Origin of the sequence: Limosilactobacillus sp., from assembly GCF_022651205.1 — a bacterium.
Lineage (GTDB): Bacteria > Bacillota > Bacilli > Lactobacillales > Lactobacillaceae > Limosilactobacillus.
Window position 1 is genome coordinate 1 of the sequence record NZ_JALCQI010000002.1, and the last position, 115343, is coordinate 115343.

Below are 115343 nucleotides of genomic sequence, written 5' to 3' on the forward strand. Positions count from 1 at the left end.
TCAAGCTCAGCAAGTGCCTGAACAATCGAAGTAAAAGAATCGGCATCTGCCATCCCCAATGCTCGTCCTAGCTTCTCTGCGGAAAAGCTAACGTTGGCATTATCCGTTAGATAAGTTAATATCTGATCATTTAATTTCGTACTTGTTGTCATTTTACACCTCAAATATTTTTTGTAAGAAGTTGGTAACATCAGCGAATAATTGCCGATGAGCACTATTAACCGTTAATACATGGCCAGCCTGTGGATAATAATGGTAATCGACTGGTGTCCCTTGAGCTAATAGTCGTGCTTTTAGTTCTTCCCCAGAATGCGGATCGATCATTTCGTCTTGACCACCCTGACCGATAAAAAATGGCTGGTGAATGGTATCAAGGTGCTGATCAATTTCCCGCGTCATTTGACTAATCTCTTCTAGTTGCTTTGGCAGTAACTGGTCAATTTCATTAATCCGCATCGTTATTTCTTGCGAAGGCAACTTCTGCTTTTGATAATAAGCCGACGATAATTGAGGGAAGAATTCGGGAACGTTGGATTTTCCCCAACTAGTTACGGGCGAAGCAAACACGCCACCACCAGCTAAAGCAGGATCATTCTCTAAAGCCTTGGTCGCTAAGAGTCCCCCTAAAGATAATCCAAGAACGGCAACCTTAGTCATCCCCAGATCTCGCAACTTGCGAATCGCTAATTGAGTATCTGACCACCATTCTTCTGGACTTCCCTTTTGTAATACAGTCAGCGGATCCTTACCGTGTCCCGTAAATACCGGAGCATAAATCGTATAATTCTGTCGTTCAAGATGTCGCGCCAACATTCGGACATCGGCACTGCTGCTCGTATACGAATGTAGAAGAACTACTCCATTACGCCCATGTGGAAATAAAAAGGGCTTTCCCGAACTAACTTCCATTATTCTCTCCTTAAAATAAAAAAGGCCTCCTGAATACATGATACAGGAGGCATCGCTGCTCTAGTGTGATGAAACGAAAACTAAGGCTAACGCCAGGATAAAGAAAATTGCCCCACAAATGGTAGTAACAACCTGCATTACCGCTTCGAACCCACGTGCTTTCCGCCGTGAGAACAAGTCACCAGCTCCACCTGTTAAAGCAGACATTGCATCGTTATCGTTCTTAGCTGGTTGCATCATTACGCATGCAATCAGAACTACACAATCTATTAAAAATAAAGTCATTAATGTGTTATACAAGGATTTTTCCTCCTAATAATTACCCACTATATCTAGTACATAATAACATATTATAAAACTAATTTCTATACTTTTGGTGCATGAGATGCATGTTCTAAGATTTCTTGCAACTTATTCTTATCCGAAATATTCGCTTGAATTAAGAGTGTATCGCCCGCTAAGAGAATCGTTTGCCCATTTGGGATCAACTTATCTTCACCACGGTAAATCAATGAGACGATACAATCGGCTGGCCAAGAATAGTCCGCAATTTTACACCCATCAAACTCTGACCCAGGGTAGATCGTCACGGAAAGGGTTTCTTGATGAAGAGGCTTTTTATCAGCATGGAGACCAATAAAGTTTTCAAACATTGCCGTATAAACCGGTTCACCATGCAGGGCATCGACAACAAGGTAAGCAATGATTGAAACCATCGCTAGCGGCATCAAGTGGGCCAGTGAACCGACCATTTCAGTAATTAATAGGATTGCGGTAAATGGTGCCTTACTAATGCAGGCAAAGTATCCCGCCATTGCGTAAATAATAAAGTTAGGAAGGTAACGTGCCGGCAAAATACCAAAGCGAGTCATTAGTGCACAGTAAACCGCCCCTAAAACCGCTCCCAGGGTAAGGATTGGGAGAAAGATTCCCCCTGGTAACTGACTACCGTAACTAATCATCGAAAAGACAAAGCGGAGAACAAAAAGGCCAGCAAAAAGGGTCAATGAGAATGGCAATAATCTTAATTCCGCAATTAGCTGGTTACCACCACCCAGAGTGTATGGGAGGTACCAAGCAATTGGAATAACCAGCAAAAACGGGATAACCGGGTAAGCTGCTGGTTTTAACCAGGTTAGTTTTGCCGACCATTTATCAAGCCGCAAAATAACAACTTGATAGAGACGGCCAAGAATCCCTAACGCAACACCCAAGATAATCAAATGCCAATATAGGCCAACCGGCAATTCATAACGATACGGAACGTTTAAGACCGGCTTAAGACCAAAAATAGTCATCGACACCATATTTGAACAAAGGGAACTAATAAAGGTTGCCAACCAAATTAATGGTGAAAAATTATGGTAAACCTCTTCTAGAATAAAGATGGTACTAGCGATCGGTGCATTAAAAGCGGCTGCTAATCCAGCAGCAGCACCACTGGCAATTCCAACCCGCCGATTAAGTGAATCCGCGTGAGCTGTTTCTGCCACACCTTGACCAATCGTTGCGCCTAACTGAATTGACGGTCCTTCACGTCCAAGAAATAATCCTGAACCAATGGCAAAGATTCCGCCAAGGTACTTTCGCCATAAAACCGGCCACCACTTTTCGTCGAATTGGCACTTTAATTGTCCCTCAACCTGAGGAATCCCAGAACCCTTAATATTGGGGTACCGTTGTGCTAGTCTCCCCAAAATCAGGGCTAAAACAACCGAACCGATCGCCCAATAGATCACCCCAACAGGATGGTGGTGAAAATAGGCAAAACTACTAGTAACGATTCCCAAGAAATGTTGAATAATCAGCCGAAACGTACTAACTACTAGCCCCGTTAATAGACCAATAATGATCGCGCGAAACATCTGTTTAACTTGACTATCTTGATTGGCGATTGCTTCCTTATTCATTCTTTCCCCTAACTTTCTTCTAAGATACACCAAAGTATTGTACTACATCTTAAAAGAAAAAGCAGGCGGTGAACCATGATAAGTCCATTGCCTATTTGATAAAAAATCTATTTAACTGTCTGTTTTGTTCCTCGATGACGAATTAGGTAAACAACCGTGGCAACAATCAATACCAGTGCCCCAACAATTACTGAAACCCGCGTATCAGGATTAATGAACATGAAGACCACAATCACAATCAACATGATAAAGGCAAAGTAGTTGGAGAATGGGTAAAGCGGCAACTTAAATGGGTGATCTGCCATCAGGTCTGGGTTATTCTTTCGAAATCGTAATTCGGCAAGAAGAATTACAAACCACGGAATCATCCCTGGTAAGACGGATGAACTAAAGACAACCACAAACATATCAGAAGTTGAGTGGTTATAAACTGAAGAAATCATATCAATGATAAAGCCAATCAGGATTCCTCCAGAAATTCCTAAAATAGCTGCATCAGGAACGATCCGCTTAGAAAGACGACCAAAGATCTTCGGTGCGTCACCTTCATGAGAAAGCTTGAATAACATCCGACTAGAACTGTAAATTCCTGAGTTAGCACCGGAAAGGGCTGCTGTTAAAACAACAAAGTTAATAATTGATGCCGCAGCGGTAATCCCCACCTTCGCAAAGGTTGAAACAAATGGTGAACCAACGCTACTCAACTTATCCCACGGGTAAATCGTAACAATAACGAAGATCGCACCAACATAAAAGATTAAGATCCGGAAAAGAACGGACTTAACAGATTTGATAATTGCTTCTTGTGGGTCAGCCACTTCCCCGGCAGAAATTCCTAATAATTCAATTCCTTCATATGAACCAACGATGATTGACATGGAGAAGAAGAAACCACTGACACCACCAGTAAAGAAACCACCGTGGGACCATAAGTTACTAAAGCCTGTTGGGTGTCCACCATTACCAAAGCCAAAAAGGATCACCATAAAGCCAAGGAAAATCATGAAGATAATGGTAACGACCTTGATCATCGCAAACCAGAATTCAAGGGAGCCATATGCCTTAGCACTAGCGAGGTTTGCCAATACCAAGAAAATGATAATCACAATCCCAGCGATCCAGGTATGCATATGTGGCCACCAAAACTTCAGGTACTCCGTTGCCGCCACAACTTCAGACATCCCAACGACAATATATTCAAAGACATTCGCCCACTTAGCAAGGTAACCAGCAAGGGGATGAACATATTCAGTAGCGTAATCAGCAAATGATCCCGTTCCCGGATTAATATAAATCATTTCCCCCAACGCTCGCATAACAATATAAAGAATCAGCCCAACAAAGGCGTACGCTAAAAGAACTGACGGACCAGTCCACTTAATAGTCGAAGTTGATCCCATAAACAAACCAACACCGATTGCACCACCTAAGGAGATCATCTCCATTTGATTAGCGGTCATCGATCGCCGCAATTTTGGCGCAGAATCTTTCATTAGTATCAAATCCCTTTTTGAAATTATAGCTTTTCAAATTATATTATATGAATTTCAATTTGCCAAGGATTTCTCTAATCGTTTTCTCATTGTTAACTAGTTAAGCCAAAAATATTAAAGTTAATTAAGTATTTACTTATTTAGGTTAACAAAATTAAGTAATAACCACTTTCAGCCAAAAAATAAGTTACCCACACTCAGAAATCCTCCAAATGTAGGTAGCTTACTAAATTTATAATCAGAACTTATATCTAGTTCTAATATTTAATTAACGGTTTTCGATGTCTTGACGAGCCTGTTCGCTCAAGTTGTAGAAGGAGTGGATACCCTTGTATTGAGCAACGTCACCAAGTTGGTCTTCAATCCGCATTAATTGGTTGTACTTAGCAAGGCGGTCAGTCCGGCTCATTGAACCAGTCTTGATTTGTCCGGCGTTAGTAGCAACAACTAAGTCAGCGATGGTAGTGTCTTCAGTTTCACCAGAACGGTGTGAAACGATGGCAGTGTAACCAGCTTCCTTAGCCATTTCGATAGCTTCAACAGTTTCAGTCAAAGTACCGATTTGGTTAAGCTTGATTAAGATTGAGTTAGCAGCACCCATCTTAATACCCTTCTTAAGGTAATCAGTGTTAGTTACGAAGAAGTCATCACCAACAAGTTGAACCTTCTTACCAAGCTTCTTGGTAATGGTTACCCAATCATCCCAGTTATTTTCATCAATTGGGTCTTCAACAGATACAACTGGGTACTTTTCAATAATTCCTGAAAGGTAGTCGATAAATTCATCAGTGGTGAATTCTTCACCGGTTGACCAACGAAGCTTGTACTTCTTGTCTTCGTCGTTCCACAATTCTGAAGCGGCAACGTCAAAGGCAATAGCAATATCTTTACCTGGCTTGTAGCCGGCATCCTTGATAGCCTTGATCAAGTATTCGAATGGTTCTTCGTTGTTAGCAAAGTCAGGAGCAAATCCACCTTCGTCACCAACAGAAGTTACCTTACCAGCAGCTTCCAATTCCTTCTTCAAAGCGTGGAAGGTTTCTGAGCCCCAACGAATTGCTTCACGAACAGTTGGTGCACCAACTGGCATGATCATGAATTCTTGGAAGTCAACCTTGTTATCAGAGTGAGCACCACCGTTGATAACGTTCATCATTGGTGTTGGCAATAAGTGAGCATTGAAACCACCAAGGTAGTTGTAAAGAGGAACTTGTAATTCGTCAGCAGCAGCACGGGCAGCAGCAAGTGAAACGGCCAAAATAGCGTTAGCACCTAACTTACCCTTATTTGGAGTACCGTCTAACTTGATCATTGCCTTGTCAATTGCGATTTGGTCGGTAACTTCCATACCAACAATTTCCTTAGCAATAACATCATTAACGTTAGCAACGGCCTTTAAAACTCCCTTACCGCCGAAACGGTTCTTATCACCGTCACGTAATTCAACGGCTTCGTGTTCACCAGTTGAGGCACCTGAAGGTACGATTCCACGGCCAACACCACCAGCTTCAGTATATACTTCAGCTTCAACTGTAGGGTTACCACGTGAATCAAGAACTTCACGTGCATAAATATCTGTAATAAGTGACATTTGATGAATCTCTCCTCTGTCTTAAATTCGATAGCAATCGCGCTACTTCATTAACATTGTATTATTTTGTGCAAGCAAAAACAAGCATTTAGTGGTTAACTAATTTTAAAAATGTTTCTGGATCTAAACTGGCACCCCCAACAAGGACACCATCAATGTCTCGACTTGCCATCAATGCATTAATATTATCTGTTGTAACACTACCACCATAAAGGACCCGGACATCATCTGCAACTTCATTGCCATACATGTAAGCGACTGTTTGCCGAATCAGGTAGCATCCCTCTTCCGCTTCATTTGGATCGGCACTTTGACCGGTTCCAATCGCCCAACTTGGTTCATAAGCGATCGTAACATGCCGAATCTCGTCGCTTGATAATCCCTTAGCATCATAAAGGATCTGGTTTACAACCCAGTGAACCTTTTTACCAGCTGTTCTTCGTCCCATTGTGTCATCACAGCACACAATCGGACAAAGGTGATCCGCCAAAGCTGCCTTGATCTTTTTGTTAATAATCTCATCAGTTTCATGAAAGTATTTTCGCCGTTCGGAGTGTCCCAGAATCACATGGTGAATCCCTGCTTGATATAAGGCAAGGGGACTTGTCTCACCCGTATATGCTCCTTCATTTTTGTAGTAACAATTTTCGGCAGCAATTTTTAACGGTGAACCGTTAGCAGCTTCGATCATTGGCACCAATGATAAAGTTGGGCCCGCGATTGCTGTTTCTAACTGGTCTGCTGGCGGTAACTGATCCCGGACCTTTTTTACAAAGTCAACCGATTCAGCCACCGTTTTATGCATCTTCCAATTTGCAGCAATAATTGGCACCCTCATCTAAATCACTCCTCATCATAAATGGGATTGTAACAGAAAACTTTAACATTACCTCAATATACAAACAGGTCCAAGCATTCGGAACTTCCGAACACTTGAACCCTATTTGCAGTTATGGGAGGTTCGAAAACGGACTATAATAGTCCTATCTCACCCCTATTATATATTACTTTTCAGAAATTGCAGCAATTCCCGGCAAAGTCTTACCTTCAAGGTAAGTTAATGAAGCTCCACCACCAGTAGAAATGTGGGTAAGCTTGTCAGCAACACCTAATTGCTTAACAGCAGCAGTTGAGTCACCACCACCAACAATAGTAGTTGCATTAGTCAAAGTACCAAGGAACTTACCTATTTCAAGGGTTCCCTTAGCAAAGTTTGGCTTTTCAAAGACACCCATAGGACCGTTCCAAACAACAGTCTTAGCATCCTTCAATACATTTTCAAATTCCTTGATAGACTTTGGACCAATGTCAAGTGCCATCCAGCCATCATCAATGTCGCCTTCAACAACCTTAGTGTTAGCGTCATTATCAAACTTGTCAGCAACAACATTATCAATTGGCAAAACAAGCTTGTCGCCAGCCTTGTCAAGGATCTTCTTAGCAACATCAACCTTGTCCTTTTCAACAAGTGAGTCACCAGTCTTGATACCCTTAGCAGCGTAGAATGTATAAGCCATTCCACCACCAATGATAATCTTATCAGCCTTTTCAAGAAGGTTATCGATAACACCAATCTTGTCAGATACCTTGGCACCACCAAGAATGGCAACGAATGGACGTTGTGGATTATCAACAGCGTCACCTAAGAACTTGATTTCCTTTTCCATTAAGAAACCAGCAGCAGCCTTGCCTGGCATGTTAGTTGCAATACCAACATTAGAAGCGTGCTTACGGTGTGCAGTACCAAAGGCATCGTTAACGTAAACGTCACCCAATGAAGCCCAGTACTTGCCTAATTCAGGGTCATTGCCTGATTCGCGCTTAACGTATTTTCCATCCTTAACATCTTCGTAACGGGTGTTTTGGACAAGTAATACTTCGCCATCCTTAAGTTCGTTAATAGCGTCTTCAAGTTCCTTACCTTCTGTAACGGGAACGAACTTAACTGGCTTGTTAAGTAATTCGGAAAGACGTTCTGCAACAGCCTTTAATGACTTAGCAGGCTTGTCTTCTTCCTTCTTAATCCGGCCAAGGTGTGAAAAGAGAATTGCCTTACCGTTATGTTCGATAACGTACTTAATAGTTGGTAATGCGGCAACAATCCGGTTGTCGTCTTCAACCTTAGTTCCGTCATCACTAATTGGAACATTAAAGTCAACCCGCATTAATACCTTTTTACCATCGAGTTGTAAATCTTCAACAGTTAATTTTGCCATAGATTATGTTTCCTCCTTCTTGGTCAAGAAAAAGGGTGGTCGGAGTCTCCTCCTCCCACCTTTTTGATGCTTTAATATTTCAGCACTTCGGATTAAAGTTCAGCAAAGTGAAGCAAAGTCCGGATCATGTTGCAAGTGAAACCATTTTCGTTGTCGTACCAAGCAACAGTCTTAACTAATTGAGTACCATCTTCACCTTCCATAATTTCGGTTTGTGATGGGTCAAATACTGAACCAAAGGTAGAACCAATGATATCACTTGAAACGATTGGGTCTTCAGTGTAGCCGTAAGCAGGGTTGTTTTCAGCAGCCTTCTTCATAGCACCATTAACTTCATCAACTGATACCTTCTTGTTCAAGATAGCGACAAGTTCAGTCAATGAACCAGTAGGAACAGCAACACGTTGTGCGTGACCAGAAAGCTTACCGTTCAATTCTGGAATAACAAGACCAATAGCCTTAGCAGCACCACTTGAGTGAGGAATAGTGTTAACTGCGGCAGCACGGTTGTTACGGAACTTCTTACCACGTGGTTGGTCAAGAACAGCTTGACTACCAGTGTAAGCGTGAACAGTAGTCATAGTACCAACCTTAAGGCCGAAGTTCTTGTTCAACCAGTAAGCCATTGGTGCAAGACAACTAGTGGTGCATGAACCAGCAGAAACAATCTTGTCGTCAGCCTTCAAAGTGTCCAAGTTAACGCCTGGAACAACAGTAGGGATGTTACCAGCAGGTGCAGAAATAAGAACACGCTTTGCGCCGGCATCCAAGTGGGCTTGTGACTTTTCTGCAGAAGTGTAGAAACCAGTACATTCAAGGACAAAGTCAACGCCGTCGTTCTTTACCCAAGGAATATTACGTGCGTCACGTTCTGCGTATACAGGGTATTCCTTACCATCAACAACAATACCATTGTCAGTTGATGAAACTTCACCATCAAAACGACCTTGAGTTGAGTCATACTTAAGCAAGTAAGCCAACATTTCTGGTGAAGTCAAGTCGTTGATAGCAACAACTTCAATATCATCAGTGTTAAGTTCGTGAATACGACGGAATGCCAAACGACCAATACGGCCGAAACCATTAATACCAATCTTTACAGTCATACTGCAATTTCCTCCTTTAGGAAAAACATAATTAGTGTTTGCTAATTCAATCACATTTGCTTGACTCACAGCTCAATCAAGCCGTGACAAGCATCTATACAAGTTCATGACTTAGCAATTACAACCTTACGGTATTAATAATACTCACAATTCACTAACTTGTCTATCTAATTAGCCTGAAAAATTCGATTTTTCTTGTGAAAACGTTATCATTTTGAAAAGTTGTAATTTTTAGTTGCAATTATAACGGGAATACGATAATATAATATTTGTTGACGCGCCCTTAGTGTAATGGATCGCACGTGAGATTCCGGTTCTCGAGATCCGAGTTCGACTCTCGGGGGGCGCATTATCTTATTTAAATAAGAGACCAGAAGCGCAACGATTGCTTTTCTGGCCTCTTATTTTTTTGCAGCTACTTAAGTAATGTAAAAGAAAAGCAATCCCGATTATCATAATCTAGGGATTGCTTTATTTTCAATATAAAAAGGCTAACTAGTTTAATCCTAATTAACCTCATTACATAATTAAATTACTTTTCTTCAGCTGGCTTTTCCTTAGCCCACTTACGAATAGCTTCAATCTTCTTTTCCTTTAATGCTCGCTTGTACTTAGGAGCAATTGGCCGACGACCTTGAACGCCGTATGGGTGTGCTTTACGCATAGCAAATGCCTCCTTATATATTAAACGTAAATTAATTAACGTTCCAATTATACCGGGCATCGATTTAAAAAGCAACCCTTCTCAAGGACCTTACTTTCAACGATACTATTATATCAATAATTAAGCCATAGAAATTTTATTTCCTAATCAACCTAGACCAATTTTAAAATAATTGATTTAAATATTATTAACAAAAGGGTTTACAAATTATACCAATCAGTGTACTATATAGTTGTAATCAAAAAGGAGCTAATTAAAACGCTCAATATATGAAAACGAGGTAATTTATTATGACTAAAGATGCACTTAAGGTATTCATTAAATTTAACAATATTAACTGGTCAGCTCTTGATAGGGAGTCAGCTGCAACTGAACTTAGTTTAATCAGCAAGGATCTTTAATCGTTCACGGTATGGTTAAGCATTATCTCCTCTCCCCCTATATATAATCGTATAATACTTAGCCATTAGCACCACGAATTGACCATACTAAAACATTGAGGCCGTTAAACTCCCGGCCTCTTTTTTATTTTTCGCGGCAAATTATTTGACCTTTTTTGACCAAACTAGTATAGTATTCACATAAGTTAGCAAATATGACTAACAAGTGCTAAAAATTAAGGGAGGCTAATCAGCTATGAATTTAGTTCCTACTGTCATTGAGCAGTCATCTCGTGGCGAACGAGCTTATGACATTTACTCACGGCTTCTAAAGGATCGAATTATTATGTTATCCGGTCCAATCGAAGACGACATGGCTAATTCAATCGTTGCGCAATTGCTATTCTTGGATGCGCAAGATTCAACAAAAGACATTTACCTTTACATTAATTCACCAGGTGGTGTGGTAACATCTGGAATGGCAATTTACGATACCATGAACTTCATTAAGTCAGATGTTCAAACCATCGTTATCGGTATGGCTGCTTCTATGGCCAGTGTTCTTGTATCATCTGGTGCTAAGGGTAAGCGTTTTGGTTTGCCACACTCACAAGTTTTGATTCACCAACCATCTGGTGGTGCTCAAGGTCAACAAACCGAAATTGAAATTGCTGCTACTGAAATCTTAAAGACCCGGAAGATGATTAACGGAATCCTGGCAAAGAATTCAGGACAACCAATTGAAAAGATTAACCGTGATACCGAACGTGACCACTACTTAACTGTTCAAGAAGCTGTTGATTATGGCTTACTTGATGGGATTATGGAAAACAACTCTAAGTTAAAGTAATCTATGTAACACAAAAAGGAGACTGAAAATTTCGGTCTCCTTTTTTATTTTAAAATTTTATGGTGCAACGGCCTTAGTTCTTAGTTCGTCGGCATACGCGTTTAGTTTACGTAGTCGGTGATTAACACCTGACTTTGAAATTGGTCCACCCGGTACTAATTCGCCAAGTTCTTTTAAACTAACCTCTTGGTGAGCAAGTCGTGTTTCAGCGATTTCCCGAAGTTTATCGGGAAGACTCTCTAAGCCAACACTCGATTCAATTAACTTAATATTTTCGATCTGCTTCGTTGATGCGTTCGCGATCTTATTCATATTGGCATTCTCACAGTTAACTAGCCGGTTAACAGAATTACGCATGTCGCGAACTATCCGGACATTCTCAAACTGAAGCATCGAATTTGTTGCGCCAATCAGCGACATAAAGTTAGCAATTTTTTCAGCTTCCTTCAGGTAAACAATATAGCCGCTTCGTCGCGCCGTAGTCTGTGCGTTCAAGCCAAACTTATTCATCATTTGAGCAATTGTTTCGTTATGTTCCTCGTATAATGAATAAATCTCTAAGTGGTAACGGGATGTTTCCGGATTATTAACGGATCCACCAGCCAAAAAGGCCCCCCGTAAATATGACCGAACCATCCATTCATCCTTTAGTAGCTTCAACGGAACCTTTTCCTTGATTTGCATCCCCTGCAAAATTTGCAGGTCATCAAGGACTCGCTGTGCAGAATACCGTAGTCGTACGATATATTGGTTATTCTTCTTTAGCTTCATCTTCCGGCGAACAACAATTTCACTCTCTACATGGTAAAAATCTTTCAATAACGAATAAATTCGCCGAGCGATCGCTGGGTTTTCAGTCTGAATGTTCAATACCAAATGATGATTACTAATTCCGAGCGAACCATTCATCCTAATTAAAGCCATTAGCTCCGCCTTAGCATTATCACGGTGTACCTTAATCGCAGTCAGCTCTTTTTTGACTTCACTAGCATAGGACATGGATTGTCACCCCCTAATCGTGAACTTCATGGAGGCGGTTCATCAACTCGTTAACTACCTTGTCACGGTCATGAAATGCTCCGTTATCCTTTAATTGTAAGAAATTCGAACTAATTACACGGCATCCTTGTTTGCGTAACCCTTGGAAGTCATGGCTAACCGGCTGTGAAATCTCGTTCCATTCCTTAAAATCAATATAGTTATCCGGGACTGGCTGGATATTAACCAGAACCGTATCAATGAAGTCTTTGCCAAGATGTTTATTCAGAACCCGAACATGATCGGCATCAGTAAAGTGATCGGTTTCACCCTTTTGCGTCATAATATTGCAAATATAAACAACTTCGGCATTACTTTCCCGAACCGCCTTCGCAACGTCATGAATCATTAAGTTCGGTAAGATACTCGTAAACAGGCTTCCAGGTCCCAAAACAATTTGGTCAGCATCATGAATAGCCCTGATTACTTCAGGCACTGCCTTGGCTTTATGACCATCCTTATCGTTTGAAGGGGTTACCCAGACTCGCCTAATTTGTTTATGAGCCTTAGTAATTTCCGACTCACCGCTCAAGGTTGAACCATCAGAAAACTCGGCATTTAACGTTAGTGGTTCATTAGAGACTGGGAAAACGTGTCCCCGAATTTCCATCATTTCCGAGAGTTCTTGAACAGCATCAAAAATATTTCCCTGCATTTCCGACAAAGCAGAAATAATTAAATTACCAATCGCGTGGCCCGCAAGAAATTGATCAGTTGTCTTAAAACGATACTGGAAAATTTCCCGCTGTAGCTTTGGCAATTCAGAAAGAGCAACCAAAACATTCCGGATATCACCAGGCGGAACAACGTTAATATAATTCCGCAAGATTCCCGATGAACCACCATCATCGGCAACGGTAACTACCGCTGTAATTTCAGCATTTTGATCGCGTAATCCACGGAGAATAACTGGCAATCCAGTTCCCCCGCCGATCACAACGATCTTTGGCTTGTGAAACATATAATCCTTCCTCTACTGTTTATTTTGCTTTATCAACATCACGATGGTGAATATCGACCTGATAATTATCATTCTTCAGTTCATCCGCAACCTTATTAGCGATCGTGACAGACCGGTGCTGACCACCAGTACAACCGATTGCAATCGTTAAGCTGCTCTTCCCCTCATGAATATAACCGGGCATTGAAATTTCTAATAATGACTTTAGGTGACTATAGAAATTCTTTGCTAGTGGACTCTTCATTACATATTCCTGGACCGCTTTATCGTTCCCGGTTAAATGCTTTAACTCAGGAACGTAGAATGGGTTTGGCAAGAAACGGACATCAAGGACAATATCCGCATCCAAAGGAATTCCATACTTAAAGCCGAATGACATTACTTCAATGTAGAAATTACTTCCCTCGCCGTGGCCGAAAATTTTATTAATTCTCAGCTTTAAATTTCGTGGCGTCAAGGTTGTGGTGTCAATCCGAACATCCGCTTCACTCTTTAAGTTATTGAGTAGTTTCCGCTCAGCCGTGACCCCGTCCAATAACCGACCATGAGGGGCCAATGGATGTGAACGACGCGTTTCCTTGTAACGGGAAATCAACTTGACGTCAGACGCATCAAGGAACAAGACATTAACCTCTAAGTCCTGGCGCTGTTTCAATTCTTTTATTGAGGGCAATACTTGATCGTAAAATCCTTGCGAACGTGAGTCCATTACCATTGCGACTTTATCAAACTGGCTTGATTTTTCCATTACATCGACAAACTTCTCTGCTAAATTAGGCAACATATTGTCGAACACAAAGTAACCCAAATCTTCCAGGCTATGGACCGCAACCGTCTTTCCAGCACCGCTCATCCCAGTGATAATAACTACCCGCATCTTATCCTCCATGTTTTCCCCCTCTTTTCTACGCTTATACTCAACCATTGTACCACAACATCCCGGGCGTGTCTCAAAGCAGAGTGCCTTCGCCCCAAAGAGTTTCCGGAAAGCTAGCAATTTCTCCTGACGAAGGCGACTTGCGCCTAGGAAGGAGGTTGCTAGCTCTAGGAAACTCGGGCGAAGCACGTTTAGTCCATGTTGCATTAGAAAGTTAGCTCGAGGAAGTTTAAGCTAAACACATTTATTAGAACCTAAAAAGAGACCGGCCTCTTCCACCAGTCTCTCATTGCTCATTAACTATTTTTTCCGTTCTTCGAGTTCTTTATCCCGCTCCAACATCTTCTTTAGATATTGACCGGTATAGCTTTCCTTAACTTCTGCCACTTCTTCAGGGGTTCCGGTAGCGACAACGTAACCACCTGCTTCGCCACCTTCAGGGCCAAGGTCGATTAACCAATCCGCTGACTTAACAACATCAAGATCATGTTCGATTACCAAGACAGTATTTCCTGCATCCACTAACCGCTGAAGAACAGCTAAGAGCCGCTTAATATCATCCATATGTAGACCAGTTGTTGGTTCATCAAGGATATAGAAGCTCTTACCATGTGATTGGCGATGAAGTTCCGCAGCAAGCTTCATTCGCTGAGCTTCCCCACCAGAAAGGGTTGTGGCAGGTTGACCCAGTGTAACATAGCCTAGACCAACGTCCTGAATCGTCTGCAACTTCCGTTTGATCTTTGGAATTGCACTAAAGAACTTCAGAGCTTCGGAAACCGTCATGTTGAGTACCTGTGAAATATTCTTCCCCTTGTATTCAACTTCGAGTGTCTCCGAATTATAACGGGTCCCATGACAAACTTCACACGGTACATAAACATCGGGCAAAAAGTTCATTTCGATCTTAATGATCCCGTCACCATGGCAAGCCTCACAACGGCCGCCCTTAACGTTAAAACTAAACCGTCCTTTATTGTAGCCACGCATTTTAGCCTGGTTCGTCTGGGCAAAGAGTTCTCGAATGTCATCAAAAACTCCAGTATAAGTTGCCGGGTTACTTCGTGGAGTCCGTCCGATTGGTGATTGATCAATATCAATTACCTTCTCGATATTTTTAACTCCGCTAATTGACTTATATTTCCCTGGCTTAGCTGAATTATTGTTCAGTTTTTGTGCCAGGATTCGTTTCAGGATCATGTTAACCAGAGTTGATTTCCCAGAGCCCGAAACACCAGTAACACAAATAAACTTACCTAGTGGGAAGTCAACATCAATGTTCTTTAGGTTGTTCTCGGCGGCTCCTTTAAGGATCAGGTGTTTTCCGTTCCCTTCTCGTCGTTCTTTCGGTACCTCAATCATCTTTTTGCCGGAAAGATACTGACCAGTCAAGGACTTTCGTGAACGCATAATCTGCTTAGGTGTCCCCGCAGCCATCACTTTGCCACCATTGGCTCCCGCACCAGGGCCAATATCAACAATGTAATCGGCCGCCCGCATCGTATCCTCATCATGCTCGACAACAATTAGAGTGTTACCAAGATCCCGCATTGCTTTAAGCGAAGAGATCAGACGGTCATTGTCGCGCTGGTGCAACCCAATTGACGGTTCATCAAGGACATACATTACTCCAGACAAGTTTGAACCAATCTGGGTTGCCAAACGAATCCGCTGAGCTTCACCACCAGAAAGTGTTCGTGCAGAACGGCTTAAAGTCAGGTACTCAACACCAACATTCTTCATAAAGGTTAACCGGTCAAGAATTTCTTTCAGGATTGGCCGCGCAATCTTTTCTTTTTGTTCCGATAACTTGATTCCCTTGAAAAACGGAATTTCCTTACTAATCGGTAATTCAGAAACTTCACCAATATTACGATCAGCAATTTTAACCGCCAGTGCCCGTTGGTTAAGCCGGTAGCCATGACAAGCTGGACATGGTAGCTCCGTCATGTACTTCCGCATCTGCTCGCGCGTAAAATCAGAATTAGTTTCCTTATACCGCCGTTTAATGTTATTAATGACCCCTTCAAACGGAACATCAACATCCCGAACGCCACCAAAATCGTTCTCATAATGGAAGTGGAAGGTTTGATCACCATTACCGTACAAGACTTGCCGTTGTTGCTTCTTTGGCAACTTATTAAATGGCGTATCCATATCAATCCCGGCAGCTTTACAGAATTGTTCAAGGAGCTGTGGATAATATTGTGAAGAAATCGGGTTCCACGGAATCATTGCTCCCTCACGAAGGGTCTTCGTCCGGTCGGGAACCACTAAGTCCACGTCAACTTCAAGCTTAGAGCCAAGGCCTTCACACTCTGGACAAGCTCCAATTGGCGCGTTAAAGGAGAATAACCGCGGTTCAAGCTCGCCCACGGTAAATCCACAGATCGGACAAGCATATTTCTCAGAAAATGGAATTGGTTCTCCACCGATCACATCTGCAATCGCATAGCCATCACTAAGACGCAGAGCCGCTTCAAACGAATCAAATAATCGTGAACGAATCCCATCCTTGATGATTATCCGGTCAATTACCACATTGATGGTATGCTTTTTATTCTTATCGAGTTCTGGAACTTCATCTAGTTCATAGGTTTCCCCGTCAACTTGAACCCGGACAAACCCTTCTTTTTTAATCTTTTCAAATACTTTCTTTTGCGTTCCCCGCTTATCACGGATGACTGGCGAAAGAATTTGTAGACGGGTTCGCTCAGGGAGGTCTAAGACTCGGTCAACCATTTGATCAGGAGACTGACTGCTAATCGGGATATGGTCGTTAGGACAGATCGGTGTCCCAACCCGGGCCCACAGCAACCGGAGAAAATCATTGATCTCAGTTACTGTCCCTACCGTAGAACGCGGGTTATGAGAGGTCGTTTTTTGGTCGATTGAAATTGCCGGTGACAAACCATCAATCGAATCAACATCAGGCTTATCCATTTGTCCCAAGAACTGCCGTGCATATGCCGACAAGCTTTCAACGTAGCGTCGTTGACCTTCAGCGTATAAGGTATCGAACGCTAAGGAACTTTTCCCTGAACCCGATAAACCGGTAATAACCACTAGTTTATTCTTAGGGATCTTAACATCAATATTCTTTAAATTATGTGCTCGTGCACCGTGGATAATAATTTTATCGTTTGCCACGAAAAATTCACTCCCCTTTACCTTTAACTATGCTTCACCCGTTTCGTTTTCTTTCCTGTTGACTGTGCCTTTAGCTCCATCACCGTATCACGGAGAGTTGCAGCCTGTTCAAAGTCAAGCCGTTTAGCAGCATCTCTCATTTGCTCAGTCAACTCTTCGATCATCTTTGCTTGATCATCCTTCTTGAGCTTAGCAAAGTCCTTAACAGTAAATTCTGTACTATCTTCTTTTTCTCCACTGTCAGCAGTCTTGGTAGTTGAGGAAATTGCATCTTGAATTGGCTTAATAATCGTCTTCGGGGTAATCCCGTGCTTCTTATTGTAAGCCATTTGAATTTCCCGCCGCCGCTTAGTTTCATCAATTGCCTTTTGCATTGAGTCGGTGACAGTGTCCGCATACATGATAACTGAACCATGAGCATTCCGGGCTGCCCGACCGATCGTTTGAATCAAGGAACGTTCATTCCGCAAGAACCCTTCCTTATCAGCATCAAGAATTGCAACTAACGATACTTCAGGAACATCCAATCCTTCCCGCAACAGGTTAATTCCAACCAAGACATCAAACTTGCCTAGTCGGAGATCACGGATAATCTGCGTCCGTTCCAGAGTCTTAATGTCACTGTGCAGGTACTTCACCTTTAACCCAAGATCCTTCAGGTAGTCTGTTAAATCTTCTGACATTTTCTTCGTCAAGGTTGTTATAAAGACCCGCTCATGCTTTTCAATCCGCTTATTAATTTCACCAACAAGGTCGTCAATTTGCCCCATTACAGGACGAACTTCAATGGTTGGATCAAGCAACCCAGTTGGCCGAATGATTTGTTGAACAACATGATCGGTTTGCGCCATTTCATATGGGCCAGGAGTGGCGGACATATAAACGACTTGATGGACATGCTTTTCAAATTCAGCTAACTTCAACGGCCGGTTATCAAGTGCGCTCGGCAACCGAAAGCCGTAATCAATCAGCATCTGCTTCCGGGCACGGTCACCGTTATACATCCCCCGAACCTGTGGCATTGTTTGGTGGGATTCATCAACTACCAATAGGAAATCCTTCGGGAAGAAGTCTAACAGGGTGTATGGTGGTTCACCGGGCTTCCGACCATCCATATAACGAGAGTAGTTTTCAATCCCGTTACAATAGCCCATTTCACGGAGCATTTCAATATCATACGTTGTTCGTTGCTGGATCCGTTCCGCTTCAAGTAATTTACCTTCCTTGGTAAACTTCTTAACCTGCTTTTTCATGTCGTTTTCGATCTGCGGCAATGCCCGATCCATAATCTCTTCACTGGTTAAAAAGTGGGTAGCTGGAAAGATCGAAACGTGCTCACGATCACCGATTACCTCACCGGTAAGCGCATCAACTTCACGAATCCGGTCAATCTCGTCACCAAAGAATTCAATCCGTAATGCCTTATCTTCACGCGAAGCCGGAAATACTTCCACCACGTCTCCATGAACCCGGAAACGTCCCCGTTGAAAGTCAATGTCGTTCCGTTCAAATTGAATATTAACTAATTCCCGAAGTAAGCGGTCACGTTCAATCTCTTGTCCTACCCGAAGTGAAACAACGTGGTTATGGTATTCACTTGGATCACCAAGGCCGAAAATACTTGAAACCGATGCGACGACAATTACATCATCCCGCTCCATTAAAGAACTAGTAGCTGAATGCCGAAGTTCATCAATCTCATCATTGATCGAGGCGTCCTTTTCAATATAGGTATCACTGGAAGGAACGTACGCTTCTGGTTGATAGTAATCGTAGTAGGAAACGAAGTACTCTACCGCATTGTGAGGGAAGAACTTCTTCATTTCGCTATAAAGCTGTCCCGCCAAAGTCTTATTGTGTGACAGGATCAATGTCGGTTTATTCACCTTGGCGATAACATTTGAAATTGTAAAAGTCTTTCCAGTTCCAGTCGCCCCTAATAGGATCTGTGACTTTTCCCCGTTTTCGATCCCTGTAGTTAACTCTTTAATTGCCTCTGGCTGATCACCAGTTGGCTGATAGTCTGAAACTAATTCAAAATTTTTATGAGGTTGACGATATATCACGAGTAATCCTCCTCAATACCCGAAAATGGAAGGCAACAACCACGCTTTGTGTCACCTTCCGCTTCTTTGGTCATAATTATCCCTTTTAGTTTATCACCAGAACATGCATTCGTCTATTGAAATGAAAGGACTAAATTGTCTCATATCAATACAATTGCTAGGCCAAAATTAACTTTATCTTAATCCTTCTTCTGGTTTGTTGATCGATGATTCCTTTTGTACATATAATATTAATGTTTAAATTTCTTAATATGGAAAGTTGGATAAAGATGTTTAGTAGTTTAAAGCATAATCGTGGTCAACAATTGGGGAGTTTATTTGTTGTCCTCACAATTATTTGCTTTTTGGGGACCACAAGTCAGTTGCTCACCCACCTGCATGAGGCAACGTGGTCTTTCATCCTCTGGTGGATTTTAAAAACCTTCGTTAGTACCGTTGTGTTATGGGTTCCAATTGCAATCGGCGCAACTCAGCAACGGCGACGGTTTAATCGACAGGTAGTTGTTATCGCTCTCTGGGTTGTCGGTGCCGTTACCTTTATCTGGGCCAAATTTACCACCCAGCCAGTAACGACCGCTGCTCAACCATCCCCAGAGCTTTACGTTGTTCAGCAGGTCTTCATTACCTGGCTGATTTCTAGTGGTCTTTTTCTTTTTGCCCAGCCACTTCAAAAACTTTGCCATCGCTGGCCAACGATTACTCGTCGCCACTGGCTCATTGGCCTCTCAGTTGTTTTTCTCTTGGTAAACTTAATTAGTGGTTATGATGCTTTTGGATTTCACCGCGGAACCAGCCTGATCTGGTTTATTTACCTTTTTGCCCTTGGTGATTGGTTAGTAAATGATCGCAAGTGGCTACAAAAGTGGTCAAATGGACGTTACGCAATTTTGACGATCACCAGTCTGCTCTTCGCGTCACTGATTACTTGGCTGAACATGAATCGTGTTGATTACAGTCCTCATAGCGATTTAACACCAAACACTCACTACCTATTAGGGATTAATCCATACCAGCCATTTTTGCTTTTATCATGCCTAATCATGGCTGCCTGGTTTTTCCGAAAGGGAGGACAAGGAAAGAAAGACGATCTCCTTCCAGTTACCGGAATTCTTTTGCTTAATCTCCTGGGATTACCAATGATCTTCACACCACTCTTATTGCCACGGACTACCTGGCAAGTTGCGTTAATTCTTGGTTTCGTGATTTTAATTGTTCTTGGTGGAGTATTATTCCTAATTAATTTCCTGGGAAATAAAATTAGTTGGCAATTAAATTATCGGAGCTTTCTTAACTGGTTTAAGAAAATTTGTAAGAATTACTGGCCCGTTCTTTTGACCTACCTGATTCTCTGGGTAATTACCCTGGTTTCTTTTGCCATTTTATGGGACGGCAAGTTTACCATGGTGCAATGGATGCTGACGGAACGTTCAAAGATCATCACGGTGAATGTCCTAATTGTCTTTGCAATTAACCTTATTTTGATGGCAATTACTAACCGTTGGTGGATCAGTTCTGGAATTACGGTGATCTTCTACTTAGGCTGGTTTGGTGCATCCGTTCTTAAGATTGCTGCCAGAAATGAACCGATTATCCCAACCGATATTTCAACATTAACTGCTCCGGGTGCAATGCTGGGGATGGTTAACAAGTGGCTCATCATCTTTACGGTTATTGCATTCATTGCTGTCATTATTGCATGCTGGCAATTAGAAAAGCGTTATGGTAACCACAGCCGTTTTAACCCTTACGTAAGGATCTGTGCTGCTGTCATTTCTTGTGGATTTTTGTTTAGCTTCAATTTTGCTAACCACAGCAATTCGATCGTTTACAAGCAATTGCAAAACATTAATGATACCCCCTACTTTTACTCCCAATTGCGTGGGGCAAAAATGAACGGGACCCTCCTGCAATTTGTTAACAATATTGACGTTCACGTAATGAATAAGCCAGCGGGCTATTCGGCAGCAACAATGAATCGAATTGCAAAGCGCTATTCAAAAGTTGGTGCAAAAATCAATCAGCAGCGAACTCATAAAAGCGTTGGGAAACAAAACCTTGTGTTTGTCCTCAGTGAAAGTTACTCTGATCCAGCACGGGTTCCCGGAATGAAGGTTAGTGGAAACCCAATTCCATACCTTCATCGATTAAAAAAGCAATCAACCAGTGGCCTCATGCTTAGTTCTGGTTATGGAGGCGGAACGGCAAACATGGAATACCAAGCTTTAACCGGCCTTTCCATTGCTAGCTTTTCACCGACACTACCAACACCGTATTCACAACTTGTCCCTTACCAAAAACGAACCTTTACTATCAACAATCTGTTCAATTATAGTATCGGGATCCATCCTTTTTCCGCTAACCTTTATAGCAGAAAAACTGTTTATAAGAAGTTTGGCTTTAATAAGTTCTACCACTTCGACGGTGGGAATAAACTTACTTACACCCAAAAGATTCATAACAGTCCCCGCGTTAGTGATGACTCAGCTTATCAAGAGGTAACGTTAAACCTTAAGCGGCATCCTCACGGTAAGTTTGTTCAACTTGCTACCATGCAGAACCACATGCCATACGGTCCTGACTACTACGCGAAAAATAACTTCCACGTTTCTGGGAAAGGTTTCAACACCCCTGAACAAAAGGCACAAATTGAAACCTACATTCAAGGAATCCACTATACTGATCAGGCATTAAAGAAGTGGATTAAACAATTAGACAGCCTTCAGCAACCGACCACTGTTGTCTGGTACGGTGATCACCTTCCAGGAATCTACCATGGTCTGCCAATGGGTAAATACGGAACCCAATTACATGAAACGGATTACTTCATTTACAGCAATGCAGCTGCCCGTAAAGCTAACCAAAATCGACTTACATGGCAACACCAGATTGTAGGTCCCAATAACTTTGCGGCAATGGCACTTGCCCAAATGGATGTTAAGGTCTCACCTTACTATGCTCTAATGACAGCAGTTGCCGAAAAAATTCCCGCAACCTCATTGCCAACAAACGGAACTGCAAAAAACAATTCCGCTCACCAGGGAGGAACCGATTTCGTTGATGCTCGCGGGAAACACGTTAAGCTAAATGCACATCAAAAGAAGCTCTTCCACGATTACCAGCTCGTTCAATACGACTTAACTGCTGGCCATCATTACCTTATGAAAGATTCGTTCTTAAAGCAGGTAGCGAAATAACCTAATACTAAATAAGTCCTCATCACGTTCATATCGAACATGATGAGGACTTATTATTTAGAAAATAGAAAATTTCACTATCTAATAATTAGCAGTAGTTTCTGAACATACAGAGTCTAATTACGGAAAATAACCGGAGCCCTCGAGTCTAACTACGAACGACTCTGATGATTTCACCATCATTCATCGTTCCAGGTTAGACCACCAGGCTCCCGAGAAGGTTATTTTCCAGCTTCTATTCTTCAGCAAACTTCTTTAATGCTTTTTCAAAGTCAGCTAATTTAGAATTTGCTTCGTCAAGTGATGGTGCACTGGTTCCAATGTAGAATTTAAGCTTTGGTTCAGTACCAGATGGCCGAATAGCAATCCAGGTTTCATCGTCAAGGATGTAACGAAGAACATTAGATTCAGGGATACCAAGTTCACTGACTTGACCATCTGCACTTGTCTTTGTGCCCTTTGAGAAGTCTTCGGTAACCATTACCTTATGACCGGCGAATTCGGTTGGTGCTTCTTCACGGAACTTCTTCATCAAACCTTGAATCTTAGCTGGGCCATCAACGCCTGGGTACATGTTAGCAACCGTGTTTTCACGGAAGTAACCGTACTTCTTGAATAATTCTTGAAGGCCATCGTACAAGGTCATCTTCCGGCTCCTGTAATATGCAGCAACTTCGGCCAATAGTGTCAATGATTGGATAGCATCCTTATCACGGACGAATGGCTTGATCAGATAACCGTAACTTTCTTCAAAACCAAACATGAAGGTATGATCAGCCTTACCAGTCTCATATTGGTGAATTTGGTCAGCAATCCACTTAAAACCAGTCAAAACATTAATCATTTTAACGCCATAGCTTTCGGCAATCTTAGCAGCAAAGTTAGTTGAAACAATTGACTTAACAGCAGCTGCATTCTTTGGCAATGTTCCCGCTTGTTTGTGAGCTTCAAGAATGTAAGCCAACATGATTGATGCAATTTGGTTACCAGTTAGCAATTGGTATTCGCCATTTGGTTGACGAACTGCGCAACCCAAACGGTCAGCGTCTGGATCCGTTGCAATAAGCACATCAGCATCGATTTCTTTACCTAACTTAATTGACCGAACAAAGGCCTCTGGGAATTCTGGATTAGGGTGTTCCAAACCAGGGAAGTCACCGTTTGGTTGAGCTTCAGTTGGTTCAATGGTGAAGTTAGTAAAGCCAGCTTGACGTAATGCCCGTTCACCAAGCATCCGACCAGTCCCGCATAATGGAGTAAAGACGAACTTCATGTCCTTACCATATTCCTTAGCAAGTTCGGGGTTAACGGTAACACTCTTTGCATTAGCTAAGTAGGCAGCATCGACATCTTCACCAATAATGGTTTCAGTACCGTTATCCAATAATTCTTGTTCGTCAGCTAACTTGATGTCGAAAATATCAGTGATCTTCCGGATATATCCGGTCATCATGTCAGATTCCTTTGGTGGCATTTGTCCACCATCTTCACCGTAAATCTTATAACCGTTGTATTCCTTTGGGTTGTGACTAGCGGTAATCATAATCCCAGCGTATGTGTGCAGGTGACGAACGGCAAACGACAATTCTGGTGTTGGCCGCAGGTTGTCATAAATGTAAACCTTAATTCCGTGAGCACCCAATACCCGTGCTGAATCATGGGCAAATTGACGTGAATTATGACGTGAATCATAACTAATCGCAACCCCACGGTTCTTGATTTCATCCCCCAGAGAATCCATCAACGTTGCCAAACCTTCAGTAGCCTGACGAACGGTATAAACGTTCATCCGGTTAATCCCGGGTCCCATTAATCCCCGCATTCCGGCGGTTCCGAAAGACATTGGTGCGTAAAATGCATCTTCAATTTCCTTGTCGTCATGCATTGCATCTAATTCTTGTTTCAAGTTTGGCTCAAGATCAGTCCGTTCTTGCCAAACTTGGTAAGTATCTTTCCAGCTCATCAAAATTGCTCCTTTGTTCTCATAATCTGATTTCAGTATAACTCATTATGGAGTTTCTGTGTTCGTTTACTTCATTGTTTTACTAAAGTTTTACTGAACTAATCAAGTTCTCGAATCCAGGCTGCCATTTCTCCTACCTGATCATCACCAAAGACCAGGTATTGATCATTCCCAGACATACTGGCCGTGCTGTTAAAAGCAAGGACTGGCTTTCCTAATTTAAGGAATCGCTGAATTGCTTTCTCATCTTTAGTTCCCTGATTAATATCAAGGTAAGCACTTGCCCGGTTAAACCGATCTGTCATTACGCGAGGAAGGATCCCTGGGTACAAGCTAACATTAGGGTATTTTAAGAGTGCCAATAATTTAGGTCCCATTGATGTCCGTGCAGCAATCTCAAATTGATATTCTGGTAGGGTCGTTACAAGTTCAACTAAATGACTAAGGTCCTGACTATTCGTCAAGCAGATTAATGGTCCACGCAGTTTTGACCATTGAGGCTTATTTGTCCCCAACGTAACGTGATCAATAATATCGCGGATACTCATCCCGTTGTAGTACCACCACAACTCACGGTAACGAACCGTTGAAACCAGGTTCCATGGTTTATCATCGGAGTCAAAGTGAATGATTGTTGGGTCGTTGACTTGTGCTAACTCATCAATTATTCGATCAAGGTGATTGTAAACTGCATAACCTTCGACCCCAACCTCGTAGTTGTAGGTCCGGGGTAAAAATTTCGTTTGTGGGTAAAAGAAATCACTTAAGACCGATTGATCAGCATTCGTCAATCCAGGCTGCTTACTAGCGGCCATTAATTGATCGACGATTCCCTTTTGTTGATTAATTACCGGGTTATTAAAGTAAACCACACCAGCATTAATCTCTTTTTCTGGCGAATTTAAATCCTTAACCGCAGCTAACGGATTGGAGAAGTCAAGATTAAAAAGGGCTGTCAGTGGGCGATTAACAATAATGTCGCTGTCCAAGTATAAGACCCGGTCCTCGGGCAATAACTTCGGCAATAATAATTTATCAAACGTCATTGTGTTGAGACGTTCACCAAACGAAATCTTACTTTCGGCAAATAGTGACTGGTCAACTTTTAAATCAATGATGGTGTCATCAATCTGATTTAATTGCTGGTTAACGTTTTTGAACCACTCTTGGGGGATGTCAGGATTTAAGATATATACCGTTAATCCTCGGTTGTGGTAAAGAAGTGATTTTAAGCTGGTAAATAATTTATCAAGATATGCGTAGTTACACTGCATCGCAATTACTGGTGCTGACATTTTAATGAGCCTCCCTATTCATAATAACTATACCCTTTTGGTAAGAACAAAAATAGGGGATCGAAAAAAGAGGCCGAATTTAATTTTCAGTCTCTTCTGTATTTATAATTTATAACGATTGAATGTATTGATAAACCTGTTGGCCAGCGATTGAACCATCACCAACAGCGGTAGCGATTTGCCGCAATGGTGTTTCTCGGACATCACCAACGGCAAAGATCCCAGGAATGCTTGTCTTCATCGTATTGTCAGTCTTAACCCATCCCTGATCATCAAGAATTCCCAATGATGCAAACTGCTTAGTCATCGGTACATTACCAACATAAATAAAGATTCCGTCGGCGTCCATTGTCCCCTCTTCACCAGTTTGGTTATTATGGGTCTTAACACCAGTAACCTTGGTGTCGTTACCAATAATTTCGGTCACGCTGGTATTAAAGATGAACTTCATCTTGTCGTTTTTCATTGCTTCATCCTGCATCATTGGTTGCGCACGAAGCTTATCACTCCGCACTAAAACTGTCACCTGCGAAGCCAAGTTAGTCAGGTACATTCCTTCTTCAACTGCGGAATCACCGCCACCAACAACAATTAAGTGCTTATCCTTAAAGAAGGCACCATCACAAACGGCACAGTATGAAACACCCCGACCACTAAATTCTTCTTCGCCGGGAACATTGAGGTGCCGTTGCTCAGAACCGGTGGCAATCACAATCGCTTTAGCAGTGAATTGTTCATCCATATCGGTAGAAACAGTTTTCGTCCCGTCATCATTAATTTCAACCTTTGTCACGGTTCCGTATGCGTACTCAGCACCGAATTGTGTTGATCCATCATACATCTGTTGAGCCAGGTCAGGCCCCTTAATACTCTTAAAACCAGTATAATTTTCAATCGTTGCGGTGTTATTCAAGTTACCGCCATAGATTCCTCGATCAAGCATCAGAACAGACAAGTTAGCTCGTGACGCATACATTGCAGCAGTCATTCCGCCGGGACCTGCACCGATTACTACTACATCATAATGATCCTTATTAGCCATTCAAAGTCCCTCCTTAAGTTAGTCCAATTTAATTACTAATTATAATAACTTTTTTCGGGAATATTGTCTATTGTTCTGCTTACTTTTGATAAGTAAGGAATTAAAAAATGGAATCTTAAGGTTCGATGAACTATAAGATTCCACTTTGGTGTTTTAGTGTAATGAGTAGGGGATTGCTGGAGTGGTTCTACTGCAACATAGCTACTGCGCTTCGCCCGAGTTTCCTTCTACTGTTATATAGTCGAAACGTTGGAGTGAACCAGAAATTGATTCATCAATTTCGTCTGTGAACCCACGCAAGGATGAGTAGGTTTTTGGCTATCAACTTGTTGATGACAAAAGCCACTCAGCTACTGCGCTTCGCCTGAGTTTCCTTCTACTTCAGCATAGTCGAAACGTGCTTCGCCCGAGTTTCCTAGAGCTAGCAACCTCCTTCCTAGGCGCAAGTCGCCTTCGTCAGGAGAAATTGCTAGCTTTCCGGAAACTCTTTGGGGCGAAAGCACTCTACTTCTTTTTATCCTCTGCCGCGAATTTGGTGCCGAGGTCTTTGATATATTGACGTAATTCGTCCTTAACTTGTGGGTGCTTAAGGCCGTATTCAATGTTGGTCTTAACCCAACCAAACTTGTTACCAACGTCGTAACGGTCGCCAAGGTATTCACGAGCAAATACCCGTTGAGTTTGGTTCAAGGTGTCAATAGCATCAGTTAATTGGATTTCGCCGCCCTTACCAGGCTTAGTCTTTGCCAAAACGTCAAAGATTTCCGGAGTAAAGACGTAACGACCAATAATGGCCAAGTCACTTGGAGCCTTCTTTGGATCTGGCTTTTCAACAAAGCTCGTAACGTTAAAGAGTCCTGGAGTAACTTCCTTACTTGGGTTAATTACACCATACTTAGCAGTATCTTCGTGTGGTACCCGCATAACAGCAAGAGTAGAAGCACCTGTTTGTTCATAACTCTCAATCAATTGCTTAGTTAACGGTTCACCATCATTGTTAATGTTGTTCAAATCATCACCCAACATTACAACAAATGGTTCGTCACCGATAAAGTCACGAGCGGTTAAAACGGCATCCCCTAAACCACGTGGATGTGATTGACGAATGAAGTAAATGTTAATGTCAGTCGTTTCTTCAACTAACTTCAACATTTCATTTTTGTGCTTTGCCCGTAAGTTATCTTCAAGCTCTGGGTTTGAATCAAAGTGGTCTTCAATTGAGCGCTTGTTCTTGCCATCAACAACAACAATGTCTTCAATCCCGGACTTCCGAGCTTCCTCAACAATGAACTGAATCGTTGGCTTATCAACGATTGGTAACATTTCCTTTGCTAATGCCTTTGTTGCTGGGAGAAAGCGGGTCCCCAAACCAGCAGCAGGAATAATTGCTTTACGTACGCGTTTCATAATAATAAACCCTTTCCATGAGATTATTTAATTCTCAATCTCTACTGTATGCATTTTACCATACTTATTCAATTTCTGAAGTAAGATCTCGGCTCATTAATTGTGAAATTGCGTTTTTAATATCTTCGCCTTCATAGAGAACACGGTATAGGGCGTCGGTAATTGGCATCTTCACTTGACGCTTCAGACTAAGTTCATGAGCGGCTTTGGTAGTATATACCCCTTCAATGACCATTCCCATGTGCTCAATTACGTCATCAAGCTTCCGTCCCTGGCCAAGTTGGTATCCAGCTCGCCAGTTACGAGAATTCTTACTGGTAGCGGTAACGACAAGGTCACCAACACCAGAAAGGCCAATAAAGGTCATTGGATTAGCACCAAAGGCAACCCCTAACCGGCGGATTTCGGCAAGACCACGAGTAATTAATGCAGCACGAGCATTGTCGTGGTAACCAAGTCCTTGAAGCGCACCAGCACCGATCGCAATGATGTTCTTTAATGCGGCGCCAAATTCTGCCCCAATCACATCATTGTTGGTATAAACACGGAAATAACTATTGCTAAAAATCTTCTGAATTCGATCGGCATCTCGCAGATTTGCACATGCAGCTGTAACAGCAGTCATGTCCTTAATGGCCACATCTTCAGCATGACTCGGCCCTGACAGGACGACAATGTCCCGCCGATTAGCCTCATTAATTTCTTCCTTTAACATTTCGGAAGGGCGCTTGTAAGTGTTTTGCTCTAACCCTTTTGTAGCGTGAACAATTAATGGCTGTTGATCGTTCTTTTCCAAAATTGCGTTCAAGCGACCTGCTACCTGGCGCAGTCCCTTAGTAGGAATTACAATTAAAATTATATTAGCCCCAGCAACAGCCTCTTCCATATCAGAAGTAGCGATTAATTTATCTGAATAAACTAAGTCTTTCATGTAATGAGGGTTAACGTGCTCGTTATTTAATTGATCAACCTGTTCTTGATTTCGTGACCACAATTTAACGTTATGACCATTTTCCACCAACATATTAGCTAACGTGCTACCCCACGAGCCTGCTCCTAAAACTGCAATTTGTTCAGCCATAATTATTCTCCTTTTAACTAATTAAACTATCAATTTACATACCACGGAATGTTTCCTCTTCGTCGCCGTACAATCAGGATAATTAGAGCAACGATAAAAAAGACTAACGATAAGAGTTGTGACACCCGAATAACGTTACCAAGCATCAGGCTATCCGTCCGCATTTCTTCAATGAAAAACCGCCCAAACGAATACCACATTACGTAGGTCAGGAAAACCTCTCCACGCTTAAACAGGTGGTGACGATGACGTAAAATCATCAGCACAGCAAATCCGATAAGATCCCACAATGATTCGTACAAGAAGGTTGGGACCCTATAGTGGTTGCCAATATTCATTTGGTTAATTATCCACTCTGGAATATGCTGACTAACCAGTGCGGCCCGGCTAGTAATTACACCAAATGCCTCCTGATTCATAAAGTTACCCCAGCGACCAATTCCCTGGGCCATAATCAATGCTGGTGAAATAACATCCATCATTGTCCACAGCGAGATTTGTCGTGAACGACAGAAGAAGTAAAGGGTCAAAACGCCACCAATAATGGCGCCATAAATTGCAATTCCACCATCCCAGATCGCAACAATCTCTCCCGGATGCTGCGAATAATAGGGCCACTGAAAAATAACGTAATACAGGCGAGCACAAATGATTGAAATCGGTAATGCCCACAAAAGGTAATCATAGAAGTAATCTTCATTAATTCCCCGCCGTTGACCTTCACGAACCGAAAGAATCAGAGCAAGGACAACCCCAGTAGCAATAATAATTCCATACCAATGCACCTGAATCGGTCCAAAATGAAATGCGATTGGGTTGAGCGCAAGCATTGTCTTCCCTAAACTAATCATGATCTTGCTTTTCCTTTGCGTCGCGAGCAGAATTCTGTTTGATTAATCGGTTCAAATTATCATCAAAGGTCTTCGTTGCATCATACCCCATTGTTTCTGCACGGTAATTCATTGCGGCAGATTCAATAATGATCGCTAAGTTCCGCCCGGTCTTAACTGGTACGGATACCTTAGGAACAATCACGCCCTGAACCGTCTGCGTATCACCACGATCGCCCAACCGATCAAATTGAACATCAGGGGTCCAAGTTTCAAGATGGACAATCAAGTTAATTACATCGCTCGGCATGATCGCCCCGGTACCATAAAGTGTTGAAACGTCAATAATCCCAATTCCCCGAATTTCCATCAAGTGCTTTAGGATTGCTGGAGCGGTCCCAACAAGGGTTTGTTCATCACGAGCATAAACTTCAACCCGATCATCAGCAACCAGCCGGTGCCCACGCCGAACTAATTCAAGGGCAGTTTCACTCTTCCCAACTCCAGAATCACCTGTAATTAATACCCCAACACCATTGATGTCAACAAGGACACCGTGAAGGGACTGACGTGGCGCTAACCGACCAAGAAGATAGGAAGTCATATTACTTAAGATCTGTGAAGAAGTTAAGTGCGTTCCTAAGATCGGAATCTTGGTCTCCTTTGCTGCCTTCTGCAATTCTTCAGGAATCGGTAAGTTAGTTGAAATCACGAAGCACGGTGTCTGTGGTGCACACATTTTAGTCAGGTACTTTTCCCGCTTTTCATGGGTTAAATCCTTTGCAAATGAGGTTTCGGTAATCCCTAATAATTGGATCCGCATTGCCGGATAGTGTTTAAAATAACCGGCAAACTCAAGTGCTGGCCGCGAGATATCACTAGTAGTAATTGGTCGTTTAAGGTATTCTTCTCCTTGCAAGACCTTTAACCGAACATTGTCAACAAGTTCTTTAACGGTAACATGATCTGCCACAATTTTCACTCCTTCACTAATTGTTAACGTGATCAGATATAACCACGTTACAAATTGACATAATGATTGCAATTAACATTGCTGAGCCAAAGGACGAAAAGTGAAAATAATATGACCCGACAAAGGCTGATGTTAACTGAAGCATCAGCGCATTAATCACAATACTAAATAATCCCAAGGTAAGCACATTAATCGGTAATGATAGTATCAACAAGATTGGTTTCACTAAAACGTTTAAGACCGCTAAGATCGCGCTTGCTAGCAAGGCCACCCCAACGCTATTAACATAAAACATTCCGGTCCGCGAAAAGAGTCCGGCTAATGCAATAAAGAGAATCGTATCTATTATTACACGCTTAATAAATTCCATTTAAGACCGTCCATTCTTTTTAATATCCTCTTCTTCAACATCAGTGAGCTGCCGGCGTCCCCGCGATTCATCCGTCTTTTGCGGGGTACTCGTTAAGTCGGCAAAAGCCTTAAACAGGCCAGCAATTCCGGGATGCGCTGGATCCGGCGGAATAATTGTTAGTAAAACAACGTACACGATTATCCCCGGAATAACTCCAGTGATTGCAGTAAATAAGATATATGCAATCCGCAAGTATAGTGGCTTCGTATTAAAATACTTGGCAAAACCACTAAGGACTCCAGCAAGCCACCGATCATCATAGGATCTGGTTAACTTCTTCTTCATAATTCATCCCTCCTAATAGCTTAATCTTACTGTGTTTTTTTGGTAACTGCAATTGAATTTACTGAGGATTCTTTTGACTGAGCTTCCACTGGAGGTAAGCGTTAATGAATGGATCCAAATCACCATCCATTACTGCCTGACCATTATGGGTCTCATGACCGCTCCGGTTATCTTTAACCAGGGTATATGGGTGAAAGACGTACGAGCGAATCTGGGAACCCCAGCCAATATCAAGCTGCTCCCCTTCAATCTCGGCCCGCTTTTTAGCCTTCTTCTCTTCTTCTAATTCATACAGTTTTGATTTTAACATGTTCATCGCAGTTACCCGGTTTTGCAACTGTGAACGTTCCGCTTGCGAAGAGGTAACAATCCCAGTCGGAATGTGGGTAATTCGGACGGCAGATTCGGTCTTGTTAATATGCTGACCACCAGCACCACTCGAACGGAAAGTATCAACCCGTAGATCTGATGGATCAATATCAATATTGACACTCTCATCAAGTTCGGGCATTACATCAACGGAAGCAAACGAGGTGTGGCGCCGCCCAGCCGCATCGAATGGAGAAATCCGCACAAGCCTGTGGACCCCTTTTTCACTGCGAAGGTAGCCAAACGCATTGTGCCCCTTAATCAATAAGGTAACGCTCTTAATTCCGGCCTCGTCACCAGCTTCATAACTAGCAGTTTCAACATTAAAGCCATGCTGTTCTCCCCAGCGAATGTACATCCGTAGTAACATGGCTCCCCAGTCTTGGGCTTCGGTACCTCCAGCTCCCGGGTGAATTTCCAAGATTGCATTTTTGGCATCATATTCACCATCAAGAAGTTGGTTCAGCCGATATTGCTCTAATTCCTTTTGGGTCGTCGTAAATGACTTTTCAAACTCACTTTGCAAGTCATCATCCGGTTCCATTTCAAGCAACTCAATCGACGTTTGCAGGTTACCAATGTTATCACGCAGCTTAACAAAGGTATCTCGTTTATCCTTCAAATCATTATTCTCGTTAATGACTTTTTGTGCCGCTACGTTATCGTCCCAAAAGCCCGGTTCAGCCATCTTTTGTTCATTTTCAGCGATGCTTTCATCTAAGGCATCTAAGTCAAAGAGACCTCCCGAAGCGGGCAACTTCTTGTTGCATTGCTTCTACTTTTTTCTTTGCTTCACTAAGTTCCAAATTATTGCCTCCAAAATATTAATTTAAACCAAAACGGTAACAGGTACCGCCATAGGGCCACCTGCTACCGTACCTTGATAGTTGTTTTTATTCAGTTACTAATTAACGAGTAACGTTTTGGCGAATTTGTGACTTCATAAAGAGTCGAGTAGTTTCATACTCAATATCTGCAATCATTTGTTCAAACATGTGGTAACCAGCAGTTTGATATTCAACAAGTGGGTTCAACTGACCATAACCACGAAGACCAACTGATTGACGGAATTGATCCATCACATCAATATGATCAGTCCAGTGAGAATCAACAACCCGCAAAAGGACAACCTTTTCGAATTCAAGCATCTGTGCTGGATCGTAAAGTTGCTTTTGCTTATCCTTGTAGATTGCCTTAGCGTAACCCATTAAGAAATCAACCATTTGGCGTGGTGACTTATTAGCAAGATCGGCAACACTAATTGTATCTGGCTTGACGATTACCTCTTCTGCAAAGTCAACAATTCCTTTCAGGTCCCAATCTTTACGTTCTCCTAAAGTATGTTGTTCAACTTCCCGTTGGATTGTCCGCTTGAAGATTGGCATAAGAACCCACTTCAATGACTGATCCTCAGTAATAATTTCTTGACGTTCCTTGTAGATGATTTCCCGTTGTTCACGCATCACATCATCATACTGCAAAACGTTCTTCCGGGAGTCGTAGTTGTTCCCTTCAACACGCTTCTGCGCTGACTCAACCTGGTGGGTAAGGAAACGACTCTTAATAACAGCATCGTCATCGTCAACCTTCATCCGTTCCAAAAAGGCCTTAATCCGGTCACCACCGAACCGTTTCATCAAGTCATCCTCAAGTGATAGGTAGAATTGTGAAAGACCTGGATCACCCTGACGACCTGAACGTCCACGGAGCTGGTTATCAATCCGTCGTGATTCGTGTCGTTCAGTACCAATAACTGCTAAACCACCTAATTCACGAACACCAGGGCCAAGCTTAATATCAGTTCCCCGTCCAGCCATGTTCGTCGCGATTGTTACCGCACCACGTTGACCAGCATTCTTAATAATGTCAGCTTCCTTAGCGTGGTTCTTAGCGTTCAAAACAACGTGTGGAATGTGTTCCTGGTCTAGCAGGTGAGACAAGTATTCAGAAGTTTCAACGGCAACGGTACCAACCAAGATCGGTTGTCCCTTTTCGTGAAGGCTCTTAATTCGCTTAACAACTGCCGCAAACTTACTCTTTAGTGTTGGGTAAAGTAAATCTGGTTCGTCTTTTCGTTGAACTGGCCGGTTAGTTGGGATTGTGATTGTTTCCATGTTATAAATCTCACGGAATTCTTCTTGTTCAGTCTTGGCAGTCCCAGTCATCCCCGCAAGTTTATTGTACATCCGGAACAAGTTCTGGTAGGTAATGTTAGCCATGGTCTTGTTCTCTTCTTGAATCTGAACGCCTTCCTTAGCTTCAATCGCTTGGTGAAGGCCGTCAGAGAACCGACGTCCTTGCATAACACGTCCGGTAAATGAATCAACAATAAGAACTTCACCGTCAGAAACCACGTAATCCTTATCCCGGAGCATAATGTAATTAGCTCGCAACGCTTGATCCAAGTGGTGGGTCAATGCGGTGTTTTCTGGATCATACAGGTTCTTTAAGTTAAAGTACTTTTCTGCTTTTTGGATTCCTTCATCAGTTAAGGCAACGGTCTTCGATTCAAGGTCAACCTTGTAATCGACCTCATTCTTCAATGTCTTAACAAAACGGTCGGTCTGCTTATAAAGCTTTGAAGTCCCTGTTCCTGGACCAGAAATAATCAATGGGGTCCGCGCTTCATCAATAAGAATCGAGTCAACCTCATCAACTAAGGCATAGTTCAATCCCCGTTGTACCTGGTCTTCCTTGTAAACGGCCATATTATCACGAAGGTAATCAAACCCGATTTCACTGTTAGTGGAGTACATAATGTCAGCTTTATATGCTTCACGTTTCTGGTCTGGTGACATTTCGGAGTTGTTAACACCGACACTGCAACCTAACCAATTGTAAAGCTGTCCCATTTCTGTAGCATCACGTTTTGATAGGTATTCGTTAACAGTGATAACGTGAACTCCCTTACCACTAATAGCGTTAAGATACACTGGCATGGTGGCAGTCAGTGTCTTACCTTCCCCGGTCTTCATTTCGGCAATGTTACCTTCGTGAAGAACGATACCCCCCATAATTTGAACGTGGAATGGGTAAAGGCCGAGAACACGTTTAGCCCCTTCACGTGCTACCGCAAATGCTTCTGGCAGCATATGATCGAGATCTTCACCCTTTTGGTAGCGGGCACGAAATTCATCAGTTTTAGCTTTAAGCTCATCATCTGATAATGCCGCCATTGGCTTAGCATATTTTTCAACCTTGTTCGCGATCTTGTTAATCCGCCGTAACTCACGGCGATCGCTTTCAATCCATTTTTTTAGAATGTTAGCCATAAAAGCGTCCTTTCTAATTAACGTTTTTTAATTTTGGCCTTGAGATTTGCTGCTACTCAAGCCAATTTTAATTTATATTCTAACCTTAACATTTTACCACGTTAACAGGAGAATTAAAATGATCCGCACGCTTTTAAACGTTAAAGAGACTGAGATTAATCTCAGTCTCTTATCTGTTTCCCAGCTTAATTTTATTCAGCTTCGATCAAACCATAACGGCCATCTTTACGACGGTAAACAATGCTGGTTCCGTCGGTTTCGGCGTCTTGGAATACGAAGAAGTCATGTCCTAACATATCCATTTGAAGGACAGCTTCTTCTGGATCCATTGGTTTGAGTGAGATTTGCTTTGTCCGCACAATCTTCAAGTCATCTTGACTATCGGTATCATCATCGGTTGGGACAAATTCTAAGTTCTTAAAGCCTTTTTCACGTGACTTACGGTTAACCTTGGTCTTGTACTTCCGAATTTGACGTTCAAGCTTATCAGTAACAAGGTCAACACTACCGTACATGTCATTAGAAGTTTCTTCAGCCCGTAATGTAAGGTATGGTAACGGAATAGTAACTTCTACCTTGTAAGTACGGTTAGGATAAACTTTTAAGTTCACATGGGCAGTTGCTTCTACGTTGTCTTCGAAGAACTTTTGTAACTTGTTAATCCGCTTAACAACATAGTCACGAATTGAGTCAGTTACTTCGATATTTTCACCACGAATATTGAACTTTAACATAGTAATTTCTCCTTTCAGTTCAAGCAATCGCTTGATCTGGTATCAGAAGGACCACTCTTCTCATATCCTTAACTATATTATAGTGTAATTGATACTATTTAACAAACGAATCAGTGAAATATTTAACATTTCTTAACGCGCTAAAGACAGGCTTTGGACACGGTTACACCCTACCTCATGCAAAAGGGCTGCGGCATGGTACAAAGTACGTCCGGTAGTATAAATGTCATCAACAAGTAAGACCGTCTTCCCATAAAGATCAGATGATTGCTTTATGGTAAACGGTTGCTTGGTTTGTAATCGTGAATGACGATCCTTCTTTGACTGTGCTTCCTTTTGTTTATTCTTATGGACCAATAGTTCTGTATAGTGAAGGCCCTCCAACAATCCTGTCACCTGGTTAAAGCCCCGGGTTTTCATCGTATGGTCAGTAACAGGAATCGGTACTAATAAGTCGTATTCTAAGTTGCTAACAGCCCGTCGTAAGTCCTCTTGGAATACTTTCCTTAAATGGTATTGCCCCTGAAACTTATATTCCTGCATATACTCTCTCATCGCCTGATTATAATGAAAAAGCGGTCGATGTCTTAAATGCCATCCATAATGTTGCTTCCATTTTAGGCAGTCAGGGCACAGTGATTTCTCCCCTTCCCGTCCACATCCCCGACAGCCAGTCTTTTGGGGATACTCAACGAATCGTTGAAGACAAGAATTACATAGTACTGGTTGCTTAATTAGACCCGGAAAAATGATCTCACGAACCGTTAATTTCTGGACTAATTGCTGGTGACAAAGCAAACAACTAGCCATTGGTTAATCGCCGTCCCTTCGTATTCATGTAAGCAATTTGCCGTTGGGCTTCACGAACTCGTCGGTTATATGAATTAACCCAAAAGTTAACTTTCCCTGTTGGCCGTTTTAATGAACGACCAGCACGTCCCGCAATTTGAACTAGTGCTGAGGAAGAAAAAACTTGATCATCGGCTCCAAGAACAAAGACATCAATTTCGGGAAAGGTAACTCCCCGTTCCAAAATCGAAGTGGTAATTAAAAATTGATATTTTCCCGCTCGCATTGACTGAACCTTTTCCAGTCGTTTAGGATCGGCTGCGTGAACCGTAGTGAACTTTATTTTAGGAAATACCCGTTGTAGAGCTAAAAAGGTCGGCTGAAGATCGGCAACATGAGGAACAAATAATAAACAGTGATGATGGGCCAACGTCAAACGTAGCTCCTTAATTAGTCTCGCTGGTAATCGTCTTTGTAAAAGGTGCTTCCGCCAATTAAAAGCCAGATGAATTTTAATTTGTGGCAAGAGATGTCCATGGTAACGTAACGGTAAGTAGCTAACTAGTAGCTTCTTTTGTTGAATTTGGTGAATCAACTCTTTCCCTGGTGTTGCGGTCATGAATAGTAGACCGCCATCCGGCTTAATTGCATTTTCCGTGGCGTATAGCAATGCCCGATTAGCAGCATAGGGAAACGAATCCACTTCATCAACAATCAGATTATCGAAGGCGTGGTAAAAGCGTAATAATTGGTGAGTCGTACAGATCGTTAATTGGGCATATTGATACTTCTGTTTCTCCCTACCGTGAAGAAGGGCAATCGGGAAATTAGCAAACGCTGCCTGCAAACGGGGATATAACTCTAAGCAAACGTCGACCCGTGGTGATGCAATTGCAACCCGTTCACCGCGACTTAAGGCAGCCGCAATCCCCGCAAAGATCATTTCCGTTTTCCCCGCTCCTGTCACTGCCCATAATAATTGACGGCAATGACGTTCCATTCGGTCCCGAATAATTTCAGAAGTTGTCGCTTGTAATGACGATAATTGTCCCGTCCACGTTAAGATCTGCTCAGGAATCACAAATTGATTTGGTTCCTGAACATGGTAAAATTTATCAAGAGTTGATACTCGTCCAAGTGTAATGCATTCTGGACAATAATATTGGTCACGCGGCATCGCAACAACTGATTTATTAGATACCGTCCCGCATCTCAAACAGATAATATTTTTTGAAGTAACCCTTAGTGTTGGCAAAGCTTGAAGTCGGGAATCATTAAGTGGAAACGAATCCACTTGCGGAAATAATACCCGCCGACCATATAGTTCATCAAGTTTCATTTTTCACCCTCCACTAAGTTAATACGGGAAAAAAGTAACTTTTCATCAAAGGAGTAATAAAAAAATGGCAGAACCATTTCTCATGATCGCTAAAAATACCAGTAACGAAATGGTAATTAAGAAATCACGCTTTATTTGTTCGATTGCACGGGCATCAACCGAGGAAGAAGCCCAGCAATTCATTGATCAAATTAATGCAGAAAATAAAAAAGCGACTCATAACTGTTACGCCTACATGGTTGGTGATCGAGATCAGATTCAGCGTGAAAGCGATAATGGTGAACCGAGTGGGACCGCAGGAGTACCGATCCTCGAATCACTCCAGCTAGCAAAGCTCCACAACGTTGTGGCTGTTGTTACCCGGTACTTTGGTGGAATTAAGCTCGGTGCCGGTGGTTTAATTCGGGCTTATAGTAATTCTGCCACTAATGCCATTCACAAAGCAGGCATAGTTGAAAGAATCAAGCAATCGGTTCTTGAGATTACAGTTAGTTACTCCCAACACGATTCACTTCTTCACTACCTTAAGGAGCAAAGTATCGAGGTTGCGGATGAACAGTTTGCCGCTAATGTCCAGACAAACATCTATGTCGATCAAGATAAGGTTACTGAAACAACTAACGACCTAATTAACCGTTTTAACGATCAATTAACGATCAAAAAAGGAACCTCACGTGACCATGAAGTTCCTTATTCTACTAATTAACTTAAAACTGTTTCAACAATATTAAGAATAATAATTATTATCAGTAAACTGATAACCCAAGTGGTGACTACCCTCGTCCGGTGATCACCACTTTTTAATTTTGCCCAATTAAAGCCGAGGTATGCACCAATCAACATCAGTGTTCCCAGAATACCAATCAGGTCTGAGTGAAAGCCTAATCGATCTAAGCTAAAGCCACCCATCAAAAAGAGGCCAACAGCAAATAATAAACCAAAGGCAATGTTTCTTTTATTCATTTTAACTGCCCACCTTATTTTGAAATTATTTCCCGGGAAATACTCGACTGCAACATGGTCGAAACGTTGGAGTGAACCAGAAATTGATTTATCAATTTCGTCTGTGAACCCACGCAAGGGTGAGTAGGTTTTTAGCTATCAACTTGTTGATGACAAAAGCCACTCAGCTACTGCGCTTCGCTCGGGTTTTCTTCTACTGCAGCATGGTCAAAACGTGTTCAGCCTAACCTTCCTCGAGTTTCTACTGCAACATAGTAGAAACGTGCTCGCCAGGAACTTGCTAGAGCTAGCGACCTCAGTTTCTACTGCAACATGGTCAAAATATGTTCAGCCTAACCTTCCTCGAGCTAACGACCTCCACCTCCGACGGCATACCGCCGTTCGGTGGAGAAATCGTTAGCCACCGGAAGGTTTTAACGGCTTCACACTCTAATTATTCATGCAAATGATAATTGTAACTAGCGACGACGATGTTTTGGCGGGAGTTGAGGACGGTACGGAGACGGACGCTGGTCTGGTTGTGAAGGGCTAATTGCCATGGGTGCTTAGGGATAAACTGGGGAACTAGAACGGTTGTTGAGTAGTTCCGAGCAGCGGCCCGTTTAGCAATAACATCCACGAAACGAAGGGTTGGTTTTGCAATTGAACGGTATGACGAGTGAATATCGACAAACCGAACATCAGGGAACTCGGCCTTGAACTCATTGGCTGTCTTGTGCTCCTTACCAGGGTTTTCATCAAAGGAAACGTGCATTGCGATAACGTAATCACCGATTGATCGTGCGTAGTTGATCGCACCCCGAGTAACTCGGGTAACATTACCAACCAAAACAATTACGGTTGCTCCGTCATAATCGTGCAATTGGACCTTAGTCTTTTCAGCAACCCGAAGCTGCTTAGCAACCTTAATGTAGTGACGGTGAATCGAGTGGAACATGTAAAGAAGCAATGGCATGATGATCAAGTATGGCCAAACATTGCCAAAGTGTTGCCAGAATAATGCAAGAACCAATGCAAGTGAAATCAAAGCACCAACAAGGTTAATAAATGCCTTCCCGATCCAAAATCCTTCACGTTCACGGAACCAGTGAATAATCATCCCTGATTGAGACAAAGTAAATGGCACGAAGACCCCAACAGCATAAAGCGGAATCAACATGTTCGTTTGACCATGAAAGATCAAGATCAGAATAATTGCCCCAACAGCTAAGGCGATAATCCCGTTTGAATACCCCAAACGGTCCCCACGATCCATAAATGCGTGAGGCATGTACTTATCCTTTGCCATGTTAAAGGCAAGGATTGGGAAAGCCGAGAAACCAGTATTAGCAGCCACTGCCAAAATCATTGCAGTTGACAACTGTAGTAAGTAGAAGCCGATTCCATGACCACCGAACACTGCTAAACCGATTTGTGATAGTACGGTAACCCGTTTGTTCGGTACGATACCAAAGTAAAAGCCATAGAAGATAATGGCAATAAAGAAGAACGCCAGGATTGCACTCATAATTGCCAGAGTGACAGAAGCGTTTTTCTCCTTTGGCTTATTAAAGTTTGGAACGGCATTACTTACGGCTTCAACCCCTGTTAGTGAAGATGAACCTGCAGAAAAAGCCCGAACAAACAGGACAAAAGTCATCCCCGTAACGGGAGTCCCGTAGTCTGCTGGTGCTTGGTAATGAACCTGGCCGGTCGCAATGTTATATGCTCCCCAAATGATCATAACAGTAATCATAATCACGAAGAAATAAACCGGAACCGTAAGGAAATTAGCACTCTCGCTCATTCCCCGTAGATTCATAAACATAATTAATAGAACAATAATAATTGCAATCGGCACGGAGAAGCGGTAAAGCGCCGGAACCGCTGAAGTAATCGCTTCAACTCCAGATGTCGTTGATACGGCAACGGTTAACATATAGTCAACTAGTAATGAACCACCGGCAAACAATCCACCGTTGCTTCCCCAGTTCCTGGTAGCAACAACGTAGGCCCCACCACCACTTGGGTAGGCATGGATAATTTGTTGGTACGAAAGAGTGATTGCTAGCAACAGCAGTAACACAATGGCGGCAATCGGAATTGAATACCAAATTGCCATTGCAGACAAGGTTACTAGGACTGTCGTAATCTGCTCTGGTCCATAAGCAACTGATGAAATAGCATCAGATGACAGCATTGCCAACGCCTTAAACTTAGTTAAGTGGGTCTGGCCCTCATCTAATGTTTTTAAGGGTTTCCCAATTAAAACCCGTTTAATATATCGCCACATACTATCCTCCCGATATTCATGGAATATAATCGTTTAATCGATTTTGGATAACTGAACAATAATACACTTAATTTGATAACTTTTCAATTAGCATAAAAGACAAAAAGGTTATCTCTGTTTAAGACGATTATTAACCTCTTTAGCTGCTGGGTCAACTTTAGGCAATCGACTATGAACCGCCCAAACATAGAAAAATAGGGATACAACAATGATTACAATAAAATCAAATGGATACTTAATCCAATCCTGGCCACCAAATCCAGTACTTCCGGCATAAGAAATGATCGAAATAAAGATCATGTAACAAATCAGCCAGGTAGAACTCTTTAATTGCTGGCGCCAATTAGTCTTTTGGTAACGCCACTCATAATAAAGGTAGATTGGCAATCCTAAAGCAATTACAAAAATTACCTGAACGGTTGTTGGCCACATCGTCCAATAAATTGCTAGTCCGGTAACAACAAAGGCAAACGGTGCTAACCACTTCATATAGTTGGGCGCAAATGGTCGTTCCAAATTTGGTGCCATCTTCCGTAAAGAAATTACCGTTACCGGACCAGTCAGGTAAGCGATTAGTGTTGATCCGGTAATTACGGTTGCTAACAAGCTCCAGTTTCGGAAGACATTAACGAGAATCGTGGCTAAAATCAGGTCCGCAACCATCGCAAAGCGCGGAATCATGTAGCGGCGTTCCAACCGGCCAAGCCATTTCGGCAGGTGTCCAGTATGTGTCATCGCAGCTAATGCCCGTGATGCGGTTGCAACAAACGCAACCCCAGTCCCAAATGGTGAAACGAAGGCGTCCATATAAAGGAGAATTGCTAACCAGTTCAAGCTTAATAAAATGGCAATGTCAGCAAACGGTGACGCGAAATTAACTCCGTGCCAACCAGCCTTAGCAAGGATTGCCGGACTAACCGCCCCGATAAAGGCAACCTGAAGCATGATGTAAATCGCTGCTGTGATTAACATTGAGATCAGGACACCGCGCACGATATTCTTATGGGGATTGACCATTTCACCACCCATATTGATGACCGTCTGGAAGGCATCGTACGACATGATAATTCCTGAAACTGCAGCAGCTTCAAAGATCGACCGACTACCATAAGGCATGAACGTCTGTACACTATGACCAAAGTTCCCGGCATGAAAACCACTAACTAGCAGCATCACAATGGTTAAAGTCGGCAGAACAATCTTAAAAACTGAAATTAGGTTGGTAAAACGGGTCATTAACTTCACCGACCAGAAGTTAATCAAGGTAAAAATGACCATAAAGAGGAATACCACAAGCATTCCCGATGAGGTAACGTTCCCGCCCTTAACGAAGTGGTGGGTCCAATTAGCCCACGACCACGGCCATGAACTCATGTACTGGACAGAAGCCACCGCCTCCATTGGAACCAACGTGATTAGTGAAATCCAGTTAGCCCATGCAGCAATAAAGCCAAGCAACGGTCCGTGGCTATATTGAGCATAACGACTCATTCCCCCACTTTCCGGAAACATTGCTCCCAGTTCAACATAGGTAAGAGCAATGCTGATAATAATCACCGCACCAATAATCCAGGAAATGATCGCTGCTGGTCCCGCAACTTTAGCGGCCGTTCCCGCACCGAATAACCATCCTGAGCCGATCAGTGAATTTAATGCCAACATTACTCCAGAAAACAGCGTGATCTTATGTTGAGCTAGTTTATTGTTCATCAGTCTCTCCTTCTCTGCCTTTCATGTATGACACTAAAATGTCAAGCCTTTAGCAAATCTTAATGAATAGATGATACCACTATTTTATTCACAAGCCAAAATCAATTTAATAAAGAAAGACCTCCAGAGCTCTAAAACAAACTCTGAAAGTCTTTTCCTGGCTTGAAAGAAACGATTACTATTAGTTTCCCTCATCCTTTACTATAAATTTCAATTAATCATGTCGTTTCCGGTTAAGCTTACCAAGTCCAAGAGCAGAAAGGAGTCCCATAATACCTAATGCTAATGCACCACGGCTGCTTTCATTACCGGTTTGTGGTAATTGAGCACTCTGTTGCTTATTAGACATTAATTTTAGCTTACTTTCATTGAACTCTTTATCATCTATCTCGACATAGTTTGTCGACTTACCAGGAGCAGACACCGATGGCTTATCAGAAGTTACTGGAGTATCAGGTACAATAGGATTGCCTATTTCAATTGGCGTTTCAGATCCTGGAATATCCGAGTCCGGAGTGTCAGAGCCTGGGGTGTCCGATCCGGGAACATCTGAACCCGGTGTATCTGAGCCCGGTGTATCTGAACCTGGGGTGTCTGAGCCGGGAGTGTCTGAGCCGGGAGTGTCAGAACCCGATGTATCTGAACCTGGCGTATCGGAACCTGGAGTGTCTGAGCCGGGAACATCTGAGCCGGGAACATCTGAACCCGGTGTATCTGAGCCTGGGAGATCTGAGCCCGGTGTATCTGAACCTGGAGTGTCTGAGCCGGGAACATCTGAGCCGGGAGTGTCAGAACCCGGTGTATCTGAACCTGGCGTATCGGAACCTGGAGTGTCTGAGCCGGGAACATCTGAGCCGGGAGTGTCAGAACCCGGTGTATCTGAGCCCGGTGTATCTGAACCTGGGGTGTCTGAGCCGGGAGTGTCTGAGCCGGGAACATCTGAGCCGGGAGTGTCAGAACCCGGTGTATCTGAACCTGGCGTATCGGAACCGGGAACATCTGAACCTGGCGTATCGGAACCTGGGGTGTCTGAGCCTGGGACATCTGAGCCCGGTGTATCGGAGCCGGGATTATTTTGCTTGTAAACTAGAGTCTCGTCACTAGGATTCTTAGTATCATTTGGCGTTACCTTAACTTCATCAGCTTTGCCACTTACCTGATACCAAGTACCAATAGTATCCGGTTCAGCATGCTTATCGCTTTCATTTAAGGTAATAGTTGGTTGGGTAATCTTATCAAAAGTAGCACTAGTCTTATCCCAAGTAATCTTACCTGGCTTAGTCGTTGCCACTTTGACATTCTTGCCATCAACCTTAATAGTTTCAGCAGTCGTTGTCTTACCGGTTACTACGTCAACATCAATTGAACCGTTAAATTCAGTTTGTTGTGTAGTAACATCCTTTAAAGTCTTACCATCAACAGTATTTGCCTTATAGTAAATATTTCTGCTAAATTCTTTGTACAAGTCCTTAGGATCAACAGCTGGTTTACCGTCTTTATCCTTAGGCACATCAGTAACTGGAGTCTTATGAGTAATCGTCTTAACGGCGTGCTTTAAGTAAACATATTGGTCTTGCACATCAAGAGTTAATTCTTGCTTACCAAGCTGGTCATTCTTAGCGTTTTCAGAAAGGCCAACTAGAACATAACCAGCCTTTTCGTAGTCTTCCTTTGACCATAACTTCTTGCTTGCATCAGTAGGGGTAGTAATATCTTCACCATCACCCACATTAGTTACAAGATGAGCTTCTAACTCATGACCATCAGTTGGATCATAAGTGGTCTTATTTTCAACGCCATTAACATCAATATAGTGAATGTTGTACTTAGCGTGTTGCTTGTAAACAACATAACCATCTGTCAGCTTGTTAACTTTATTAGTTGACCAGTCTTTACTGTTTGGATCAACAGTAGTTTGACCATTATCTTGATCTAGGTCGGCCTTATGTGTCCACTGGTTTTTACCCTCACCAATTTCATCTGGTGTAGCAACTTTAGCGAAATCATACTTACTATTATTTTCAGTAACCCCAGTTTGGGAATCAATCGTCCAGGTTTCGGTTGCGGGGTGACGATCATCAACAACATCATAAGTCTGGTTACCGATCTTAACTTGCTTAGTATTTACCCGCTTACCATCATGGTCAACGTAGTAAGTACCAGTCAAAGTTACATTTTGTGTCGTTGGCTTTTGTAATACTTGAGCTTGAGTTACGTCATCGTCATCATGAACGACCCCAACATAATGAATTGTCCGTTCAGCAGTCTTTTGCTCAGTCTGCTTAGTAGCAACCTTCATTAAGTAAACGTATTGGTCTGGCGTATCACTAGTTAACGTCTGTTTACCTAACGTGTCACCACTTGGATTTGAAACTAAAACATAGCCTTCATTACCGTAATTAGTCCATAAGCTATCAGTCTTATCTGGCGTTTCATCCACATAACCATTGATATCCGTTACTTCATGCCCTAGATCATTACCATCATTCTCAGTAAAGTCTCTGGTCTTACCATCAATTACAGACTTAGTTACATCAACATAATGAATGTTGTAGTTACCTTTTTGCTTGTAAACAAGGTAACCATCTGGCAACTTGTTAGCTTGATCTATCTTCCAGTCCGTACTATTCGGATCAACAGTAACAGCACCGTTAGCTTGATCTAAATTAGGCTTGTGGTGCCACTGGTCTTTACCTTCACCGATTTTATCTGGATCATCAACTTTAGCAAAGTCATACTTGCCTTTGTCTTCGCTAACACCAGTAGCTTTTCCATCAATCTTCCAAATTTCCTTAGCTGGATTATCATCGGTTGGTTCAACGACAACATCATAATCATGACCATTAACAGTAACTGTCTTAGTATTTACCCGTTTACCATCATGATCAACGTAGTAAGTACCGGTTAAAGTAACGTTTTGCGTAGTTGGATCTTTTAACACTTGAGCCTTGGTTACGTCATCATTATCATGAACGACACCAACGTAGTGAATTGTCCGTTCAGCTGTCTTGGGTTCAGTCTGCTTAGTAGCAGTCTTCATTAAGTAAACGTATTGATCTTGGACACCCTTGGTCAATTCTTGCTTACCTAATTGATCGCCACTTGGATTTGAAACTAGAACATAGCCTTCATCAGCGTAGGTCTTCCATAGATCAGCAGTCTTGTCTGGCGTTTCACCAACGATACCATTAATATTATGAACTTCATGGCCTAGATCATCACCATCATCCTTGGTAAAGTCAGTCGTTTTACCATCTTTAGCTACCAAATTAGTTACATCACGATAATGAACGTTATAGCCTACTTGTTGACCATAAATTAGGAAGACATCTTCATGGTCGCCGTTTTTGACGTCTTTAGCAACCTTCTTTTCCTCAGGTGCACTCTTGGCATCTTTACCAGTATATTCAGTACCATCTACAGTATCCTTAGTTGATTTAATAATCTTCCAAGTACCCTCCAACTCGCCTTCATCTTTGGTAATTTCGGGCCGTTTTACACCGTCAAAAGTGTCATTATCAGTTGTCCAGTTAACTGTCTTTTCTGGAGCATTAATGTCGCTAACAACGTTATAAGTCTGACCATCTGCACCAGTAACTTGCTTAACATTGGTGCTATCAATCTGCTTGCCAGTTGTGGTATCAACCCAGTAGCTATCGTTCGTATGGAAACTTACTTTTTGCTCAACTACCGGATTTAATTCTGGGTTATTTTCAGTATTAGTTACAAAGTGAACCGTCCGAGTAACTATCTTGTCACTAGGACCTTGCTTTGCCAACCGCATCAGTTTAACTGTAATATGCTTAGTAATTAAACTATGACCATCGTTGGCGGTCGTTGAACTGTCTTTTTTCCAAACACCATCTTTATCGTAGTCCAAACCATAATTAGTTCTGGAATTATTTGATGGCAGCTGCGTTGCAACCAGCACATAACCATTGTCAGTATAGGCTTTTAATACTTGAGCATAATCTAAATTTTGCGTACTTGCTAATTTACCACTTGGATCAACCGCAATCCCATTATCTTTTTTAGCTTTGTAATAATTATCATCAGCTTGATAATTATATGCCTTATAGTGGTCCTTTAATGCAAAAGTTGGAATGGGTGGTTTGTCAAATTGATAATGCAAATTGTCATGAACATTAATTTCTTGGCTTAAATCAAAGCTAGAAAGCTTTACCGGCTTAGCACTATCAGTTACATCTTCAAAAGTAATGTCAACTGGTTGATTGTGGTAATAAATTAAATATTCCGTTGGCGGATTACCGACATTTTTCTGGGCGTTGTTTAACTGCCCAAAAGAATCATAATAATAAGTTCCCTCTTTGCCGAAATCGGTTCCACTTGTCGGTACGGCCGGATCATAAGTGGTCCAGTCATCTACTTTAGGGACGTCAAAGCCCGGAAACTGAATAACTCCGGAATAATTATTATTCTGTTCTTGAGTATTTTTATCTACAACCCCTAAGACTGCATCATATAATCGATCAGTAATGCTACGGTAAATTACCCGATTTTTATCCTGGGAGCCATGTAAAGCATCAATTAAAGTACTCGTATCAGTGTTAGCATCCTTCATTGAAACAGAAACGTTACCATCACCAACAGTATCTACTTTCTTACTACCTTTAGTATAATCAACCCGTGAGCCAATGGTTGACTTAGGTGGTTGCCCTTCAACTTCTGGGCGATCTGGATCAGGAACATTCTTATCATAATAATACTTAAATTCAACTGTCCGTGGCACTTCAACATAAAAGCGCTTATCCACTTTAAAATCCATATTATTATGTTTTAGAGTAATAATATAGTCCCCGCCATTAGTAACTTTAGTATCGCCGGAAGTTCCCGCTTGCAATTCACTGCCATAATAATTATAGTCAGGATCAAATTGGTAGCCAGCCAGTGGATAATTCTTCTTCTTATTGGCAAGCCATTTGTTATAGGCTTCAGTGATACTTGGCTTATCGATTACGCCTTTTGCAACCATATCTTGCAAGATAGTTTGATTGGCAAGCTCTTTACCCAAAATTTGGTCAGCACCATCTTTTAAACCGCCGGTAAAGTTAGACTCTTCATTAAGAGTACCAGTATAGCCTGCTTGTTGCTTTGCAATATCAAGAGCCATATCACTTAAAGCAACAACCGGAGAAATCCCAACTAAATGTTCTTGACCGTCACTATCTACAACATAGCCATAGCCATATTTCGTGTCTTGAAGCTGCTTTTGCGTATCAGATTCAATCCGCTGATTAATTAACTCAGCCACCGTTGATCCGGCTTTACCTGAGATCGTAATTGCCGGTAATTCTTTCATGGTACCGTTACTAAAGTCTATATCGCCATAGCCAGCATCATAAATATGGAAAGTTGCTGTTACTTGATCAGCTGGCGTCGTTACCTTAGGTTCATTGATCGCACTTACCGTAGCTGGCTGCTGATTTTGCAACGTAAAAGTTTGTTGCTCACTAGTCGAATCAACTTTCACCTTATTTTGCGCATCTGCTAATGGTTCACTTCCGACGTCATCAGCGTGGGCTACAGTACCCCCGGCGATAAAGGTAGTTCCTAATAAGACCGAAGCAACGCCAATGCTCAGCTTCCGTAAGCCGAATCGTTGCCGTTGTTTTTCCATTCGTCGTAAATATTCTTGAGTATTTTTGCTAGACAATATTGTTCCCTCCCCACAAATTGAAAGTTAGCATATTATACAAATTTAATTATACAATCATTTCGCTTAAATGGGAACTAACTTTAACTAAGCAATTGATAAGTGAATTACTAAGCAAGACTAAAAAAGACTGCCAGAGTCCCTTTCTATTGGGAAACTAGCAGTCTTTTTTTCTTTATTTTATTTTGGGATTACCTGATTTTACATCATGCCACCCATGCCGGCACCGCCTTGTGGTGCAGCAGGAGCTTGGTTATCCTTTGGTTCTGGCTTATCTGCAACAACGGCTTCAGTGGTAAGAAGCAATGCAGATACTGAAGCAGCATTTTGAAGGGCGGAACGAGTAACCTTAGTTGGGTCAACAATTCCGGCTTCAACCATGTCTTCAAACTTGCCATCAGCAGCGTTGTAACCAATTCCTGGCTTTTCACTCTTCAATTGGTTAACGATTACTGAGCCTTCAACACCGGCGTTTTCAGCGATTTGACGAACTGGTGCTTCCAAAGCAGCCTTAACAATTTGAACACCGGTAGCTTCGTCGCCAGTTGCTTCAACCTTATCCAAGGCTGGGAGAACGTTAACTAAGGCAGTACCACCACCAGGAACAAATCCTTCTTGGACGGCAGCCCGGGTAGCGTTCAAAGCATCCTCAATCCGGTACTTCTTTTCCTTCATTTCAGTTTCGGTTGCGGCACCGACACGAACAACAGCAACACCACCAGAAAGCTTTGCAAGACGTTCTTGGAGCTTTTCCTTATCGAAGTCAGAAGTTGCCTTGCTGATAGCTTGCTTGATTTGGTCAACCCGTTCAGCAATGGCTTCCTTAGCACCAGCACCGTCAACGATTGTGGTGTTGTCCTTAGTAACCGTTACCTTGTTAGCTTGACCCAATTGATCAACAGTGGCATCCTTTAAGTTCATGCCAAGGTCATCAGAAATAACAGTACCACCGGTCAATACAGCGATATCTTGTAATTGAGCCTTCCGCCGGTCACCAAAGCCAGGAGCCTTAACGGCAACAACATTGAAGGTTCCCCGAATCTTGTTCAATACAAGAGTTGGAAGAGCTTCACCAGTAATATCATCAGCAATGATTAAGAGAGCACGACCTTCTTGAACAACTGATTGAAGAAGTGGCAAAATGTCTTGGATGTTGCTGATCTTCTTGTCAGTAATCAAGATGTATGGGTTATCTAAGTCAGCTTCCATCTTGTCGTTGTCAGTTACCATGTATTGTGAAATGTAACCACGATCGAAGCTCATCCCTTCAACAACGTCAACACTCGTGTCAACACCACGAGAATCTTCAAGGGTGATAACACCATCGTTACCAACCTTCTCCATAGCATCAGCAATTAACTTACCAACTTCCTTGTTATCAGCAGAAATGGAAGCAATTTGTGCGATGTCATCCTTGGTCTTAACATCGTGAGACATGTTCTTCAAAGCTTCAACGGCTGCCCGAGTAGCCTTGTCAATTCCGCGACGAACACCAACTGGGTTAGCACCGGCAGTAACGTTCTTCATTCCGGCGTTAACAATTGCTTGGGTCAAAACAGTAGCAGTAGTAGTACCATCACCGGCAATGTCGTTAGTCTTGGAAGCAACTTCGGAAACAAGCTTTGCGCCCATGTTTTCAAAGTGGTTTTCCAATTCAATACTCTTAGCAATTGTAACACCATCGTTAGTAATGGTTGGGTTGCCATAGCTTTGTTCAAGAACAACATTCCGTCCCTTTGGACCCATAGTAGTCTTAACAGTATTTGCTAACTTATCAACACCGTGGAGCATTTCGTTCCGGGCGTCTTCAGAAAACTTAATTTCTTTTGCCATTTATTATTCACCTCAAAATTAAAATCTGTAACGTTTTTGATTAATCCTGCTAATTAGTCGATTACGGCTACAAGATCCTTTTCATGAACAACGAGGTACTTCTCACCGTTGTATTCAATTTCATTTCCAGCGTACTTATCAAAGAGGACCCGATCGCCTTCCTTAACAGCTGGTGCTAGCTTTTCACCATTGTCTAGTGTCCGACCAGCGCCGACAGCAATAACCTTACCTGTTGTTGGCTTTTCCTTAACATTTGAAGCAAGAACAATGCCACCGACTGTCTTTTCTTCTTCAGTTTCAGCTTTAAGAACCACGCGATCTCCTAATGGTTTTAACACGTTAATCCCTCCATTTTGATAATTCAAAGTTAATTTAGCACTCTTACCTTCCAAGTGCTAATCACAGTTTCTACTATAACATGTTTCTATCCGATTGCAATAGAAATAGCTCACTTATTTTTGACTTTTATTGACCATTAGAAAAAGAGTGCTCACCAGCAAAGGACTTGCGGAAGGCTAGCAATTTCTCCTGACGAAGGCGACTTGTGCCTAGGAAGGAGGTTGCTAGCTCTAGCAAGTCCCTGGTGAGCCGTTCTCGACTATGTTCCAACCAAAAATTATGGTCGTGGCGAACAGTCCCTGGCTACGTTGCATTAGGAGGTTGTTGTCTATAGGGTTGGTCTTCTCTGCAAGCACGTTTACGTTATGTATATAGTAGAACCACTAACTTTTAAACATCTAAAATAAAAACACGGCAAGAGTTTGAAGTGCTCGTGTCATGTTCTCTATTATCAATTTTTATTTTTACTCATAAGGAATTCTCTTAGTCGTGAGACATCACGGTTACTTAAATCACCAATATAATGAATATTACATGAAGATTTTAAAAGCGAATATCCACGATAGGTATCAATCCATGAGTGTTTTCTTAATCCAGTAGATTCATAATCTTTAATTACAAAATACCATGACTTCATATAATCAGATTTGTTTTGATATTTCGTCGTTATATCAAAAAATCTCAATTTTGTTTCCGTTTCATCAAGAATAAAAATTGGTCGTCTTTTTCCACCATTTATCTGAACAAATTCTACATATGCTGTTGCTATCTTTTTATTCATCTTTTTTGATCCACTTTTTTATTTTTTCAGGAGTATCTAGCTCTTCAGTAGGCCAATTTTCCGTTAGCTCTTGAATAGCTAATTCATCTTTTTCTCTTTGTGTTAATTTTGTAGAAAATGGTAACCCACCTTCAGCCACAAGTCTTTTATAGAACATAGTAATAGCAGTAGTTGGATTTAAACCCAGTCGATCCAATACGGCATCACCCTCATCAGCTAGTTTGCGGTTTACTTGCACTTGAATTCGCTTTTTTATTGCTTGAGCCATAATGTTTCCTCCTTATTGTACTCAAATTATACTAGTTAATGAGTATTTCATCAATAAATATAATTGCTTTTAAACAACAAAAAGGCCAGAACCGAAAAGTCCTAGTCTTCATTCCCCCTATTCCGGATTATTCTCCGCATAATTCTTAATAAAGTAGATCAACGTCTGTAATTCATTAGTTAAATCAATGTTTTGTACTTGAACGTTCTTCGGTACAGAAAGACGAACAGGAGTAAAGTTCAAAATTCCCTTAACACCAACACTAACTAATTGGTCTGCTACCTTTTGCGAGGTAGAGCTTGGCACGGTCAGGATTACGGCGTCAATTTGCTGTTCCTTAATCTGCTTTTGCATTTCACTTGCTGGATAAATTGGAATCCCACTCTTAACGGTATTAGCTAATTCAGGCTTAGTATCGAATGCGGCACTGATCCGTAGGTTGGTATCCTGGTGGAAATTATAGTTAAGGAGAGCACTCCCTAATGCTCCAACACCGACTAGTGCAACGCTAGTTAAAGTATCTTGGTTCAGAATTCCCTTGAAGAAGTTCAAAAGGCTCTCTACATCGTAACCATATCCACGCTTCCCTAGTTCACCGAAGTATGAGAAGTCACGACGAATTGTTGCTGAATCGACCTGAACCGCTTCAGATAGTTCAGTTGATGATACCCGTCGCTTATTCGCACTTAATAATACGCTTAGATAACGATAATAAATTGGTAATCGTTTTGCTGTTGCCTTAGGGATCTTTTTAGTTGCCATTCTTGTTTGTTCCTCCTGAAATTTTGCTTTTAATTTAACATTAGTGAGCTTAGTTTTTTTACTCAATTTTGCTAGTTTGTGAAATTTGATTCTCTTATTATTCTAGCAACAAACTCCTCTATTGTGAACACTTAAACAAAATTATTTTTTAATTTTTTCTTATTTGAACTTTGGTGAACGCATTTTGCTACTGTAACCTTTGTGAAATAAGGGTTAACCAGCGTATAATAGTAAAGTACATCTTTGAAGAACGAGGTAAACAAAATGATTCTTTTGCAAGCCAATAATGTAATGCGTCGTTTTGGCGCTGACGTCCTTTTTCATGACGTCAATTTACAAATTCAAGAACATGGTCGAACCGCCCTTGTTGGTCGTAATGGTGCAGGAAAAACGACCCTATTAAAAATGATCGCGGGAATTACCAGTCCAGATGAGGGAACAATTTCCAAAAGTAGTGGTCTTTCGATCGGTTACCTGGCTCAGGATCAAGGTTTAGATAGCCAAAACACTATCTGGGCAGAACTTGATTTAGTATTTGCTCCTCTCCATAAAATGGAAAAGCAGATTCACCAACTTGAGGAACAATTAGCAACAATCGATCCAGCAAGTCATGAATTTCAGCTCACAACGGAGAAATATTCCCAGCTCCAAGCCGATTTTAAGAAGCACGGTGGCTTTGAGTACGAGTCACGGATGCGCGGAATCTTGAAGGGATTCGGTTTCCCCGAGGCGGACTACCAAACATCAATTAATTCCCTTTCTGGAGGACAAAAGACGAAGCTTGCTTTAGCAAAAATTCTTTTGCAGTCACCCGATCTCCTGATCCTCGATGAACCAACCAACCACCTTGACATGAACGTTCTTGCCTGGCTCGAAGACTACTTAAAGGGATACAAGGGTGCCCTGCTTGTTGTTTCCCACGACCGGTACTTCCTTGATCGGGTGGTTTCCGATATCTATGACCTTGATAACCATACGCTCCGTCACTATACCGGCAACTACACTCAATTCATGCAACACAAGCAAGAGTGGCTGACTGCGGAATGGAAGCACTACGATCAGCAGCAAAAGAAAATTGCTAAACTTGAAGACTTTGTTAACCGTAATATCGTCAGGGCTTCAACCACCAAACGGGCTCAGGCACGACGTAAACAACTGGAAAAGATGGACCGCATGGAACGTCCCGAAACCGATGATCAATCAATCCACTTCCATTTCCATAGTGATAAGGATAGTGGAAATGAAGTCCTCGATGTTGACCAAGCCGTTGTCGGTTATAATGACCAAAAATTAGCTGGTCCCTTATCATTTACGGTTCGCAAACCACACCGGGTCGGAATCATTGGACCAAACGGGATCGGTAAGTCGACCCTCCTAAAGTCAATTCTTCACCGAATCCCACTAATTAGCGGTTCCGTGAAGCTCGGTGCCAACCTCCGAATCGGTTACTACGATCAGGAACAGCAACAACTCCATCCCGAAAAGTCAGTTCTCAATGAAGTTTGGGACGATCACCCGAATGTTCCAGAAAAGGATATCCGGTCACTCTTGGGGAGCTTTCTCTTTGTTGGTGACGATGTTTATAAACTCGTCCACGATCTTTCCGGTGGTGAAAAAGCCCGACTTGAGTTAACTAAGCTTTCCTTCAAGCCGATCAACTTTCTGATTCTTGATGAACCAACCAACCACTTAGATATTGATAGTCGTGAGGTCTTGGAGAACGCTATCAATGAATTTACCGGAACGGTGCTTTTCATTTCCCACGACCGGTACTTTATTAACCAAGTTGCTACCGATGTCCTTGATATGAGTGCTACTGGGATTAAACATTACGAAGGGAACTATGATGACTATCTAGCAGCCATCAATAAGGCAACGGCAGAAGAAAACGCGCAAAGTGAAGAACAATCTTCAGCAACCTCCAAGCCGAAGAAGTCCAGTGCTCAGCAATCCTACCAACAAAGCAAGGAAACACAACGGGCACGGCGGAAGCTTCAGCGGCAAGTTGATCAGTTAGAAGAGCAAATGACATCCCTTGAGGAACAGGAGCAGGCACTTCAGGAGCAAATGAGCCAACCTGAAATTGCCACGGATATTGGTAAGTTGACGGATCTCCAAAAGGAACTGGATGAGTTAAATGCTAAGTCTGAGAAAGTTGAATTAGAATGGACAAGTGCTGCTGAGGACTTAGAACAATTCGATCAAGAAAATAGTTGACTTTTGCTCAGGAAGAAAGTAAACTGCAAGCAAATGATCTAAGTAGGACAGTTTAGAGAATAGTGGTCACCGGCTGAAAGCCACTAGCAGAGTTCCGAATCCTAATCATGGTTAATTAACAAATAAATAATTTTTTGAAAAAGAGTAAAGCATGTCTTTGAACGAGGATGGTAACGCCGTAACTGGTGCCTCGACTTAGGCATGCTTTTTGTTTAGAAAGGATGGGTAATAATGGGAAAGCAGCAACGGATCGTCGTTAAGGTCGGGACAAGTAGCTTAATCTACCCAAATGGTCAGGTTAACTTACGAACGATTGACCGGCTAGCCTACACTTTAGCAACACTCAATCATCAAGGATACGAAATGGTTCTCGTTTCTTCTGGTGCGATTGGTGTGGGGCTTGCCAGCCTCGGACTAAAGAAGCGACCAGTAGAAATCGCTCAGCAGCAGGCTCTTGCTTCAATCGGTCAGACTGAACTAATGCGGATTTACTCCCAACGTTTCTTGGACTACCAAACTAAGGTCGGTCAAATCTTACTAACCCGAGACGTCCTTGAATATCCGGTTAGTCGCCAGCACATTTTGAACACAATCGAAACCCTTCTCGGTGATTCGGTTGTCCCAATCATTAACGAAAACGACCCTGTTTCGGTTGACGAATTGGATCACCACACTACCTTTAGTGACAACGATGAACTTTCCGCACAGGTTGCTACCAAGATCAACGCGGATCTCCTGATCGTCCTTTCCGACATTGATGCTTTCTATAATAAGGATCCACACAAGTTTTCTGATGCCCAACCAATTCGCCACGTTAGCAAAATGACTCCCGAACTTGAACAAGCCGCTAGCGGGAGTAGCACCCAATTTGGCACCGGTGGCATGGTCACCAAACTCCGTGCCGCCGCCACCATCATGCAAGCCAACCAACAAATGATTCTCTGCAACGGCCGCGATCCCAAAATCATCTTCCACATCCTCGACAATAATGAAGAGTCTGTGGGAACGAGGTTTGGAAAATAGAGTGTCTTCGCTCTAAAGAGTTTCCGGAAAGCTAGCAATTTCTCCTGACGAAGGCGACTTGCGCCTAGGAAGGAGGTTGCTAGCTCTAGGGAACTCGGGCAAAGCACGTTTCGATTAGAGTGCGAACCGCGACGGACTAGCAATCAAGTACTAAGGAATCCCGGACGATGATTGGCTTGCAATCAAGGACGGGATAGTTAGACGGAGATTGCGGTCGCGGTGAGCAGATCTTAACTATGTCGCCTAGCTCTAGCAAGTCCCTGGCGATCGCAGTAGCTGAGTGGCTTTTGTCATCAACAAGTTGATAGCCAAAAACCTACTCATCCTTGCGTGGGTTCACAGACGAAATTGATAAATCAATTTCTGGTTCACTCCAACGTTTCGACTCGGTTGCAGTAGAACCGCTAGCTCTAATAAGCCCCTGAAATCTCCAATACACCACATTACAATGTACAACCAAAGGAGGACCACATCATGACATCACTTAATCAAATTGGTCAACAAGCAAAAATTGCTGCACGTAAATTGGCACTTCTCGATACAGCCACTAAGAATCATGGACTTCAATCAATGGCCGATGCTTTAGTTGCTAATCAATCCACTATTCTTGAAGCAAATAAACAAGACTTAGCTAATGCTAGCGAGATGCCAAAAAAGTTTCTTGATCGCTTAATGCTAAATGAACAACGAATTACCGATATGGCAAACGGCCTGCGTTCAATTGCCCAGCTATCTGATCCAACCGCCCAAATCGATCGGGGATGGATCAGCGCTGATGGTCTCCAAATCATTCAACGACGAGTTCCACTCGGTGTCATCGGAATTATTTTTGAAGCCCGACCAAACGTTACCGCTGATGCAACCGGGCTAACCTTTAAGAGTGGGAATGCGGTTATTCTTCGTGGTGGTAAAGAAGCATTACAAACTAACCTGACAATTGCTAAGATTCTGCGAGAAGCTTTAGTCCAAGATAACCTCCCCGCAGATGCTGTTCAAATGGTTGACGATCCGAGCCACGAAAGCGCCCAAGAAATGATGAACCTTACTGACTACATTGACGTTCTGATTCCTCGTGGCGGTCGTGGATTAATCCAACGGGTAGTCAAGACCGCGACTGTTCCGGTAATTGAAACCGGAGCTGGTAATTGTCATGTTTACATTGATAAGGATGCTGATCTGAAGATGGCAACCGCAATTACCGTTAACGCAAAGGTACAGCGTCCTTCCGTCTGCAACGCTGCCGAAAAATTATTAATTCACCGGGACGTTGCTAAGCAATACTTACCTACCATTGCACATGCCCTAATCGATCATGGCGTTCAATTACGTGGTGACCAAACTGCCTGTGAGATCGTTCCGGAAATCACACCTGCAACTACCGAAGATTGGGACACCGAATATAACGATCTCATCATGGCAGTTAAGGTGGTTGATAGTCTCGACGAAGCCATTAACCACATCAATAATCACAGTACCCATCACTCTGAATCAATCATTACTAATAGTCTAGAGCGGGGACGGCAATTCCAAGAACAAATCGACTCTGCCTGCGTTTACGTTAACGCTTCTACCCGGTTTACAGATGGCGGAATGTTTGGTTTCGGTGCCGAAATTGGTATCAGCACTCAAAAGCTCCACGCCCGCGGACCAATGGGGCTCCACCAATTAACTACCATAAAATACGAGATTACTGGTAACGGACAGGTTAGACAATAGAGATAAATAAGTAAATAAATAAGGCGTCTCATGGCTGCTAGAATTCTATCTAGTAACTATGAGACGCTTTATTTAGTTTCACTAATTTTCCATTCGTTTAAACATCAATCCGGGTTCAGCATTCAGGTCCATCCCCGCGCGATCACCATGTTGATAACACATATAACCAGCAGCACCAATCATTGCTGCATTATCACCACATAGTCTTAATGGTGCTTGAAGCATCGTTACGTCTGGGTGGTACTTTTGCATATCATGATCTAAGCGTGAACGAAGACCGTGATTAGCGGCAACCCCGCCTGCTAAGATCAGCTGCTTAACTGGGTACCGATCAAGTGCTCGCATTGTCTTTTCAGCCAATACATCAACGACACTTTGTTGGAAACTGGCTGCTAGATCATATTTATTCAGCTTTTCACCCCGCTGATCCGCGTTATGAACGGTATTGATAAAGGCACTCTTCAGACCGCTAAAGCTAAAGTCATAGTTAGCTTCTTTTTCCATTGCCCGAGGGAACTTAAATGTATCTTCACCCTTAGCCGCCCACTCATCGATCGTCTTTCCAGCAGGATAATTAACGCCAAGGACCCGACCAATTTTATCATAGGCTTCCCCTGCGGCATCGTCCCGGGTTTCACCAATAATTTCAAATTCGTGTTCAGCCTTCATGTAAACCAATTCGGTGTGACCACCGGAAACTAGTAGTGCCATCTGCGGGTACTTAAATTCACCGACATACCGTGCGGCGTACAGGTGACCTGTCATATGGTTTACCGGAATCAGTGGCAAGTGGTGGGCCCACGCGATTGCCTTAGCAGCGGTAACACCAATCAATAGTGAACCAACCAATCCAGGACCATAAGTAACTGCGACCGCTGTAATTTCATCATATGAAACACTGGCTTCTTCAAGCGCCTGGTCTGTGCACCGAGTAATCCATTCAATGTGATGTCGACTAGCAACTTCAGGTACAACCCCACCGAATCGTTGGTGACTATCAATTTGCGTTGCAACAATATTTGACAAGATCTTGGTACCATTTTCCACGACGGCAACACTTGTCTCGTCACAACTCGTCTCAAATGCCAAGATTAACGTTCTCTCTGCCATATCTAAGTATTTCCCCTCTAACTTACAATTTTACTTCCATTTCAACCGCATCTTCCCGATTGTCAATATAATAACGTGGTTTAATATTAATCTGACGAAATCCAAGCCGTTCGTATAGCCGTCGCGCCTGAAGATTATGCGCCCGTACCTCAAGTGTCATTCGTGAATAGTCATGCTGGTTAGCATACCCCTTGAGAATTTGAATAAGTCGTGAACCAATTTTCCGGTTTTGGTATGCTGGACTAACACCAATATTGGTAATGTGGCTTTCGTTTCTATAGCGATTAAATGAACAACCAACATAGGCAACAACTTGACCGTCATACGTGGTAACCAAGTATAAGCGATCGCGATCACGTTCTAATTCAAGCTGAAAAGCATTGGCATTCCACGGTGCCGTTCCATAAATCCGCTCCTCAATTTCAATGATTGAGGAAATATCAGCAAACCGCGCTTGCCGAATCGTAAAATGACGTCCCTGAAGTAATTCGTACCGTTGATTAAATATCAGGCGCTCTTCACCACGATTACGTTCAAGCCATGCTTTAAACTTCGCGAACATAATTCTGCCTGGTTTCACCCGGATGAAGCTTCTGCCAGTTTGCTTCTGCTTCAGTAATCCGCAAGTAGTGAGGCACCATTGAATCAATATCAGACACCGGTTGAGCATTTTCACCAGCAAGTGCTAATTGATACGTGGAAGGAATAGCAAACGGTCGCGGAGCAATTTCAACATTAGCAGGCATCTCACCCATCGCTTTCTTGATCCGGTCGGTTAAGTGGCCCACTAATAAGATCGGTTGCTTCAACTCTGCAAGCTGCTGTAACAAATCTTTCATTGCTAGGTGTTGGTCAGCAATCCGATTAACTAACTTGTCGTCCTGCCACTGGTAGGCACCCGCGAAGACATTCCCCCGACGAGCATCAAAGAAGGGCACAATTACTTCTTTAGTAGTTGGAACAACATTCCGTGCTAATACTTCGAGGCTCGAAACGCCCACTAATTCCTTATTTAAAGTATCAGCAAGCACCTTCGCTGTTGAAACCGCAATCCGGATTCCAGTATAAGAGCCGGGGCCTTGGGCTACAACAATTCGGTCAACTTCTTCCGGTTGCCACTTTACTAACTTAAAGAGCTTATTAATTGCTGGCATTAGGTAAATACTGTGATTACGAACCATGTTTAATGTTTCGGTTGCAAGCAGCTGATCATCCTCAACGACAGCAACACTCATTGGGTGGTTCGATGTATCGATGGCAAGTATCTTCATTTTTTCGTTCATCCTTTCAATCAACTAACATCTTATCACACCAGCACTTTTTTGCATTAAATTTCAACTATCTTTCAATAAGGAAAATCAACAGATATACGCATTTACAACTACGCTTAAATCGTATATACTAAATGTGGAGGATGATAATGAACACGAAAGTTAAATTTGTTTTTAGTCGTGCTTTTATGGAAGAATGGTTTTCCTGTGGTTTGACCAAGGAAAATCGACAAGAATTAATCGACAATATTTCATATTATTTAAGTAATGCGCCTGATAATAATCACGGCAAGAAATTTCCAGGAGAAATTATTGAAGGGACAGGGGGAGCAATTAAATATCGCTTTACCCCGGAAGATTATCATAAAGGAAAAAGTGGGAGTTTTCGAACTATTTATTTTGTTTATGATGTTTCTATTAATCACCTATTTTTCCTAACTGTTTACCCCAAGAATAGAAAAGCTTCTTTATCTAAGCGAGAAAAACATGCAATTAAGAAATTTATTGAAAATAGTAAACGCAAACGAAAGGAGAAATAATTATGGCATCTGTCATTGAGGATTCATTAAAAGAATATCAAAATTTTTTAAATGGTGAAAAAGCTGATGTCGATATTGTTGAAACAACTATTCCTGTTAAACCTGAATTTAATAGTACTACTATTAAAGATTTACGAAAAAAAATTAACGTTACTCAAAAGGGATTAGCTAATTTAATTGGCGTTTCTACTAGAACAGTTGAATCATGGGAAATGGATAGAACCGAGCCTAATCGTTCCTCACAAAAATTGCTAACACTTTTAACTAGAGATACTTCATTAGTAAACGAATTGAGATTAATTTAATTCAAAATAAAAGCTTAGTACAAGAAGCTGGGAATTAACTTTCTCGGAGGGACGGTTGACTAACCTAGAACGATGAATGATGATGAAATCATCAGAATCGTTCGTAGCCGAATAGGCTTGCTTCGCTGCGTTAGGCTCGAGTCCCTCAGTTAATTCTCGCGATTAGACTCTGTAAGTTCGGAGATCACTAAGTATATTTAAAGGGTGAGAAAAAACGTTTAGTTTTTTCTCACCTTCTTTTTTAATAACAAAAAGTAACACCTAGCTCCCCCAGCTAAACGTTACTTTTCGAGGTTTATTATTATGAATGTATTTCTAAGCTTATAACTTAGTCACGATCATCGTAACCTTTTGGATGAGTAGAGTGCCACTTCCAAGCGGTTGCAATAATGTCATGAACATCATCGTACTTTGGATCCCAGCCGAGGACATTCCGTGCCTTATCACTAGCGGCAACTAATGAATCAGGGTCTCCTGGACGACGTGGAGCAATCTTTGCTGGAATTGGTTCTCCAGTAACTTCACGAGCAGCTTCAAGCATCTGCTTGTTGGAGAAACCAGTTGATGAACCAAGGTTGAAGGCGTTACTTTCGTTACCGGCTTCAAGGTACTTAATTGCCAAGATATGAGCATCAGCTAAGTCCATAACATGAACATAGTCACGAACATTGGTTCCGTCTGGTGTATTGTAGTCGTCACCAAAAATACTCAATTCTTTCCGCTTTCCTTGAGCAACTTGGAGAATGATAGGAACTAAGTGTGTTTCAGGACCGTGGTCTTCACCAATGGTTCCATCTGGAGCGGCACCAGCAACGTTGAAGTAACGAAGGGCAACGAACTTAATGCCATAAGCCTTGTCAGCCCAGTGCATCATCTTTTCCATCATTAACTTACTCAAGCCGTATGGGTTGATTGGGTTTTGTGGATCAGTTTCCTTAATTGGCATGTGTTCTGGAACACCATAAGTAGCAGCTGTTGAACTGAAGACAATGTACTTGATGTTGTGGTCACGCATTGCTTCAAGCAAAGTGATCATTCCACCAGTATTGTTGTCAAAGTACTTCAAAGGCTTACTCATTGATTCAGGAACAATTGAAAAGGCTGCAAAGTGAACAACCGCTTCAATATCTTCGTTATCAAAGATTTTGTCCAAGAACTTCCGGTCACGAATGTCACCTTCGTAGAATTTTGCCTTTGGATTAATTGCGTCACGGTGACCTGTAGAAAGGTTATCAGCAACGACAACTTCTTGACCGTGTTCAACTAAGTCCTTAACCATGTGTGAACCGATATAACCGGCACCACCAGCAACTAAAATTGCCATGTTGTTTCCTCCTTATACGACAACATCTGCTAATACCAGATTGTCTATTATTTCCTTGTTCAACTATGATTGTAGCACTTTTATAATTGGCCGTTTAGTAAAATTAAGTAAAATTTTAGTAAATAATGTAACCGATTACAGAGTGAATAACTTTTCGAGGCTTGTTTCATGTTCAAGGTAGCGGAAAAGTAGTCCTTCACGTAACCCACTGTTACTAAATTGAATTAGTTTGATTTGGTGTTGACGCACTATGCTCATCAACGGTAAAAGGCCACCAATAATAACATCCGCACGTCCTTTATTCACTCCCCGGATCTTTGCCCGCTCACTCTTCGTGCATTTTAAAAGCTGGTACATAATTTCAAAGGCCTCATCAGCATTCATCGTTAGACCATGAACCGGGGCAACTCGATCGGAGCTAGCTGCTTGTCGCCAACGATAAATCTTTGCTAATGCTCGGTTACAACCACCAAGGGCAATCACTTTACCGTGGCGGACCCGATTGAGCCAATTCTTCTTACTAAGGGCGCGATCAACCCTTACAACTGCATTGAAGAGATCTGGCGCACTTACTAGATCACCCAAATTATATTGTTGTGAAAGGAGAACCGAACCTAGGGGAATGCTAACAACTTCTTCAGCCTGACCGTCCTTAACCAGGATAATTTCCATACTGGCACCACCGGTATCTAGGATCACCCCATCATCTATTGCTAAGGTCCGACTTACACCAATATAGTCAAGGTAGGCCTCCTGTTCACCAGAAATCACGTGAATTACAAAACCAGTTTGTTCCTGAACCTGTTTTAGGAATTCGGTTTGGTTCTGTGCCTGACGAGTAGCAGCCGTTGCAACAGCCAAGATCTTAAGGTTCTTATACTGATCGCAAATCTGCCGAAATTCGTTCAAAGCTTTAAGGGTTCGTTTAATCGGCTCTGGCTGCAAAACCTTTTCCGGACCCATATCAGACGAAAGACGGACATACCGTTTCTCATATTGCTTTGTCTGGTATGAACCATCAGGATTAATTTGATCAATCTTTAATCGGACCGAATTTGATCCAAGATCAATGATTGCCAAGTATTTAGAGTCCTTACTCATGACGTTCATCCTTCCGTGAATCCAGGTGCAGGCTAGGGACATGACGACTTAGTGTTTCAAAGACGTTTGAAAAGTGCCGCTTTGATTTTTCATGGTGCTTAGTTTGCTTACTTTCAACATTTGCCCGTTGAACAAAGAACTCTTGAGCATTAAATGGCTCTTCGTCATGATTGTCGATCCGTTCATAGTGATCGCCAACAAGGATCCGGGACTTAACATTGTCCTTCCACATATCATCAAGGATTGAAATTGCTTTGGCCTTCGCGTCGGCTTGCTCAACTGGGAAAAGCTCTTCTACACGCCGATTAAGGTTCCGGGTCATCATATCAGCACTTGCCAAGTAAATCTCTTCGTTACCATTGCCCTCAAAATAGTAAATTCGAGAGTGTTCAAGGAACCGGCCAACAATCGAATGAACTTCGATATTACCGTGAAGTTCTGGAAGATCGTTCCGCAAACAAGTAATTCCCCGAACAATTAACTGCACCTTAACACCCTTAGCAGCTGCATCGTAAAGGTGAGCAATGATTTGCTTATCAGAAAGTGAGTTCATCTTCATCCGAATTAGGGCTGGATTGCCACTCTCAGCAATTTTAATTTGTTGATCGATCTTCTGGTTAATAAAGTTCCGAATACCGTTTGGTGAAACCCGGAGTTTGTTGAAGTATGACGGCCGGGCGAATCCAGATAACATGTTAAAGAGATTCGTCATGTCCATCCCAATTTCCTGATCACAGGTCAGCAAGCCCATATCGGTGTAGAAATGAGCGGTAACATCATTGTAGTTACCTGTTCCTAAGTGCATGTAACGACGAAGGCCATCCTCATCACGACGGATTACCAGTGCAATCTTACAGTGTGTCTTTAGACCAACAAGACCATAAATTACGTGACAGCCCATTTGTTCAAGTCGTTGTGCCCAACGAACGTTATTTTGCTCATCAAACCGTGCCTTAACTTCAACCAGTACTGTTACCTGCTTGCCCCGTTGAGCGGCCATCCCCAAATACTTAATAATCGGTGAATTACCAGATACCCGGTAAAGGGTCATCTTGATGGCAAGGACTTCCGGATCAAGTGCAGCCTGGTGAATAAAATTAACTACTGATTGGAAATTATCGTACGGGTGCTGCATCAGGTAATCATGCTGACGAATTGCTTCAAAAATATTGTGTTCCATATTGAGGGCAGGGTTTTGGTATGCGGGAAATGGTGGGAACCGCAAATCATCGTGATCATCAACCATCCCGGAAAGCTTCTTTAAGAACGTCAAGTCAACTGGACCATTGACCCGGTAAATTGAACGTTCATTAACATGAAGGTTATCGATCAACTGGTTCTCCAGCCACTCATCAATTGAATTCTCAACCTCAAGCCGCATTACCTGACCATGTTCCCGTTCACGTAGTTGATGCTTAACAGCCCGGAGTAAGTCGGAAGTATCTTCTTCGGCCACATCCAGGTCCATATCCCGCATTACCCGGTAAGTTGCGGAGGCCAAGATTTGGTAGCCAGGAAATAATTGACCTAGGAAACGTTTGATTACTTCATCGATCAAGATAAAGTTGTTTTCTCCCGGTAACCGCACCAATCGTTTGTAGATTGAAGGAACACGGACCGTGGCAAATTTAATATCAGACTCTCGGCTATCATCATGTGGTTCTAATTGATGACTCTCAACTTCCTGATCCCCTTCAAGAATTTTCTTTTCCTGAACAGCCTGTTTCTGTCGCGGATCCCGACGCAATTGAATGGCAATATTAAGCGAATTGTTGGCAATAAACGGGAATGGTCGTGACGTATCATCTGCCATTGGCGTTAATACCGGTAATAATTCATCACTAAAGTACCGGCGAATAAATTCCTTTTGTCGATCATCGAGATCAGCTAAATGGAGGATATTAATCTGTTGTTGGCTTAGATCTGGAATGATTTTCTTGTTGTAAACTTCATACCGTTCTTTAACCATCCCGTGTTCTTTTTTATTTACCGCATTCAACTGTTCCTCAGGTGTCATCCCCGATGCATCAGTCGTTGTCACATTTGCAGCAGCTAGTTTATGAAGTGATGCTACCCGAACCATAAAGAATTCATCAACGTTACTTTGGGTAATCCCCAGGAAATTAGCTCGCTCCAATAATGGGTTATTAATGTCGGTTGCTTCTTGGAGGACCCGGCCGTTAAAATCGATCCAGCTAAGCTCCCGATTAACATAGTTCTGTGGTTTATAAAAATCCTTATACATTCTACCGACCCTCTTTTTCTTTTAATACTGGCTTAATTCCAAAGACATCGTTAAATAATTGTGACTTTTGACTAAATGACCAGCTTTCCAGTACTAGATCATCTGAACTAGTTGCCTTGATAATCAGTCGATCTCCCTTCAGTTTTAATTGAATCCTACTAATTTTTTGCTGGCGGGAATCATCAAGCGAGTCAACTAATCGTAAAATCGCAGCTAGCTTTGCAACCGGCATCTGAATGTCCTCATCCAGGTGACGATAGTGTGACTGACTAACATTAGGACTCTCGGCACTGTGATAACGGGCAACCTCCGCAATAATTAAATTATCTTCATCCGATAAACCAATTAGCGGGTTTGCCTCCAGAATATATGCTGAATGACGATAGTGTCCCTGCTGATTAATAAAGTTTCCAATGTCATCGACTTTTGCTGCCACTTCGAGTAATAGACGATAATGGTTACTCAAGCGGTGAATTGGTCGTAATTCGTCGAAAAATTGTAAGGCGTACTTCTTAACAAATTCAGCGTGCTGAGAGTCAATTCCGTAACGTTGTGCGATATTGTCTGCCGAAGTTTGAATCATTTTATTTACGGTGATTCTTGAAACATCATTTCCGGTGGCAATTCCATTTGCTAACCCATCCATAATTGAAAGATCGGTGACGTAGAGGTTAGTTGGATTAATCAAGTCGACCATTCTAGCGATCACCAAATAGTTTGGCAAAATGTATTCGTCCTCAGCAATTGCCGAATCGATATCGTTATTATACATGTACCGATCTTGAGGAATTAACAGGTGATCGAACGTTTCCCGGAATTTTTGCCGATCAATTTCACCAAGTTTTTGGTGCTTTTCAATGTACCGTTTAGCTAACGATGGTGCATTCTGAATAATCATCGTTGTTTTCTTTTGCCGAGTCAGTTCGGGAGCCAAATAGCCTAACTTACTCCCAATATAATCCTGAATAATCTCTGTCGGGTTAGTGGTGGTCTGCCGCAATTGGTTAACTAGCCGGTGAATTTGTGCTCCACCCAGATCAATTTCCCATGAGGTTTCAAAATTACCATGGTGGAAAAATGCCAATGTCGAATTATCTAGGCCAATGCTCAAAATATAGAGACAATGCTTACTAAGTTTCTTAAACTCTGGTAACTGGTCAACAATGTAGCTCATCGACTGTGCCATCAGTTGGTTATTGTTTAACCATTCAATCTTTAACCCGGTCCGAACATTTAGTTGATCACCGACGTAGCTTGCGGTGACGCTATCCATGTCTTCATAAGCACCATAGAACTTAATATTATCAATGTGATAATCGCTAATTAGTTCCTTAAATCCTTCAATATTATCAGTAATCGCCGCCATGTTTTCACTATAATTAGCAGTTTTACCATTTTCACCAATATCAAACTGTCCTGAGCGAACATCATTGACAATCTTCAAGCTTGGGAGCTCAATAATCCGCAAAAAAATCTGGTCCGGTTGTAAATAAATTACTGCCGTCAACGAACTTTTCATTTTTCAATCACCCCTCAATGTTCTTTCAACTTTAAGTCTACCATTTATAAAGAAAAAGCGAGTGCGAAAAAGGTCTAGAATGATCGAAAAAACCATTCTAGACCCTTTAATTGATTAATCTTTACTGTTACTTCCAGCTAAATTCCGCTAAAGTACAAAGCTCCCCATTATTTGTTATTCGGTGACAACTATTAAGTGGTGTTGCCATAACATATTCACTATCAATATCATGATCAGCCCGAACTTCGTGGCGATACTGGATTGAAAATGATGTCAACTGGTGGCTTGTTAAGAACCGTTCACCAAGTGGATCTAGGAGCCAGTCAAAATAATGAGCATTATTAACGTGATGGTTAACATCAAGATCGAAGTAGCGAACATGATACTGCTTCCCCATCACTTCAGCATCAGCAGGGATGCGTTTCGGTCGTTTCCCACGCGGTACCTTTGTGACCTGGGGTGCTTGATAAGCTGTAATTAACTTATCCGGAATTGCCTCCATTTTTCGGGTTGTCAGATTCATAAAGGCAAGCAATGATGTCACACGAGCATATTCTTTCTGACCATCCTTATCACGGAGCCAGAATTCACGGGTTGCAAAGAAACGATTATAACCAGTTGCCCGTGTTCCCAGAATCACCGTGTCACCAACATTAAGAGCGTGTAAATCGAGATTTCCGTTAAAACTAACGATCACCCAGGTACCACCAGTTCCCTGAATCACCTCATTGGTTAGCCCTAAAGCATCACTCTGTTCATCTGCAACAACCGCTAACATACTCATTACCATACTTAACGTTGGGTGCCCCAACTCATTGCATTCGTAATATGTAATTTGATGAGGAATTTCGTATACCTGTGCCGATTGTTGTAGATTCATTCTTAATGCTCCTAAATATTGTGATACTGCTTATAAAGTTCTTGACGGTTCAGCTTATTCTTCTTGGCAACCAATTTAATTGCTGCATTTGTCGACAAGCCGTCACTAATTGCGCGATCAATTTGCTGAATTGGGGTTCCAGATTCTTCTGCCGTTTCTTGTTCATCAGGATGAGGATTACCAGCGACAAGAACAACATATTCCCCTCGAGGTTGGTGATCACCGTAATACTGGTTCATTTCCGCTAGGCTTCCCCGGCCAAATTCTTCGTACCGCTTTGTTAGCTCACGTGCTAAAACTACCTGACGATCATCACCAAAGACTTCTGCCATCACCTTAAGCGTCTTTTTTAACCGGTGTGGTGCTTCATAAAAGATCATCGTTTCCGGATGATTCCGAAGTTGTTCTAACTCTTGAACCTGCTGCTGATGCTTCCGTTCGAGGAAACCATAGAAGTAAAAAGGTTGTGGGACGAGTCCTGAAGCAATCAACGCGGTTAGTCCAGCATTAGCTCCTGGTAATGGAACCACCGGGATTCCCGCTTTAACGGCGGCGGCAACTAGTTCTTTGCCGGGATCAGAAATTGATGGCATCCCCGCATCACTACATTGAGCGATTGTTAAGCCGTCCTCTAACTTCTTAATTAATTCTGGAATCCGCTGCTCGGTATTATGTTCATGAAAGCTAATTTCAGGGGTATGAATATCAAAATGGTTAAGAAGTTGCTGCGTATGACGGGTATCCTCAGCGGCAATCAAATCGGCCTCTGTTAGGACCTTGACTGCCCGAAATGTCATATCATCTAGATTACCAATTGGTGTTGGTACAAGATAAAGCATCCCCGTCTCCTGATTTTGAAAACTACTTACCTGTTGCATATTCTCCCCCCTACTTAATCGTTGGTTGCTCGTGACCAAAAATTGTATCTAAACAGAAGGTACACGACTCATTCTGCTCAAGCCGTTTGCCGAAGTATTCACTACAAACATGAAATCCTTGTTGATACAACTTTTTTAGATTCTCACGCGATCCAGAAAGATGGTCATCATCATGCTTTTGTTGGTGCATCTTCTTTAACATCGTCCGTAAATGATCATTTTCAATTGAAAGTTCAGCATTAGTTTCCATCAGTTCAGTTACCTGAGCCTGGAGTTGTTCCATATTGGCAACTAAATCATGCGTCTGCTTAGTCACCTGAGCGAAACGATCATAAATACTATTTGGATTACTATGTTCACTCATTGTAATTCCCCCTATGCTGAAAGCGTCTGAACGATTTTGATTGTTAATTGTTCCGCCACGTTCTGAAATGAAATATTTTGGTCCAAAAGATGCCGACCAGTCAATGTCTCCTGACTAATACTTAACAGCGCACTCACCGAGTAATTATGCGCAGTTGCCCTTAATAAATCCTGATCCTGTAAGAAATGCAAATCATGTTCATCCGTTATTCCGTTAGCAATTAATAAGGTGTCACGCCAAATTAATGCCATTAGATCTAAAATGAGCTGTTGCTTTTGCCGATCAGAAGCTAACCGCATAATTTCAGCTTGGATATCAACAAAGCCAAGCATGTTCCCCTTACTCGTATGACGGTACCATAACGAAATTGCCGTAATTGCCTGCTTTAACCAGTCGTCTTTCCGCCATTCTAAAATTTCACTTACCGAATCAGTAAGACCAATGGCAACAGTCCGTTCAGTTCGCGGAACCTCGTTTTCTTCTAATACCTTTTCAAGCTCTTGCCGTGGTAATGGTTGAAGTTCAATTACTTGGGTTCGGGACCGAATTGTTGGTAAAACAGCACTCTTATTCGTTGTCAGCATCAGGATATAGATGCCTGGGCCTGGTTCCTCAATAAACTTCAGCAAACTATTAGCCGCGTTATTAGTCATCTTCTCGGCATCGTGAATGATAAAAAGCTTCCGGTTACCCTCGACAGCACTCTTCGTAAATTCATCCTTCAAATGGCGGATTTCATCAACTTTTATCTGTCGTCCTTCCGGCTTGGCAACAACAACGTCAGGATGGTTACCGCTTAATATCCGCTGGCATTCGGGACAAGTAAGATCGGGTTTACCATCGTGTAAGTGAAGGCAGAAAAGACGAAGCGCTAGCCATTTGGCAAGTTCACTCTTCCCCGCTCCCGTTGGACCAACAAAAAGGTATGCGTGGGCAAGCTCATGATTTTTCATCACGGTTTGCAACTGCTTAATAATTAGGGGTTGTAAACTCTCTGCTTGCAATTGGTCAGCCACTTATCCTCACCCGCTTAATTAAAACTTATGGAACTGATCTACCGGCATTACGAATACAGTCGCACCACCAACACGGACGTTAACAGGGAAGGCAGAACCGCCCTCTACGTCCATGTGCATTTGTGAAGTAACGTATTGTTCACGAGACTTCGCATTCTTTTTAATAATGTCAAGAACATCTTGTACCCGTTCATCTTCAACCCCAATCAAGAAGGTTGCGTTCCCTTCACGCAGGAAACCACCAGTTGTTGAAAGCTGGGTCATTTGAATATGGTTACTAGCAAATGCTTTCCGAAGACGGTTACTGTCCTTTGATTGGACGATTGCAATAATCATTTTCATAATAAATCACCTTTCCCTATGTCACGATCCTAAAATAAGTCGGGAAACTTTGTGTGGATCGTTTGCTTAACGTCATTAATTACCTTATCTAATGGTTGACCGGCATCAATCAGTTTAATTCTTTCTGGAGACTCTTGTTGAAGACGAAGGTATGACTTGCGAACCGTTCTATGGAAGCTTAATTGCTCCTTATCTAACCGGTTAACTTGATCAGAACGGTGTTCAGCAATTCTCCGTAAACCAAGTTCAGATTCAACATCAAGGTAAATCGTCAGATCAGGCAACAGGCCATCAATTGCGAATTGGTTGATTTGCCAAATCTCTTGCTCACCTAAATGACGTCCGGCGCCCTGATAAGCAATTGAACTGTCGACATACCGATCACATAAAATTACTTGATTTCTCTTCAATCCCGGGATAATTTCCGACACAATATGTTGTCGCCGAGCAGCCGCAAATAATAATGCTTCTGTTCGACCATCCATATCGGTGTTTTGGTTATCGAATAAGACTCTCCGGATCTGCTCTGAAATGTGGTTACCACCTGGTTCGCGGGTATACATTACCCTTGCTTTGCCAAGTTGCTGTTCAAGATCGGCTTGAATCTGAGCCATTACGCTGGTTTTCCCAGCACCGTCTGGCCCTTCAAATGAAATAAATTTTCCTGTCATTCTCCTCTTCCTAACGATCGATAACTCCCCGGTTTAGTTCACCATGAACCTTAAACTTTCGTGCTAAACGATAAAGATAAAGGTACTTTTGTTCTTGCAAGCGAGTCCGATAATGAAGCTCGGTACTTGCATTAGCTTCATAAACCGCTCGTTCCGTTTCCTTGGCGTGATCCCAACTAGCCTTGGTTTCATAGATCAAATCTAATAGCCGCTGTTCACGCTCTTGCTTAACTTCTTCTTGGTTACGATGATGAAAAAGCATGGTTAATTACATCTCCGTTCGTCCTTGAACAGCTTTAAACAGAGTGACTTCATCTGCATAGTCAATATCAGCACCAACTGAAAGGCCATGAGCCAATCTTGTCACCTTAATTCCAGCAGGCTTAATTAACCTAGCAAGATAACTAGCAGTTAACTCACCATCAGACGACGCATTGGTTGCAATAATAACTTCTTTAACTTCATCATCTTTTTTCAAGCGGTCTAGCAAACTGGTAATGTTGATGTCTTCTGGACCAGTCCCCGCAACGGGTGAAATTACACCATTTAGAACATGATACAGACCATGATACTCATGCATCCGCTCCATTGCCATCACATCTTGTGATTGTTCAACCACAAGAATTTGCGAACGATCACGGGTCTTATCCTGACAAATCGGGCATGGATCATCCTCAGTAATATTGCCACAAATACTGCATTTATGAAGATCACGCTTGGCTGATAGTAGAGATTTAGCAAAGTTCGTTACGTCATCATCCTGCATTGTCAGTGTATAAAAAGCTAGCCGGGTAGCTGTCTTTTGACCGATACCCGGTAGTTTGGTATAACTTTCAATTAACTTTGCCAGTGGTTCTGGGTACTGCACTCTTACATCCCCAAGCCACGAGTGTACTTACCCAACGTACTTTGGGTAGCATCGTTAACTTTCTTCATCCCATCATTAACGGCTGCTAAGACCAAGTCAGAAAGCATATCAATATCATCTGGATCGACAGCTTCAGGCTTAATTTCAAGGTTAACTAACTTGTTATCACCAGTAAAGGTTGCAGTAACCATTCCATCTGGTGCTTGACCAACGAATTGTTGCTTAGCAAGTTCCTCATGCTCAGCCATCATTTTCTTTTGCATTTCTTTAGCTTGCTTAACCATTTGTTGCATGTTCATTCCGTTCATCATAATCTATCATTCCTTTTTAATTATTTTCTACCTTAACAATATCACTACCGAATAGTTCTTGGGCAGTAGCAACCACATCTTTTTGTGGCTTTTCTTTGGCTTCTTCTTGAGCGGGTGCCTGCTCTGTTGGTGCGGTCTCCTCCACTGGAGTTACGGCATTTGCCGGTGCAGACCGTTGCTCACTATTTTCGGGTTGAGCTTTTTGTTGTGTTTGACCGTTCTTACCAAGGCCATGACTCTGAATATACTCTCGCCGAATCTGTGGCCACTGATCTTTCGGGACAAACACAACTTTTCGTTCATCACCGCTCAATCGCTGAAGGCCATCTTCCATCGCCTTAATTAACGCTTCATCATCAGTTGCCTGTTGAAAAAGGAAGGCATAATCAAAAGCCACAATAATCCCATCAGGACTAGCTGCTACTGGTTGAGAAACATGTAATAACGACCGTTGAGGAACACTCAACATGTTTAGCATGTCACTCCATAAATCCTTCATCTTAGCAAGATCCTGACGGGTAGCCGCGCCAAGCACAGGATAAACCTTGTGCAAGTTGACCCGGTTATTCCGTGATTTCACTCGTGGTTGCTCTTTTACCGGTTTAGCAGCAACACTCTTTGCAGGCTTATTAACTACGCTACCGTTTTGCTGGAGTTCTTTAACCGTCTGCTGAAGAGCCTTGATCTGTGCTTGAAGTTGTTCAACATCCCCCTGAACCTTTGCACCATTAACCTGTGACTGCTCTGGTCCAGTCTCAACCCTTCTTTCAGTATCCGGTTGAGAGAGCTTAACAGTCAGAACTTCCAAATAAACATCTGGATGAGTTGTGAACCGCATTTCCATTTGGATGTTATTCAAATCATCAATCATCCGGTAAAGAGCTGTTGAGGATGCTGCCTTACTTAACTCTACGAAGTCCTCATCCTTCAGTCCAGTACTTTCAACCTTAATTAATTCTGGTGATTCCTGGTACAGCAACACATCACGGATAAATGAAATCAAATCTTCAATAAAGCGTTGACCATCTTTTCCTTCGTTAAGGATCTTCTTCATTGTCTCCAATGCTGAAGCACTCTTGTTTTGACATACTTCTAAGAAATATTGCTTCAAAAGTTGTTTGGTAACGCTACCCGTAACTAGTAATGCATCATCAAGTTCAACCTGATTATCACTAAAGGAAAGGACCTGATCGAGGATACTCAAAGCATCCCGCATTCCCCCTTCAGCAGCATTGGCAATCACCCAAAGAGCCTTCTCGTCATACTTTACTTTTTTCTGATCCAGGATGTACTTCATTCGTCCAAATGAATCAGTAGCAGTAATCCGACGAAAATCAAACCGCTGAACCCGTGAAATAATCGTCAACGGGATCTTATGGGGTTCCGTCGTTGCCAAAATAAAAATCACATTAGCAGGTGGCTCTTCCAATGTCTTAAGCAAGGCGTTAAAGGCTCCAGTTGAAAGCATATGCACTTCATCAATAATGTAAACCTTATAGTCCGCTTGCGTTGGTGCATACTTGGCCTTATCCCGAATATCACGAATTTCTTCCACACCATTATTTGATGCGGCATCAATTTCAATGACATCATTCAACTGGCCATTAGTAATTGCCTTACAAGTATCACATTGATTGCATGGCTCGCCATCTTGAGAATGATGACAGTTAACCGCCTTAGCAAAAATCTTAGCCGCAGAAGTCTTCCCAGTACCCCGTGGCCCAGCGAAGAGGTAGGCATGACTAATCTGGTGAGTAATAATGGCGTTCTTCAATGTCCGTGTAACAACCTGTTGACCAACCATGTCATCAAATCGTTGTGGACGCCAAACACGATACAGTGCCTGATAACTCATTAATCAGCTTCCTTTCCGTAATTTTTGATGCTATTTAATATTATACTAGCTTTTAACTAAAGAAAAATAATTTGGATTAATTTATTTGGAAAATAATAAAGAGGCCAAGAAAAACTTCCTGACCTCATGTTTAATCTCTAAAAAAACTTAGAGCACAAGATACATCAAACTTAGTGCTGCTTCCTTCCGGACCTGACACGGTTCGTAAGCATACCCTTGCTCTAAGGCCTTACGGCATGTAGTATCATACAACACTTTTCTATGAATTACCAGTCTTTTTCTTTTTTCGTGCTAGTTTTCGCTTTTTTCTTACTGCACGAAAAAAGTCCTTCAGCATTTGACTACATTGTTCACCAAGAACTCCAGAAGTTACATAAACCTGATGATTTAACCGGTCATCATCAAGCAAGTGGTACAAGCTATCTACGGTTCCTGCTTTGGGGTCTGTTGCCCCATAAAAGACATTCCGAATTCGGGCGTTAACGATTGCCCCACTACACATCATACAGGGTTCGAGGGTTACATATAGGTCACAATCCTCAAGCCGCCAGCTATGCAAAGTCGAACATGCTTCCATAATCGCTAACATCTCAGCATGGTATGTAACATCTTGAAATTTTTCCCGCATATTATGTCCCCGACCGATAATCTTTCCTTGATGAGTTATTACTGCTCCAATTGGCACCTCATCTAGGAGTTCGGCCTTTTTAGCTTCAGCAATCGCTGCCTTCATAAATTTTTCTTGTTCTTCTTGAGGAATTATTACTTGTTCCCTCATCCAAAATTCTCCTTTTTACTTATGTTAAATTTCTCTTTTCAGTGTATAATATTTAAGTTGTTGAACAATTTATCATTTATCGAGAAATAAATCAAAAAGTTTCACATACTTAACCGCTGATTACTTATGCTATATATTGTGTTTCACTATTTAAGATTACACAATATATAGCATTTTTTCATTGATTTTTTACAAAATATCGCTATACTAGAAAACATCAATAAGACGAGTGAGGAGATCAAAATGGTTACCGTATTTTCAAAAAATAATTGCATCCAATGCAAAATGACCAAGAAGTTCTTAAAGGCCCACAATATCAATTTTGTTGAACACAATATTGATGAACAGCCCGAATTCATTAATAGTTTGAAGTCAGAGGGCTTTTTGGCAACACCTGTTGTTAAATTACCAAACGGAAATGCCTTTTCTGGTTTCCGTCCTGACGAATTAAACAAATTAACTCAAGCTATTTAATGAACTAATCGCAAGAAACTTTTTCGTCGATCATTCATGTTGAGTTGAGTGATTCTAGGGTGGTTAGTGATAGAAGTTATTTTTATCGCAACCACTTTTTTTATTCGCAATTTTTAAATATTTAATGGAAAGTGAGAAATAAACATGGCACTGTCTGACATCGATTTAACAAAGGTTAAGTATTATGACCTTAACAATGAAGTTAACATTCCAAAGGATGGTAAGATTCAGTTGGATAAAGATCAAGCGGCATTAAAGGACTTCATTGAAAATAACGTTAAGCCAAATACTAAGCAGTTTTCATCCGTAACCGCTCGTTATAAGTGGTTAGAGGATAACGACTACATTGAAGATGGCTTTATGGATAAGTACAGTGATGCATTTATCGAAAAATTATATGACTACTTAAAAAAGCAGGATTTCCATTTTCATTCGTTTATGGCTGCTTATAAATTCTACGCTCAGTACGCTCTCCGAACTAACGATAAGGAACACTACCTGGAAAATTACATTGATCGTGTTGCAATGAATGCCCTGTACTTAGCTAATGGTGACGAAGAATTAGCAATGCTCCTTGCTGATGAAATTATCCACCAACGCTATCAACCAGCTACTCCAACCTTCCTAAATGTTGGGCGAAAACGCCGGGGAGAGTTTGTTTCCTGTTTTGCCATTCAGCCAACAGACAACATGAACACGATCGGACGGACAATTAACTCAGCTCTTCAACTTTCTAAGATTGGTGGCGGTGTCGGGATCAACCTTAGTAACCTCCGTGAAGCTGGTGCACCAATTAAGAAGATCGAACATGCGGCTAGCGGTGTTGTTCCAGTAATGAAACTCTTAGAGGACAGCTTTTCTTACTCCAACCAGTTGGGTCAACGGCAAGGTGCTGGGGTTGTCTACCTGAGCGTCTTCCACCCAGATATCATTGAATTTCTTGGAGCAAAGAAGGAAAATGCCGACGAAAAGATTCGGTTGAAGACCCTTTCCCTTGGGATCACAGTTCCTGATAAGTTTTATGAGCTAGTTGAAAAAGACGCAGATATGTACCTCTTCAGTCCATACGACGTTGAACGAGTATATGGCAAGCCATTCTCATACGTTGATATTACTGAAGAATATGACAACATGGTTGCTAATGATGAGATTCATAAGAAGAAACTCAATGCTCGGGATCTTGAAGACGAAATCAGTAAGCTTCAACAAGAGTCTGGTTACCCATACATCATCAATATTGATACCGTTAACCGTGACAATCCAATTGACGGCAAGATCGTAATGAGTAACCTTTGCTCAGAGATTGCCCAAGTGCAAACTCCATCTGTCGTTGCCGATGATCAAAGCTACGAAACTCTTGGGACTGATATTAGTTGTAACTTAGGCTCAACGAACATTGCAAATATGATGAACACACCAGACTTCGGTCGATCAATTCGGGCAATCGTTCGTGGCCTCACCCGGATTAGTGACGTGGAAAGCCTCGATGTTGTTCCTTCAATTAAGAAGGGAAATGAACTAAGCCACTCAATTGGCCTTGGTGCAATGGGTCTTCACGGTTACTTGGCTAAGAATCATATTCAATATGGTAGTCCGGTTGCCGTTGAATTTACCAGTGTCTACTTCATGTTGCTTAACTACTGGTCATTAGTTGCTTCTAACGAGATTGCTAAGGAACGTCACGAAACATTCCATAACTTTGAAAAGAGCACGTATGCTGATGGCTCCTACTTCGATAAGTATGTAAACAAAGATTGGGGGCCAAAATCTGACCTTGTAAAGAAGCTTTTTGCAAACATCCACATTCCAACTATTGATGACTGGAAACAGCTTAAAAAGGACGTTATGCAAGATGGTCTCTATAATGAATATCGACTTGCGGTTGCCCCAAATGGATCAACTTCCTACATTAATGATTCAACTGCTAGTCTAACCCCAATCATTAACCGGATCGAAGAACGTCAAGAAAAGATGATCGGTAAGATTTACTATCCTGCACCATACCTTTCAAATGACACCATGCCATACTACCGTTCTGCATATGACATGGACATGCGGACAGTAATTGATACGTACGCCGCAGCACAACAACACGTTGACCAGTCACTATCCTTAACTCTCTTTGTCCGTTCAACGATGCCGGATGGCCTTTATGAATGGAAGAACGGGCGGACAAACAAGATGACAACGCGTGACTTGAATATTCTTCGTCACTATGCCTACAAGAAGGGAATCAAGTCAATTTACTATGTCCGAACATTCACCGATGACAACGATGAAATTGGTGCAAATCAATGTGAAAGTTGTGTAATCTAATCCGGATTAAATTGATTTTCATACCAATGCTTGCTAAACTTAATTTTATATGAATTTTAAGAATTTACGTCTTAAATATTGTTTGATTGTGAATAAGGAGCCTAATAAATGAAGCTTGAAGAATATAAACCTTTGACAGAATATAAAGCGATCAATTGGAATGAAGTTTCCGATATGATTGATAAAGCAACATGGGAAAAGCTAACTGAACAGTTTTGGCTTGATACACGAATCCCTGTTTCTAACGATTTAGATGATTGGCGCGAACTTGATACTGACCATCAATGGACTGTCGGCCACGTCTTCGGTGGTTTGACCCTTCTTGATACCGTTCAATCTGAAGCTGGACTAACTGCTTTAAAGCAAGACGTTAAGACGCAACATGAAACTGCCGTCTTAAATAATATTCAATTCATGGAATCAGTTCATGCTAAGAGTTATTCAACCATTTTCTCAACATTGAACACTCCAGAAGAAATTAGTGAAATCTTTGACTGGTCTGATTCAGAAGAATACTTACAAAACAAAGCTGTTCAAATCGCAAATATTTACCGTGACCCTGAAGAGGATCCACTAAAGAAGAAGGTTGCTAACGTTTTCCTTGAAACTTTCCTCTTCTATTCTGGATTCTATACCCCTCTTTATTACTTAGGCCACAACAAACTAAATAACGTTGCCGAAATTATCAAGTTAATTCTTCGTGATGAATCGGTTCATGGTACCTACATTGGTTACAAGTTCCAAGTTGGAATGCACGACCGGACTGAAAAGCAACAACAGGATATGAAGGATTGGATGTACAACTTCTTGTATGAATTATACGATAACGAAGAAAAGTACATCCACCTGCTTTACGATCAAGTTGGTTGGACAGAAGATGTGTTAACTTTCATTCGTTACAATGCTAATAAGGCACTAATGAATCTCGGTCAAGATCCACTCTTTCCTGATACGGCCTCAGATGTTAACCCAGTTGTTATGAATGGGATTTCAACATCAACTGCTAACCATGATTTCTTTAGCCAAGTTGGTAACGGTTATCGACTTGGTGCAGTCGAAGCAATGAACGACGATGATTATAATGTCGCCGATCCAAACGCTTCAAAGGACAAGAACGATAAAGAATAATCATAACAACAATTAAATAGTTTAAAAGCCACAGAATTGCCATTGATTGACGACAATCCTGTGGCTTTTTATTCTGTTCAATATAGAACATTTAATAATTTTATTCATTAATTAACGTTTTTATACTATTGTGAATTATAATTCAACCAATCTAAATAGATTACATTTTAGTTGCCAAAAGGCGAAAAATAATACCAATATTTTTCTTACTACCGCAGCTGCTGAAGTGATAATAATGGAAACGCTAACAGTATCTTTTACCATTGTTCAATTAATCACATATCTATTTACTTTTCCAAATTTTATAGTATATTTAATTATGTTCAATGATTAACAAAAAACAAATTAAAAATTAAAGGAGCTTATTCTCATGGCTAAAGATAAGAAAAATCTTGAAACTACAACACCTGTTGATAAAGAACAAGAAGCTCAAACAATGATTAACGATTTAGTAGAACGCAGTCAAAAGGCCTTTGACAAGTTACGTTACTATAACCAAGAGCAAGTTGATAAAATCTGTCAAGCAATGGCATTGGCAGCCGAAGAACACCACATGGATTTAGCAGTAGATGCTGCTAACGAAACTGGCCGTGGTGTTGCCGAAGATAAGGCAATCAAAAACATTTACGCTAGTGAATACATTTGGAACAATATTCGTCACGATAAGACTGTTGGTATTATCAAGGATGATGACGAAGACCAAACAATCACAATTTCCGATCCTCTAGGAATTATTGCTGGGGTTGTTCCGGTTACTAACCCAACTTCAACCACAATCTTCAAGTCCATTATCTCTGCTAAGACGCGGAACACCATCATCTTCTCGTTCCACCCACAAGCACTTAATTCTTCTATCAATACTGCTAAAATCCTTCAAGAAGCTGCTGAAAAGGCCGGTGCTCCAAAGGACATGATTCAGTGGATTCCACAATGTAGTCTTGAAGCAACTAACGCATTACTCCGTCACCCTAACATTGCTACCATCTTAGCAACTGGTGGTCCTGCATTAGTTAAGGCTGCTTATAGTTCAGGTAACCCTGCACTAGGTGTTGGTCCTGGTAACGGCCCTGCTTACATTGAAAAGACCGCTAACATTGCTCGTTCTGTTTACGACATTGTCCTTTCCAAGACCTTTGATAACGGAATGATTTGTGCAACTGAAAACTCCGTAGTTGTTGACGATGAAATTTACGACCAAGTAAAAGAAGAGTTCAAGAAGTGGAACTGTTACTTTGTTAAGCCAAATGAAATTGATACCTTCACTGAAGGATTCATCGACACTAAGCGTCACCAGGTACGGGGACCAATTGCCGGCCGTTCAGCTAACGCCATTGCCGAAATGTGTGGCTTAAAGGATGTTCCAGAACACACTAAAGTAATCATTGCTGAATATGAAGGAATCGGTGACGATTACCCACTATCAGCCGAAAAGCTTTCCCCAGTACTTACCATGTATCGGGCAACTTCTCACGAAAACGCCTTCGATATTTGTCGGCAATTACTTCACTACGGTGGTGAAGGTCATACTGCTGCCATCCACACTCTTGATGATGACTTGGCTACTAAGTACGGTCTTGAAATGCGTGCCTCACGGATCATCATTAACTCACCATCTGGTATCGGTGGAATTGGTAACATCTACAATAACATGACACCATCCCTTACTCTTGGTACTGGTTCATACGGTGGTAACTCAGTATCACACAACGTTACAGACTGGGACCTCTTAAACATTAAGGTAATTGCTAAGCGTCGTGAAAACCGTCAATGGGTTAAGATTCCCCCAAAAGTATACTTTCAACGCAACTCACTAAAAGAATTGCGCGATATTCCTAACATCGACCGTGCTTTTATCGTCACTGGTCCAGGAATGAGCAAGCGTGGTTACGTTCAACGAGTAATCGATGAATTGCGTTTACGTCAAAACGAAACTGCTTTCTTGGTATTCGATGATGTTGAAGAAGATCCATCAACTAACACTGTTGAAAAAGGTGTTGCCATGATGAACGACTTCAAGCCAGACACAATCATCGCTCTCGGTGGTGGTTCACCAATGGATGCTGCTAAGGCAATGTGGATGTTCTACGAGCACCCAGAAACTTCCTGGTACGGTGTTATGCAAAAGTACCTTGATATCCGTAAGCGTGCTTACCAAATCAAGAAGCCTACTAAGTCACAATTAATTGGAATTCCTACTACTTCTGGTACTGGTTCTGAAGTTACTCCATTTGCCGTAATCACCGATTCCAAGACCCATGTTAAGTACCCACTTGCTGACTACGCATTAACTCCAAACATTGCGATTGTTGACTCACAATTCGTTGAAACTGTTCCTCCCAAGACCACTGCTTACACGGGTTTGGACGTCCTTTGTCACGCTACTGAATCATATGTTTCAGTAATGGCAACTGATTACACTCGTGGTTGGTCACTCCAAACTATCAAAGGGGTGATGGAATATCTTCCTAGCTCTGTAAAGGGTGATAAGCTTGCTCGGCGGAAGATGCATGACTTCTCAACAATGGCCGGAATGGCATTCGGTCAAGCATTTCTTGGAATTAACCACTCCCTTGCTCACAAAATGGGTGGAGCATTCGGCCTTCCTCACGGTTTGCTAATTGCGATTGCTCTTCCACAAGTTATCCGCTTTAATGCTAAGCGTCCACAAAAACTTGCTCTCTGGCCTCACTACGAGACTTTCCACGCAACTAAGGACTATGCTGATATTGCTCGTTTCATCGGTCTCCAAGGGAACTCTGATGAAGAGTTAGCTGAAGCATACGCTAAGAAGGTTATCGAATTAGCTCACGCTTGTGGCGTTAAATTAAGCCTTAAAGACAATGGCGTTAGTCGTGAAGACTTTGACAAAGTAGTTGATCAGCTTGCTGTCCTCGCTTACGAAGACCAATGTACAACCACTAACCCGGTTGAACCACTAGTAAGTCAACTTAAGGAACTCCTTGAACGTTGCTACGAAGGTACTGGTGTAGAAAACGACTAAACTAGAACTACTAATTCTACTAACATAAATAAGCAGTCCAGATTGACATTCAGTCTTTCGGGGCTGCTTTAAATTTAAGGAAAAGAGGAGGGCGTGACAGCTGCTATCTATAACTTGCTTCTGTCAGGTCCTCTTCTCTTTGTAATAAATAATTTAAGCTCTTTTATAATGAAAGTTTACTGCTGTTGAATGGATGATAATTCTTCATACTGCTTCATCATCCATTCAGTATAGGTCATTTTTTGGTTTGGCTTTGTCTCAGTAACCTTAAGGACTGGAACATTATTCTTTTTAGCTAACTTAACCAGGTTCTTAACCGTGTGACCAGTTGCCTGGGTGTTATCTACAAAGAAAGCAATCTTGTGCTTCTTAATTGCATTTTGGATTTGTGCAATATCCTTAGGTGAAGGATCAGTTCCTTCTTCAATTGCCTTTTCAAAGTGTTGATCCATTACCTTGTAGCCAAGATTTTCCAGTGCGTAGTCAAAGACGGGTTCGCTGACCGCAACTTCCTTCTTTTGTGGATTTACTTGGCTCTTGACTTGAGCAATCTTTTGGTCAAGTTGGCTTAATGATGCAACATACTTCTTTGCATTTTGTTTGTAATAGTCAGCATGTTGAGGATCAATTTTACCATAATCCTTAGCTAACTTATTAGCGAGCTTCTTCATGGTATTTGGTTGATACCAGATATGTTCATTATCGCCAACTTTTTTACCCATCATTGAACCAACATTAACTACCTTAATGTTCTTTTTATTATCGCTTGACTTAACTAGCTTATTCATCCAATGGTCGTAACCAATCCCGTTTTCAATCACAACATTAGCGTGTTCAACCTGTGATGCTTGCTTAATACCGGGCTTATAGTCATGGGGATCAACAGAGGAATTGTTAATAAAGGAAGTAACCTTCCCTTGATTACCAGCAACCGCTTTGGCGACTTCTCCATAAAAATTAAGTCCCGTAACTACTTTAATTGGCTTTTGACTATTAGCACTTATAGAATGAGTCATCACTAACGGTAAAACCAGCATTAACGATAACCCAACTATTACAAGTTTCTTAAGAAAATTCTTCATTTTCTTCCTCCTTAATCGTAATGATTACTATTATCATCAGTAAATATATTAAACACTCCTTACTAAAAATGCAAGACCTTTTTGAATAAGCAATTTAAAAAGCCTTAGCACTAGGATTTCCCTAATACTAAGGCCAATTAATTTTATTGAACTGCTTTGATATTAATCACCGAATTATCGCCATCGGTCGCTTCCAGGCGAAGGAGGTTTGCTGCTGAATCGTTTTGTCGAAGATCTTCCGTACCATGATCAACACCATCTAATTTATTATCACCGTCAACGGTATGAAGAATAAAGCCATCGGCATGAGAGTCAATAACCTTATTATCACCATCAGCAGTTTTAACGGTGTAATGCCCTTTAAACACTGTCCTATGACTAGTAAAATCGCCATCCCCAATGGTCGTCCGGCCACCTTCAACTGATAATTGATTGTAAATAACGTTACCATCTGCAACGTTAACATCGACACCATTTAAGTCAACGTTATTAATTTCTAAATCGCCATCAACAACTTCAATCTTACCCGAGATTTTGGTCCCCTTTGGTACAGTAATAACTAAGGTATTATCACCATCATCACGATTAAAAAAGGTTCCATGCCCATATTTTTGGGTAATCGTTGCTACTTTTCCAGCAAACTTAACCTTTGGGGCTTGAGTATTAGTTCCTTGATACCGAATTGAAAATTTCTTCCCGGTCTTTAACATCACGTTGGCATCAGGCACATTAAGGTCCAGTTCAGAAAATTCTTGATGACTACTTAATTGCTTGGTAATCCGATGGCTAATCTCTGGAGTATAACCATTAAAATGGACGTTCTTTACCCCATGCCCAGCAAAGCCAATTCCCATTAAAATAATTCCTACAACTAGAATTCCCAGACTAATCTTGAACATTCTTTTCATGACGTTGAGCCCTCCTCTGAAGTAGTTTTTGGTAAATATACTTGGACAGGTTAGCAATTGCCTGAGTTAGCCAGCGAATAATCCAATAGCCCAGTGGTATGCAAAGTAACAAGAAGCCAAGCATGGCTATCCCAGTACCCAGATAAAAGATCCCAGTCATCGGTGCAGTAACAATTACCCCGACTCCCGTATAGAAAAGAACACCGGTTGCAAAGAAGAGGCCCACTAACGTACCGAGGATTCCAATTCCAATACCAAACACCGCTGCAAAAGCCGCAAAGAGGACCATTAATGCTCCTAAGCTTAAGGCAAAAGTAATTGGTGAGGTAATAATTGCAACTAAGACCAACCAAAAGACCCGCCAATTAGAATGTGGAGAAGCTGTTCGCCCTTGCTTCACTTCCTCATCATTAGCTTTGATTGAGTAGTCCGCTAAAATCTTATGACTCAGTTGACGGGGGTTCCCTAATTCATGAATAATTTGCTGGTAATTGTCATACCCAGCGTCCTCAATGTATTCATTATAAAAATCTAAGGCATCCTGACGTTCATCATCCGTTAACGGTGCCAAATACTTTTCTAGCTCTGAAATGTATTTTTGACGAGCTTCCATTATTCTTCTCCACCTTTCCGATAAAATATTCGGTCTAAGTTTTCTTTATACTCCTTCCAGAGTTGTAATATTTCTGTTAAACGCTGTTCCCCGGTATCCGTGATTTGATAATATCGCCGGTTTCGTCCCTGAAACGGTTTATCATACGTTGTTAAGTCACCATTCTTTTTCAATCGACGCAGGACCGGATACATTGTTGATTCAGAAATATCAATTACATTTCTCACCCGTTGCGTTAATGCATAACCATAGTAGTCATCCTGCTTCAGGATTGCTAATACAAGTCCATCAAGGAGTTCAGCAGTTATTTGGATCTTCATTTTATTTTCCTCCTTAACTCGTCTAATATTATACATGATATAATATTAGACGTAAGGACATATTTTAATTATAATTAAATTCACAACGAACTTATTTTTGCTAACTATTAATTTGTTAGAATATAGGTTACATAAGTCGTAATTAGTTAAAGGGAGGCACAGCACATGATAAAAGAATTCAAAGAGTTTATTGCACGGGGAAATGTTATCGATATGGCCGTCGGGATTATCGTTGGGGCAGCATTTACCTCAATTGTTAAATCCCTCGTTAATAACCTGATTAACCCCTTAATCGGTATTTTTATCGGTCGAATTGATCTCTCAAATCTTGTTTGGCAAGTCGGCGATGCACAGTTCAAATATGGGAGTTTCCTAAACTCAGTGATTAACTTCCTAATTATTTCTTTTGTTGTCTTCTTGATGGTTAAGATTATTAATCGTTTCCGAAAGAAAAAGGAAGAAGAAACCCCAGCCCCTAGTGAAGAGGTTCAGTATTTAAAAGAAATTACCGAACTCTTAAAAAAGCAAAATAATAATTAAAAAATAACTTCTCGTCAATAAGTATAATTATTTTCGACGAGAAGTTATTATTTTTATTATTAACTTATTGTTGGAACTATTAGCCCTATGCTGTTAATATAAAGCTAAGGGGGAAGCAGTAAGTGAGGTGGTCCTTGGCAGAATGAAAGTAATTAATCTAACCATATCGTTAACTGTAGAGGAATCTTTACTACCCACACTCAATAATTGCCAGCCAGATTGGCTACCATAAACTTGAAATAACATGATATCTCCTCCCAATATTATTGTTAGCGGTTACATTACCACTAATTTTATTTTATCGGAGGGCAAAAGAGATACCAAACCCATTTTTGCACATTTATCTTATAGAAAGACACTCATAAACAATGATCGGATTTAGCGATAAATATTTAAAAAAGAAAAAAGCCGGGAATAATCCCAGCTTTTTAAATTTATATTTGAAGTTAGACTACTTAAGGGTAACAGTAGCACCAGCGGCTTCAAGCTTTTCCTTGATGTCGTTAGCTTCGTCTTCCTTAACGTCTTCCTTGATTGCTGAAGGAGCACCGTCAACAAGGTCCTTAGCATCCTTAAGGCCAACACCAGTGATGTCCTTAACAGCCTTGATAACCTTAACCTTAGCGGCACCTGGTTCAGTCAATTCAACAGTGAAGCTGTCCTTAGCAGCAGCGTCGCCACCAGCAGCACCTGCAGCTGCAACTGGAGCAGCTGCAGAAACGTCGAATTCGTCTTCGATAGCCTTAACAAGATCGTTAAGGTCAGAAATTGATGCTTCCTTTAATGAAGCAATGATAGCATCCTTATCAAAAGCCATGATTATATTCCTCCAATATTTAGGTAATTAATTTTAATTTGATAATATATGGTAATACGACAATTATGCGGCTTCGTTTTCCTTGTCGGCAACGGCCTTGACTGCACGAGCAATCTTCCGCATTGGGTCTTGCAATGCAGATGCAAGTATTGACAACAGATCTTCACGACTAGGCATAGTAGCGTATTCGTTAATTTCATCGAGGGTCTTAACACTCTTTTCGATGAAACCACCCTTGATTTCAAGAGCGTCGTGGTCATCGGCGAAATTCTTCAAGATCTTAGCTGGGGCAATTGGGTCTTCGTTAGAGAAGGCAACAGCAGTTGGGCCAACAAAAGTATCACGAAGGTCTTCGTAGTCAGTACCTTCAACGGCACGGTCAAGAATCTTGTTCTTGATAACTGACATCTTAACACCGGCATCACGAAGTTGCTTACGCAAGTCAGTAACTTCAGCAACAGTTAAACCACGGTAATCAACAACGATAGCTGATTCAGCATTGTTAATCAATTCAACGGTTTGCTTAACAATTTCAGCTTTCTTAGCAATAGCTGCTTCACTCATGAATTTTCACCTCCTGCAATGTAGTTTGATCGGATTTATAAAAAAATCCCTATGACCGCAGACATAGAGAAGGAACTTAATTCTTCCTCGGCAGGCATACGATTAAGGCTTTCGCCACCTGAGTCTTAGGCAGAGTCATATTTAATCAACTTTAGTAGTATAACATCTTCGTTTTTCCTTGTAAAGGATAACTCGAATTTTATTCAGATAGCTGAAGAGAAAGGAGGTGTTGTACAATTAAACTATTAACTGCTTGAAGGAGCTTAAATATATGAAAGATCATGGCCTATTACTTGTTAACCTTGGCTCACCTGCTAAACCAACGACACCAGCCGTCAAAAAATATTTACGTGAATTTCTCGGCGATCATAATGTGGTCGAAATGCCCGCCGCTATCTGGAAGCCACTATTGAACGGGATTATCCTGCCAATGCGTTCTTGGCGTTCTGCGACATTTTATCGTGATTGCTGGCTAGAGAACGGTTCACCATTAATTGTTAATACAGCTAATTTAACCAAAAAAGTTCAGGAACTATTACCTAACTGGGTGGTTAAGATGGCAATGACATATGGGGAACCTAGCATCGGCGACACCCTTCGTCAAATGAAGAAAGAATGCAAGCAAATTATTGTTCTTTCTTTATTCCCCCATTTCACCCAAAGCACTACTCAATCCATCATCGATCAAGTCAAAGCGGTTGATCCAACATTGCCAATTATTGACCGCTTTGCTGATGAAGATGACTACCTCGACGTTCTTAGCCAACATATTCAGGAGGAGTGGGATCAAAAAGATTACGATCTGCTAATCATTTCCTATCACGGCATTCCAGTTTCCATGGTCAAACATGGGGATCCCTATCAGGATGAAACCGAACGAACAACAAAAGAGCTTCGTAAACGCCTAGACATCCCCCAAGCCAAAATTAAAATGGCTTACCAATCAAAGTTTGGACCAATGCCCTGGCTGAAACCATATCTTAAAAACACCCTCCTCCAATCTGCCCAACTCGGTAAAAGAAATATCTTAATCGTTGCACCTTCATTTGTTACCGACTGCTTAGAAACAATTGAAGAAAATTCAGTGCAAAATTATCAAGCATTTCGTGAGAATGGCGGGGATATTCTTGATGTCGTTCCGTCCCTCAATGATAACATCAAGTTTGCCAACTTTCTTGCTAACCTTGCTCAGGAGCGATTAGATCAATGAAAAAGAAAAGCTTAGACGAAATTAATGGTAGTGTTGCCGTCCCCACCGTCTATCAATCAGCATTCTGGCTAAAGTTCCTGGCATATAGTGGTCCAGGTGCTCTCGTTGCCGTTGGCTATATGGATCCGGGTAATTGGCTGACATCTTTGGCCGGTGGCGGTCAGTATGGATATTCCTTACTCAGCGTCCTTCTTATTTCAATTGTCGTTGCAATGGTCATGCAATCATTGTCAATCAAACTTGGCGTCGTTACCAGAACGGATCTCGCACAAGCAATTGCAAACCGGGTTCCGAAACCTGTCCGAATCGGCTTATGGCTATTAAACGAACTTGCTATGATGGCAACTGATCTGACTGGAGTGGTAGGGACTTCAATTGCACTCTACCTCCTATTTCATCTGCCACTAATAGTCGGCATCTTCCTCACGGTTGCTGACGTTCTGATCGTTCTTCTGTTTTTACGCTTTGGGATCCGGCGAGTTGAATCTATTGTCCTCTTCACGATCCTAATAGTTGGGAGCATCTTTGCAATCGAGGTTTGTCGCGCCCATCCCCACTGGACAGCAATCTTAACGGGATTAATGCCCCAAACACAGATAATCACGAATCATTCAGAACTTCTCTTAAGTTTGGGAATCATTGGGGCAACGATCATGCCTCATAACATTTACCTTCATTCTGCATTGGCCCAAAGTCGACGATACGATGAACATGACCCCGCCCAAGTTACTGAAACCCTTAAATTTGCCAACTGGGACTCAGTCATTCACCTGTTTGCGGCATTAATTGTAAACGCACTTCTCCTAATTTTAGGTGGGACGCTTTTTTACCATACTGCAACCTTAAATAGTCTTGCTGACGTTTTTTACGGATTAAGGGATCATCAAATTGTTGGTACCTTAGCTAGCCCATTAATGAGCTGGTTATTTGGCTTTGCTCTCCTCATCACGGGATTGATCTCGTCAATAACGAGCACATTAGCGGGGCAGATCGTTATGGAAGGTTATATCAATATCCGTCTCCCATTATGGAAACGACGGTTACTTACCCGTTTTGTTACTTTGATTCCTATTATCATTATTGGCTGCTTAGTTCGCTTTAATGAACAACAGTTTGAACAATTAATTATCTACGCCCAGATTATTCTAAGTATTGCCCTGCCATTTACTCTTTTTCCCTTAATTGCAATCACTAGTGATCCAAAACTTATGGGAACCCATGCCAATCATCTTTGGCAAGCAATTATTGAATATGCCTTGGTTACCCTTTTAACCGGACTAAACTTAATGGCACTATTTTAGGAGATTAAAAATTTGAAAAAGAAATTAACGTTAACTATCGGAGTCATTTGTTGGCTATTATTTGTTATCTTACTAACTGGTGTTGTTCATCATTCAATGTGGATTAATCAGATTGATCAGTTTGGCTTTCAATTACTACACCCAACGTTTCCAAATGAAACTCAGGCCATGATCGTTTTAACCCACCTTGGTGACCCAATCATTCTTCAAACAGCTACAATTATTTTAGCTCTTTATCTATGGTGGCAAAACAGGCTTAACGAAAGTCTCTGGTATGTGTTCCTCCAGTTTATTGGCTACTCACTAGTAATTCTCATTAAATATAATGTTCTTCGCATTCGGCCAAGTAATAAACTGTTTCCAGCTAATGGTTATAGTTTCCCCAGTGGTCATACCTTTGCGACCACTATTTTTGTCTTTACTGTTCTTTCTCTGCTTCTTCCTTATCTTCATCACCAATCAGGAAAAGTTATCTTTCGAATATTTGGTGCATTATGGATCGTTATAATAATGGCAACCCGGGTTTATCTCCACGATCACTTTACCAGTGATGTCATTGGTGGCCTGCTACTTGCATGTGGCTGGTGGTTAATTATGAACTCTTTTCGTCACCAGCTTTCACAATGGTTAATTAAGCCAATTACGAAAATAAGACTATGAAAAAAGAACTCAAGAGGAATTCCTCTTGAGTTCTTTTTTAGGTCAGGGCGGTATGTGGGATTCGAACCCACGCGTGCCGGACCCACAAACCGGTGTGTTAACCAAACTTCACCAATACCGCCATATTGATAACCAAGAAATATAATAGCACACATCCATCTGCGAGTAAATCAATTAATTTACAATTTACCGATAATTTCACCAAACTGATACCAGTTATAACGCAAGAAACGGCCTCCAGAACTTTGCTAAGTTCTGGAAGTCGTTTTTAATCTACGGAATCTCAATAGCTAATTACTAAATATTCATAACGTTTTAGTGAGTAAAGCCGTACTTTTTTAGTTCGGTTTTTTCATGGCTAATAACATGGGACTTGTTCAATTCGTCAATTGCTTGCTTCAAATCTTCGATAAAGTCGTAAGCCATATTCATACTGAAGTCAGCCCGGCAAACAATCCGTTGTACTTCAACTTTATCAAGGTTTTCTGGTAATGGGTAAGCAGGAACCTGCCAACCCTTCATCCGGAGACGATCTGCAAGATCATAGAGGGTCCACTTAGCATCGTCTTCCTTCTTATGCTTGTAGCAAACGATCGGTAATTCTGAACCATCATTAACGATTTCAAAATGACCAAGTTGTGAAATCTCTTTAGCTAAGAATACCGCAACATCATGCGTCCGCTTTTGAATATCTCGGTAACCATTGTAGCCAAAGCGAACAAAATTGTAGTATTGACCAATAATTTGTGAAGCACTCCGCGAGAAGTTAATCGCCATCGTTGGTAATTCACCACCAAGGTAACTAACTTTGAAAATTAGTTTGTCTGGCAAAAACTTCTTGTCACGCCAGAGAACCCAACCAATACCAGGGTAAACTAAACCATACTTGTGACCTGAAGAATTAATTGAAACAACGTTCTTCAACTGGAAGTCCCACTTAATATCAGGTTCCATGAATGGGGCATAGAAACCACCGGAAGCTGCATCAACGTGAATGTAAACTTTGTATGGAGTTGTCTTGTTGTACTCTTCAACAAGGTCGTTTAGTTTTTCAATATTGTCATAACGTCCGGTATAAGTAATACCCATGATGCCCACAATTCCAATTGTGTATTCATCAACATAATCCATTACCTTTTCCATATTCAGTGATTGGTGCTTCTCATCCATCGGAACAGTCCGCAATTCAATATCAAAGTAGGTAGCAAACTTTTCCCAACAAACTTGATAACCTGACGAAATAACTAGGTTTGGCTTATGAGCGTGGATATCAAGGCCCAGTTTCTTTGCCCGTTCACGCCAAGCAAACTTCATTGCTAGGCCACCCAGCATACAACCTTCTGAAGAACCAACAGTTGAGGTTCCCATATAGTTTTCATCTGGTTGTGCGTGCCATAAATCAGCGATAATGTTAACACAACGATTCTCTAGTTCAGCGGTCCGTGGATATTCGGACTTATCAATCGCATTCTTTTCCATCGTTTCTGCCATAATCTTAGTGGCGTTTGGCTCCATGTAAGTTTGACAAAAAGTTGCCAGGTTCTCACGGGCGTTTCCTTCGTCCAATAATTGATCCTTAACGATTCGGTAAGCAATTCGTGGCTCAACCGGTCGTTCATTTAATTTGTACTTTGGTAATTCATGATCAGATGAATATGAACCAAAAATTGGATCAAGATAGTTTCGCTTTTCCTGACTATTTTTACCGTATAATCCAGCCATATAAATAACCTCCTAGTTATTTTGCGTATGTTCATTTGATGCGAGTTTCTGGGATAATATGGTGCTCACCACGAGCAATTGGTGGTACAGATGGAATAATATCCTGTGCGCTTAAGTGCTTTGGTTGGTCACCATTACCATCATCATTACCGTGATTCAACTTATAATGGAATGCATAGATAATGAATGGAATAACTAGTGCAATAATAAAGCTAACAATTAGCACGGTCAGGTAAGCCTTATCCGATGACCGTGGTAAGTTGCTCGGTGGTACAAAGGAAATGTAGAAAGCAAAGATTGAGACTAATAGTCCACAGACGGAAATAATTGTTTTACCAAATGTCCCACCAGGGACTTCGTATTTACGTTTCAAATCTTTCTTCTTAAAGATCAAAACCAAGTAACCAATAAAGAATAGCAGGTAACCAACAAGGTAGATCACAACGGTTAGTGACATTGCTGCAAAGAATGAAACGTTGTCACTGCCACCACCAAATGTTAGAACTGCATCCCAAATGGAAACAATAACCCCTTGAATGGCGATTAGTGGTATTGGAACACCGGCTTTATTTGTCTTCCGGAACCACTTAGGTAAGATCCCTTGCTGGGCCGTTGCAAACATTCCCCGTGAAGGACCAATAACCCAAGAACTAATTTCGGCCATAACACCGGCAGCAATCATTAAGGCAATTACCTTAACTAACCAGCCTAAATGTGGATTAATATATAGCAATGAGTAATTAAATGCTTGAACAACACCAGCACTAAGTGACAATTCCTTTTGTGGAACAACCGCAGCAACCGTAAAGCCACCAAAGGTATCCAAGCAAATAGCAAGAATAACCAAGATAAACATGGCAAGCGGGTAATTACGCTTTGGATTCTGCAATTCATTAATGTGCGATGCTGAAGCTTCAACACCCATGTAAGCTAATACGAAGGAAACAAAGACAACCAGCGTATTGAGCTTAGCAAAATCTGGTACAAAGGCATGTGGTGTAAACGTAAGTTGGATTGGATCGCCCTTCACGATATACCAAACTGCCAGAATAAATAGGATTAGCGATGGGATTAAAATCCCAATAGAAAATCCCCACTTGGCAATTCGAGCAGTATATTTAGTACCAGCAAATTGTGAGAACGTTAAAAGCCAAAAGATAATTAGGACACCGAAGAATTTAATCACTGGAACCTGATTTAACTCGGGCCAATCAAAAACAAATGATAATGCCCCAAGAATGAAGTAAATCATTGTAATGAAACCAACAGTAATTTGGAACCACTGAAAGAAGATCGCCGCGAAGCCCCAGCGTTCGCCAAGAGTATGCTTAACCCAGCTAAAGATTCCACCACCATTTTTGTTCCAGCCATTTACCGTTGCCATTTCGGCAGCACATAAAGCAACCGGTAAGAACCAAAAGATTCCACCGAGGATGAGGAAGAAGATCAAGTGCAACTTGGAAGTCGCAAATGTCGGATACTCATAAGCGGTCAAAACCATTGATGCGGTCAATGAAAAGAATCCAAAGAGGGTTAGATTTCGCGTCGCTTGTTTTGCGTTACTATTCATAATTCTCTCCTTTCATTCTTAATAGATTGATAAATAACAGAAGGCTATCCGACGTCATAAAACTAACTTTGGATCCATTAAGCTAAATTTAGTAGTCGATATTAATAATCAGCAAAGTTATTTATCGCACCCTGAATATAACAAATAATTCCCTAATTTCAAAGTAATATGATAATAACTATTTTTGTTAATTATAAATAATTTGCATACTAGTTACTTGTTGTTGCCTATATAAAATAGTTATCTGTATATAAATATTAGTAATTCTTATTGGTTGACTTTATGGCATAATTTACGTTATAAAGAATGTTTAAGCTGAATTAATTTAAAATAAAAAAATAGCCAGAGAGGATATCTCCCTGACTATTTTTTATTCTAATTACTTCTTTAGAAGCTTTCCAAATCAAGTGTAACACTTGGTCCGAAAGTAGAAGCGATTGAAGCATGTTGTACATAAGTACCACGTACAGAAGCTGGACGGGACTTCATAACAATATCTTCAATAGTCTTTAAGTTTTCGACTAACTTGTCAGTGTCGAATGAAACTTTACCGAATGGTACAGCAACGTTACCATCACGGTCAGTCCGGTAAGTAACCTTACCAGCCTTTGATTCTTCAACGGCCTTGGCAACATCCATTGTAACCGTGCCAGTCTTAGGGTTTGGCATTAAGCCCTTAGGTCCAAGAATCCGACCTAAACGACCTACAACTGGCATCATGTCTGGAGTTGCGATTGCAACGTCGAAATCTAACCAGCCGTCTTGAATCTTGTCAGCTAAGTCAGCATCACCAACAAAGTCAGCGCCTGCATCCTTAGCAGCCTTAGCATTGTCTCCCTTAGCGAAAACAATAACTGTTTGATCCTTACCAGTACCGTTTGGTAAAACAACGGCACCACGTAATTGTTGGTCAGCTTGCTTAGTGTCAACGTTTAACTTAAATGCAACTTCAACAGTTGAGTCAAAGTTAGCGAAATCAATATCTTTTACTAATTGAACTGCGTCGTTAACAGCGTACTTCTTCTTGCTGTCAACCTTTTTAAGCGCATCTTGGTACTTCTTACCACGATTTTTAGCCATCTTGTGTTTTCCTCCTTGCAAATGTGGTCTAGCGGAGTTAATACCTCCCACGGGACATCCTACTTTAATAGGATATCCGGACTGCTACTTAGAACTAGTCTTCAACAGTGAAGCCCATGCTCCGTGCAGTACCTTCGATCATGCGCATAGCTGCTTCAACATCAGCGGCGTTTAGATCTTGCATCTTAGTTTCGGCGATTTCCTTAACTTGAGCCTTGGTTACAGATGCAACCTTGTTAGTGTTAGGTTCACCGGAACCGTGTTCAACACCAGCGGCCTTCTTCAGTAAGACAGCAGCAGGTGGCGTCTTAGTAATGAAGTCGAATGAACGGTCCTCATATACGGTAATAACAACTGGGATCAACATACCCTTTTGGTCTGCTGTCCGAGCGTTAAATTCCTTAGTGAAGCCCATAATGTTAATACCTGCTTGTCCAAGTGCAGGACCTACTGGTGGAGCTGGTGTAGCAGCACCGGCAGGAATTTGCAACTTGACAACGTTAGCTACTTTTTTTGCCACGAGACAAAACCTCCTTAGTCCGTGTTGTGGTCATGATGAGGCAGTAAATTTACCTCTCCCACAGTATGTTTAATAGCATACCTAGGTAAAATACCACATTTATTATTAAAATTCAAGGTAATAGTTTAAAAATGAGTTTTATTGGGTGAGCGGCTGTGTTCTACCGCGGTATGGAATCAGCTCGTCCGAATTTTCCTTCTACTGCAGCATAGCCAAAACGTGCTCAGCCTAACCTTCCTCGAGCTAACGACCTCCACCTCCGACGGCATACCGCCGTTCGGTGGAGAAATCGTTAGCCACCGGAAGGTTTTAACGGCTTCACACTCTTTTTATTCTACCGTATCAATTTGGTCAAAGCCAAGTTCGGCGGAAGTTTCGCGGCCGAACATTTCAACGTTAACCTTTAGCTTCATCTTTTCGTGATCAACTTCGGTAACCTTACCGGTTAAATCAGCGAATGGACCGGCGATAACTTTTACGCTGTCACCTACGTTAACATCAATATCGTGTTGAACGGTTTGAACACCCATCCGTTTCATAATCCGGTCAACTTCTTCAGGAAGCAATGGCGTTGGCTTAGAACCACCACCGTGTGAACCTAAGAAACCAGTAACCCCTGGGGTATTCCGTGCAATATACCATGCTTGGTCAGTCATTACCATTTCTACTAAAACATAACCAGGGAAAGTCTTTTCAACGATTTCCTTTGCCTGACCATCCTTAACTTGTCGAACCTCATCTTCAGGAACAACAACCCGGAAAATATAGTCTTGCATTCCCATTGATTGCGCACGAGATTCCAAGTTACTCTTAACCCGGTTTTCATAGCCAGAGTATGTATGTAAGACGTACCAACGCTTTTCGTTTGATTCCACGATAAATCCTCCTTAAGTAAAAATCACTTTCATTTTCAAATTCAAAATAAAAAACCTCGCGGATCCCCACGAAGCTTGCTGCTTTTAGTATAGCAAATCTATTATAGTTTGACCACTGCTTAGACAAATAACTTCATCAAAAGTTGAATTAGCCAATCGAATAAGGCAAAAAATAGGACAAAGAACAGCGTTAAAGAAATAACAATGGTTGTATCACGCCGGTTCTCACGAGCTGTTGGCCAAACAACCAGTTTCATTTCATGATTTACGCTTTTAATAAAACGAAACAAATGCATAATTTCCTCCAACTAATTATCGAGTTTCACGATGCAGAGTATACTCTCCACAATGTTTACAAAATTTTTTTAATTCTAATCGTTCTGATCGTTGAGGATTGGCGGTAATCACATAATTATGAGCGCCACATTTTGTACATTCCAACGCAACTTTCTTTTGGGACATACTTCCACCTCCACATACATTTTAGATTAGCATGTTCTCTCTACTAAAACAAGTCTATCAATAAGGGACCCGGTAACTTAATACCAAGGTCCCTTTTATAATTTCAGTTTTATTAATAATTTCCGAACATATCTCCTATTAGATCATTCACCCGTCAAAATTCTGACTAACTTAGTCCTACTCCGCGAAAGTGAGCTTTGGACTTGACGCTTACTACAATGTAATTCCCGACAAACATTTTTAATTGACTTCCCGGTAACAATCATTGATAGTACCCGTCGTTCAAAAGGTGAACTAATTCTAATAATCTCTTCAATACTCTGATGGCAACAAACGATTCCTTCAGGTGAGTTTTCTCCTTCAAGCAGTTCTTCATTACTGCTCCCACCCAGTAGTTCTAACTGTTCAACTGGGATCCGCTTATTTGCCTGTTGCGAACGATATAAATCAAGTAACCGATTAACCAAACTCTGCTTATAAAAGCCGCTAAATTGATGGATATCCCTACCATCATAAGAATAAATAACCTTTAGCAATACGAGCTGGGCTTCTTGACACCAGTCTTCAAATTCTAGCTCAGTAATATAGTATCTTTGCCAAAGTCGCTTAACTAGTGAAGAATAACAATCATATAAAGCCATAAACTTATCCTCATCGCCAAATTGTGCTTGGTTGAGTAATTTGAGATCAGCTGACTGATTTTTCATCATCATCCTAACTCAACTCATTTGTTAAGTATTACCTTTCTTGAATTGGCTTTCCCACCCACTTTGCGATCGCATTTGTTTCATTTTCTGAGCATGGGTTCCTTGTTCGTCAAGAAGGTAACCCACTTTCAGTTCGTTGCCTGACAAATAGGATCTCCATCCTATTACCAGGAAGAATTAGGTTCTTAGTATTGGTTCCTGATACTAATTCCACCAACTCTTGGTGATTAATGCCTGAAAATAATCTACCAAATTTTATTTAATTTGAATAGTACTTTATTGTGATTTGTTGAACAACTATTCAAATGATAGTTATCAAAATATAATTCTGAGGTTAATATTATTTAATTAATACAATTATCGTTGACCCCCATGAATTTAAAAGAGACATTTGTATCATTTACACCATTATCTTTTGTTATGGTCAATTTTATAATTCAAAAAAATTTTCTTATTTAATTATTCACTTAATCCCGTGAGGTGACTTTCTTAAATCAACTAAACAAAAAAGAGACCGGCAAAGATACCAATCTCTAACTCGCTATGATAAACATTCATATCATAACGTTATCAATCTTTACAATGGATGTCGTGAATTAAAGCCCTGATAAATTAACAGGCTAGCTGCAACACTGGCATTTAAGCTTTGAACGTGACCAATCATTGGAATTGTCAGCATTTCATCACAGTTCTTCTTTAATAATTGAGAAATGCCCTTTCCTTCATTACCGATTACTAAGGCTACGGCCCCCTTAGCATTCCAGCGCCGATAATCTGTTCCCTTCATATCAGTACCAAAAAGCCATACTCCGCGATCCTTTAATTCTTGCGCCGTTTGCACAAGGTTAGTAACCCGAGCAACAGGAACATGTTCGATTGCTCCCGTAGAAGTCTTTGCCACCACGGAAGTTAGCCCAACCGCACGACGCCGAGGAATAATAATCCCATGTACTCCCGCAGCATCGGCGGTCCGAATTATTGAGCCAAGGTTATGCGGGTCTTCCAGCTCATCTAAGATCAGGAAAAACGGGTCTTCCTCATGCTTAGCCGCATTATCAAACAGATCGTCAATCGTTGCATAATGATACGCTGCAACTGCTAAAGCAACCCCCTGGTGGTTTTGGTGATCGCTCATCTGATCCAGTTTGGTCTTCGGTACGTTTGAAATTACCAAATGCTTTTCCTTAGCCAATTTAATAATTTGTGAAATGGCATCGGACTTTAGGCCTGATTGAATAAAGACCTTGTTAATCTCTTGATCAGACTTTAATGCCATTACAGCCGGATGACGGCCAATAATAAAATCATTGTTTTCACTTTTCATGTCGTGTTCTCCCTGCTTCAACCTGCTGAATGCACCACTCTGCTAATTCGGTAACCCGTTCCTGCTTACCAGCTAACTGGAGATAGCCCATCATCGCCTCAAAACCGGTCGAAATCCGGTAAGTTAAAACGGAAGTGTGCTTTGCATGAGTATGACTATTAGCGTTCCGTCCTCGCTTAAAGTAGGCCCATTCATCTTCATTCAAGATATCATCCTGCTTCATCAGGTCAATCAATGCTGCTTGAGCCTTAGCAGAAACATAATGAGTCGCAATGTGTTGCAGCTTAGTTGGCTTAGCTAAGCCAGTACTCAAAAGGTGCTGACGAATAAATACTTCATAAACGGCATCCCCCAAGTAAGCAAGGGCAATTCCATTCAATTGTCGATAATCTGCTTGTTCCATTAAATTCCTTCCAGTCTATTTCTTAACTCGCTTAAACCGTGTCCCCTGTGGCGTATCTTCAAGAATAATTCCTTGATTCTTTAATTCATCACGAATTTGGTCACTTCGGGCAAAATCTTTATTTTTCCGTGCTTCATTCCGTTCATCAATCAATGCTTGAATGTGATCATCATTTAATTCATTGTTGCTTGCAGTTAATTTTACACCGAAGATTGCAACTAACTCAGCAATTAAGTCTTTGATCTCGGTTAGTGCTTCTGACTTAACCTGATCCTGTTGAGCGTAAACGTTGGCATACTTAACTAATTCGTAAACAACTGTAATCCCATTCTGAACATTAATATCATCATCCATTGCTTCAACGAATGCTTGCCTGAAGTCAGCCAATTTTTCAGTAACCACTGAATCGTTGCCTTCCTGAGCATCCCCTTGTCGGTACGTTAAATTATCAAATGCAGTTTGGATATGTTCAAGGTTATTCTTGGCGTCAATAAGGTTATCCTTACTGTACTGAATTGGCCGCCGATACTGAGTTGTTGCCATAAAGAACCGCAGCACTTGTGGATCAACCCGTTTAATAATGTCATGAACAGTGATGAAGTTATGTAAAGACTTACTCATCTTTTCGTTATCTTTTCCGATGGTAACAAATCCGTTATGCATCCAATAACGAACAAATTTTTGACCAGTCTCCGCTTCACTTTGTGCAATTTCATTCTCATGGTGAGGAAATTCCAAATCCTGACCACCACCGTGAATATCAATCGTCTTACCAAGATACTTGGTTGACATTACTGAACACTCAATATGCCAACCGGGACGACCCTTTCCCCAAGGAGAATCCCAGCTAATTTCACCTGGCTTAGCTGCTTTCCAGAGGGCAAAGTCCATCGGATCTTCCTTCTTGTTGACTTCATCAGCGCTAACATGCTCACTAGCACCAACTTCTAAATCATCAATTGACTGTCCAGATAGTTGTCCATAATGCTTAAACTTCCGTGCCCGATAGTAAACATCACCATCGTTCTCGTACGCATAGCCCTTTTCGATTAATCCCTGAACAAACTCAATAATTTCAGGAATGTTTTCGGTTGCCCGCGGATGCATTGTTGCTGGCTCAATATTAATTGCCTTAGTGTCTTCCATAAATGCCTTGATGTACTTATCTGCTAACTGAGGAACAGTAATTCCTTGTTCATGAGCAGCCTTAATCATCTTATCATCAACGTCGGTAAAGTTAGAGACATAATTCACCTTATATCCCTTGAACTCAAGATATCGTCGAACCGTATCAAAGGCAATTGCTGATCGAGCATTCCCAATGTGGATATAGTTATACACAGTTGGGCCACAGACATACATGTTAACAACTCCTGGGGTTTGCGGTTTAAATTCTTCTTGCTTACGGGTCAATGTGTTATATATTGTTAGCATGACTGTCTGCTCCTTTCACTTCTATACCCATTAATACTAACATATCTAGCTAATTAAACGTATTGTCGGTTATTTTTTCTAAGGAAAAACTTTTTTTACTTTATCGTCACAATTTCTTCACATTCTCCTGATAGTATATAAAGCGTAGTAAAGATATCCAACTTTACTACTAATGAAACCTATTATTTTTCAATTACTCCTCCCAATAGTAACCGAAAAAATAATTTATATGAGGATCCCCCAAGTCCTCATAATACTCCTCAAGAGATAGCACTATCCTAGCTATCTCTTTTTGTTTGTAGGTAGTGTGTAAAAAAGGCGAGAAAAGTTTTCGGACTTTTCTCGCCTTTTTTGTGTGTTGTGTATGCTGATGTGACATGGTCGAGGAGTTCACCACGACCGCTTCTACTGCAACAGAGTCTAGATCGGCTCGCCCTAACCTTCCTCGAGTTTCTAAGCTACAGAGTCGAGGACTGTTCGCCACGACCGCTTCTACTGCAACATGGCCTAGATCGGCTCGCCCTAACCTTCCTCGAGCTAACGACCTCCACCTCCGACGGCAAAACGCCGTTCGGTGGAGAAATCGTTAGCCACCGGAAGGTTTTAACGGGCTCGCACTCTTTTTCTAGAACAACCCCTTTATTTTTCCTTGGGCGTCGATGGACATGTTAACGGCAGCGGGAGTCTTGGAAAGGCCGGGCATGGTCATCATGTTACCTGAAAGGGCAACGATGAAGCCGGCACCGAGCTTCGGAACGAATTCACGAATATGGAAGGTGAAGTCGGTTGGAGCACCAAGTTGAGTTTGGTCATCAGTAAATGAATACTGAGTCTTGGCAATGCAGACGGGAAGATCATTCCAGCCAAACTTAGCGAATTGTTTTAATTGCTTCTTGGCCTTCTTGCTAAACGAAACTTCTTTGGCTCCATAAATTGTTTTGGCAATTGTGTTTACCTTTTCTTCAATTGAGTCACTAATATCATAAAGTGGCTTAAAATCGCTTTGTTGATCGGCTAAGCGGACAACTTCTTTAGCAAGCGCTTGGGTACCTTGTCCACCTTTAGCCCAACTATCAGCAACGACAACGTTAACGCCAAGCCGCTTACAATTATCCTCAATAAATTTAACCTCGGCATCGGTATCATTAATAAAGTGGTTAATTGCAACTACTACCGGCAAGCCATAGCGTTGCATATTCTTAATGTGCCGGTTTAAGTTAACAATTCCCTTTTCCAATGCAGGAAGTTGTTCTTCTTTAATTTCATCAAGGCTGGCACCACCGTTATATTCAAGTGCTCGAACCGTTGCAACGATCACAATTGCATCTGGGTTCTTCCCCAATACAGGACGCTTAATATCAAGGAACTTCTCGGCACCTAAGTCAGCACCAAAGCCAGCTTCTGTAACGGTATAATCAGCTAACTTCAAAGCAGTTTGGGTCGCTAAGATACTGTTACAACCATGAGCAATATTAGCAAATGGTCCCCCGTGAACAATTGCAGGCGTGTGATCAAGCGTTTGAACGAGGTTTGGCTTGATTGCGTCTTTCAATAAAATGGTGATGGCATCCTCAAAGCCAAGTTGGCCAACTGTTACTGGTTCCCGATCATAAGTGTAACCAACAACGATCTTACTAATCCGCTTCTTGAGATCCATTAAGTCTGTTGAGAGACACAGGATTGCCATTAACTCTGAAGCAGCCGTAATATCGAATCCGGTTTGACGCGGAATTCCTTGCATAATTCCACCAAGACCAGTAATAACGTTCCGTAGTGCTCGATCATTAACATCCTCAACCCGCTTCCAAATAATTCGTCGTGGATCTAGATTTAGCTTGTTATCCCGCATGACATAATTATCAATCAAAGCAGCCAAGGTATTATTAGCACTAGTTAACGCATGAAGGTCACCGGTAAAGTGCAAATTGATGTCTTCCATCGGAATTACCTGACTGTAACCTCCACCAGTAGCACCACCTTTAATTCCAAAAACGGGTCCCATTGATGGTTCACGCATTGCAATAATCGTTTGATGGTTTAATTGGTTTAAGGCATCCCCTAGTCCAACGAGAACTGTTGACTTTCCTTCACCAGCTGGAGTCGGATTGATTGACGTCACAAGAACTAACTTATGCTTTTTTCCGGCCTTTTCAGCAACGGGTAATGAAATCTTAGCTTTGTACTTACCATATTGTTCAATTTGGTCATCACTTAAATCAATCGACTCAGCAATCTGATTAATCGGCTTAAGGGTGGCTTGATCAGCAATCTCTATATCTGTCATTTCAATCCGCTCCTATCTAAAATACGAACTTTTTATAAAAAAGCACCGTTAAAGTTAAGAAATAACTCTTACGGTGTCTAGAATATCTGATTATTCTGTATTTGTAAACCACTATTTAGTCTTATTACTAGATTTTGTGGTTTTTTGGTCGTGATCTGCTGACTCGCTATTTTTTTCGTTAATCCCCCGTTGTGAATGGAGCGGGCGAGCAAAGATCATTCGTCCAGCATCGGTTTGCAATGCACTAGTGACCTCAACTTCAATCCGCTTATTCATAAAGTAGCGACCATCCTCAACCACGACCATCGTTCCATCATCAAGGTAGGCAACACCCTGTTGTCGCTCGGTCCCGTTCTTAACAACGACGACATTTAGCGTCTCACCAGGGAGCACTCGTGGACGAAGCGACTTCGCTAAGTTATTAATATTCAAGACCTGAACATTTTGGAATTGAATAACCTTATTTAAGTTATAGTCGTTAGTGACGATCACTCCGTTAACTTTTTTGGCTAACGCAATCAGCTTACTATCAACTTCTGGAATATCCTCAAAGTCACCATCATACATTTCAATCGGCACAATCTTTTCCTTTCGTAACTTATTCAAAATGTCTAAGCCACGACGACCACGGACTCGCTTAATGCTTTCGCCAGAATCCGCAATGTATTGAAGCTCATAAAGGACAAAGTTGGGAACTAGCAATGTTCCTTCAAGAAAACCGGTTTTAACTAAATCGTAAATTCGACCATCAATTAAAATGTTCGTATCCAAGATCTTGTAATGATGGTAATTCTCATCCTTCTGGTCAATTACTTGCGTATTCGAGTTCTTTGGCCGAACACGGTGTCCAGATAAGAGGTTCTTCCAATCGTCCAATCGTGTGGTCCCGATCCGATAACCAAAATAGCTAAAGACAATCATTAACAGGATCGGTAAGACGTTGTTAACAACTGGGATCCCGGTTCGCCAAAGCGGAATGGAAATCAAAACCGCTAATACTAAACTGACAATTGTTAGCAGTGTTCCGAAGAATAGATATACTGGGCTTAACTTTGTCAGGCTTTTTTCAATCCTGACAACAAGTTGTTCAGTTGGCTTTGCAAGTGGCAAGGACAACAAGAAGAAAATAAGTGCCCCTAGAATAACGTCAATAAAGACAAATAATGCGTCACTTAAATGAATATTGATCAAGTCCCAAAATAATGGCAAATAATAGAAGCCAATTGCAGCCCCAACAACTACATATATCAATCGAATAATTCGTTTTCGCATTTTACAACCCTCCTTTATATTTAGCCTAGTGCAAGTCGTAATGCTTGACGTAAGGTGGTCACACCAATAACTTCAATCCCCGTTGGTGCTTGCCAGCCCTTCAAGTTATTTTTAGGGACAAAGATCCGTTTAAAGCCAAGTTTTTGGGCTTCAGCAACTCGTTGTTCGATCCGGTTAACCCGACGAATCTCACCCGTTAAACCAACTTCACCCACAAAGGCATCTGTTGCTTGAGTCCCCTTATCACGATAGCTTGATGCAATACTAATTGCGATCGCCAAGTCAATTGCTGGTTCATCTAGCTTTACACCACCAGCAGCTTTAAGGTAGGCATCTTGATTCTGCAACATTAAGTTTGCCCGCTTTTCAAGTACTGCCATAATCAATGATACCCGATTTCTGTTCAAACCGGTAGCGGTTCGCTGGGCGTTACCATAAACAGTCGGTGTCACCAATGCTTGGATTTCAACCAAAATTGGTCGGGTTCCCTCTAGTGAAACCACAACAGCTGAACCAGTTGCGTCCTTTAAACGTTCCTCAAGGAAAATCTCTGAAGGATTTTGAACTTCTGATAGGCCATTCGTATGCATCTCAAAAATCCCAAGCTCATTTGTCGAACCAAAACGGTTTTTTACGGACCTCAAGATTCTGTACGTATGGTGGAGATCTCCTTCAAAATAAAGAACCGTATCCACCATGTGTTCCAAGATCTTCGGTCCAGCAATTGCACCACCCTTAGTAACGTGTCCCACAACAAAGATGGTAATGTTATTGCTCTTGGCAATTTGCATCAATTGTGCCGTCACTTCACGAATCTGGGAAACACTTCCGATTGCTGATGTAACATCAGTTGCTTGCATCGTTTGAACGGAATCAATCACAACATACTCTGGCTTTAACTCTCGGATAGTGTCCTTGATGCTATCCATATTTGTTTCTGGATAAATATAGAAGTCATCTGCAGCGACATCTAACCGTTCCGCCCGCATTTTAATTTGGGTGGCACTCTCTTCACCGGAAACGTATAAAACACGGTGGTGCTCACTTGAAAGCTGCCCCGAAACTTGAAGAAGTAGTGTGGATTTTCCAATTCCGGGATCACCACCAATAAGGATTAGTGAGCCGGGGACAATTCCACCACCAAGAACCCTGTTTAATTCATTCAGCTTAGTTTTTACCCGTGGCGTTTCATGACTATTAATCTCACCGATTTTTTGTGGTTTTGCGACTAATCCAGTTAAAGTCGTCGTTGGTCTTTTGGTGCTTGCACTGGTGCTCGAAGATTGAACCTGTTCTTCAACTAACGTATTCCATTCACCACAATTTGGGCACCTCCCCAAATAACGTGGCGAACTATAACCACAATTTTGGCAAACATACTGTGTCTTAACTCTGGCCATTAATGCCATCCTTTCTTTTATTTATCTTACTTACTAACAACGATCCTGAAATAAAAGTGCGCCCTACCAATCACTTTTTTTAAGCGTATTGGACCGCTCCACCAGCAAAAATTTAGCCGATTTTGGAAAAATTCGCCTAAATTTATTCCGATTTTATTCAGGATTTGCTATATTACTTTTTGGTTGAGCCGAAACCGCCGACCCGCTGTGCGAGTGGTTGTTTTTCATCATCAGCAATGAGGAATGGCATAAAGATTCCTTGGCCGATTCGCTCACCTTTCTTTATGTGGTAATCTGTCAAGCCATAGTTAATGAGTTGAATAAGGATTTCACCCTCATTACTATCGTTGTCATAATAATCCGCATCCACAATTCCGATACCGTTTGGCAAGATTAATCGGCGCTTCAGCGGACCGCTAGAACGATTTGCTAGTAGCAAAAATTCATCATCTTGCATATAAGCCTTAATACCAGTTGGTACAAGGTACGGTTTAAGACATTGATCAGCGTTTTTAAGCTCATCATCAGTCACCTTTGACTGTTGGTGTAGTTTCCACAGGATCTTGAGAAAGTTTCCTTTCCAGATTGAGGGAAGGACAAAATCCTCCGCAGCTTCAAAATCATAGCCCGCCGCACTAGCTGTCTGCCGGCTTGGTAAATGAAGTCCCTGATCCCGTTTACGAGAAACAATCTTAAATCCGCGTTTCATTTATATCACCTAATCCTTTTTATAAACTATCTACTTATTATAAAATAGATATAGGATTTATGGTATTGCTTTACAATGAATTGATTCAGAACGGATGTGGTCAAATGGATTACAAGGTTGAGGAAAACCGGATTATCGCAAGTGATGAAAAGCAACCCTTTGTTGGCGAGATTAGTTTCCCGAAAGTAACGGGGGAATCTGATCGGGTAGTCGTTGAACGAGTTTTCGTTCATCCTGACTATCGGGGTCAAGGAATTGCGGCAGAGTTAGTAAGCCGGTTTGTTAAATATGCCACTGCACAACAACTAACCGTTAAATTAATGTGTCCCTATGCTGTAAAACAGTTCAAGGCACATCCTGAATACCAACATTTACTGTTACCTGAAGATCGTTTCTAAAACTTAAGGAGGAAACTCATGAATCAAGATGAGCTAAAACAACAAGTTGGCCGTGAAGCTGTTAAGTATATCCACCCAGGAATGGTTGTCGGTCTCGGAACTGGGACTACCGTTCATTGCTTAGTAGAAGCTCTTGGCGAACGCGTTAAGAATGGCGATTTAACAGATATTGTCTGTGTTACTACTTCGAACAGGACTACCCGTCAAGCTCAAGGTCTTGGAATCAAGGTTGAAGAAATTGATGATGTTGATCATATCGATCTAACCATTGACGGTGCTGATGAAATTAGTGACGATTTTCAAGGAATTAAAGGCGGCGGTGGCGCGCTTCTTTGGGAAAAGATCGTTTCAAATTACTCCGATCACGTAATGTGGATCGTTGACGAATCAAAATTAGTCCACCACCTTGGTGCTTTCCCATTACCAGTTGAAGTAACCCCATACGGAAGCCAACACCTCTTTACTAAGCTGGCTCGGCGTGGTTATAACCCAACATGGCGGATGCTTCCAGATAACAGCGATAAGTTCCGGACACACCAACGAAACTTCATCATTGACTTGCATCTTGAAGACATCAACGACCCATTTGCTCTCCACGAAGAATTAATCGGGATGGTTGGCTTAATTGAAGATGGCTTATTCTTAAACCAAGTAAATGATGTTCTTGTGGGAACCCAAAATGGGTCAAAGTTCCTTCATGCCCGTCCATAATATACACAACAGTAAAAATTAAAAATGATCTTAAAAGAGATCGAGAAATTCAAAATTTCTCGATCTCTTTTTCATTTCCCCATTATTTACTAGCAGCGTATTTAAGAACTAAATCCCATAGTTTTTTCTTAGCAGGTGACAAGATCTCGTTATGACGGGCAACCAGAGAAAGGTGAAATAACGGTTGACCTTGATCCGTTAACGAAAGATTGACTAGTCGATCGTTAGGCGTAATCGCTAATTTAGTTAAAAAAGAAATTCCCAAGTTTTCCGCAACCATATTTTTGATGATATGAATATCGTTGGTCCTGTAAATTACTTGAGGTCGGATATGTGCCCCACGACACATCTTTCTGAAGGCTTTTTCGTGGATAAAGTCAGCATCTGGTAAGATAAACTGTTGTCCTTTAAGATCACTAAAACTCAGGGCTGCCCTGTCTGCTAATTGATTATCCCGACTCATTATAATTTGAAACGGGTATTGATCTAGTTCCTTAACTAATAGTTCTGGCTGTTGAAGAGAACTAGCCGAACCCAATAGTGCCATATCAAGTTCACCCCGTAGCAACATTTGTAACAAACTTTCCGAGCCTGCTTCCGTAACTTCGAGCTTATCAATTAGACGCGCCCGCAACAATTCGGGAGTAAGCGGTGGGAAATAATAATTACCGATAATCGGTGGTAAGCCAAACCGAATCTTATTTAATTTGGCGTTTTCAATTTCTTCGCGGGCAACAGTTAATTCATTCAAAATAGTTCGCACATGTTGAGCGTACTGTTGGCCAATCCGGGTAACCTCAATTTGGTGGTGGACATGATCACGAACAAAGAAGGTCGTTCCGTACTCTTCCTCTAGTCGGTTAATCGCCATTGTGATCGTTGGCTGACTAACGTGAAAGTGCTCAGCAACCACCGAAAAATTTTTCTTTTTTACTAGTTCAATAAAATATTCTAAATCTTTAATTTTCATTTTTGTCCTTAAAATCAGTCTTTAATTTGGGTGTATCAATTTTATTTATAGGATAACACATATTTGACTATAAACTTACGTTATCCCTATCATTAAAATTACAAATAACCAAATTAAAGGAGATCCTTGAATAATGACAGATGCAATGGCGATTCTTAATAATCCATTTATAAATAAGGGAACCGCATTTACCATGGAGGAACGCAAACGGTTGGGCTTAATTGGTACTCTTCCACCGCGTGTTAAGACAATCGAAGAACAAGAAGCTGATACCTACGCACTTTACGAGAGTAAGTCATCACGAATTGAAAAGCGTCACTTCTTGATGGAAGTTTTCAACGCTAACCGAACACTTTTCTTTTACTTAATGGAGAAACACATTACTGAAATGATGCCAATCGTTTATGATCCCGTCATTGCAGAATCAATCGAAAAATATAATGAACGTTACCTTCGCCCTCAAGATGCTGTTTACCTTTCCGTTAAACATCCAGAGGACATTAAGGAAAGCTTGCAAAACGTTAGCGCTGATCGTGATATTCGCCTGATTGTTGTTACCGACTCACAGGGGATCCTCGGAATTGGTGACTGGGGTGTTGATGGCGTGGACATCGCTGTTGGGAAGTTAATGGTTTATACCGCAGCCGCTGGTGTTAATCCTTCCCAAGTTCTGCCGATTTCTATTGATGCCGGAACTGACAATGAAACCTTGTTAAATGATCCTAACTATCTTGGTGAACGTCATCACCGAATTACTGGTCAAGAATATTTTGACTTTATTGATCGGTTTGTCGACACCGTTGAAGAACTTTACCCAAAGAGTCTCTTACACTTTGAGGATTTTGGTCGGGGAACGGCAGCACGAATTCTTGATAAGTACCACGATCGAATTTTGACCTTTAATGATGATATTCAAGGAACCGGGATTATCGCCCTTGCTGGAGTCCTCGGTGCACTAAATATTTCCAAAGAAAAGTTGGCTGACCAAAAATTCTTAACGTTCGGTGCCGGAAGTGCCGGAATGGGAATCGCTAAAATGTTGTTTGACGAGTTGGTTCGGCAAGGAATGGATCCGACTGAAGCTAAGAAGCACTTCTACCTAGTCGACAAGCAAGGCCTTCTCTTTGACGATACTGAAGGCTTAACACCTAAGCAAAAGCCATTTACTCGCCAACGAAGCGAATTTACTAACGCTGATGAACTAACGAACTTAGCAGCAGTTGTTAAGGCAATCCACCCAACAGTAATGATCGGGACATCTACACAACCCGGAACTTTTACTGAAGAAATCGTTAAGGAAATGGCTGCTCATACTGAACGCCCAATCATTTTCCCTCTTTCAAACCCAACTAAGCTTGCGGAAGCACGGGCAGATGATCTTCTAAAATGGACAGATGGTAAAGCACTAGTCGCTACCGGTATTCCAGTCGAAGATATTGACTACAACGGGGTAACCTATAATATTGGCCAGGCCAACAACGCTTTAATTTATCCAGGAGTTGGCTTTGGGGCAATTGCAACTGAAGCAAAGCAAATCAATAATGCGATGCTTGCAGCTGCTGCCCATTCCCTTGTCGGCTTGGTTGACCCCAATCAACCTGGTGCTGCGGTTCTTCCTCCTGTTAAGGATATGGCAAAGTTCTCCAAGACGGTTGCCATTGCGGTTGCCCAATCCGCAATCGATCAAGGCCTTTCATCTGCCAAGGATGCTCAAAAAGCAGTCGAAAAGATGACCTGGGAAGCAAAATATTAATTGAGTTTTATTGCGAGACTAAAAAGCCATAGTCTCGCTTTTCTGTTTTTAAATCACTATAATATTAAGTAATACTTATTTAAGGAGCGTGAACTATTGTGAGTTTTAATATTACTGACTCAGCAATTAATGATTTTCATCGCGATTACCATAACCGAAAAGAAAGCAGTGTCCTTGAAAATGCCGTTACTAAGAACGGTGTTAACGCTGCTAGTTTTAATTGGCATTCAATTGCTGATAACGACCCGCATTTTTCAATTGATCTCAAGACAGGGGATGTTGCTGACCAAAAACAATCTGGTCGTTGCTGGATGTTTGCTGCCCTAAACACAATGCGTCATGACATGCAACACCGGTTCAACCTACCAGATAACTTTGAACTTTCTCAATCCTACCAATTCTTCTGGGATAAGTTTGAAAAGGCCAATTACTTTTACGAAAACGTTATTAAAACCGCAAGTCTCCCTACTGGTGACCGCAAGATCGATTGGTTAATGGAAGCTCCACAATCTGATGGTGGCCAATGGGATATGCTCTGTGCCCTAATTGAAAAGTATGGGGTAATGCCAAAGTCCGCAATGCCTGAATCATTTAATTCAAACCGTTCTAACGGAATTAACTCCCTACTAAATAACAAGCTTCGCCACGATGCCGTAATTCTTCGGAAGATGATTAACGAAGATCACGCTACTGAAGAAGCCGTTACTGCTAAACGGAAGGAAATGTTAAATGACGTTTACCGGATGCTAGCATATGCTTTTGGTGAACCAGCTAGTCATTTTGACTTTGAATACCGGACAAAGAAGGATAATGAATTTCACCATGACGAAAACATTACGCCACAAGAATTCTTTAAGAAGTACGTTGGCTGGAACCTAGATGACTATATTTCAATCATTCAAGCGCCAACTGCTGATAAGGAATACTACAAGACTTATACTATCGATATGCTTGGCAATGTCGTTGGTGGACGGCAAATCAAGCACCTTAACCTACCAATGGCCGAATTTAAAAAGCTCGCAATCGATCAACTAAAAGCTGGCGAAAGTGTTTGGTTTGGTTCGGATGTCGTTAAATACTCCGAAACTAAGCTTGGGATCATGGCCCTTAACACCTACGACTATTCTCAACTATTCGATACCGACCTTGACATGACCAAGGCCGACGCACTTGATTACAGTCAAAGTATGATGGATCACGCAATGGTCCTTACTGGTGTTGATCTAGTAAACGACCAGCCAACTAAGTGGAAAGTCGAAAATTCCTGGGGACCAAAAGTCGGAACTAAGGGATATTTTGTAATGAGCGATGCCTGGATGGATAAATACTGCTACCAAATCGTCGTTAACAAGAAATACCTTAGTGACAAACTCAAGCAGGCCCAAGCCCAAGATCCCATCGTCCTCAAGCCCTGGGACCCAATGGGAACGTTGGCATAGGAAAAAGAGTGCGAGCCAGCAGAGGACTTGCGGTTGGTTAACGATTTCTTCTGGCGAGGGCGTGACTTGTCACGTCTAGCCAGAAGGTCGTTAACTCTAGCAAGTCCCTGGCGAGCAGATCTAGGCTGTGTAATAGTAGAAGGAAACTCGGGCGAAGCGCAGTGGCTGAGTGGCTTTTGTCATCAACAAGTTGATAGCCAAAAACCTACTCATCCTTGCGTGGGTTCACAGACGAAATTGATAAATCAATTTCTGGTTCACTCCAACGTTTTGACTATGCTGCAGTAGAAACTCGGACAAGACACAGCACAATTTCTCCCTCCTGGATACTAAAAGCATCTAGGAGGGAGTTTGTTATCTACATTCAGAATATCTATCATTAAATTTCAATAATAGATTGACATTTATTTCTAATTAGAATATGATACCTGTAACTTCAAACGAAAGGAACGATTGTTATGTTAAAGCAACTTTGGCAAGCCTGGCGCTGACTAAGTGAGACTACAACTAGTGTAGGCTCACATTTTGACGTTGAATCAAAAGAGTCTGCACTAGGGCAATCGTTTTTAATAATGATGTCCCGATGGTGTAGAGATCGTCGGGACTTTTTTTGCATAGTGTCCAGGCTCGCCCACATAAAAGGAGTTTGGAATTTATGAATAATCAAGAAATCAATGCTAAAGCAGAAGAAACAATGTATTATGGTGAATTTGGCGGCCAATATGTCCCAGATGCAATCAAGCCTGCACTAGATGAAGTTACCAACTATTACAAGAAATACCAGCACAACCCACAATTTCGGATTGAGTTAGCGGAATTACTTCGCGACTATGCCGGCCGTGCAACCCCACTCTACTATGCTGAAGGATTAACAAAATACCTTGGTGGTGCCAAAATTTATCTAAAACGTGAAGATTTGAATCACCTTGGAGCTCATAAGATTAATAATGTTTTAGGACAAATTTTATTAGCCAAACGGATGGGCAAGAAACGAATCATTGCCGAAACTGGAGCTGGTCAACACGGGGTTGCTACTGCTGCCGCTGCCACAAAATTAGGTTTGAAATGCAAGATCTATATGGGCGGATTAGATACCGACCGGCAAAAATTAAATGTTTTCCGGATGCGTCTAATGGGTGCAGAGGTTAAAGCAGCTGGCGGACCCCAAGGAGTTCTCGAAGACGCGATCCATGCTGCTCTTACAGACTTAGCACAAAATTACCAAGATACGTACTACCTGGTTGGCTCTGCTGTTGGTCCATACCCTTATCCTGAAATGGTTCGTGATTTTCAAAGTGTAATTAGTCATGAAGCTCGGCAACAATTCCTTGATAAAGAAGGTCGGTTACCCGATGCTGTAATTGCCTGCGTGGGCGGTGGCTCTAACGCAATCGGTGCGTTTAACAATTTCATCGACGATCCTCAAGTACGATTAATTGGTGCGGAAGGTGCAGGTAAGGGTGCGGAAACATCACAAAACGCCGCAACGATGACCAACGGAACCGTAGGAATTAATGATGGAATGAAATCCTACCTCCTTCAAGACGAAAATGGTCAGCCACTACCTGTTTACACCATTTCCGCTGGCCTTGATTATCCTGGTGTCGGCCCAGAACATTCAATGCTTAAAGATATTAATCGAGCAGAATATTATGCGATTACTGATGATGAGGCGATAGAAGCATTCCAACTTCTTTCCAAGTTAGAAGGGATCATCCCCGCACTAGAAAGTTCTCACGCAATTGCTGAAGCAATCAAAATTGCACCGCAAATGGATAAGGATCAGCTAATAATGATTAATCTCTCTGGTCGTGGTGATAAGGATGTCCAACAAGTGGCGGATTATTTGGGTGAACAAGAATAGAATTATAAATTGCTAAACACGCCCTCGGCAGAAATAAAATGCTGAGGGCGTGTTTTATGCGTTATATATTGTCGAGATCTGCTCGCCAGGAACTCGGCTAGACAACTGAGTCGAAACGTGTTCGCAGGGAAGCCCCTATAGACAACAAACTCCCTCCCAGATGCTTTCCAGCATCCAGTCGGGAGAAATTGTTGTCTTACGGGCCTTCTTAACCTGCTCACACTCTATCTTGTAACATCATCCCCAAAGTACTTTTGGGAGAGTTTTTTGACGGTGCCGTCTTTTTGGAGTTTCTTCAATGCTTGGTTGTAGGAAGATTGAATTGCTGAATCTTTCTTGTTAAAGAGGGCTGAAATTTTAGCCGGTTTAACTTCACTAGAAACGTCGATCATCTTGAGACCCTTGGTACTGTTCTTTTTACCATAGGCATACCATGCTTCTCGTGAATTGACTGTTCCTTCTGCCCGTCCCTGCTTTACCATTGCTAAGGAACTACTAAAATCACCATTTGGAACAAGGGTACCATGGTACTTCTTAACAACATCGGCGTTATTAGTACCGGTACCAGCAACGATTTTCTTCCCCTTAATTTGCTTCAGGTTCTTAATCTTACTATCCTTAGGCACAATTAGGACATACCGGGACTTAATATATGGTGTCGAGAAGTTATACTTCTTTGCACGCTCTGGGGTTTGCGTAATATTATTCATTACAACATCATATTTTCCAGAACCTAGGCCGGCCACTAATGAGTCCCATTTACTAGGAACAAACTTTGCCTTTAACCCCATTTCCTTTGCGACCGCTTTGCCGAGATCAACCTCGAATCCCGTTAACTTATTGTTCTTCCGGTATGAATAAGGAGAGTAAGTCCCTTCAAGACCAATTGTCAGCTCTCCTTTTTGCTTTAATTCTGAATTAACTTTCGATGATGCTGCATGAATACTAGTAATTCCGGCAGTTGTTCCCACCGTGAGTGCCACTAAGGTCACCAATACTTTTTTCCAAATTTTCATTTTTGATTTCTCCTTCTAACTTAAATTCTCCATCGTCATTGATGCAATAAAGTTCTTAATCCGGTCATTTGGATTATTCTGGGAAAAGAATTCTTCTGGACCGCCATCATAAAGAACCTGTCCTTCTTCTATAAAGACGATTTTGTCAGCGATTTGTTTAGCAAAAGCCATGTTATGGGTTACAAGAACCATCGATTGCTTCTCACGGGCCAATCTCAAAAGAACCTTCAAAACACTTAATTCTAGCTCTGGATCAAGAGCGGAAGTTGGTTCGTCGAGGAGGAGGTACTGTGGCTTCATTGCTAGAGCTCTTGCAATTGCGACCCGTTGTGCTTGCCCTCCTGATAGTTCATTCGGATAAACATCACTATAATCAGCCATCCCCACCTTGGTCAACAATTCTCTGGCTAACTCACTTGCCTGTTTCCGTCCCATCTTTAGGACCTGAGTAGGCCCTTCAATAACGTTATTGAGAACTGTTTTATGAGGAAAGAGATTATAATCCTGAAATACCATCCCTGTTTCCCGCCGGATTGCCAATTTTTCCTTGCTGCTAATCTTTTGACTAAAATCAATCTGGTGACCATTGAAGTCATACTGGCCACTCTCCGGCGTCACCAAAAGATTTAGTGACCGCAAAATTGTTGACTTTCCAGAACCGGACGGACCAACCATCACCGTAATTTTCCCTGCAGGAATTTCCAACGTGACATCTTTCAGGACGTGTTTCTTACCGTAAACTTTATTAATCTGAGTTAATTTCATCACATTTCTCCCCTTAACTAACCCTTATCTGACTGCCTAACCGTTTCTCCAGGTAGTGCTGAATCCCTGAAAGAACCGTTGTAAACACTGCATAAATTAGCGCTACTAACGTGTACATCAATAACGGCTGATAGTTAGCTGCCGCAATTTGCTGGCTAACTTCAAACATCTCCATAATCGTAATTGAAGCAGCCAATGAGGTGTCCTTGACCAAACTAATAAAGCTGTTTGATAGCGGTGGTAGTGCAATCCGAAGCGCCTGAGGAATAATAATCCGCCACAATACTTGCAAGCGGGTCATTCCGATTGCCGCACCAGCCTCCCATTGACCACTAGGGACTGCACTAATTGCGGCCCGAATGGTTTCCGATGCATATGCACCGGTGTTCAAGGAAAAGGTGATTATTCCTGCAGTAAACGGCTCAAGCTTGATCCCGTGAGGCAATACTCCTTTAATTCGTAAGTATGGTAGACCAAAAAAGACGATAAATAGTTGAACTAGTAAAGGGGTCGACCGGAATAGCCAAACATAGAACTGGGCAAGCCATTTAAGGAGCATAAATAATCCATGTTGACGCGAAAGACGAATCAATGCGGTTA

At 41.7% G+C, this 115343-nt stretch carries 101 protein-coding genes, 1 tRNA gene, 1 other RNA gene and 1 other annotated feature (1 of these 104 running past the window's edge); of the genes, 21 read left to right on the forward strand and 82 right to left on the reverse strand.

Annotated elements, in window-relative coordinates:
- Positions 1-153: 153 nt before the first annotated feature.
- The 9 genes from LKJ51_RS00875 to LKJ51_RS00915 form a co-directional block, all read right to left on the reverse strand.
- Positions 154-909, reverse strand: a complete 756-nt coding sequence (locus tag LKJ51_RS00875) for an alpha/beta hydrolase (RefSeq protein ID WP_291979139.1) — start codon at positions 907-909, stop codon at positions 154-156.
- A gap of 60 nt (positions 910-969) precedes the next feature.
- Complete coding sequence (gene secG / locus LKJ51_RS00880; protein WP_040531604.1) at positions 970-1209, reverse strand: preprotein translocase subunit SecG; 240 nt, start codon at positions 1207-1209, stop codon at positions 970-972.
- A gap of 65 nt (positions 1210-1274) precedes the next feature.
- Positions 1275-2819 carry a ClC family H(+)/Cl(-) exchange transporter gene (locus tag LKJ51_RS00885; protein ID WP_291979138.1) on the reverse strand — a complete coding sequence of 515 codons (1545 nt, stop codon included), beginning with the start codon at positions 2817-2819 and terminating at the stop codon, positions 1275-1277.
- Positions 2820-2926: 107 nt separating this feature from the next.
- On the reverse strand, positions 2927-4312 hold the full coding sequence (locus LKJ51_RS00890) for an amino acid permease (RefSeq protein ID WP_291979137.1): 1386 nt from the start codon (positions 4310-4312) through the stop codon (positions 2927-2929).
- Positions 4313-4580: 268 nt separating this feature from the next.
- Positions 4581-5903, reverse strand: coding sequence for a phosphopyruvate hydratase (gene eno / locus LKJ51_RS00895; RefSeq protein WP_291979136.1), 1323 nt, complete (start codon positions 5901-5903; stop codon positions 4581-4583).
- Positions 5904-5991: 88 nt separating this feature from the next.
- Positions 5992-6741 carry a triose-phosphate isomerase gene (tpiA, locus tag LKJ51_RS00900; protein WP_291979135.1) on the reverse strand — a complete coding sequence of 250 codons (750 nt, stop codon included), beginning with the start codon at positions 6739-6741 and terminating at the stop codon, positions 5992-5994.
- A 166-nt stretch (positions 6742-6907) separates the two neighbouring features.
- On the reverse strand, positions 6908-8119 hold the full coding sequence (locus LKJ51_RS00905) for a phosphoglycerate kinase (protein WP_291979134.1): 1212 nt from the start codon (positions 8117-8119) through the stop codon (positions 6908-6910).
- 92 nt (positions 8120-8211) lie between these two features.
- Entirely contained in the window at positions 8212-9225 is a 1014-nt protein-coding gene (gap, locus tag LKJ51_RS00910; RefSeq protein WP_291979133.1) for a type I glyceraldehyde-3-phosphate dehydrogenase, read from the reverse strand.
- A 532-nt stretch (positions 9226-9757) separates the two neighbouring features.
- Positions 9758-9889: a hypothetical protein gene (locus LKJ51_RS00915; protein ID WP_255372237.1), complete on the reverse strand. Its 132-nt coding sequence runs from the start codon at positions 9887-9889 to the stop codon at positions 9758-9760.
- A gap of 636 nt (positions 9890-10525) precedes the next feature.
- On the opposite strand from LKJ51_RS00915, the gene clpP reads away from it, so the two are divergent.
- Entirely contained in the window at positions 10526-11119 is a 594-nt protein-coding gene (clpP, locus tag LKJ51_RS00920) for an ATP-dependent Clp endopeptidase proteolytic subunit ClpP (RefSeq protein WP_291978697.1), read from the forward strand.
- Positions 11120-11176: 57 nt separating this feature from the next.
- Here the strand turns inward: clpP and whiA are convergent, their stop codons facing one another.
- From whiA to uvrB, 5 genes are all read right to left on the reverse strand, one after another.
- Positions 11177-12118 carry a DNA-binding protein WhiA gene (gene whiA / locus LKJ51_RS00925; protein WP_291978696.1) on the reverse strand — a complete coding sequence of 314 codons (942 nt, stop codon included), beginning with the start codon at positions 12116-12118 and terminating at the stop codon, positions 11177-11179.
- Between the two features lie 13 nt (positions 12119-12131).
- Entirely contained in the window at positions 12132-13118 is a 987-nt protein-coding gene (locus LKJ51_RS00930; RefSeq protein WP_291978695.1) for a gluconeogenesis factor YvcK family protein, read from the reverse strand.
- Positions 13119-13137: 19 nt separating this feature from the next.
- Complete coding sequence (gene rapZ, locus LKJ51_RS00935) at positions 13138-14007, reverse strand: RNase adapter RapZ (protein ID WP_291978698.1); 870 nt, start codon at positions 14005-14007, stop codon at positions 13138-13140.
- A 288-nt stretch (positions 14008-14295) separates the two neighbouring features.
- Positions 14296-17145 carry an excinuclease ABC subunit UvrA gene (gene uvrA / locus LKJ51_RS00940; protein WP_291978694.1) on the reverse strand — a complete coding sequence of 950 codons (2850 nt, stop codon included), beginning with the start codon at positions 17143-17145 and terminating at the stop codon, positions 14296-14298.
- 23 nt (positions 17146-17168) lie between these two features.
- Entirely contained in the window at positions 17169-19211 is a 2043-nt protein-coding gene (gene uvrB, locus LKJ51_RS00945; RefSeq protein ID WP_291978693.1) for an excinuclease ABC subunit UvrB, read from the reverse strand.
- 251 nt (positions 19212-19462) lie between these two features.
- On the opposite strand from uvrB, the gene LKJ51_RS00950 reads away from it, so the two are divergent.
- A complete protein-coding gene (locus LKJ51_RS00950) occupies positions 19463-22405 on the forward strand; it encodes an LTA synthase family protein (protein ID WP_291980041.1) in 2943 nt (980 codons plus the stop codon).
- A gap of 235 nt (positions 22406-22640) precedes the next feature.
- On the opposite strand, the gene LKJ51_RS00955 is transcribed toward LKJ51_RS00950, so the two are convergent.
- From LKJ51_RS00955 to LKJ51_RS01020, 14 genes are all read right to left on the reverse strand, one after another.
- Complete coding sequence (locus tag LKJ51_RS00955) at positions 22641-24368, reverse strand: phospho-sugar mutase (protein ID WP_291978691.1); 1728 nt, start codon at positions 24366-24368, stop codon at positions 22641-22643.
- Between the two features lie 98 nt (positions 24369-24466).
- On the reverse strand, positions 24467-25663 hold the full coding sequence (locus LKJ51_RS00960; RefSeq protein ID WP_291978690.1) for a glycosyltransferase: 1197 nt from the start codon (positions 25661-25663) through the stop codon (positions 24467-24469).
- Between the two features lie 109 nt (positions 25664-25772).
- Positions 25773-26705, reverse strand: coding sequence for a thioredoxin-disulfide reductase (gene trxB, locus LKJ51_RS00965; RefSeq protein ID WP_291978688.1), 933 nt, complete (start codon positions 26703-26705; stop codon positions 25773-25775).
- A gap of 504 nt (positions 26706-27209) precedes the next feature.
- Positions 27210-28112: a UTP--glucose-1-phosphate uridylyltransferase GalU gene (gene galU, locus LKJ51_RS00970; RefSeq protein WP_291978687.1), complete on the reverse strand. Its 903-nt coding sequence runs from the start codon at positions 28110-28112 to the stop codon at positions 27210-27212.
- Between the two features lie 64 nt (positions 28113-28176).
- Entirely contained in the window at positions 28177-29193 is a 1017-nt protein-coding gene (locus tag LKJ51_RS00975; RefSeq protein WP_291978686.1) for an NAD(P)H-dependent glycerol-3-phosphate dehydrogenase, read from the reverse strand.
- 29 nt (positions 29194-29222) lie between these two features.
- Positions 29223-30044: a prolipoprotein diacylglyceryl transferase gene (gene lgt, locus LKJ51_RS00980; protein ID WP_291978685.1), complete on the reverse strand. Its 822-nt coding sequence runs from the start codon at positions 30042-30044 to the stop codon at positions 29223-29225.
- Positions 30037-30996 (reverse strand): HPr(Ser) kinase/phosphatase, encoded by a 960-nt coding sequence (hprK, locus tag LKJ51_RS00985; RefSeq protein ID WP_291978684.1) that lies wholly within the window; start codon positions 30994-30996, stop codon positions 30037-30039. The genes lgt and hprK overlap by 8 nt, the downstream gene beginning before the upstream one ends.
- Before the next feature lie 16 nt (positions 30997-31012).
- Positions 31013-31366, reverse strand: a complete 354-nt coding sequence (locus LKJ51_RS00990) for a phage holin family protein (protein ID WP_291978683.1) — start codon at positions 31364-31366, stop codon at positions 31013-31015.
- The gene (locus LKJ51_RS00995) at positions 31367-31693 is read right to left on the reverse strand and encodes a PspC domain-containing protein (protein WP_291978682.1); all 327 of its coding nucleotides are present in this window, start codon (positions 31691-31693) and stop codon (positions 31367-31369) included.
- A 58-nt stretch (positions 31694-31751) separates the two neighbouring features.
- Positions 31752-32868 (reverse strand): peptide chain release factor 2 gene (prfB, locus tag LKJ51_RS01000; RefSeq protein ID WP_434737663.1). Its coding sequence is split into 2 segments (ribosomal slippage): positions 31752-32795 and positions 32797-32868, totalling 1116 coding nucleotides; the frame shifts between segments, so codons are not numbered across the junction.
- Positions 32869-32970: 102 nt separating this feature from the next.
- Positions 32971-35334, reverse strand: coding sequence for a preprotein translocase subunit SecA (gene secA, locus LKJ51_RS01005; protein WP_291978680.1), 2364 nt, complete (start codon positions 35332-35334; stop codon positions 32971-32973).
- Positions 35335-35525: 191 nt separating this feature from the next.
- Complete coding sequence (hpf, locus tag LKJ51_RS01010) at positions 35526-36068, reverse strand: ribosome hibernation-promoting factor, HPF/YfiA family (RefSeq protein ID WP_291978679.1); 543 nt, start codon at positions 36066-36068, stop codon at positions 35526-35528.
- Between the two features lie 132 nt (positions 36069-36200).
- Positions 36201-36878, reverse strand: coding sequence for a ComF family protein (locus tag LKJ51_RS01015; RefSeq protein ID WP_291978678.1), 678 nt, complete (start codon positions 36876-36878; stop codon positions 36201-36203).
- Positions 36871-38196 carry a DEAD/DEAH box helicase gene (locus LKJ51_RS01020; RefSeq protein ID WP_291978677.1) on the reverse strand — a complete coding sequence of 442 codons (1326 nt, stop codon included), beginning with the start codon at positions 38194-38196 and terminating at the stop codon, positions 36871-36873. The genes LKJ51_RS01015 and LKJ51_RS01020 overlap by 8 nt, the downstream gene beginning before the upstream one ends.
- 64 nt (positions 38197-38260) lie before the next feature.
- On the opposite strand from LKJ51_RS01020, the gene LKJ51_RS01025 reads away from it, so the two are divergent.
- Entirely contained in the window at positions 38261-38902 is a 642-nt protein-coding gene (locus LKJ51_RS01025) for a YigZ family protein (protein WP_291978676.1), read from the forward strand.
- Here the strand turns inward: LKJ51_RS01025 and LKJ51_RS01030 are convergent.
- The 9 genes from LKJ51_RS01030 to LKJ51_RS01070 form a co-directional block, all read right to left on the reverse strand.
- Positions 38899-39159 (reverse strand): hypothetical protein, encoded by a 261-nt coding sequence (locus LKJ51_RS01030; protein WP_291978675.1) that lies wholly within the window; start codon positions 39157-39159, stop codon positions 38899-38901. The genes LKJ51_RS01025 and LKJ51_RS01030 overlap by 4 nt on opposite strands.
- Before the next feature lie 433 nt (positions 39160-39592).
- Positions 39593-41431, reverse strand: a complete 1839-nt coding sequence (locus tag LKJ51_RS01035) for an APC family permease (protein ID WP_291978673.1) — start codon at positions 41429-41431, stop codon at positions 39593-39595.
- A gap of 108 nt (positions 41432-41539) precedes the next feature.
- On the reverse strand, positions 41540-43141 hold the full coding sequence (locus tag LKJ51_RS01040; RefSeq protein WP_291978672.1) for an APC family permease: 1602 nt from the start codon (positions 43139-43141) through the stop codon (positions 41540-41542).
- Positions 43142-43355: 214 nt separating this feature from the next.
- The gene (locus tag LKJ51_RS01045; RefSeq protein ID WP_291978671.1) at positions 43356-48815 is read right to left on the reverse strand and encodes a YSIRK-type signal peptide-containing protein; all 5460 of its coding nucleotides are present in this window, start codon (positions 48813-48815) and stop codon (positions 43356-43358) included.
- Between the two features lie 201 nt (positions 48816-49016).
- The gene (groL, locus tag LKJ51_RS01050; RefSeq protein WP_291978670.1) at positions 49017-50648 is read right to left on the reverse strand and encodes a chaperonin GroEL; all 1632 of its coding nucleotides are present in this window, start codon (positions 50646-50648) and stop codon (positions 49017-49019) included.
- Between the two features lie 53 nt (positions 50649-50701).
- Positions 50702-50986, reverse strand: a complete 285-nt coding sequence (groES, locus tag LKJ51_RS01055; protein ID WP_291978669.1) for a co-chaperone GroES — start codon at positions 50984-50986, stop codon at positions 50702-50704.
- Positions 50987-51438: 452 nt separating this feature from the next.
- Entirely contained in the window at positions 51439-51768 is a 330-nt protein-coding gene (locus tag LKJ51_RS01060; protein WP_291978668.1) for a toxin MazF, read from the reverse strand.
- Positions 51761-52036 (reverse strand): type II toxin-antitoxin system RelB/DinJ family antitoxin, encoded by a 276-nt coding sequence (locus LKJ51_RS01065; RefSeq protein ID WP_291978667.1) that lies wholly within the window; start codon positions 52034-52036, stop codon positions 51761-51763. The genes LKJ51_RS01060 and LKJ51_RS01065 overlap by 8 nt, the downstream gene beginning before the upstream one ends.
- A gap of 117 nt (positions 52037-52153) precedes the next feature.
- The gene (locus LKJ51_RS01070; RefSeq protein ID WP_291978666.1) at positions 52154-52798 is read right to left on the reverse strand and encodes a redox-sensing transcriptional repressor Rex; all 645 of its coding nucleotides are present in this window, start codon (positions 52796-52798) and stop codon (positions 52154-52156) included.
- Positions 52799-53062: 264 nt separating this feature from the next.
- On the opposite strand from LKJ51_RS01070, the gene LKJ51_RS01075 reads away from it, so the two are divergent.
- The 3 genes from LKJ51_RS01075 to LKJ51_RS01085 all read left to right on the forward strand — a co-directional run bounded on the left by LKJ51_RS01075 (position 53063) and on the right by LKJ51_RS01085 (position 57754).
- Entirely contained in the window at positions 53063-55015 is a 1953-nt protein-coding gene (locus LKJ51_RS01075) for an ABC-F family ATP-binding cassette domain-containing protein (RefSeq protein ID WP_291978665.1), read from the forward strand.
- Positions 55016-55246: 231 nt separating this feature from the next.
- Entirely contained in the window at positions 55247-56038 is a 792-nt protein-coding gene (gene proB / locus LKJ51_RS01080) for a glutamate 5-kinase (RefSeq protein WP_291978664.1), read from the forward strand.
- Positions 56039-56512: 474 nt separating this feature from the next.
- Positions 56513-57754: a glutamate-5-semialdehyde dehydrogenase gene (locus LKJ51_RS01085; RefSeq protein ID WP_291978663.1), complete on the forward strand. Its 1242-nt coding sequence runs from the start codon at positions 56513-56515 to the stop codon at positions 57752-57754.
- A gap of 81 nt (positions 57755-57835) precedes the next feature.
- Here the strand turns inward: LKJ51_RS01085 and tsaD are convergent, their stop codons facing one another.
- Genes tsaD through tsaB form a run of 3 tightly spaced genes read right to left on the reverse strand, consistent with a single transcriptional unit; the run spans position 57836 to position 60135 of the window.
- Positions 57836-58864 (reverse strand): tRNA (adenosine(37)-N6)-threonylcarbamoyltransferase complex transferase subunit TsaD, encoded by a 1029-nt coding sequence (gene tsaD, locus LKJ51_RS01090; protein ID WP_291978662.1) that lies wholly within the window; start codon positions 58862-58864, stop codon positions 57836-57838.
- A gap of 22 nt (positions 58865-58886) precedes the next feature.
- On the reverse strand, positions 58887-59426 hold the full coding sequence (rimI, locus tag LKJ51_RS01095) for a ribosomal protein S18-alanine N-acetyltransferase (protein WP_291978660.1): 540 nt from the start codon (positions 59424-59426) through the stop codon (positions 58887-58889).
- Positions 59410-60135, reverse strand: coding sequence for a tRNA (adenosine(37)-N6)-threonylcarbamoyltransferase complex dimerization subunit type 1 TsaB (gene tsaB, locus LKJ51_RS01100; protein ID WP_291978659.1), 726 nt, complete (start codon positions 60133-60135; stop codon positions 59410-59412). The genes rimI and tsaB overlap by 17 nt, the downstream gene beginning before the upstream one ends.
- A gap of 149 nt (positions 60136-60284) precedes the next feature.
- On the opposite strand from tsaB, the gene LKJ51_RS01105 reads away from it, so the two are divergent.
- Positions 60285-60674 carry a type II toxin-antitoxin system RelE/ParE family toxin gene (locus LKJ51_RS01105; protein ID WP_291978658.1) on the forward strand — a complete coding sequence of 130 codons (390 nt, stop codon included), beginning with the start codon at positions 60285-60287 and terminating at the stop codon, positions 60672-60674.
- 2 nt (positions 60675-60676) lie between these two features.
- Positions 60677-60979 (forward strand): helix-turn-helix domain-containing protein, encoded by a 303-nt coding sequence (locus LKJ51_RS01110; protein WP_291978657.1) that lies wholly within the window; start codon positions 60677-60679, stop codon positions 60977-60979.
- A gap of 328 nt (positions 60980-61307) precedes the next feature.
- Here the strand turns inward: LKJ51_RS01110 and galE are convergent, their stop codons facing one another.
- The 16 genes from galE to tadA form a co-directional block, all read right to left on the reverse strand.
- Positions 61308-62303 carry a UDP-glucose 4-epimerase GalE gene (gene galE / locus LKJ51_RS01115; protein ID WP_269028375.1) on the reverse strand — a complete coding sequence of 332 codons (996 nt, stop codon included), beginning with the start codon at positions 62301-62303 and terminating at the stop codon, positions 61308-61310.
- A 135-nt stretch (positions 62304-62438) separates the two neighbouring features.
- Positions 62439-63404: a Ppx/GppA family phosphatase gene (locus tag LKJ51_RS01120; RefSeq protein WP_291978656.1), complete on the reverse strand. Its 966-nt coding sequence runs from the start codon at positions 63402-63404 to the stop codon at positions 62439-62441.
- A complete protein-coding gene (locus LKJ51_RS01125) occupies positions 63397-65649 on the reverse strand; it encodes an RNA degradosome polyphosphate kinase (RefSeq protein ID WP_291978655.1) in 2253 nt (750 codons plus the stop codon). Before LKJ51_RS01125 ends, LKJ51_RS01120 begins: the two co-directional genes overlap by 8 nt.
- 1 nt (position 65650) lies before the next feature.
- Positions 65651-67168: an exopolyphosphatase gene (locus LKJ51_RS01130; protein WP_291978654.1), complete on the reverse strand. Its 1518-nt coding sequence runs from the start codon at positions 67166-67168 to the stop codon at positions 65651-65653.
- Between the two features lie 127 nt (positions 67169-67295).
- On the reverse strand, positions 67296-68048 hold the full coding sequence (locus LKJ51_RS01135) for an acyl-[acyl-carrier-protein] thioesterase (RefSeq protein WP_291978653.1): 753 nt from the start codon (positions 68046-68048) through the stop codon (positions 67296-67298).
- An 11-nt stretch (positions 68049-68059) separates the two neighbouring features.
- Entirely contained in the window at positions 68060-68926 is an 867-nt protein-coding gene (gene rsmI / locus LKJ51_RS01140; protein ID WP_291978652.1) for a 16S rRNA (cytidine(1402)-2'-O)-methyltransferase, read from the reverse strand.
- A gap of 10 nt (positions 68927-68936) precedes the next feature.
- The gene (locus LKJ51_RS01145; RefSeq protein WP_291978651.1) at positions 68937-69290 is read right to left on the reverse strand and encodes a DNA replication initiation control protein YabA; all 354 of its coding nucleotides are present in this window, start codon (positions 69288-69290) and stop codon (positions 68937-68939) included.
- Between the two features lie 11 nt (positions 69291-69301).
- The gene (holB, locus tag LKJ51_RS01150; RefSeq protein ID WP_291978650.1) at positions 69302-70306 is read right to left on the reverse strand and encodes a DNA polymerase III subunit delta'; all 1005 of its coding nucleotides are present in this window, start codon (positions 70304-70306) and stop codon (positions 69302-69304) included.
- An 18-nt stretch (positions 70307-70324) separates the two neighbouring features.
- A complete protein-coding gene (locus LKJ51_RS01155) occupies positions 70325-70648 on the reverse strand; it encodes a cyclic-di-AMP receptor (protein ID WP_291978649.1) in 324 nt (107 codons plus the stop codon).
- A gap of 29 nt (positions 70649-70677) precedes the next feature.
- Positions 70678-71319: a dTMP kinase gene (gene tmk, locus LKJ51_RS01160; protein ID WP_291978648.1), complete on the reverse strand. Its 642-nt coding sequence runs from the start codon at positions 71317-71319 to the stop codon at positions 70678-70680.
- Between the two features lie 10 nt (positions 71320-71329).
- Positions 71330-71581 (reverse strand): YaaL family protein, encoded by a 252-nt coding sequence (locus LKJ51_RS01165; RefSeq protein ID WP_291978647.1) that lies wholly within the window; start codon positions 71579-71581, stop codon positions 71330-71332.
- A gap of 6 nt (positions 71582-71587) precedes the next feature.
- On the reverse strand, positions 71588-72187 hold the full coding sequence (recR, locus tag LKJ51_RS01170; RefSeq protein ID WP_291978646.1) for a recombination mediator RecR: 600 nt from the start codon (positions 72185-72187) through the stop codon (positions 71588-71590).
- Positions 72188-72189: 2 nt separating this feature from the next.
- The gene (locus LKJ51_RS01175; protein ID WP_003717548.1) at positions 72190-72498 is read right to left on the reverse strand and encodes a YbaB/EbfC family nucleoid-associated protein; all 309 of its coding nucleotides are present in this window, start codon (positions 72496-72498) and stop codon (positions 72190-72192) included.
- 16 nt (positions 72499-72514) lie between these two features.
- Entirely contained in the window at positions 72515-74353 is a 1839-nt protein-coding gene (gene dnaX, locus LKJ51_RS01180) for a DNA polymerase III subunit gamma/tau (RefSeq protein ID WP_291978645.1), read from the reverse strand.
- Between the two features lie 136 nt (positions 74354-74489).
- Positions 74490-74587: signal recognition particle sRNA small type (gene ffs, locus LKJ51_RS01185), an RNA gene on the reverse strand.
- A 25-nt stretch (positions 74588-74612) separates the two neighbouring features.
- Complete coding sequence (gene tadA / locus LKJ51_RS01190) at positions 74613-75131, reverse strand: tRNA adenosine(34) deaminase TadA (protein ID WP_291978644.1); 519 nt, start codon at positions 75129-75131, stop codon at positions 74613-74615.
- 243 nt (positions 75132-75374) lie between these two features.
- On the opposite strand from tadA, the gene nrdH reads away from it, so the two are divergent.
- From nrdH to adhE, 4 genes are all read left to right on the forward strand, one after another.
- On the forward strand, positions 75375-75605 hold the full coding sequence (nrdH, locus tag LKJ51_RS01195) for a glutaredoxin-like protein NrdH (RefSeq protein WP_291980042.1): 231 nt from the start codon (positions 75375-75377) through the stop codon (positions 75603-75605).
- Positions 75606-75749: 144 nt separating this feature from the next.
- Positions 75750-77921 carry a class 1b ribonucleoside-diphosphate reductase subunit alpha gene (nrdE, locus tag LKJ51_RS01200; protein ID WP_291978642.1) on the forward strand — a complete coding sequence of 724 codons (2172 nt, stop codon included), beginning with the start codon at positions 75750-75752 and terminating at the stop codon, positions 77919-77921.
- A 108-nt stretch (positions 77922-78029) separates the two neighbouring features.
- Entirely contained in the window at positions 78030-79049 is a 1020-nt protein-coding gene (nrdF, locus tag LKJ51_RS01205; protein WP_291978641.1) for a class 1b ribonucleoside-diphosphate reductase subunit beta, read from the forward strand.
- Between the two features lie 370 nt (positions 79050-79419).
- A complete protein-coding gene (gene adhE / locus LKJ51_RS01210) occupies positions 79420-82050 on the forward strand; it encodes a bifunctional acetaldehyde-CoA/alcohol dehydrogenase (RefSeq protein ID WP_291978640.1) in 2631 nt (876 codons plus the stop codon).
- Between the two features lie 176 nt (positions 82051-82226).
- Here adhE and LKJ51_RS01215 read toward each other — a convergent pair whose 3' ends face one another.
- From LKJ51_RS01215 to LKJ51_RS01230, 4 genes are all read right to left on the reverse strand, one after another.
- Positions 82227-83087 (reverse strand): metal ABC transporter solute-binding protein, Zn/Mn family, encoded by an 861-nt coding sequence (locus LKJ51_RS01215; protein ID WP_434737665.1) that lies wholly within the window; start codon positions 83085-83087, stop codon positions 82227-82229.
- 188 nt (positions 83088-83275) lie between these two features.
- Complete coding sequence (locus tag LKJ51_RS01220; protein ID WP_291978638.1) at positions 83276-84040, reverse strand: DUF4097 family beta strand repeat-containing protein; 765 nt, start codon at positions 84038-84040, stop codon at positions 83276-83278.
- Positions 84018-84653: a DUF1700 domain-containing protein gene (locus tag LKJ51_RS01225; RefSeq protein ID WP_291978637.1), complete on the reverse strand. Its 636-nt coding sequence runs from the start codon at positions 84651-84653 to the stop codon at positions 84018-84020. The genes LKJ51_RS01220 and LKJ51_RS01225 overlap by 23 nt, the downstream gene beginning before the upstream one ends.
- Entirely contained in the window at positions 84653-84973 is a 321-nt protein-coding gene (locus LKJ51_RS01230; RefSeq protein WP_291978636.1) for a PadR family transcriptional regulator, read from the reverse strand. The genes LKJ51_RS01225 and LKJ51_RS01230 overlap by 1 nt, the downstream gene beginning before the upstream one ends.
- A 165-nt stretch (positions 84974-85138) precedes the next feature.
- Here LKJ51_RS01230 and mscL point away from each other — a divergent pair, with 165 nt between their 5' ends.
- Positions 85139-85513: a large-conductance mechanosensitive channel protein MscL gene (gene mscL, locus LKJ51_RS01235; RefSeq protein ID WP_291978635.1), complete on the forward strand. Its 375-nt coding sequence runs from the start codon at positions 85139-85141 to the stop codon at positions 85511-85513.
- A gap of 451 nt (positions 85514-85964) precedes the next feature.
- On the opposite strand, the gene rplL is transcribed toward mscL, so the two are convergent.
- Both rplL and rplJ read right to left on the reverse strand, forming a co-directional pair.
- Positions 85965-86330 carry a 50S ribosomal protein L7/L12 gene (gene rplL / locus LKJ51_RS01240; RefSeq protein WP_291978634.1) on the reverse strand — a complete coding sequence of 122 codons (366 nt, stop codon included), beginning with the start codon at positions 86328-86330 and terminating at the stop codon, positions 85965-85967.
- A 63-nt stretch (positions 86331-86393) separates the two neighbouring features.
- Positions 86394-86894: a 50S ribosomal protein L10 gene (gene rplJ / locus LKJ51_RS01245; protein ID WP_291978633.1), complete on the reverse strand. Its 501-nt coding sequence runs from the start codon at positions 86892-86894 to the stop codon at positions 86394-86396.
- 31 nt (positions 86895-86925) lie between these two features.
- Positions 86926-87042 (reverse strand) — a sequence feature (ribosomal protein L10 leader region).
- A 123-nt stretch (positions 87043-87165) separates the two neighbouring features.
- On the opposite strand from rplJ, the gene hemH reads away from it, so the two are divergent.
- Genes hemH through LKJ51_RS01260 form a run of 3 tightly spaced genes read left to right on the forward strand, consistent with a single transcriptional unit; the run spans position 87166 to position 90065 of the window.
- Positions 87166-88104, forward strand: a complete 939-nt coding sequence (gene hemH, locus LKJ51_RS01250) for a ferrochelatase (protein WP_291978632.1) — start codon at positions 87166-87168, stop codon at positions 88102-88104.
- On the forward strand, positions 88101-89405 hold the full coding sequence (locus LKJ51_RS01255; RefSeq protein ID WP_291978631.1) for an Nramp family divalent metal transporter: 1305 nt from the start codon (positions 88101-88103) through the stop codon (positions 89403-89405). Before hemH ends, LKJ51_RS01255 begins: the two co-directional genes overlap by 4 nt.
- A gap of 12 nt (positions 89406-89417) precedes the next feature.
- Positions 89418-90065, forward strand: coding sequence for a phosphatase PAP2 family protein (locus tag LKJ51_RS01260; protein WP_291978630.1), 648 nt, complete (start codon positions 89418-89420; stop codon positions 90063-90065).
- A 46-nt stretch (positions 90066-90111) separates the two neighbouring features.
- On the opposite strand, the gene LKJ51_RS01265 is transcribed toward LKJ51_RS01260, so the two are convergent.
- From LKJ51_RS01265 to LKJ51_RS01340, 16 genes are all read right to left on the reverse strand, one after another.
- Positions 90112-90186, reverse strand: a tRNA-His gene (locus LKJ51_RS01265).
- Between the two features lie 194 nt (positions 90187-90380).
- The gene (locus LKJ51_RS01270) at positions 90381-91787 is read right to left on the reverse strand and encodes a glutamate decarboxylase (protein ID WP_291978629.1); all 1407 of its coding nucleotides are present in this window, start codon (positions 91785-91787) and stop codon (positions 90381-90383) included.
- Positions 91788-91818: 31 nt separating this feature from the next.
- On the reverse strand, positions 91819-93357 hold the full coding sequence (gadC, locus tag LKJ51_RS01275; RefSeq protein ID WP_291980043.1) for a glutamate:gamma-aminobutyrate antiporter: 1539 nt from the start codon (positions 93355-93357) through the stop codon (positions 91819-91821).
- A gap of 387 nt (positions 93358-93744) precedes the next feature.
- On the reverse strand, positions 93745-94437 hold the full coding sequence (gene rplA, locus LKJ51_RS01280) for a 50S ribosomal protein L1 (protein WP_291980044.1): 693 nt from the start codon (positions 94435-94437) through the stop codon (positions 93745-93747).
- Between the two features lie 94 nt (positions 94438-94531).
- Positions 94532-94957 carry a 50S ribosomal protein L11 gene (rplK, locus tag LKJ51_RS01285; RefSeq protein ID WP_003717526.1) on the reverse strand — a complete coding sequence of 142 codons (426 nt, stop codon included), beginning with the start codon at positions 94955-94957 and terminating at the stop codon, positions 94532-94534.
- A gap of 329 nt (positions 94958-95286) precedes the next feature.
- Positions 95287-95832, reverse strand: coding sequence for a transcription termination/antitermination protein NusG (nusG, locus tag LKJ51_RS01290; RefSeq protein ID WP_291980045.1), 546 nt, complete (start codon positions 95830-95832; stop codon positions 95287-95289).
- Between the two features lie 119 nt (positions 95833-95951).
- Entirely contained in the window at positions 95952-96128 is a 177-nt protein-coding gene (secE, locus tag LKJ51_RS01295; RefSeq protein ID WP_003717524.1) for a preprotein translocase subunit SecE, read from the reverse strand.
- A gap of 16 nt (positions 96129-96144) precedes the next feature.
- Positions 96145-96294: a 50S ribosomal protein L33 gene (rpmG, locus tag LKJ51_RS01300; protein WP_291979733.1), complete on the reverse strand. Its 150-nt coding sequence runs from the start codon at positions 96292-96294 to the stop codon at positions 96145-96147.
- 143 nt (positions 96295-96437) lie between these two features.
- Positions 96438-97007, reverse strand: a complete 570-nt coding sequence (locus LKJ51_RS01305; protein ID WP_291979731.1) for an RNA polymerase sigma factor — start codon at positions 97005-97007, stop codon at positions 96438-96440.
- A 571-nt stretch (positions 97008-97578) separates the two neighbouring features.
- Positions 97579-98325: a 23S rRNA (guanosine(2251)-2'-O)-methyltransferase RlmB gene (gene rlmB / locus LKJ51_RS01310; RefSeq protein ID WP_291979730.1), complete on the reverse strand. Its 747-nt coding sequence runs from the start codon at positions 98323-98325 to the stop codon at positions 97579-97581.
- A complete protein-coding gene (locus LKJ51_RS01315; RefSeq protein WP_291979729.1) occupies positions 98315-98728 on the reverse strand; it encodes a Mini-ribonuclease 3 in 414 nt (137 codons plus the stop codon). The genes rlmB and LKJ51_RS01315 overlap by 11 nt, the downstream gene beginning before the upstream one ends.
- Before the next feature lie 15 nt (positions 98729-98743).
- A complete protein-coding gene (cysS, locus tag LKJ51_RS01320) occupies positions 98744-100162 on the reverse strand; it encodes a cysteine--tRNA ligase (protein WP_291979728.1) in 1419 nt (472 codons plus the stop codon).
- Between the two features lie 625 nt (positions 100163-100787).
- Positions 100788-102446 (reverse strand): formate--tetrahydrofolate ligase, encoded by a 1659-nt coding sequence (locus LKJ51_RS01325; protein WP_291979727.1) that lies wholly within the window; start codon positions 102444-102446, stop codon positions 100788-100790.
- A 111-nt stretch (positions 102447-102557) separates the two neighbouring features.
- Entirely contained in the window at positions 102558-103718 is a 1161-nt protein-coding gene (locus LKJ51_RS01330) for a PIN/TRAM domain-containing protein (protein WP_291979726.1), read from the reverse strand.
- A gap of 20 nt (positions 103719-103738) precedes the next feature.
- Positions 103739-105118: a DNA repair protein RadA gene (gene radA, locus LKJ51_RS01335; RefSeq protein WP_291979725.1), complete on the reverse strand. Its 1380-nt coding sequence runs from the start codon at positions 105116-105118 to the stop codon at positions 103739-103741.
- 172 nt (positions 105119-105290) lie between these two features.
- Positions 105291-105827 (reverse strand): dUTP diphosphatase, encoded by a 537-nt coding sequence (locus LKJ51_RS01340; protein WP_291979724.1) that lies wholly within the window; start codon positions 105825-105827, stop codon positions 105291-105293.
- 104 nt (positions 105828-105931) lie between these two features.
- Between LKJ51_RS01340 and LKJ51_RS01345 the strand changes: the two genes are divergently transcribed.
- Both LKJ51_RS01345 and rpiA read left to right on the forward strand, forming a co-directional pair.
- Positions 105932-106225: a GNAT family N-acetyltransferase gene (locus tag LKJ51_RS01345; protein WP_291979723.1), complete on the forward strand. Its 294-nt coding sequence runs from the start codon at positions 105932-105934 to the stop codon at positions 106223-106225.
- An 18-nt stretch (positions 106226-106243) separates the two neighbouring features.
- Positions 106244-106936 carry a ribose-5-phosphate isomerase RpiA gene (rpiA, locus tag LKJ51_RS01350; protein WP_291979722.1) on the forward strand — a complete coding sequence of 231 codons (693 nt, stop codon included), beginning with the start codon at positions 106244-106246 and terminating at the stop codon, positions 106934-106936.
- A gap of 82 nt (positions 106937-107018) precedes the next feature.
- Here rpiA and LKJ51_RS01355 read toward each other — a convergent pair whose 3' ends face one another.
- A complete protein-coding gene (locus LKJ51_RS01355) occupies positions 107019-107906 on the reverse strand; it encodes a LysR family transcriptional regulator (protein WP_291979721.1) in 888 nt (295 codons plus the stop codon).
- 133 nt (positions 107907-108039) lie between these two features.
- On the opposite strand from LKJ51_RS01355, the gene LKJ51_RS01360 reads away from it, so the two are divergent.
- From LKJ51_RS01360 to trpB, 3 genes are all read left to right on the forward strand, one after another.
- Positions 108040-109659 (forward strand): malolactic enzyme, encoded by a 1620-nt coding sequence (locus LKJ51_RS01360; RefSeq protein ID WP_434737664.1) that lies wholly within the window; start codon positions 108040-108042, stop codon positions 109657-109659.
- 110 nt (positions 109660-109769) lie between these two features.
- Positions 109770-111098 carry an aminopeptidase C gene (locus LKJ51_RS01365; RefSeq protein ID WP_434737666.1) on the forward strand — a complete coding sequence of 443 codons (1329 nt, stop codon included), beginning with the start codon at positions 109770-109772 and terminating at the stop codon, positions 111096-111098.
- 655 nt (positions 111099-111753) lie between these two features.
- The gene (trpB, locus tag LKJ51_RS01370; protein ID WP_291979687.1) at positions 111754-112962 is read left to right on the forward strand and encodes a tryptophan synthase subunit beta; all 1209 of its coding nucleotides are present in this window, start codon (positions 111754-111756) and stop codon (positions 112960-112962) included.
- Positions 112963-113186: 224 nt separating this feature from the next.
- Here the strand turns inward: trpB and LKJ51_RS01375 are convergent, their stop codons facing one another.
- The 3 genes in view from LKJ51_RS01375 to LKJ51_RS01385 are tightly spaced (at most 15 nt apart) and all read right to left on the reverse strand, a layout consistent with a single transcriptional unit that may run on beyond the window.
- Positions 113187-113978 (reverse strand): transporter substrate-binding domain-containing protein, encoded by a 792-nt coding sequence (locus LKJ51_RS01375; protein ID WP_291979686.1) that lies wholly within the window; start codon positions 113976-113978, stop codon positions 113187-113189.
- Between the two features lie 15 nt (positions 113979-113993).
- Entirely contained in the window at positions 113994-114743 is a 750-nt protein-coding gene (locus LKJ51_RS01380) for an amino acid ABC transporter ATP-binding protein (protein ID WP_291979685.1), read from the reverse strand.
- Positions 114744-114756: 13 nt separating this feature from the next.
- Positions 114757-115343 carry the 3' portion of an amino acid ABC transporter permease gene (locus LKJ51_RS01385; protein WP_291979684.1) on the reverse strand. It continues 109 nt past the right edge of the window, so 587 of the gene's 696 nt are visible here — the last part of the coding sequence; the start codon falls outside the window, past its right edge; its stop codon occupies positions 114757-114759.

Excerpts from the sequence above, each read along its gene's own strand:
- nrdF (WP_291978641.1), top strand. The coding sequence starts at position 78,030 with ATGAAGCTTGAAGAATATAAACCTTTGACAGAATATAAAGCGATCAAT.
- LKJ51_RS00960 (WP_291978690.1), bottom strand. The coding sequence starts at position 25,663 with ATGTCAGCACCAGTAATTGCGATGCAGTGTAACTACGCATATCTTGAT.
- LKJ51_RS01345 (WP_291979723.1), top strand. The coding sequence starts at position 105,932 with ATGGATTACAAGGTTGAGGAAAACCGGATTATCGCAAGTGATGAAAAG.
- LKJ51_RS01020 (WP_291978677.1), bottom strand. The coding sequence starts at position 38,196 with ATGAAACTTGATGAACTATATGGTCGGCGGGTATTATTTCCGCAAGTG.
- LKJ51_RS01125 (WP_291978655.1), bottom strand. The coding sequence starts at position 65,649 with ATGTATAAGGATTTTTATAAACCACAGAACTATGTTAATCGGGAGCTT.
- LKJ51_RS01015 (WP_291978678.1), bottom strand. The coding sequence starts at position 36,878 with ATGGCTAGTTGTTTGCTTTGTCACCAGCAATTAGTCCAGAAATTAACG.
- LKJ51_RS01230 (WP_291978636.1), bottom strand. The coding sequence starts at position 84,973 with ATGAAGATCCAAATAACTGCTGAACTCCTTGATGGACTTGTATTAGCA.
- LKJ51_RS01165 (WP_291978647.1), bottom strand. The coding sequence starts at position 71,581 with ATGCTTTTTCATCATCGTAACCAAGAAGAAGTTAAGCAAGAGCGTGAA.
- gadC (WP_291980043.1), bottom strand. The coding sequence starts at position 93,357 with ATGAATAGTAACGCAAAACAAGCGACGCGAAATCTAACCCTCTTTGGA.
- tsaD (WP_291978662.1), bottom strand. The coding sequence starts at position 58,864 with ATGGCAGAGAGAACGTTAATCTTGGCATTTGAGACGAGTTGTGACGAG.
- rapZ (WP_291978698.1), bottom strand. The coding sequence starts at position 14,007 with ATGGAGGATAAGATGCGGGTAGTTATTATCACTGGGATGAGCGGTGCT.
- tsaB (WP_291978659.1), bottom strand. The coding sequence starts at position 60,135 with ATGAAGATACTTGCCATCGATACATCGAACCACCCAATGAGTGTTGCT.
- mscL (WP_291978635.1), top strand. The coding sequence starts at position 85,139 with ATGATAAAAGAATTCAAAGAGTTTATTGCACGGGGAAATGTTATCGAT.
- LKJ51_RS01145 (WP_291978651.1), bottom strand. The coding sequence starts at position 69,290 with ATGAGTGAACATAGTAATCCAAATAGTATTTATGATCGTTTCGCTCAG.
- LKJ51_RS00955 (WP_291978691.1), bottom strand. The coding sequence starts at position 24,368 with ATGAGCTGGAAAGATACTTACCAAGTTTGGCAAGAACGGACTGATCTT.
- hpf (WP_291978679.1), bottom strand. The coding sequence starts at position 36,068 with ATGTTAAAGTTCAATATTCGTGGTGAAAATATCGAAGTAACTGACTCA.
- LKJ51_RS01120 (WP_291978656.1), bottom strand. The coding sequence starts at position 63,404 with ATGAGTAAGGACTCTAAATACTTGGCAATCATTGATCTTGGATCAAAT.
- LKJ51_RS01355 (WP_291979721.1), bottom strand. The coding sequence starts at position 107,906 with ATGAAAATTAAAGATTTAGAATATTTTATTGAACTAGTAAAAAAGAAA.
- trxB (WP_291978688.1), bottom strand. The coding sequence starts at position 26,705 with ATGGCTAATAAGGATCATTATGATGTAGTAGTAATCGGTGCAGGTCCC.
- secA (WP_291978680.1), bottom strand. The coding sequence starts at position 35,334 with ATGGCTAACATTCTAAAAAAATGGATTGAAAGCGATCGCCGTGAGTTA.
- LKJ51_RS00875 (WP_291979139.1), bottom strand. The coding sequence starts at position 909 with ATGGAAGTTAGTTCGGGAAAGCCCTTTTTATTTCCACATGGGCGTAAT.
- LKJ51_RS00950 (WP_291980041.1), top strand. The coding sequence starts at position 19,463 with ATGGAAAGTTGGATAAAGATGTTTAGTAGTTTAAAGCATAATCGTGGT.
- LKJ51_RS01110 (WP_291978657.1), top strand. The coding sequence starts at position 60,677 with ATGGCATCTGTCATTGAGGATTCATTAAAAGAATATCAAAATTTTTTA.
- LKJ51_RS01030 (WP_291978675.1), bottom strand. The coding sequence starts at position 39,159 with ATGAATAAAAGAAACATTGCCTTTGGTTTATTATTTGCTGTTGGCCTC.
- LKJ51_RS00995 (WP_291978682.1), bottom strand. The coding sequence starts at position 31,693 with ATGAAGAAGAAGTTAACCAGATCCTATGATGATCGGTGGCTTGCTGGA.
- rplJ (WP_291978633.1), bottom strand. The coding sequence starts at position 86,894 with ATGAGTGAAGCAGCTATTGCTAAGAAAGCTGAAATTGTTAAGCAAACC.
- tpiA (WP_291979135.1), bottom strand. The coding sequence starts at position 6,741 with ATGAGGGTGCCAATTATTGCTGCAAATTGGAAGATGCATAAAACGGTG.
- LKJ51_RS01040 (WP_291978672.1), bottom strand. The coding sequence starts at position 43,141 with ATGAACAATAAACTAGCTCAACATAAGATCACGCTGTTTTCTGGAGTA.
- proB (WP_291978664.1), top strand. The coding sequence starts at position 55,247 with ATGGGAAAGCAGCAACGGATCGTCGTTAAGGTCGGGACAAGTAGCTTA.
- LKJ51_RS01325 (WP_291979727.1), bottom strand. The coding sequence starts at position 102,446 with ATGACAGATATAGAGATTGCTGATCAAGCCACCCTTAAGCCGATTAAT.
- secE (WP_003717524.1), bottom strand. The coding sequence starts at position 96,128 with ATGCATTTGTTTCGTTTTATTAAAAGCGTAAATCATGAAATGAAACTG.
- LKJ51_RS01360 (WP_434737664.1), top strand. The coding sequence starts at position 108,040 with ATGACAGATGCAATGGCGATTCTTAATAATCCATTTATAAATAAGGGA.
- LKJ51_RS01270 (WP_291978629.1), bottom strand. The coding sequence starts at position 91,787 with ATGGCTGGATTATACGGTAAAAATAGTCAGGAAAAGCGAAACTATCTT.
- LKJ51_RS00975 (WP_291978686.1), bottom strand. The coding sequence starts at position 29,193 with ATGGCTGAACAAATTGCAGTTTTAGGAGCAGGCTCGTGGGGTAGCACG.
- cysS (WP_291979728.1), bottom strand. The coding sequence starts at position 100,162 with ATGCTAACAATATATAACACATTGACCCGTAAGCAAGAAGAATTTAAA.
- eno (WP_291979136.1), bottom strand. The coding sequence starts at position 5,903 with ATGTCACTTATTACAGATATTTATGCACGTGAAGTTCTTGATTCACGT.
- galU (WP_291978687.1), bottom strand. The coding sequence starts at position 28,112 with ATGAAACGCGTACGTAAAGCAATTATTCCTGCTGCTGGTTTGGGGACC.
- LKJ51_RS01025 (WP_291978676.1), top strand. The coding sequence starts at position 38,261 with ATGGCAGAACCATTTCTCATGATCGCTAAAAATACCAGTAACGAAATG.
- groL (WP_291978670.1), bottom strand. The coding sequence starts at position 50,648 with ATGGCAAAAGAAATTAAGTTTTCTGAAGACGCCCGGAACGAAATGCTC.
- LKJ51_RS00890 (WP_291979137.1), bottom strand. The coding sequence starts at position 4,312 with ATGAAAGATTCTGCGCCAAAATTGCGGCGATCGATGACCGCTAATCAA.
- whiA (WP_291978696.1), bottom strand. The coding sequence starts at position 12,118 with ATGTCCTATGCTAGTGAAGTCAAAAAAGAGCTGACTGCGATTAAGGTA.
- gap (WP_291979133.1), bottom strand. The coding sequence starts at position 9,225 with ATGACTGTAAAGATTGGTATTAATGGTTTCGGCCGTATTGGTCGTTTG.
- LKJ51_RS01215 (WP_434737665.1), bottom strand. The coding sequence starts at position 83,087 with ATGCTGGTTTTACCGTTAGTGATGACTCATTCTATAAGTGCTAATAGT.
- tmk (WP_291978648.1), bottom strand. The coding sequence starts at position 71,319 with ATGACAGGAAAATTTATTTCATTTGAAGGGCCAGACGGTGCTGGGAAA.
- LKJ51_RS00905 (WP_291979134.1), bottom strand. The coding sequence starts at position 8,119 with ATGGCAAAATTAACTGTTGAAGATTTACAACTCGATGGTAAAAAGGTA.
- LKJ51_RS01155 (WP_291978649.1), bottom strand. The coding sequence starts at position 70,648 with ATGAAAATGATTATTGCAATCGTCCAATCAAAGGACAGTAACCGTCTT.
- nrdE (WP_291978642.1), top strand. The coding sequence starts at position 75,750 with ATGGCACTGTCTGACATCGATTTAACAAAGGTTAAGTATTATGACCTT.
- LKJ51_RS01225 (WP_291978637.1), bottom strand. The coding sequence starts at position 84,653 with ATGGAAGCTCGTCAAAAATACATTTCAGAGCTAGAAAAGTATTTGGCA.
- LKJ51_RS01375 (WP_291979686.1), bottom strand. The coding sequence starts at position 113,978 with ATGAAAATTTGGAAAAAAGTATTGGTGACCTTAGTGGCACTCACGGTG.
- LKJ51_RS01065 (WP_291978667.1), bottom strand. The coding sequence starts at position 52,036 with ATGGCTCAAGCAATAAAAAAGCGAATTCAAGTGCAAGTAAACCGCAAA.
- LKJ51_RS01105 (WP_291978658.1), top strand. The coding sequence starts at position 60,285 with ATGAACACGAAAGTTAAATTTGTTTTTAGTCGTGCTTTTATGGAAGAA.
- LKJ51_RS01380 (WP_291979685.1), bottom strand. The coding sequence starts at position 114,743 with ATGAAATTAACTCAGATTAATAAAGTTTACGGTAAGAAACACGTCCTG.
- rplA (WP_291980044.1), bottom strand. The coding sequence starts at position 94,437 with ATGGCTAAAAATCGTGGTAAGAAGTACCAAGATGCGCTTAAAAAGGTT.
- LKJ51_RS01035 (WP_291978673.1), bottom strand. The coding sequence starts at position 41,431 with ATGTGGCGATATATTAAACGGGTTTTAATTGGGAAACCCTTAAAAACA.
- LKJ51_RS01135 (WP_291978653.1), bottom strand. The coding sequence starts at position 68,048 with ATGAATCTACAACAATCGGCACAGGTATACGAAATTCCTCATCAAATT.
- tadA (WP_291978644.1), bottom strand. The coding sequence starts at position 75,131 with ATGAGGGAACAAGTAATAATTCCTCAAGAAGAACAAGAAAAATTTATG.
- LKJ51_RS00990 (WP_291978683.1), bottom strand. The coding sequence starts at position 31,366 with ATGGAATTTATTAAGCGTGTAATAATAGATACGATTCTCTTTATTGCA.
- rpmG (WP_291979733.1), bottom strand. The coding sequence starts at position 96,294 with ATGTCCCAAAAGAAAGTTGCGTTGGAATGTACAAAATGTGGCGCTCAT.
- adhE (WP_291978640.1), top strand. The coding sequence starts at position 79,420 with ATGGCTAAAGATAAGAAAAATCTTGAAACTACAACACCTGTTGATAAA.
- rimI (WP_291978660.1), bottom strand. The coding sequence starts at position 59,426 with ATGTTCGCGAAGTTTAAAGCATGGCTTGAACGTAATCGTGGTGAAGAG.
- LKJ51_RS01220 (WP_291978638.1), bottom strand. The coding sequence starts at position 84,040 with ATGAAAAGAATGTTCAAGATTAGTCTGGGAATTCTAGTTGTAGGAATT.
- galE (WP_269028375.1), bottom strand. The coding sequence starts at position 62,303 with ATGGCAATTTTAGTTGCTGGTGGTGCCGGTTATATCGGTTCACACATG.
- LKJ51_RS01340 (WP_291979724.1), bottom strand. The coding sequence starts at position 105,827 with ATGAAACGCGGATTTAAGATTGTTTCTCGTAAACGGGATCAGGGACTT.
- LKJ51_RS01060 (WP_291978668.1), bottom strand. The coding sequence starts at position 51,768 with ATGAATAAAAAGATAGCAACAGCATATGTAGAATTTGTTCAGATAAAT.
- rlmB (WP_291979730.1), bottom strand. The coding sequence starts at position 98,325 with ATGAAAAGTGAAAACAATGATTTTATTATTGGCCGTCATCCGGCTGTA.
- LKJ51_RS01085 (WP_291978663.1), top strand. The coding sequence starts at position 56,513 with ATGACATCACTTAATCAAATTGGTCAACAAGCAAAAATTGCTGCACGT.
- LKJ51_RS01305 (WP_291979731.1), bottom strand. The coding sequence starts at position 97,007 with ATGATGATGAAAAATCAGTCAGCTGATCTCAAATTACTCAACCAAGCA.
- LKJ51_RS01315 (WP_291979729.1), bottom strand. The coding sequence starts at position 98,728 with ATGGAACAAGCAGATTATCGACAATTGAATGGAATTGCCCTTGCTTAC.
- LKJ51_RS01070 (WP_291978666.1), bottom strand. The coding sequence starts at position 52,798 with ATGGCAACTAAAAAGATCCCTAAGGCAACAGCAAAACGATTACCAATT.
- LKJ51_RS00915 (WP_255372237.1), bottom strand. The coding sequence starts at position 9,889 with ATGCGTAAAGCACACCCATACGGCGTTCAAGGTCGTCGGCCAATTGCT.
- radA (WP_291979725.1), bottom strand. The coding sequence starts at position 105,118 with ATGGCCAGAGTTAAGACACAGTATGTTTGCCAAAATTGTGGTTATAGT.
- LKJ51_RS00930 (WP_291978695.1), bottom strand. The coding sequence starts at position 13,118 with ATGTTTCACAAGCCAAAGATCGTTGTGATCGGCGGGGGAACTGGATTG.
- nrdH (WP_291980042.1), top strand. The coding sequence starts at position 75,375 with ATGGTTACCGTATTTTCAAAAAATAATTGCATCCAATGCAAAATGACC.
- LKJ51_RS01175 (WP_003717548.1), bottom strand. The coding sequence starts at position 72,498 with ATGATGAACGGAATGAACATGCAACAAATGGTTAAGCAAGCTAAAGAA.
- LKJ51_RS00885 (WP_291979138.1), bottom strand. The coding sequence starts at position 2,819 with ATGAATAAGGAAGCAATCGCCAATCAAGATAGTCAAGTTAAACAGATG.
- lgt (WP_291978685.1), bottom strand. The coding sequence starts at position 30,044 with ATGATTAGTTTAGGGAAGACAATGCTTGCGCTCAACCCAATCGCATTT.
- trpB (WP_291979687.1), top strand. The coding sequence starts at position 111,754 with ATGAATAATCAAGAAATCAATGCTAAAGCAGAAGAAACAATGTATTAT.
- rsmI (WP_291978652.1), bottom strand. The coding sequence starts at position 68,926 with ATGCAACAGGTAAGTAGTTTTCAAAATCAGGAGACGGGGATGCTTTAT.
- clpP (WP_291978697.1), top strand. The coding sequence starts at position 10,526 with ATGAATTTAGTTCCTACTGTCATTGAGCAGTCATCTCGTGGCGAACGA.
- LKJ51_RS01130 (WP_291978654.1), bottom strand. The coding sequence starts at position 67,168 with ATGAAAAGTTCGTTGACGGCAGTAATTTATTTACAACCGGACCAGATT.
- dnaX (WP_291978645.1), bottom strand. The coding sequence starts at position 74,353 with ATGAGTTATCAGGCACTGTATCGTGTTTGGCGTCCACAACGATTTGAT.
- LKJ51_RS01075 (WP_291978665.1), top strand. The coding sequence starts at position 53,063 with ATGATTCTTTTGCAAGCCAATAATGTAATGCGTCGTTTTGGCGCTGAC.
- rplL (WP_291978634.1), bottom strand. The coding sequence starts at position 86,330 with ATGGCTTTTGATAAGGATGCTATCATTGCTTCATTAAAGGAAGCATCA.
- hemH (WP_291978632.1), top strand. The coding sequence starts at position 87,166 with ATGAAAGATCATGGCCTATTACTTGTTAACCTTGGCTCACCTGCTAAA.
- LKJ51_RS01255 (WP_291978631.1), top strand. The coding sequence starts at position 88,101 with ATGAAAAAGAAAAGCTTAGACGAAATTAATGGTAGTGTTGCCGTCCCC.
- LKJ51_RS01330 (WP_291979726.1), bottom strand. The coding sequence starts at position 103,718 with ATGCGAAAACGAATTATTCGATTGATATATGTAGTTGTTGGGGCTGCA.
- rpiA (WP_291979722.1), top strand. The coding sequence starts at position 106,244 with ATGAATCAAGATGAGCTAAAACAACAAGTTGGCCGTGAAGCTGTTAAG.